General features: G+C 45.6%; 108 protein-coding genes and 1 pseudogene (2 of these 109 cut by a window edge). 63 read left to right on the forward strand and 46 right to left on the reverse strand.

What is annotated here, in order from left to right; all coding sequences use genetic code 11:
- On the forward strand, positions 1–2444 hold the 3' portion of the coding sequence (gene polA, locus J8Z23_RS00525) for a DNA polymerase I (protein ID WP_434634422.1). It extends 343 nt beyond the left edge of the window; 2444 of the gene's 2787 nt are visible here — the last part of the coding sequence; its start codon lies beyond the left edge, outside the window; it ends in the stop codon at positions 2442–2444.
- A 748-nt stretch (positions 2445–3192) separates the two neighbouring features.
- Here the strand turns inward: polA and yihA are convergent.
- Positions 3193–3852 carry a ribosome biogenesis GTP-binding protein YihA/YsxC gene (yihA, locus tag J8Z23_RS00530; RefSeq protein WP_005394452.1) on the reverse strand — a complete coding sequence of 220 codons (660 nt, stop codon included), beginning with the start codon at positions 3850–3852 and terminating at the stop codon, positions 3193–3195.
- 159 nt (positions 3853–4011) lie between these two features.
- On the opposite strand from yihA, the gene J8Z23_RS00535 reads away from it, so the two are divergent.
- The 5 genes from J8Z23_RS00535 (at position 4012) to hemN (ending at position 8722) form a co-directional block, all read left to right on the forward strand.
- Entirely contained in the window at positions 4012–4629 is a 618-nt protein-coding gene (locus J8Z23_RS00535) for a c-type cytochrome (RefSeq protein ID WP_005379248.1), read from the forward strand.
- An 840-nt stretch (positions 4630–5469) separates the two neighbouring features.
- Positions 5470–6108, forward strand: coding sequence for a class I SAM-dependent methyltransferase (locus tag J8Z23_RS00540; protein WP_005394454.1), 639 nt, complete (start codon positions 5470–5472; stop codon positions 6106–6108).
- The gene (yihI, locus tag J8Z23_RS00545) at positions 6108–6650 is read left to right on the forward strand and encodes a Der GTPase-activating protein YihI (protein WP_005394455.1); all 543 of its coding nucleotides are present in this window, start codon (positions 6108–6110) and stop codon (positions 6648–6650) included. Before J8Z23_RS00540 ends, yihI begins: the two co-directional genes overlap by 1 nt.
- A 7-nt stretch (positions 6651–6657) precedes the next feature.
- Positions 6658–7146: a DUF2489 domain-containing protein gene (locus J8Z23_RS00550; RefSeq protein ID WP_434634428.1), complete on the forward strand. Its 489-nt coding sequence runs from the start codon at positions 6658–6660 to the stop codon at positions 7144–7146.
- 184 nt (positions 7147–7330) lie between these two features.
- Positions 7331–8722 (forward strand): oxygen-independent coproporphyrinogen III oxidase, encoded by a 1392-nt coding sequence (hemN, locus tag J8Z23_RS00555; RefSeq protein ID WP_109168673.1) that lies wholly within the window; start codon positions 7331–7333, stop codon positions 8720–8722.
- Between the two features lie 69 nt (positions 8723–8791).
- Here hemN and add read toward each other — a convergent pair whose 3' ends face one another.
- From add to glnA, 6 genes are all read right to left on the reverse strand, one after another.
- A complete protein-coding gene (gene add, locus J8Z23_RS00560) occupies positions 8792–9796 on the reverse strand; it encodes an adenosine deaminase (RefSeq protein WP_005395038.1) in 1005 nt (334 codons plus the stop codon).
- Between the two features lie 147 nt (positions 9797–9943).
- Positions 9944–12490: a bifunctional diguanylate cyclase/phosphodiesterase gene (locus tag J8Z23_RS00565; protein ID WP_375223410.1), complete on the reverse strand. Its 2547-nt coding sequence runs from the start codon at positions 12488–12490 to the stop codon at positions 9944–9946.
- A 102-nt stretch (positions 12491–12592) separates the two neighbouring features.
- Positions 12593–13996: a nitrogen regulation protein NR(I) gene (glnG, locus tag J8Z23_RS00570; RefSeq protein ID WP_005395036.1), complete on the reverse strand. Its 1404-nt coding sequence runs from the start codon at positions 13994–13996 to the stop codon at positions 12593–12595.
- A 57-nt stretch (positions 13997–14053) separates the two neighbouring features.
- Entirely contained in the window at positions 14054–15064 is a 1011-nt protein-coding gene (glnL, locus tag J8Z23_RS00575) for a nitrogen regulation protein NR(II) (protein WP_234702571.1), read from the reverse strand.
- Between the two features lie 168 nt (positions 15065–15232).
- Positions 15233–15814 (reverse strand): DUF4124 domain-containing protein, encoded by a 582-nt coding sequence (locus J8Z23_RS00580; protein ID WP_182033376.1) that lies wholly within the window; start codon positions 15812–15814, stop codon positions 15233–15235.
- Positions 15815–16010: 196 nt separating this feature from the next.
- Positions 16011–17420, reverse strand: coding sequence for a glutamate--ammonia ligase (gene glnA / locus J8Z23_RS00585; RefSeq protein WP_005395023.1), 1410 nt, complete (start codon positions 17418–17420; stop codon positions 16011–16013).
- Between the two features lie 530 nt (positions 17421–17950).
- Between glnA and typA the strand changes: the two genes are divergently transcribed.
- A complete protein-coding gene (gene typA, locus J8Z23_RS00590) occupies positions 17951–19780 on the forward strand; it encodes a translational GTPase TypA (protein WP_046874152.1) in 1830 nt (609 codons plus the stop codon).
- A gap of 80 nt (positions 19781–19860) precedes the next feature.
- Positions 19861–20403, forward strand: a complete 543-nt coding sequence (locus tag J8Z23_RS00595) for an AAA family ATPase (protein WP_434634433.1) — start codon at positions 19861–19863, stop codon at positions 20401–20403.
- Positions 20404–20434: 31 nt separating this feature from the next.
- Here the strand turns inward: J8Z23_RS00595 and J8Z23_RS00600 are convergent, their stop codons facing one another.
- Positions 20435–21076 (reverse strand): DUF2959 domain-containing protein, encoded by a 642-nt coding sequence (locus tag J8Z23_RS00600; protein ID WP_031780441.1) that lies wholly within the window; start codon positions 21074–21076, stop codon positions 20435–20437.
- A gap of 34 nt (positions 21077–21110) precedes the next feature.
- On the opposite strand from J8Z23_RS00600, the gene J8Z23_RS00605 reads away from it, so the two are divergent.
- The 3 genes from J8Z23_RS00605 to J8Z23_RS00615 all read left to right on the forward strand — a co-directional run bounded on the left by J8Z23_RS00605 (position 21111) and on the right by J8Z23_RS00615 (position 23485).
- Positions 21111–22055, forward strand: a complete 945-nt coding sequence (locus J8Z23_RS00605; protein WP_258643196.1) for a virulence factor BrkB family protein — start codon at positions 21111–21113, stop codon at positions 22053–22055.
- Complete coding sequence (gene dtd, locus J8Z23_RS00610; RefSeq protein WP_012841223.1) at positions 22027–22461, forward strand: D-aminoacyl-tRNA deacylase; 435 nt, start codon at positions 22027–22029, stop codon at positions 22459–22461. The genes J8Z23_RS00605 and dtd overlap by 29 nt, the downstream gene beginning before the upstream one ends.
- 106 nt (positions 22462–22567) lie before the next feature.
- Entirely contained in the window at positions 22568–23485 is a 918-nt protein-coding gene (locus J8Z23_RS00615) for a bifunctional GNAT family N-acetyltransferase/hotdog fold thioesterase (protein WP_005395003.1), read from the forward strand.
- 13 nt (positions 23486–23498) lie between these two features.
- On the opposite strand, the gene J8Z23_RS00620 is transcribed toward J8Z23_RS00615, so the two are convergent.
- The 4 genes from J8Z23_RS00620 to hslR all read right to left on the reverse strand — a co-directional run bounded on the left by J8Z23_RS00620 (position 23499) and on the right by hslR (position 29029).
- Entirely contained in the window at positions 23499–25577 is a 2079-nt protein-coding gene (locus tag J8Z23_RS00620) for an AsmA family protein (RefSeq protein WP_434634439.1), read from the reverse strand.
- A gap of 192 nt (positions 25578–25769) precedes the next feature.
- Positions 25770–27398: a phosphoenolpyruvate carboxykinase (ATP) gene (gene pckA / locus J8Z23_RS00625; RefSeq protein ID WP_047009389.1), complete on the reverse strand. Its 1629-nt coding sequence runs from the start codon at positions 27396–27398 to the stop codon at positions 25770–25772.
- 337 nt (positions 27399–27735) lie between these two features.
- Positions 27736–28611 (reverse strand): Hsp33 family molecular chaperone HslO, encoded by an 876-nt coding sequence (hslO, locus tag J8Z23_RS00630; RefSeq protein ID WP_046874147.1) that lies wholly within the window; start codon positions 28609–28611, stop codon positions 27736–27738.
- Positions 28612–28642: 31 nt separating this feature from the next.
- The gene (gene hslR / locus J8Z23_RS00635; protein ID WP_031780440.1) at positions 28643–29029 is read right to left on the reverse strand and encodes a ribosome-associated heat shock protein Hsp15; all 387 of its coding nucleotides are present in this window, start codon (positions 29027–29029) and stop codon (positions 28643–28645) included.
- 253 nt (positions 29030–29282) lie between these two features.
- Here hslR and gspC point away from each other — a divergent pair, with 253 nt between their 5' ends.
- Genes gspC through J8Z23_RS00695 form a run of 12 tightly spaced genes read left to right on the forward strand, consistent with a single transcriptional unit; the run spans position 29283 to position 40592 of the window.
- Entirely contained in the window at positions 29283–30206 is a 924-nt protein-coding gene (gene gspC, locus J8Z23_RS00640; RefSeq protein ID WP_301659437.1) for a type II secretion system protein GspC, read from the forward strand.
- Between the two features lie 36 nt (positions 30207–30242).
- The gene (gene gspD, locus J8Z23_RS00645; RefSeq protein ID WP_005394995.1) at positions 30243–32261 is read left to right on the forward strand and encodes a type II secretion system secretin GspD; all 2019 of its coding nucleotides are present in this window, start codon (positions 30243–30245) and stop codon (positions 32259–32261) included.
- The gene (gspE, locus tag J8Z23_RS00650; RefSeq protein WP_005394994.1) at positions 32261–33763 is read left to right on the forward strand and encodes a type II secretion system ATPase GspE; all 1503 of its coding nucleotides are present in this window, start codon (positions 32261–32263) and stop codon (positions 33761–33763) included. The genes gspD and gspE overlap by 1 nt, the downstream gene beginning before the upstream one ends.
- Positions 33763–34980 (forward strand): type II secretion system inner membrane protein GspF, encoded by a 1218-nt coding sequence (gspF, locus tag J8Z23_RS00655; RefSeq protein WP_085343381.1) that lies wholly within the window; start codon positions 33763–33765, stop codon positions 34978–34980. Before gspE ends, gspF begins: the two co-directional genes overlap by 1 nt.
- A gap of 59 nt (positions 34981–35039) precedes the next feature.
- A complete protein-coding gene (gene gspG, locus J8Z23_RS00660; protein ID WP_005394985.1) occupies positions 35040–35483 on the forward strand; it encodes a type II secretion system major pseudopilin GspG in 444 nt (147 codons plus the stop codon).
- Positions 35484–35504: 21 nt separating this feature from the next.
- The gene (locus tag J8Z23_RS00665; RefSeq protein ID WP_041852874.1) at positions 35505–36116 is read left to right on the forward strand and encodes a prepilin-type N-terminal cleavage/methylation domain-containing protein; all 612 of its coding nucleotides are present in this window, start codon (positions 35505–35507) and stop codon (positions 36114–36116) included.
- Positions 36103–36492, forward strand: coding sequence for a type II secretion system minor pseudopilin GspI (gene gspI, locus J8Z23_RS00670; RefSeq protein WP_167310321.1), 390 nt, complete (start codon positions 36103–36105; stop codon positions 36490–36492). Before J8Z23_RS00665 ends, gspI begins: the two co-directional genes overlap by 14 nt.
- Positions 36479–37156, forward strand: a complete 678-nt coding sequence (gene gspJ, locus J8Z23_RS00675; protein WP_006741790.1) for a type II secretion system minor pseudopilin GspJ — start codon at positions 36479–36481, stop codon at positions 37154–37156. Before gspI ends, gspJ begins: the two co-directional genes overlap by 14 nt.
- Complete coding sequence (gene gspK / locus J8Z23_RS00680; RefSeq protein ID WP_237309221.1) at positions 37149–38159, forward strand: type II secretion system minor pseudopilin GspK; 1011 nt, start codon at positions 37149–37151, stop codon at positions 38157–38159. Before gspJ ends, gspK begins: the two co-directional genes overlap by 8 nt.
- Positions 38128–39330 carry a type II secretion system protein GspL gene (gspL, locus tag J8Z23_RS00685; protein WP_005394975.1) on the forward strand — a complete coding sequence of 401 codons (1203 nt, stop codon included), beginning with the start codon at positions 38128–38130 and terminating at the stop codon, positions 39328–39330. Before gspK ends, gspL begins: the two co-directional genes overlap by 32 nt.
- Positions 39331–39337: 7 nt before the next feature.
- Entirely contained in the window at positions 39338–39829 is a 492-nt protein-coding gene (locus tag J8Z23_RS00690; protein ID WP_237312147.1) for a type II secretion system protein M, read from the forward strand.
- A 1-nt stretch (position 39830) separates the two neighbouring features.
- Entirely contained in the window at positions 39831–40592 is a 762-nt protein-coding gene (locus J8Z23_RS00695; protein ID WP_006741793.1) for a type II secretion system protein N, read from the forward strand.
- 302 nt (positions 40593–40894) lie between these two features.
- Here the strand turns inward: J8Z23_RS00695 and cysQ are convergent, their stop codons facing one another.
- The 4 genes from cysQ to J8Z23_RS00715 form a co-directional block, all read right to left on the reverse strand.
- Entirely contained in the window at positions 40895–41722 is an 828-nt protein-coding gene (cysQ, locus tag J8Z23_RS00700) for a 3'(2'),5'-bisphosphate nucleotidase CysQ (RefSeq protein ID WP_005394972.1), read from the reverse strand.
- A 44-nt stretch (positions 41723–41766) separates the two neighbouring features.
- A complete protein-coding gene (nudE, locus tag J8Z23_RS00705; RefSeq protein WP_005379309.1) occupies positions 41767–42336 on the reverse strand; it encodes an ADP compounds hydrolase NudE in 570 nt (189 codons plus the stop codon).
- 176 nt (positions 42337–42512) lie between these two features.
- Entirely contained in the window at positions 42513–43097 is a 585-nt protein-coding gene (nfuA, locus tag J8Z23_RS00710) for a Fe-S biogenesis protein NfuA (protein ID WP_005394968.1), read from the reverse strand.
- 97 nt (positions 43098–43194) lie between these two features.
- Entirely contained in the window at positions 43195–43920 is a 726-nt protein-coding gene (locus J8Z23_RS00715; protein ID WP_048624616.1) for an amidophosphoribosyltransferase, read from the reverse strand.
- An 84-nt stretch (positions 43921–44004) separates the two neighbouring features.
- Here J8Z23_RS00715 and bioH point away from each other — a divergent pair, with 84 nt between their 5' ends.
- Together bioH and J8Z23_RS00725 are read left to right on the forward strand one after the other, a co-directional pair.
- Positions 44005–44772: a pimeloyl-ACP methyl ester esterase BioH gene (bioH, locus tag J8Z23_RS00720; protein WP_006741796.1), complete on the forward strand. Its 768-nt coding sequence runs from the start codon at positions 44005–44007 to the stop codon at positions 44770–44772.
- A 124-nt stretch (positions 44773–44896) separates the two neighbouring features.
- Positions 44897–45361, forward strand: coding sequence for a hypothetical protein (locus J8Z23_RS00725; protein ID WP_005379316.1), 465 nt, complete (start codon positions 44897–44899; stop codon positions 45359–45361).
- Positions 45362–45449: 88 nt separating this feature from the next.
- Here J8Z23_RS00725 and J8Z23_RS00730 read toward each other — a convergent pair whose 3' ends face one another.
- On the reverse strand, positions 45450–47771 hold the full coding sequence (locus tag J8Z23_RS00730; protein ID WP_268853802.1) for a Tex family protein: 2322 nt from the start codon (positions 47769–47771) through the stop codon (positions 45450–45452).
- A 229-nt stretch (positions 47772–48000) separates the two neighbouring features.
- Here J8Z23_RS00730 and J8Z23_RS00735 point away from each other — a divergent pair, with 229 nt between their 5' ends.
- The 5 genes from J8Z23_RS00735 to envZ all read left to right on the forward strand — a co-directional run bounded on the left by J8Z23_RS00735 (position 48001) and on the right by envZ (position 53235).
- Complete coding sequence (locus J8Z23_RS00735; RefSeq protein WP_124007334.1) at positions 48001–49881, forward strand: ATP-dependent zinc protease family protein; 1881 nt, start codon at positions 48001–48003, stop codon at positions 49879–49881.
- Between the two features lie 117 nt (positions 49882–49998).
- Entirely contained in the window at positions 49999–50490 is a 492-nt protein-coding gene (gene greB, locus J8Z23_RS00740; protein ID WP_005394962.1) for a transcription elongation factor GreB, read from the forward strand.
- A gap of 105 nt (positions 50491–50595) precedes the next feature.
- Positions 50596–50991 (forward strand): DUF1090 domain-containing protein, encoded by a 396-nt coding sequence (locus J8Z23_RS00745; RefSeq protein WP_005394961.1) that lies wholly within the window; start codon positions 50596–50598, stop codon positions 50989–50991.
- A 129-nt stretch (positions 50992–51120) separates the two neighbouring features.
- Positions 51121–51840 (forward strand): osmolarity response regulator transcription factor OmpR, encoded by a 720-nt coding sequence (gene ompR / locus J8Z23_RS00750; RefSeq protein ID WP_005394960.1) that lies wholly within the window; start codon positions 51121–51123, stop codon positions 51838–51840.
- A gap of 102 nt (positions 51841–51942) precedes the next feature.
- Positions 51943–53235 (forward strand): two-component system sensor histidine kinase EnvZ, encoded by a 1293-nt coding sequence (gene envZ, locus J8Z23_RS00755; protein WP_434634458.1) that lies wholly within the window; start codon positions 51943–51945, stop codon positions 53233–53235.
- Between the two features lie 72 nt (positions 53236–53307).
- Here envZ and J8Z23_RS00760 read toward each other — a convergent pair whose 3' ends face one another.
- The 13 genes from J8Z23_RS00760 to J8Z23_RS00820 form a co-directional block, all read right to left on the reverse strand.
- Positions 53308–54696, reverse strand: a complete 1389-nt coding sequence (locus J8Z23_RS00760; RefSeq protein ID WP_434634461.1) for a uracil-xanthine permease family protein — start codon at positions 54694–54696, stop codon at positions 53308–53310.
- A gap of 233 nt (positions 54697–54929) precedes the next feature.
- The gene (gene recG / locus J8Z23_RS00765) at positions 54930–57011 is read right to left on the reverse strand and encodes an ATP-dependent DNA helicase RecG (RefSeq protein WP_432599236.1); all 2082 of its coding nucleotides are present in this window, start codon (positions 57009–57011) and stop codon (positions 54930–54932) included.
- Between the two features lie 252 nt (positions 57012–57263).
- The gene (gene trmH / locus J8Z23_RS00770) at positions 57264–57947 is read right to left on the reverse strand and encodes a tRNA (guanosine(18)-2'-O)-methyltransferase TrmH (protein WP_047009403.1); all 684 of its coding nucleotides are present in this window, start codon (positions 57945–57947) and stop codon (positions 57264–57266) included.
- Between the two features lie 52 nt (positions 57948–57999).
- On the reverse strand, positions 58000–60120 hold the full coding sequence (spoT, locus tag J8Z23_RS00775) for a bifunctional GTP diphosphokinase/guanosine-3',5'-bis pyrophosphate 3'-pyrophosphohydrolase (RefSeq protein ID WP_005394948.1): 2121 nt from the start codon (positions 60118–60120) through the stop codon (positions 58000–58002).
- 39 nt (positions 60121–60159) lie between these two features.
- Positions 60160–60432: a DNA-directed RNA polymerase subunit omega gene (gene rpoZ / locus J8Z23_RS00780; protein WP_005379346.1), complete on the reverse strand. Its 273-nt coding sequence runs from the start codon at positions 60430–60432 to the stop codon at positions 60160–60162.
- 181 nt (positions 60433–60613) lie between these two features.
- A complete protein-coding gene (gene gmk / locus J8Z23_RS00785) occupies positions 60614–61237 on the reverse strand; it encodes a guanylate kinase (protein WP_005394946.1) in 624 nt (207 codons plus the stop codon).
- Positions 61238–61522: 285 nt separating this feature from the next.
- The gene (locus tag J8Z23_RS00790; RefSeq protein ID WP_047009404.1) at positions 61523–62746 is read right to left on the reverse strand and encodes a tetratricopeptide repeat protein; all 1224 of its coding nucleotides are present in this window, start codon (positions 62744–62746) and stop codon (positions 61523–61525) included.
- A 9-nt stretch (positions 62747–62755) separates the two neighbouring features.
- Entirely contained in the window at positions 62756–63388 is a 633-nt protein-coding gene (locus tag J8Z23_RS00795) for an energy transducer TonB (RefSeq protein WP_006741809.1), read from the reverse strand.
- Positions 63389–63392: 4 nt separating this feature from the next.
- Positions 63393–63800: an ExbD/TolR family protein gene (locus J8Z23_RS00800; RefSeq protein WP_005379359.1), complete on the reverse strand. Its 408-nt coding sequence runs from the start codon at positions 63798–63800 to the stop codon at positions 63393–63395.
- A 25-nt stretch (positions 63801–63825) separates the two neighbouring features.
- Positions 63826–64353: a MotA/TolQ/ExbB proton channel family protein gene (locus J8Z23_RS00805; RefSeq protein ID WP_005379363.1), complete on the reverse strand. Its 528-nt coding sequence runs from the start codon at positions 64351–64353 to the stop codon at positions 63826–63828.
- 9 nt (positions 64354–64362) lie between these two features.
- On the reverse strand, positions 64363–65724 hold the full coding sequence (locus tag J8Z23_RS00810; protein ID WP_005394940.1) for a MotA/TolQ/ExbB proton channel family protein: 1362 nt from the start codon (positions 65722–65724) through the stop codon (positions 64363–64365).
- 3 nt (positions 65725–65727) lie between these two features.
- Positions 65728–66492 (reverse strand): DUF3450 domain-containing protein, encoded by a 765-nt coding sequence (locus J8Z23_RS00815; RefSeq protein ID WP_104971145.1) that lies wholly within the window; start codon positions 66490–66492, stop codon positions 65728–65730.
- Positions 66493–66557: 65 nt separating this feature from the next.
- A complete protein-coding gene (locus J8Z23_RS00820; protein ID WP_237284737.1) occupies positions 66558–69158 on the reverse strand; it encodes a TonB-dependent receptor plug domain-containing protein in 2601 nt (866 codons plus the stop codon).
- Positions 69159–69978: 820 nt separating this feature from the next.
- Between J8Z23_RS00820 and J8Z23_RS00825 the strand changes: the two genes are divergently transcribed.
- From J8Z23_RS00825 to J8Z23_RS00855, 7 genes and pseudogenes are all read left to right on the forward strand, one after another.
- Positions 69979–71004, forward strand: coding sequence for an ABC transporter permease subunit (locus J8Z23_RS00825; protein ID WP_005394935.1), 1026 nt, complete (start codon positions 69979–69981; stop codon positions 71002–71004).
- Between the two features lies 1 nt (position 71005).
- Entirely contained in the window at positions 71006–72049 is a 1044-nt protein-coding gene (locus tag J8Z23_RS00830) for an ABC transporter permease (protein ID WP_006741815.1), read from the forward strand.
- Positions 72050–72087: 38 nt separating this feature from the next.
- Entirely contained in the window at positions 72088–73914 is a 1827-nt protein-coding gene (locus tag J8Z23_RS00835; protein WP_258652350.1) for an extracellular solute-binding protein, read from the forward strand.
- A gap of 9 nt (positions 73915–73923) precedes the next feature.
- Positions 73924–74781: an ABC transporter ATP-binding protein gene (locus J8Z23_RS00840; RefSeq protein ID WP_005394932.1), complete on the forward strand. Its 858-nt coding sequence runs from the start codon at positions 73924–73926 to the stop codon at positions 74779–74781.
- A 35-nt stretch (positions 74782–74816) separates the two neighbouring features.
- A complete protein-coding gene (locus J8Z23_RS00845; RefSeq protein ID WP_434634477.1) occupies positions 74817–75656 on the forward strand; it encodes an ABC transporter ATP-binding protein in 840 nt (279 codons plus the stop codon).
- Positions 75657–75822: 166 nt separating this feature from the next.
- Positions 75823–76248, forward strand: a complete 426-nt coding sequence (locus J8Z23_RS00850) for a phosphate-starvation-inducible protein PsiE (RefSeq protein WP_012841209.1) — start codon at positions 75823–75825, stop codon at positions 76246–76248.
- A gap of 240 nt (positions 76249–76488) precedes the next feature.
- A pseudogene (locus tag J8Z23_RS00855) lies at positions 76489–76575 on the forward strand (transcription elongation factor GreB); the annotation flags it as partial.
- Between the two features lie 40 nt (positions 76576–76615).
- On the opposite strand, the gene J8Z23_RS00860 reads toward J8Z23_RS00855, so the two are convergent.
- Positions 76616–77398 (reverse strand): AraC family transcriptional regulator, encoded by a 783-nt coding sequence (locus tag J8Z23_RS00860; protein WP_301659442.1) that lies wholly within the window; start codon positions 77396–77398, stop codon positions 76616–76618.
- Positions 77399–77566: 168 nt separating this feature from the next.
- Here J8Z23_RS00860 and J8Z23_RS00865 point away from each other — a divergent pair, with 168 nt between their 5' ends.
- The 3 genes from J8Z23_RS00865 (at position 77567) to J8Z23_RS00875 (ending at position 81470) form a co-directional block, all read left to right on the forward strand.
- Entirely contained in the window at positions 77567–78526 is a 960-nt protein-coding gene (locus J8Z23_RS00865; protein ID WP_109168689.1) for an ornithine cyclodeaminase family protein, read from the forward strand.
- Positions 78527–78660: 134 nt separating this feature from the next.
- The gene (gene nhaC / locus J8Z23_RS00870) at positions 78661–80145 is read left to right on the forward strand and encodes a Na+/H+ antiporter NhaC (protein WP_301659443.1); all 1485 of its coding nucleotides are present in this window, start codon (positions 78661–78663) and stop codon (positions 80143–80145) included.
- Between the two features lie 41 nt (positions 80146–80186).
- Positions 80187–81470: an NAD(P)/FAD-dependent oxidoreductase gene (locus tag J8Z23_RS00875; protein WP_301659444.1), complete on the forward strand. Its 1284-nt coding sequence runs from the start codon at positions 80187–80189 to the stop codon at positions 81468–81470.
- Between the two features lie 225 nt (positions 81471–81695).
- Here J8Z23_RS00875 and J8Z23_RS00880 read toward each other — a convergent pair whose 3' ends face one another.
- On the reverse strand, positions 81696–82562 hold the full coding sequence (locus J8Z23_RS00880) for a YicC/YloC family endoribonuclease (protein WP_301659458.1): 867 nt from the start codon (positions 82560–82562) through the stop codon (positions 81696–81698).
- Between the two features lie 184 nt (positions 82563–82746).
- Between J8Z23_RS00880 and rph the strand changes: the two genes are divergently transcribed.
- A complete protein-coding gene (gene rph / locus J8Z23_RS00885; protein ID WP_046874111.1) occupies positions 82747–83463 on the forward strand; it encodes a ribonuclease PH in 717 nt (238 codons plus the stop codon).
- A 100-nt stretch (positions 83464–83563) separates the two neighbouring features.
- A complete protein-coding gene (pyrE, locus tag J8Z23_RS00890; protein WP_005395770.1) occupies positions 83564–84205 on the forward strand; it encodes an orotate phosphoribosyltransferase in 642 nt (213 codons plus the stop codon).
- Positions 84206–84290: 85 nt separating this feature from the next.
- Here pyrE and J8Z23_RS00895 read toward each other — a convergent pair whose 3' ends face one another.
- The 3 genes from J8Z23_RS00895 to coaBC form a co-directional block, all read right to left on the reverse strand.
- Positions 84291–85241 (reverse strand): Kdo(2)-lipid IV(A) acyltransferase, encoded by a 951-nt coding sequence (locus tag J8Z23_RS00895; protein ID WP_046874110.1) that lies wholly within the window; start codon positions 85239–85241, stop codon positions 84291–84293.
- A gap of 6 nt (positions 85242–85247) precedes the next feature.
- On the reverse strand, positions 85248–85838 hold the full coding sequence (slmA, locus tag J8Z23_RS00900) for a nucleoid occlusion factor SlmA (protein ID WP_005395778.1): 591 nt from the start codon (positions 85836–85838) through the stop codon (positions 85248–85250).
- A gap of 171 nt (positions 85839–86009) precedes the next feature.
- Positions 86010–87209 carry a bifunctional phosphopantothenoylcysteine decarboxylase/phosphopantothenate--cysteine ligase CoaBC gene (gene coaBC, locus J8Z23_RS00905; RefSeq protein ID WP_065646539.1) on the reverse strand — a complete coding sequence of 400 codons (1200 nt, stop codon included), beginning with the start codon at positions 87207–87209 and terminating at the stop codon, positions 86010–86012.
- A gap of 193 nt (positions 87210–87402) precedes the next feature.
- On the opposite strand from coaBC, the gene J8Z23_RS00910 reads away from it, so the two are divergent.
- The 8 genes from J8Z23_RS00910 to J8Z23_RS00945 all read left to right on the forward strand — a co-directional run bounded on the left by J8Z23_RS00910 (position 87403) and on the right by J8Z23_RS00945 (position 93743).
- Positions 87403–89076: a methyl-accepting chemotaxis protein gene (locus J8Z23_RS00910; RefSeq protein ID WP_193448034.1), complete on the forward strand. Its 1674-nt coding sequence runs from the start codon at positions 87403–87405 to the stop codon at positions 89074–89076.
- Positions 89077–89190: 114 nt separating this feature from the next.
- Positions 89191–89865 (forward strand): RadC family protein, encoded by a 675-nt coding sequence (gene radC / locus J8Z23_RS00915; RefSeq protein ID WP_005395784.1) that lies wholly within the window; start codon positions 89191–89193, stop codon positions 89863–89865.
- A gap of 302 nt (positions 89866–90167) precedes the next feature.
- Complete coding sequence (rpmB, locus tag J8Z23_RS00920; protein WP_005384783.1) at positions 90168–90404, forward strand: 50S ribosomal protein L28; 237 nt, start codon at positions 90168–90170, stop codon at positions 90402–90404.
- Between the two features lie 13 nt (positions 90405–90417).
- Complete coding sequence (rpmG, locus tag J8Z23_RS00925; protein ID WP_004410866.1) at positions 90418–90588, forward strand: 50S ribosomal protein L33; 171 nt, start codon at positions 90418–90420, stop codon at positions 90586–90588.
- Between the two features lie 275 nt (positions 90589–90863).
- The gene (locus J8Z23_RS00930) at positions 90864–91340 is read left to right on the forward strand and encodes a hypothetical protein (RefSeq protein WP_048624646.1); all 477 of its coding nucleotides are present in this window, start codon (positions 90864–90866) and stop codon (positions 91338–91340) included.
- A gap of 102 nt (positions 91341–91442) precedes the next feature.
- Positions 91443–92252, forward strand: a complete 810-nt coding sequence (mutM, locus tag J8Z23_RS00935; RefSeq protein WP_257897116.1) for a bifunctional DNA-formamidopyrimidine glycosylase/DNA-(apurinic or apyrimidinic site) lyase — start codon at positions 91443–91445, stop codon at positions 92250–92252.
- A gap of 86 nt (positions 92253–92338) precedes the next feature.
- Complete coding sequence (coaD, locus tag J8Z23_RS00940; protein ID WP_005395788.1) at positions 92339–92821, forward strand: pantetheine-phosphate adenylyltransferase; 483 nt, start codon at positions 92339–92341, stop codon at positions 92819–92821.
- Positions 92808–93743 carry a glycosyl transferase family 90 gene (locus tag J8Z23_RS00945; RefSeq protein WP_434634490.1) on the forward strand — a complete coding sequence of 312 codons (936 nt, stop codon included), beginning with the start codon at positions 92808–92810 and terminating at the stop codon, positions 93741–93743. The genes coaD and J8Z23_RS00945 overlap by 14 nt, the downstream gene beginning before the upstream one ends.
- 31 nt (positions 93744–93774) lie before the next feature.
- Here the strand turns inward: J8Z23_RS00945 and J8Z23_RS00950 are convergent, their stop codons facing one another.
- The 3 genes from J8Z23_RS00950 to J8Z23_RS00960 are packed head-to-tail and all read right to left on the reverse strand — an operon-like array spanning position 93775 to position 96418.
- Positions 93775–94563: a glycosyltransferase family 2 protein gene (locus J8Z23_RS00950; protein WP_150916117.1), complete on the reverse strand. Its 789-nt coding sequence runs from the start codon at positions 94561–94563 to the stop codon at positions 93775–93777.
- Positions 94560–95327, reverse strand: coding sequence for a glycosyltransferase family 2 protein (locus tag J8Z23_RS00955; RefSeq protein WP_434634494.1), 768 nt, complete (start codon positions 95325–95327; stop codon positions 94560–94562). The genes J8Z23_RS00950 and J8Z23_RS00955 overlap by 4 nt, the downstream gene beginning before the upstream one ends.
- A gap of 35 nt (positions 95328–95362) precedes the next feature.
- Positions 95363–96418 (reverse strand): glycosyltransferase family 9 protein, encoded by a 1056-nt coding sequence (locus J8Z23_RS00960; protein ID WP_434634497.1) that lies wholly within the window; start codon positions 96416–96418, stop codon positions 95363–95365.
- A gap of 107 nt (positions 96419–96525) precedes the next feature.
- On the opposite strand from J8Z23_RS00960, the gene J8Z23_RS00965 reads away from it, so the two are divergent.
- The 13 genes from J8Z23_RS00965 (at position 96526) to J8Z23_RS01025 (ending at position 107078) form a co-directional block, all read left to right on the forward strand.
- Complete coding sequence (locus J8Z23_RS00965; protein WP_258643164.1) at positions 96526–96933, forward strand: diacylglycerol kinase; 408 nt, start codon at positions 96526–96528, stop codon at positions 96931–96933.
- A gap of 11 nt (positions 96934–96944) precedes the next feature.
- Positions 96945–97655: a 3-deoxy-D-manno-octulosonic acid kinase gene (locus J8Z23_RS00970; protein ID WP_434634500.1), complete on the forward strand. Its 711-nt coding sequence runs from the start codon at positions 96945–96947 to the stop codon at positions 97653–97655.
- Positions 97656–97793: 138 nt separating this feature from the next.
- Entirely contained in the window at positions 97794–98861 is a 1068-nt protein-coding gene (gene rfbB, locus J8Z23_RS00975) for a dTDP-glucose 4,6-dehydratase (protein ID WP_150916121.1), read from the forward strand.
- Positions 98861–99733, forward strand: a complete 873-nt coding sequence (rfbA, locus tag J8Z23_RS00980) for a glucose-1-phosphate thymidylyltransferase RfbA (protein WP_150916123.1) — start codon at positions 98861–98863, stop codon at positions 99731–99733. Before rfbB ends, rfbA begins: the two co-directional genes overlap by 1 nt.
- A 30-nt stretch (positions 99734–99763) precedes the next feature.
- Entirely contained in the window at positions 99764–100849 is a 1086-nt protein-coding gene (locus J8Z23_RS00985; protein WP_301659462.1) for a DegT/DnrJ/EryC1/StrS family aminotransferase, read from the forward strand.
- 27 nt (positions 100850–100876) lie between these two features.
- Positions 100877–102412, forward strand: a complete 1536-nt coding sequence (locus J8Z23_RS00990; protein WP_434634504.1) for an amino acid adenylation domain-containing protein — start codon at positions 100877–100879, stop codon at positions 102410–102412.
- A gap of 4 nt (positions 102413–102416) precedes the next feature.
- Positions 102417–102644, forward strand: a complete 228-nt coding sequence (locus J8Z23_RS00995) for a phosphopantetheine-binding protein (RefSeq protein WP_124007354.1) — start codon at positions 102417–102419, stop codon at positions 102642–102644.
- A gap of 3 nt (positions 102645–102647) precedes the next feature.
- Positions 102648–103715: a ketoacyl-ACP synthase III gene (locus tag J8Z23_RS01000; RefSeq protein ID WP_124007355.1), complete on the forward strand. Its 1068-nt coding sequence runs from the start codon at positions 102648–102650 to the stop codon at positions 103713–103715.
- Positions 103716–103931 (forward strand): phosphopantetheine-binding protein, encoded by a 216-nt coding sequence (locus J8Z23_RS01005; RefSeq protein ID WP_124007356.1) that lies wholly within the window; start codon positions 103716–103718, stop codon positions 103929–103931.
- Positions 103932–103936: 5 nt separating this feature from the next.
- The gene (locus tag J8Z23_RS01010) at positions 103937–104677 is read left to right on the forward strand and encodes an SDR family NAD(P)-dependent oxidoreductase (RefSeq protein WP_124007357.1); all 741 of its coding nucleotides are present in this window, start codon (positions 103937–103939) and stop codon (positions 104675–104677) included.
- Positions 104670–105545, forward strand: a complete 876-nt coding sequence (locus tag J8Z23_RS01015; RefSeq protein ID WP_301659465.1) for a formyltransferase family protein — start codon at positions 104670–104672, stop codon at positions 105543–105545. Before J8Z23_RS01010 ends, J8Z23_RS01015 begins: the two co-directional genes overlap by 8 nt.
- A 3-nt stretch (positions 105546–105548) precedes the next feature.
- Positions 105549–106178 (forward strand): NeuD/PglB/VioB family sugar acetyltransferase, encoded by a 630-nt coding sequence (locus tag J8Z23_RS01020; RefSeq protein WP_301659466.1) that lies wholly within the window; start codon positions 105549–105551, stop codon positions 106176–106178.
- Between the two features lie 39 nt (positions 106179–106217).
- Positions 106218–107078: a glycosyltransferase family 2 protein gene (locus tag J8Z23_RS01025; protein ID WP_222132977.1), complete on the forward strand. Its 861-nt coding sequence runs from the start codon at positions 106218–106220 to the stop codon at positions 107076–107078.
- A gap of 28 nt (positions 107079–107106) precedes the next feature.
- Here the strand turns inward: J8Z23_RS01025 and waaA are convergent, their stop codons facing one another.
- The 8 genes from waaA to J8Z23_RS01065 form a co-directional block, all read right to left on the reverse strand.
- Positions 107107–108375, reverse strand: coding sequence for a lipid IV(A) 3-deoxy-D-manno-octulosonic acid transferase (waaA, locus tag J8Z23_RS01030; protein ID WP_434634512.1), 1269 nt, complete (start codon positions 108373–108375; stop codon positions 107107–107109).
- A complete protein-coding gene (gene waaF / locus J8Z23_RS01035) occupies positions 108369–109424 on the reverse strand; it encodes a lipopolysaccharide heptosyltransferase II (RefSeq protein WP_420665423.1) in 1056 nt (351 codons plus the stop codon). The genes waaA and waaF overlap by 7 nt, the downstream gene beginning before the upstream one ends.
- A complete protein-coding gene (locus J8Z23_RS01040; RefSeq protein ID WP_086459294.1) occupies positions 109421–110143 on the reverse strand; it encodes a glycosyltransferase family 25 protein in 723 nt (240 codons plus the stop codon). Before J8Z23_RS01040 ends, waaF begins: the two co-directional genes overlap by 4 nt.
- Positions 110140–111126, reverse strand: coding sequence for a lauroyl-Kdo(2)-lipid IV(A) myristoyltransferase (gene lpxM, locus J8Z23_RS01045; protein ID WP_017634970.1), 987 nt, complete (start codon positions 111124–111126; stop codon positions 110140–110142). Before lpxM ends, J8Z23_RS01040 begins: the two co-directional genes overlap by 4 nt.
- 127 nt (positions 111127–111253) lie before the next feature.
- Positions 111254–112195: an ADP-glyceromanno-heptose 6-epimerase gene (rfaD, locus tag J8Z23_RS01050; RefSeq protein WP_017634969.1), complete on the reverse strand. Its 942-nt coding sequence runs from the start codon at positions 112193–112195 to the stop codon at positions 111254–111256.
- A gap of 148 nt (positions 112196–112343) precedes the next feature.
- Entirely contained in the window at positions 112344–114536 is a 2193-nt protein-coding gene (locus J8Z23_RS01055) for a YjbH domain-containing protein (protein WP_434634517.1), read from the reverse strand.
- On the reverse strand, positions 114533–115264 hold the full coding sequence (locus J8Z23_RS01060; protein ID WP_256935923.1) for a capsule biosynthesis GfcC D2 domain-containing protein: 732 nt from the start codon (positions 115262–115264) through the stop codon (positions 114533–114535). The genes J8Z23_RS01055 and J8Z23_RS01060 overlap by 4 nt, the downstream gene beginning before the upstream one ends.
- A protein-coding gene (locus J8Z23_RS01065) for a YjbF family lipoprotein (protein ID WP_301659471.1) crosses the window boundary here: on the reverse strand, positions 115264–115343 show its 3' end. 610 nt of this gene lie beyond the right edge of the window; the window shows 80 of its 690 coding nt (coding positions 611–690); its start codon lies beyond the right edge, outside the window — the gene reads right to left on this strand; the stop codon is at positions 115264–115266. The genes J8Z23_RS01060 and J8Z23_RS01065 overlap by 1 nt, the downstream gene beginning before the upstream one ends.

Genomic DNA, 115343 nt, shown 5'->3' on the forward strand with positions numbered 1-115343 from the left:
ATGACGTCATTGGTACGTTGGCGCATCAAGCATCACAAAAGGGCATGCCTGTATTGATCAGTACTGGTGATAAAGACATGGCGCAGTTGGTGGATGATAATATTACCCTGATCAACACCATGACGAACGTCGTGATGGATCGTGAAGGTGTGGTTGAAAAGTTTGGCATTCCACCTGAGTTAATCATCGACTACCTAGCGCTGATGGGCGATAAAGTAGATAACATCCCTGGTGTGCCAGGCGTGGGTGATAAAACAGCGACCGCACTACTGCAAGGTATTGGCGGTCTGACTAAGCTGTATGAAAATCTCGATGACATTGCTGCGCTCGGTTTCCGTGGTTCTAAAACCATGGCGAAGAAGCTCATCGATAACAAAGAAAATGCCATGCTGTCGTACGAGCTCGCGACCATTAAATTGGATGTTGAACTTGAAGAAACGTCAGAATCACTGCTGAAAGCGGAACCAAATAAAGACGAACTAGTGAAGCTGTATGGCCAACTGACGTTTAAATCTTGGTTGAACGAACTACTTGAAGGCGGTTCTGGGTCGGTAGAAGCTGTTGAGCTTGCTGGCTCTGCTCAAGCCTCTGCTTCTCATGCCGAGATGGAAACTTCCGCAGTGACAATCGACCGCAGCCAATATGAAACGATTCTGGATGAAGAAACCTTCAATGCGTGGCTAGATAAACTTCAAACGGCCGAGTTGTTTGCGTTTGATACGGAAACCGACAACCTAGATTACATGCTAGCGAACTTGGTTGGTCTGTCATTCGCTGTCGATGAAGGCATTGCGGCTTATGTGCCTGTTGCACATGACTACCTAGATGCACCTGAACAGCTTGATCGTGATTGGGTTCTAGAACAGCTTAAGCCAATTCTTGAAGATGCAGCGAAAGCAAAAGTTGGTCAAAACTTAAAGTATGATGCGTCTGTATTGGCTCGTTATGACATTGAGCTAAAAGGTATCAAGCACGACACGATGTTGGAATCGTACATTTACAACAGTGTCGGCGGTAAACACGATATGGACAGCTTGGCGCTTCGCTTCCTACAACATAGTTGCATTTCTTTTGAGCAAATTGCAGGTAAAGGCAAAAATCAGCTTACGTTTAACCAAATCGAGTTGGAACAAGCATCGCCATACGCGGCAGAAGATGCGGATGTGACCCTTCGTCTGCACAATCGCTTGTTTGCGAATATCGAGCAGGATGAAAGCCTGAAGACAGTGTACGAAGAGATTGAAATGCCGTTGGTGCCAGTTCTTTCGCGCATTGAACGCACCGGGGTCTTTATTGACGAAATGAAGCTGAGTGCGCAGTCGGTAGAGATTACCGCTCGCCTTGATGAGCTTGAAAAGAAAGCGTATGAAATTGCAGAGCAAGAGTTCAACATGAACTCGCCAAAGCAATTACAAGCCATCCTATTTGAAAAAATGGGTTTACCGGTGGTGAAGAAAACGCCATCAGGTACACCATCGACGAATGAAGAAGTGCTGCAAGAGCTTGCCTTAGATTACCCACTGCCAAAATTAATTTTGGAATATCGCGGTTTGGCGAAGCTTAAATCGACGTACACGGATAAGCTGCCGAAGATGATCAACCCAACAACAGGGCGTGTGCATACTTCTTACCATCAAGCGGTAACCGCAACAGGTCGTCTATCTTCTACCGATCCGAACTTACAGAACATTCCAATTCGTAACGAAGCCGGCCGTCGTATTCGCCAAGCGTTTGTCGCACCAGCTGGCCATAAAATCTTAGCGGTCGACTACTCGCAAATCGAACTGCGCATCATGGCGCACCTTTCTGGCGACCAAGCGTTATTAGATGCCTTCCGTGATGGTAAAGACATTCACGCGGCAACTGCGGCAGAAATTATGGGTCTGGATATTGAACAAGTATCCAGTGAGCAGCGTCGTCGTGCTAAAGCCGTTAACTTCGGGCTTATCTATGGCATGAGTGCATTTGGTTTGGCGAAGCAGCTTGGTATCCCTCGCGGCGAAGCACAAGCCTACATGGATAAATACTTTGAGCGTTACCCTGGCGTTATGCAGTACATGGAAGACACGCGCAGCACGGCTGCAGATAAGGGCTATGTTGAAACGATTTTTGGTCGACGTTTGCATTTACCAGAAATCAAATCGCGCAACGGGATGCGTCGTAAAGCTGCTGAACGTGCGGCAATCAACGCACCGATGCAAGGTACGGCTGCGGACATCATTAAGAAAGCGATGCTGTTGGTTGATCAGTGGATTCAGGAAGAAGGCAATGGCCGTGTGAAGTTGTTAATGCAAGTACACGATGAATTGGTCTTTGAAGTTGAAGAGTCATCATTGTCCGAAATTGAAAGTAAAGTACAGAAATTGATGGAATCTGCAGCAGAGCTAAAAGTACCGTTGGTTGCAGAAGCAGGGCACGGTGACAACTGGGATCAAGCTCATTAGTCACTTTTAGACCAAAATAACCAATTAATTATGAGCCAGCGCACAAACGCTGGCTTTTTTTTGCGATTAAAAAAGCTAGCGCAAAGTTAACTTTGATGTTGCTTAATAAAAATTTCATGAAAAAAAACTACAAAAAATCTTTGCAATTCTGACCAATTGTTGTACATTAATACTCGTAGGGTACAGAGGTAAGATGTTCTATCTTTCAGACCTTTTGTTTCACGTTATTGGATTAGGCTGATTCAGCCGCCCCAGTCAGCTTTTGACTGGGGCGTTTTTTATTGGGCGAAAGAAAATTTTTCTTTTTGTTCAATGTGTTGGGTTGGTAACGACTTGTCTTTATATTTCTCCCACCTTTAACCTATTGTCTACACTCCAATTTTCTTCAAAAACTCGCAAACTATTCAGTCTGTAAATTTATGCCAATCACACTATGATTTTTTCTTGAAGGAAACTAAGTTGACGTGAAAGTGGGTAGATTTCTGTCTAACTTGTTGAATTGTATTTTCTTTATTGGTTATGGTTGTGAGTTAATTAAGCGAAAGCTAAAGTTAGGCGGCTTTTTAAGCTATTGAAATCATCCGATAGTTCAGCAATGCTTCGTCACATAACAATAATTACCAATTTTTCTCTCCCGTTATCCCTGCCAGGAAGGTGGGGATTTTTATTGCCTGTTATTTAGCTCAGATAAACAAAAGCCCCACCAAATGGTAGGGCCGTGTCGAAAAAATTTAACAAATATTGTTAATTATTCTTCGTCGCTTGCTGGGGTATCCAGTTCGCCTTCTTCTATCAGGTGTGCGAGCGCCGGTGCAAACCAGGTATCTAGTTTTGCACGCAGCTGATCAACGCCTAATCCTTTAAGGGAAGAGAACACATCAACGGAAACGTCGCCACCGAAAGTTTCCACTTGTTTGCGAACTTTCAGCAGGGTTTGTTTGCGTGCGCCACTTTTTAGTTTATCTGCTTTGGTTAGCAAAACTTGCACAGGAATGTGGCTATCGATGGCCCAGAAAATCATTTGCTGGTCGAGATCTTTCATTGGATGACGAATGTCCATCAGAACCACTAAGCCTTTTAGGCACTCGCGTTTCTGTAGGTATTCACCTAAAGATTTCTGCCATTTGTTTTTCATCTCTACCGGTACTTGAGCAAAACCGTATCCAGGTAGATCGACAATGTGACAACCTTCTTCTACTTTGAAAAGGTTGATTAATTGCGTACGACCAGGTGTCTTTGATGTCTTGGCTAAGCTTTTTTGATTAGTTAGACGGTTAAGTGCACTCGATTTACCAGCGTTTGAGCGTCCTGCAAACGCAATTTCGACACCTTCGTCTTCCGGTAGGTGACGAATATCGGGTGCGCTGGTGATGAAATGCGTATTTTGGTAATGAATTTTTACGCTCACTGTTAACTCCATCTCGACTTTGTGTAGTCGATTGATTACTTTTTTGTGAAAATGTGTAAAATAACCGTGCTCGGCATAAGGTCGCCTATTGTACCATGAGTGTACGCGGTATGTTCACATTCCGTGGTACTGGAAGCTTGATAATTATAATGGAATGTCATGAAGAAATTAGCGCTAATTTTGAGTCTTTTAGCCAGTTGCTCAGTATGGGCCCAAGGTAATATTGAGGCTGGTAAAGCAAAATCACAAACCTGTGTCGCCTGTCACGGAGCAGATGGCAACAGTGCAATAACAACGTACCCGAAACTCGCAGGCCAACACGCTAAGTATCTTGAGAAGCAGTTAAAAGAACTTAAGCTAGGCATGACAAGTGGTGGTAAACAAGGTCGTTACGATCCTGTAATGAGTGGTATGGCAATGCCACTGAGCGATGAAGATATCGCAGACCTATCTGCTTACTACGCTTCGCTACCAGTTTCAGAAAACTCAACACCTGAAGATGTGGTAGCAAAAGGCAAAACGCTTTATACCGCTGGTGATGCCGAGCGTGGCCTAACCGCATGTATTGCATGTCATGGTCCTCGTGGCAATGGTACTGAGCTTTCAGGTTTCCCGAAAATTTCTGGTCAGCATGCTGACTACATCAAAGCTCAGCTAGAAAAATTCCGTGATGGCGACCGTGGTAATGATATGAATGCCATGATGCGCGACATCGCGAAGAAAATGACAGACGAAGATATCGAAGTGCTGTCTAAATACGTTGGCGGTCTGCACTAATATACCTAAATCGCTCAAGATCCTGCATCTTGAGCTGGTTGGGTAGATGTCCCTACATCGTTCGAGCAACTTATACAAAAATGCCCTAGTGAATTCGCTAGGGCATTTTTGTTCGTGACAAATATCACAGTCGACTTTGAGTTCGAAAGCGATAGTTAGCTCGGTAGTTTGTGAGACATTTGCCATACTTGAGGTTGGCTTTTTCTTGTTGGTGTTTTTAAGTTTTTGATTAAATGATAATTTTGATATTTTTATAAAAATAGGCGGATTATTTTTTCAACCCATTACTTGTGAGCATCGCGGGATGGCGTAAAGTAGAAGTTGTTCACAGGGGGTGAATGTAAGGATTTAAGACCACGGTTTAGGTCTCCAAGGATGTAGCTCGGATGCTTGGTGATTTAGAAAGGGATTTAGATAGGTAGGGAGCCTATCTGATAAGGATGGTCATCTCGTCTGACGGTTAAGACAGTGAAACGGATCAGGCACAGGAAGTTGCTCAGTAGACAGGAAGTAAACGGATAGCCAAAACTCATCAGGAAGATGAAAAACAACTCTTTTTGGCAGGGAAAGCTCGAAAAACAAAGGGATCATTGGTGCACCAAATGTGTGCAACACAGTTTCGCCAATTGATGGCACTTAGAAAGCGACAGTCTGACTGTCGCTTTTTTTATATTCTTTTCTCTTGGTAAGTCGCAATCTGAATTACGATTACTGCACTTATTTACTTCGATGGGTTGTAAACAAAGTTTTTTAACAAAAATTGCTGAAAAAATGCGCAGTAACACTCCAATCTGAGTTCACTTTCTGGTATGTTTCGCATCCCTGTTTGAGGAAGTCAGCATGCATACCTGTCCTTTATGCCAAAATCAGCGTACTCACCACTATTTTGAAGATAAGCGACGTGAATATCTTCAATGTGAGCAGTGCAGTTTGGTGTTTGTGAATCCAGACCAACGTTTGGATGCGGAAACCGAAAAAGCTCACTATGATTTGCATGAGAACAACCCTGAAGATTTAGGTTACCGACGCTTTTTGTCGCGTATTGCTGACCCGATCACAGAGCGAATTTCTCCACAATCAAATGGTATCGACTTTGGTTGTGGTCCTGGCCCAACGCTTTCCTTAATGTTGGAAGAGGCGGGGCACAACATGGCGTTGTACGACCTCTACTACCACCCTGATACGTCGGTTTTAGAAAAAACGTATGACTTCATGACAGCAACAGAGGTGATAGAGCACCTCTACCACCCAGACTTGGTGTGGAAGCAATGGTTGAATTTAGTTAAGCCAGGGGGCTGGATAGGCCTGATGACGAAAATGGTCATCGACGTGGAGGCTTTCAAATCATGGCATTATAAGAACGATCTCACTCATGTAGTGTTCTTTAGTCGTGACACGTTCCAGTTCCTAGCAGAGCGGGATAAGCTCGAACTCGAATTTATTGGTAATGATGTAATTTTACTGAGGAAACCCCAGTAATGAGCCGTAGTAAAAAATCTAGAAAGCCAGGTGCCGCTGGCGCACCTGAGTTTGTTGTAACTCGTAACCGTACAGAATCTGATGTGGAAGGCCGCCTACGCAAGCGTGCTAAAAAGCGCAAAGGCTTGAAAACGGGTAACCGTAACTCAGAAGTTAACGAGCAGAAAAAGCAAGCTGCTGCACAAAACCGCGACCCGCGTTTAGGCAGTAAAAAGAAAATTCCTCTGGTTGTTGAGCCTGCGAAGAAAATGACGAAGCAAGAGCGTCGTTTGTCGGCAGAGCAAGAACTAGAGATGCTAGAAAATGACGCGCAATTGAACGTGTTGCTAGACCGTATTGAAGCGGGTGAAAACCTAGGCACAGGTCTACAGAAATACGTCGATGAGAAGCTCGACCGCATTGAGAAGTTAATGGACCAACTAGGTTTGTTGGAACCTGAAGAAGAGGAAGACTTCACTGCTCCTGCTGAGAAAAGCACGCGCAATGATGATGACTTGCTGGCAGATTTCGACGACATTAACTTCGACGACTACAAAGGATAATTAAGCTATGAATGTAACCTTATTAGCTATTGCTGGTGTTGTGATTATCATCGCACTTGCTTCTTATGCAGGTTACCTTCTGCTTCAATTGAATAAGCAAAAGGAATTGCAGCTAAAGCATCAAAAATTGGCGATAGATAAACGTAACGCCAACATTTTTGAGAATGTGCATACCTTGTGTCAGGCGGGTATTCAAGGCCAATGCGATTTATCTGAAATCAGTATTCGTGTGTATAACATCATGGATTATGTACAAGGTGAAGACCGTGTCGATTTTGATAAAACGTACCCAGCAATTTCTGAGCTTTACCATATCGTGAAAGATATGGCGCGTGGTGAAGAACGCCAACAACTTGCCAAGAAAGAGCGTATGCAACAGAACTTGACGCGTCATAAAGCGGAAAGCCGCCTCACTGATGCGATCATTGAAGAGCTCAAAGTGTTGCAGAAAAACGTCCAGCCACTGAATAATCAAATCAATATTCAGATGATTTAATAGTTACCCCCAATGGTTTCCTTATGACTGCTGGGGGTATCGTGATCACGCTAGCACTTCTTTAGTTTTATAATTAAAAAGCCAGTCGGCGTTGCCACGCTTGTCATCGTCGTATGGCAAAATAGCGGCTCTGAATATCGGGTGACGGCTTTCGTTGCCCTAGCATTTAACGGAAAGTACCACCATGTCGAATCAACACACTGAATCGAAGCAGCAAATCGTCTGGGATCAAGCGGTATTGGATAAGTACAACTATTCCGGTCCTCGCTACACGTCGTACCCAACGGCGCTGGAGTTCCATGAAGCGTTCACCATTTCTGATTATGATATGGCATGCACTCAGTACCCAGACCGCCCATTATCGCTGTACGTGCACATTCCGTTCTGTCACAAGCTTTGTTACTACTGTGGTTGTAATAAAGTCATCACGCGCCACTCGCACAAAGCGGACGAATACCTCGATGTGCTTGAGCATGAGATTCGTCAACGTGCAGCCTTATTGGTGGGCAGAACGGTAACGCAATTGCACTTTGGTGGTGGTACGCCAACGTTCCTTTCTGAAAAGCAAATTACACGCGTAATGAGCCTGTTGCGCCAAGAGTTTACCTTTAGCAGTGATGCTGAAATCAGTATCGAAGTTGACCCGCGTGAAATTCAGATCACCATGTTGGATCACCTGCGTAGCGAAGGCTTTAACCGCTTGAGCATCGGTGTTCAGGACTTCAACAAAGAAGTGCAAAAGCTGGTGAACCGTGAGCAAGATGAAGAGTTCATCTTTGCGATGGTTGCGCGCGCAAAAGAGTTGGGTTTCCGTTCGACAAACCTAGATTTGATCTACGGCTTGCCAAAGCAAACCAAAGTCTCTTTTGCCAAGACGTTAGAACAAGTACTGGAAATGCAGCCGGGCCGTCTGTCCGTATTTAACTACGCGCACATGCCACAGCTATTTGCAGCGCAGCGTAAGATTAAAGACGAAGATCTGCCTAAAGCAGAAGAGAAGATGGCGATTCTGCAAGACACCATCGCGACATTGACTGGTGCTGGCTACCAGTTCATCGGTATGGACCATTTTGCATTGCCTGATGACGAACTTGCCGTTGCTCAGCGCGAAGGTATTTTGCATCGCAACTTCCAAGGCTACACCACACAAGGTGAATGTGATTTGGTTGGCTTTGGTGTCTCTGCAATCTCGATGATCGGCGATGCATACGCGCAAAACCAGAAAGAGCTGAAGAAATACTACGCTCAAGTCAACGAACTTCGTCACGCACTGTGGAAAGGGGTCTCGCTGGACTCTGATGATTTGCTGCGTCGCGAAGTGATCAAGCAGCTGATTTGTAATTTTAAACTAGACAAGAAAGCGATCGAGTCTGAGTTTAAAGTGAAGTTTGATCAGTACTTTAAAGAAGACTTGCAGCTACTTCAGACCTTCATCAACGATGAGCTGGTGGAAGTGGATGACAATGAAATTCGTGTGACGCTGCGAGGTCGTTTGCTGATCCGTAATATTTGTATGAGCTTCGATAAGTACCTGCGAGCGAAGGCGCGTCAGCAACAATTCTCTCGTGTTATCTAATCATAGACGCCGATTCAAGATATAAAAAATGCCAGCAGATGCTGGCATTTTTTTATGTTTTCGCTGGATTTAAGCGCGATCTTTTACTTTTGCTTTCAGTTCCGCTTTTTCTGCTTCTGAAAGGAATGCAATCTCAAGACCATTGATTTGTGCTTGGCGAATCTGGTCTTGGCTCAGACCAGCTGCTGGTGCCGCTACTTCGTATTCGTATGGCAGCTCAATACCTTCAACCGCAGGGTCGTCAGTGTTCAGACACGCAAGAACGCCATGCTCTAGGAACTGTTTGAGGGGGTGGTTTTCTAACGTTTCTACCGTGCTTGTTTGGTAGTTTGATGTTAGGCAAGACTCAATACCAATGCGGTTTTCTGCTAGGTAATCCATCAGTTTTGGATCGTGGATCGCTTTTACGCCGTGACCGATACGAGTTGCGCCCAGCTCATTGATTGCTTGCCACATGCTCTCTGCACCTGCTGCTTCACCAGCATGAACCGTTACCCCAAGGCCAGCGTCGCGTACTTGTTTGAAGTGAGACACAAAGCGATCGCCCGGTTGGCCCAGTTCGTCACCCGCCAAGTCGACAGCAACGATGTGATCTTTTTGGCTCAGAATGCCGTCCAGTTCTTGTTGGCACGCGTCGGTGCCAAATGTGCGGCTCATGATGCCGATCAGGTTGGCTTTCACGCCAAAATCGCGCATACCCGCTTGCACACCGTCCACGACTGCTTCAACAACACCCGCTACTGGTAACTTGTGTTTCATTGCCATGTAGTATGGTGAGAAACGCAGTTCAGCGTAATCGATTTGAGCGTTTAGTGCGTCTTCCACGTTTTCGTACGCCACACGACGACATGCATCTAGGTCGCCCAGTACCGCAACACCCCAGTCGAGCTTAGAAAGGAAAGCAACAAGAGAGGGTTCCGCTTCGACAATTTGAACGTGAGGAGTTAGAGACTCAATATCGTACGCTGGCAGAGCAATACCAAATTTTTGGCCAAGCTCAAGAATCGTTTTAGTACGAATGTTACCGTCTAGGTGGCGGTGCAAATCAGTAAGAGGAAGGTTCTTCGTTATCATTATGTCGATCCGGATAGTTATGAACTGGAACAGGGCCCAAACATCATCTGTGACAATACATGGGTAAGATTTGCAGTTAAGTATAAATAACAGTTAGGTAGATTGTCAGTAGAGGATGACTAGGAAATCAACGATTCTCGCTCTTTTCTACTTCATGTTAACCAAATGTGTTGGCCACTCTTCTAGTGGCATTGGACGGCTGTAATAGAAGCCTTGCACTTGGTTGCAGCCTAAAGAGCGCAGTAATTGTGCTTGATTGCTATCCTCTACGCCTTCTGCGACGACATTGGTTTTGAGGCCCGCGGTGATATTGATGACCGCAGCAACGACCGAACTGTCTAAGTTTTCTTGCGTGAGTTGATTGATGAAGGTGCGATCAATCTTCAAACAAGTAAATGGCAGTGAGTGAAGATAACCCAGTGATGAGTAACCGGTACCGAAATCATCGATCGCGATACCAATCCCCATATCACGCAGTTTGGTCATATTTTCCAGTGTGGTTGGTGCGCTATCAATAATGCGCGACTCGGTGATCTCCAGTGTTAGGTTACTGGCGGGTAATTTTGTGATATCCAATACGTTGGTCACCGTATCGACAAAATCAGGGCAGGACAGTTGATTAACGGAGATGTTCACATGCAGTTGGAAGTCTGATGGCCACTGATTACTTTGAATGGCTTGGTATGTATCGCGGCAAGCTTGTAACAGAATTTGTTGGCCAATGGCTTTGATCATGCCGCTTTCTTCTGCGATTGGAATAAAATCTAATGGTGACACCATTCCTGAGTCACTGTGCCAGCGCGCCAGCGCTTCTGCGCCACACACATTACCACTAGCGAGATCCACAATAGGTTGATAATGAGGGACAAACTCTTGGTTTTCGATGCCAGTTTGAATCTTAGTCAGCATTTGGGTGCGGAACTTTGAAGCGCTTGCCAGTTCAGGGCTGTAATGACAGACACCGGTCAGTGAGTCTTGCTTGGCGTAGCTTAATGCGATGCTGGCGTTGCGAAGCCACAGCGGCATGGTTTCATTTGGTTGGGTTTGCACAATGCCAAGTGAAATCTTCATCACTACATTCTCACCTTCCACCATAAATGGGGTGGAAAAGAGTTGCTGTAATCGACGCTCGGTTTGTTTAACTTTGGCTTCAGTATCGGCGTTTGAGAGAAACACTGCGAACTCATCACCGCCAATCCGAGCCAGTAACGCGTTATCACTAAACTCTTGTTTTAGCCTTTCTGCGATGCTGACCAACAGTTGATCACCGTTATGATGACCCACACTGTCGTTGATATCTCTAAATTTGTTGATACCAAGTAAAAATAAACTGCCGTGGCACAGGTGAGATTGGTTCTCACAGATTTCGACCAAGCCCTGACGACTGTATAAGCGTGTCAGAGAGTCATAAACCAACTGCTCACGCAACGCTTTAAATGAGGCTCTGAGGTTACTCGTCATCTCATTAAAGGCATGCACAAGTACCGTTGTCTCATACACATAACCAGGTTTTGGCATACTGCTGTCCCAATCGCCATTCGCAAGGTGTTGGGCGGCGTCGGCCGTCGCGTTAATCGGTCTGGTGACTCGGTTGAAAATGATCCAACTGATGGCGATACCAAATAAGCTGACGATAAACCCGACCAGCCAACTCTTTTGTTGGCTTTTCGGCAATGTACCCAGCAACTCGGATTCAGATATAGAGGTGCCAATAAACCATGTTAAACCGTTTTGATCTCGGTATGGGGTTAGTCGGCTGAAAATACGTTGGCCGTCATGCTCAAATGAAAAGGTGTAAGGTTGCTTAGTATTGTTGAGATCAAACGACCGAACGCGGCTCGCACTGATTTTGATGATCGGATCTGCGTTTTCAGCCGCAAACAAACGCTGCCCTTTATCAGAAAACTTTGTGCCCCATGAGATGACGCTTCCCGGGCCTGAGTGAGCGATTAAACGATGATCTGGGTCCATGATGTAGACCGAAGCTTTGGTGTTGTATTTTAACTCGCGCAGAAATTCGTTGAATGTATTGATACGAATGTCTGTCACCAAAACGCCAGCAAATTGGTCGTGTTTATACACCGGTGTCATGGCTGACAGCGTAATATCCTGGCGTTCATCGGCATTCGTATAAATCTCAGACCACATCGAGGTTTGAGTCTCAGCGACGGGCGTATACCATGGGCGAGTGCGAGGATCGTATGGAGAGATAACCGTTCGAATGCTATTACTCACATGGTTGGTGCCATAAATAATCAGATCACCATCGGTATATCGATCTTGAACCATTAAGGTGTAATCGTCGGAAAGCTCGCGGCGGAACCCGGCAAAGTCACCGCTTTCTGAACCAAATGCGATGACATCCAACTGCGGTATCGATTGGTAAAGGTTTTTGAATGCACTCAGCAGGTAGCTTTGAATATCTGAGGTGTCGTGAGGGTGATAAAGGTTGTGATAGCTGACGTTATGCGCGAGAGCCATAACCGCAGTAAACGGCTTGCGCAGATAGCTATTAAGGTGGTCGTGGACACTTTCGGTTAACACGGAAAGTTGTTTGTCGCTGATATCTGTGACCACTTCTTCGTAGCTTTGCTTTTGGACGTAGACAATGACACCGATCGCCAGTAAGAAGATCATGACAAATGGAATGAGAACAGCGGTACGCAGTGTAATTTGAGTCGTAGCAGTAGACATTGCCTAATCACATAGATGGTGGTGCGCCACAATTGTACTGATATTTTTGTTAATATCGAGTGACAAACGACTCTCGTTGTTAACGCACCACGTAAGTGATTGTCAGTACAATTCTTTTAATTTTCTGGTAAGCGTGTTTCGCCCCCAGCCTAATACTTTAGCGGCATCTTGCTTGTGACCTTTAGTGTGCTCCAAAGCGGCCTCTAATAAAATGCGCTCAAATTCTGGTAAAGCATAAGAAAGCAGTTCTTTATCTCCTGCCGCGAGTGATTGACGTGCCCAATCCGCCAATTGTTCTTGCCAGCTGCCATGCTCAGAGTCCGAAATGGATTTTTTCTCTTCGAGCAGTTCGCTTGGTAAGTCGTTTGGCAATACCTCGCTACCACTGGCCATGACGGTTAACCAACGGCAAATATTCTCTAATTGACGCACGTTGCCCGGCCAATCAAGGCGGTTAAGAATTTCAACGGTCGACGGATGCAGAGTTTTGGTTTCGACCCCCAGCTCATCAGCCGCTCGGATAAGAAAATGCTGCGTAAGTTTTTCGATGTCCTGCTTACGTTCACGCAATGCCGGAATCTGCACTCGAATCACGTTCAAGCGATGGAATAAATCTTCACGGAAATCGCCTTCATGCACCAGCTTTTCTAAATTCTGGTGTGTTGCCGCGACAATCCTTACGTCGACGCTGATTGGGGAGTGACCGCCCACTCGATAAAACTGTCCATCGGCCAGAACACGCAGCAAACGGGTTTGAATATCTAACGGCATGTCACCGATTTCGTCTAAAAATAGGGTGCCGCCATTGGCTTGTTCGAATCGACCCTGACGAACATTGTTCGCCCCGGTAAATGCCCCTTTTTCATGACCAAACAACTCTGACTCAATCAGATCTTTGGGAATCGCCGCCATATTGAGTGCAATAAAAGGTTTGTTGGCGCGAGGACTATGGCGGTGCAACGCATGAGCAACGAGCTCTTTACCCGTGCCCGATTCACCGTTAATCAATACTGAAATTGAGGAGCGAGAAAGACGGCCAATGGCGCGAAATACTTCTTGCATGGCTGGCGCTTCACCGATGATTTCTGGCGTTTCTGCTGGAATGTCTTCTGGAGAGAGTTGCTCACGTTTATTTTCGTGACTGTGTGCAATCGCTCGCTCAACTAACGTTAAGGTTTCATCGATATCAAAAGGTTTTGGTAAGTATTCAAAGGCGCCTTTTTGGTACGCATTCACTGCCGCATCCAAATCTGAGTGGGCGGTCATGATAATCACGGGAAGGTCTGGGTAATCGCGCTGTACTTGTTTTAGCAGCTCTAATCCATCAATGCCCGGCATGCGAATGTCCGATACCAGCACATCTGGTACTTCGCGTTCGAGCGCCATCAAAACGCTTTCCCCATCGGCATAGGTTTCGCATTTTATGTTGGCAGAGGAGAGCGTTTTCTCCATCACCCAGCGAATGGAACTGTCGTCATCAACGACCCAAACATATCCTTTACTCATGTAGTAATCCTTGCAGCAAACCGAAAAACTGATGCGACTTGAAGTCCATTAGCGCAATCAGATCGGCAAATAAATAGTAAATGTTGTGTGACCAGGCCAGCTTTCTACGTCTATTTTTCCATTGTGCTGGTCGATCAAATTTTGTGAAATAGACAGCCCTAAGCCAGTTCCTCCCTCGCGGCCACTGACCATGGGATAGAACAGCGTGTCTTGTAATTCCGGTGGAATGCCTGGGCCGTTGTCTGTGATTTCGACACGCGCAGCGAGTTTACAGCGTTTGCCGTGAATATTAGCTTGATGCACCGTTCTGGTGCGAATGGTGATTTTACCGTGTTCTTGATGGCTAAGAATTTGCGCTGCATTACTGACGATATTAAGCATCGCCTGTTCGATTTGGTCCGCATCCATCAAAATTTCTGGCAAGCTCGGGTCGTAATCGCGTTCAATCACGATTGAACGTTGCGATTCTAATTCAACCAACTGGCGGACCTTTTCCAGAATTTGATGCAAGTTTTCTTGTGTCTTCTTACCTGGCTTTTGTGGCCCGAGTAATCGATCAACGAGCGCTCTTAAACGGTCGGCTTGCTCAATAATGATGTGCGTATACTCTGTGAGAGAAGGCTCTGGCAGCATTTTTTCTAGCAATTGCGCTGCACCACGTAATCCACCTAGCGGGTTTTTGATCTCATGTGCAAGCCCTCGGACTAACAGTTTCGCCGCTTGTTGTTGGGCGTGCTGGTTCAGTTCTTGAGAGAGTCGGCGCTGTTGATCAATTTTGCGCATCTCGACGAGTAACATCAGTTGTTTTTGCCAAGTGATTGGGCTAACTGTCACCTCTAGCATTAAGGGGCGGCCATCAACAACGAAAGTGACGTCACTGTCGGTGATGCTTTGGCCACTTTGCAATGGTTGAGTGAGCAGCGCGAGATCCAGCGACGCATGTTGAATCAATTGAGAAAGCGATTGTTCAACAATACGTTTCGCGCTTTGAGAAAACAGCAACTCGGCAGCCGGATTGGCATAACGGATAGCCAATCCATCATCAAGAATCAGTGTTGCTGTCACCATGTTGTTGAGAATGGCACTAGGAAGACTGGTATCCACATTACGTCCTTGTTTTGCTTTAAGATTGTGCGTTGCACAATAATGGTGCAATTGAACGTTAAGTATGGCGAATAAATCTCAGAAGAAAAAGTGAAAAGCACCGCAGTGATGCTATTTTTTTCACCAGATATTCTATTTTGCCCCTTTTACGGTCGGCTTAACACTTGCTCTATGTAAATGCACCGTTATAGGGCTAGTAGATGCAATAAGCTTGCCGCTTCTTTTCGCGTGCACGGCCAGTGTGTGGGTGCCTCGGTCAATATTGTTTAACTGCCACGTCATATGGCTTTGTGGCGCACCATAAGGTTTTCCGTCGAGCAACAGTTGCAACTGTTCACCGATACCAAGCTTGCGATTGGTTTCCAGTTGAATATTGATGATGCCTCGGTTGCTGCGGATGGTTTCGTTATGTTGAGGAGTCAGCATCGAGAGCTTTAATGGGAGAGGTTTATCGGTTTTCTTTTCTGGTTTGTCTTGTGGCTCTTTCGATGGCTTGGTCTGAGGGGCGAGTGATTCCGTGCTTTCTACCCTAGGAGCCGGTGCGCTGGCTTCAAGGTTTGGCAGCGCGATGGCTTTTGCACCTTGGTTTGGCGTATCACTAAAATGAACCACGCCATTTTTATCTACCCATGTATAAGCAACCTGCGCTGATGCGATGGAGACGATTAATAATCCGCTGAGAGCACATAGCGATGGAATAAGCTGAACTTTCATTGCTCACCTTCTTTTGATCGATGATTTCACGTTTCAATGGCTTAGCTCTTTGACCTACAAGGTAAAAAGTCCAAGCGTATTTTTATTATCCCCTCATGTTAAACGTCGAATCTTGACTGACGAATACAAAAAAGGCCCGCCTGCGAGGCGAGCCTAATATTTTGTTGCTGTGTTTACATTTTACACAGTGTCGACCTTATACAGAGTAGTAAAGTTCGAACTCAACTGGGTGAGTTGTCATGTTCACGCGCTCTACGTCCTGAGATTTCAGCTCGATGTAAGAGTCGATGAAGTCGTCAGAGAATACACCACCCGCTGTTAGGAATTCACGATCAGCATCTAGCTCTGCTAGTGCGTCTTTCAGTGAGTATGCAACCGTTGGGATTTCTGCTGCTTCTTCTGCTGGTAGATCGTAAAGGTCTTTATCCATTGCTTCGCCTGGGTGGATCTTGTTCTTAATACCGTCAAGACCAGCCATTAGCATTGATGCAAAGCATAGGTATGGGTTAGCCGCTGGGTCACCAAAGCGAACTTCGATACGACGTGCTTTCGGGCTTGGTACCACTGGGATACGGATTGAAGCAGAGCGGTTACGTGCAGAGTAAGCAAGCATAACTGGCGCTTCGAAGCCTGGTACAAGACGTTTGTACGAGTTTGTTGATGGGTTAGCAAATGCGTTGATTGCACGAGCGTGTTTGATGATACCGCCAATGTAGTAAAGCGCCATTTCAGATAGACCGCCGTACTTGTCACCAGCAAATAGGTTTACACCATCTTTCGCTAGAGATTGGTGAACGTGCATACCGCTACCGTTGTCACCAACAAGTGGTTTAGGCATGAATGTTGCCGTTTTACCAAACGCGTGAGCAACGTTGTGTACAACGTACTTGTAGATTTGGATTTCGTCAGCTTTGGTTGTTAGCGTGTTGAAACGAGTTGCGATTTCGTTTTGACCCGCTGTTGCCACTTCGTGGTGGTGCGCTTCAACAACAAGACCCATTTCTTCCATTACTAGACACATAGCAGAACGGATGTCTTGAGATGAATCCACTGGAGCTACAGGGAAGTAACCACCTTTAACGCCTGGACGGTGACCTTTGTTACCTTCTTCGTAATCAGAACCTGTGTTCCATGCTGCTTCTACGTCATCGATCTTGAAGAAAGAGCCTGACATGTCAGTCGCGAATTTCACGTCGTCAAATAGGAAGAATTCTGGCTCAGGACCGATAAGTACAGTATCTGCAACGCCAGTAGAGCGCATGAAGTCTTCAGCGCGTTTTGCGATAGAACGTGGGTCACGGTCGTAGCCTTGCATTGTTGCCGGCTCTAAGATGTCACAACGGATGTTTAGTGTTGCGTCTTCCGTGAATGGGTCAAGCACAGCAGAAGATGCGTCAGGCATCATTACCATGTCTGATTCGTTGATACCTTTCCAGCCAGCAACTGATGAACCATCGAACATTTTACCTTCTTCGAAGAAGTCTGCGTCGATTTGGTGAGCAGGGATCGAAATGTGCTGCTCTTTACCTTTTGTATCAGTGAAGCGTAGGTCAACAAACTTAACTTCGTTTTCTTGGATCAGCGATAGAACGTTTTCTACTGACATCTTGGATAACCTCCAGTGTTAATAAGCGGTAAAAGCTCGATTTATGAATTATTCATGAAACCTGGCATTGATTAATCAATTTGACTTTTCATTAATCGATGCTGTTTTAACTAAAGCCAAAACCGTGCCAAAAAAAATATTCCATTAATTTCAAGCAATTGTGTTTTTTGGCGCTAGCTTGGTGCAGATGATTGCACCAAAATGATCTTTACTTGCACTGTTGTGGTGCGGAAAATAATTATTGCACCATAATGTGACAGGCGCATTGCTTATTCAGCCCAGTTTTTGAGCAAGAGTCAATTTGAATTATGCATCGATTGGAATAAAGTTGCGTTTAATCAATTCGTTCTGAGGAAGAAAATGGGCATTAAGCGTAAAAATCGCAGAAATGCTCGGGAGTAGATCACATATTTCTAGGCTTTTTGCTAAAATCTGGTACATTATGGCCGTTTTTTTAATCAGCAAATGTCGCCAGAGAGCACCCGTTCTCAGCGTGGGGGCATTTCATCTATCTAAGTGAATCAATATCCATGGCTACTCCACAGATTGATAAATTAAGAAATATCGCGATCATCGCGCACGTTGACCACGGTAAAACCACGTTGGTTGACAAGCTGCTACAACAATCAGGCACGCTTGAGTCTCGCGGTGAAGCTGAAGAGCGAGTCATGGACTCGAACGACATCGAGAAAGAGCGCGGTATTACCATTCTTGCTAAAAACACAGCAATCGACTGGAACGATTACCGTATCAACATCGTAGATACCCCGGGACACGCGGACTTCGGTGGCGAAGTTGAACGTATCATGTCGATGGTAGACTCTGTACTACTTATCGTTGACGCGGTTGATGGTCCAATGCCTCAAACGCGTTTCGTAACACAAAAAGCGTTTGCTCATGGTCTAAAACCAATCGTTGTTATCAACAAGATTGACCGCCCTGGCGCACGTCCTGATTGGGTTATGGACCAAGTGTTCGACCTATTCGACAACCTAGGTGCTTCTGACGAACAGTTAGATTTTAAAGTGGTTTACGCTTCTGCTCTTAACGGTTGGGCTTCTCTAGAAGAAGGCGAAACGGGCGAGAACATGGAACCGCTATTCGAAACTATCGTTGGCGAAGTAGCTGCACCAGAAGTTGACCTAGATGGTCCACTACAGATGCAAATCTCTCAGTTGGATTACAGCTCTTACGTTGGCGTTATCGGCGTTGGCCGTGTAACTCGTGGTAGCGTTAAGCCAAACCAGCAAGTAACGGTTGTTGGTGCAGACGGCAAAACTCGCAACGGTAAAGTGGGCACAGTAATGGGCTACCTAGGCCTAGAGCGTCACGAAGTTGAGCAAGCTAACGCGGGTGATATCATTGCAATCACTGGTCTTGGCGAGCTTAAAATCTCTGACACTATCTGTGCACAAAACGCAGTAGAAGCACTACCAGCACTGTCTGTTGATGAACCAACAGTAACCATGACGTTCCAAGTAAACACGTCTCCATTCGCTGGTAAAGAAGGTAAGTTCGTCACTTCACGTAACATCCTTGAGCGTCTAGAGAAGGAACTGGTACACAACGTTGCACTGCGCGTTGAACAAACAGACGATCCAGACAAATTCCGCGTATCAGGCCGTGGTGAGCTTCACCTGTCTATCCTGATCGAAAACATGCGTCGTGAAGGCTTCGAGCTTGCCGTATCTCGTCCAGAAGTAATCATCAAAGAAGAAGATGGTCAGCTAATGGAACCGTTTGAAACGGTAACCATCGACGTAATGGAAGAGCACCAAGGCGGTATCATGGAGAATATCGGCCTACGTAAAGGTGAGCTGAAAGATATGGCTCCAGACGGTAAAGGCCGTGTACGTATGGACTTCATCATGCCATCTCGTGGTCTGATCGGCTTCCAAACGGAATTCATGACACTGACTTCTGGTTCTGGTCTTCTATACCATACGTTTGACCACTACGGCCCACACAAAGGCGGTAACATCGGTCAGCGTATCAACGGTGTTCTGATTGCTAACGCTGCGGGTAAAGCGCTAACTAACGCACTGTTCAACCTTCAAGAACGTGGTCGTCTATTTATCGGTCACGGTGTGGAAGTTTACGAAGGCATGGTTATCGGTATTCACAGCCGCGACAACGACCTAACAGTAAACGCACTGAAAGGTAAGCAGCTAACCAACGTTCGTGCATCTGGTACAGATGACGCACAGGTTCTAACTCCGCCAATCATCATGACACTAGAGCAAGCGCTTGAGTTCATCGATGACGACGAGCTAGTAGAAGTAACACCTGAAAGCATCCGTATCCGTAAGAAATTCCTAACGGAAAGCGATCGTAAACGTGCTTCTCGTGGCGCGAAATAATTTTCGTTAAGCGATTCAATTAAGAAGAAGCCCTGAGTTATGCTCAGGGTTTTTTGTATCTAGAGAATGAACATATCAGCATGAAGCCAATTGTGATTACTGGTGGCCCAGGTGCGGGGAAAACCACCCTACTGAATGCATTAGAGCGGCAAGGGTATGCGACGTTTGCAGAGAGCTCTCGTACGCTAATTGAACAGCAAAACCAGTTAGACGACGGTATCTTGCCGTGGACGAACCTGCCTGAGTTTGCTCAATTGTGTCTCGACTTGATGAGCAAGCAAAAGAGTGATGCGCGTTGTCATGACGTTGCGTTTGTTGATCGCGCCATCCCAGACATCATTGCTTACTTACAAGTGGGCGGTTGTAAGGTTGACCAAGCTTTCTTAACTGAAAGTGCTGGGTACCATAGTCCGGTGTTTACTTGTCGACCTGAAGCATCCATTTACGTGCAAGATGAAGTGCGTCCACACAGCTTTGAAGAAGCATTGGAGATTCATCAATCCTTAGTGGATATCTATGCTGAGTTGGGTTACGAAGTGGTAGAAGTGCCATGGGGCAGTGTGCTAGAACGAGTAGGCTTTGTTCGAAGAGTCATCGGTTTAGTTGGTGAGGTCACAGACTAAAACCTCCTCGCTAGGAGGAGGTTTGAATCATTTACTTTTGATTGAGCTTTTGTAGGAATTTATCAGACTCTGCAATCGCTTCGTTCATCTGTTTGATGGCAAACTGAATGTCTTTCTCTAGACTAGAAAATTCACCTTGTAGAGAGCCAATCGCACTGGCGTTAAGGTTGTGTTTCAAGTACAACGTGTTGTCGCGCAGTGTATTTAGTACCGGCGTCATCTTTTTCTCTGCACGCTTCATTGCGCTAAGCATGGTTTTGTACGAGGCTTTGGTTTCACGTAGCTTTTGCTCGCTTGAACGGCGCAATTTCGCGCTCGAGTACAGCTCTAGTTCGTCTTGCCATTCATCGAACAGTGCGCCGGAAACGTCTTCAATCGCAGCAATGCGGTCACGAACGTCTTGCGCCGCTTTTTCGCTGTCTTCGTACTTGTCATTGATTTTGTTGTAGACACTTTCTAGCTCACCACCATCAAAATTAGTGATCGCAGATAAGGCTTCAAGTGCACTGGTGAATTCTTCTTGTGCATCTTGTTGAGATTCTTTGGCATCTTCAACGCGGTCGACCATAATATCTCGTTTATGGTACCCAACTTGCTCCATCGCTGAGTAATAAGCAGATTGACACCCTGTTAAAGTGAAAATTGATAGTACAATTGCTAATAAATAAGGCATTCTTATGTCCTCGACGCTAATTATGGGATGAACTATGAACCAGTTATCAGAGAGTTACAAGGCAAGATTAATCAATCTACTGCCAAGTTGCGTCGCGTTTTTTAAGTATCTTCTTAAGCGATTAACGCATGATCGCGTCAATGTGAACGCGGGCTATCTTGCCTACATTACCTTGTTATCCATCGTGCCAATGCTGACAGTATTGTTATCAATATTGTCGAAATTTCCCGTTTTTGCGAACGTTGGTGAGGTGCTGCAAGGCTACATTATTGAGAATTTTGTGCCAGCTTCTGGAGAAGCTGTACATACGGCATTGCAGGAATTTGTGGCGAATACGGGCAAAATGAGCGCGGTTGGCGGTGGGTTTTTATTCATTGCTGCAGTCATGCTGATTTCGAACATTGATAAGAACTTAAACTACATTTGGCGAGTTAAAGATAAGCGCCGTTTAGTCTTTTCATTCTCTATGTATTGGATGGTACTCACGTTAGGGCCGATCATGGTCGGTGCGAGTATCGCGGCGACATCGTACGTGACCTCACTGCAAATTTTAGAGAACGAGACATTATCTGGTGCGTTCAATCTGTTTTTACGTTGGTTACCGCTGTTGTTGTCTTTTTTCGCTTTCCTTGGCTTATATATTCTGGTGCCGAATAAAAAAGTGCACCTGGCTCATGGCGTGATGGGGGCAGCAGTCGCTGCGATACTGTTCGAATTAAGTAAAAAGGGCTTTGCACTCTACATCACGCAGTTCCCATCTTATCAGCTCATTTACGGGGCGTTAGCCGCGATTCCTATCTTGTTTGTTTGGGTGTATTTATGCTGGATGATCGTGTTATTGGGTGCGGAAGTCACAGCAGCGCTTGGTGAGCGAGAGCACTGGAGTGAAGATTTAGACATGATACACTCGACCGCTGAATCTCAGTTAACAGATGAAGGAAGCGAGAGTAGTGATAGCGCTAATTCAACGAGTCAGTGAAGCTGCCGTCCGTGTGGATGGTGAAGTCGTAGGGGAAATTGATCGTGGTCTGCTGGTCTTATTAGGAGTAGAGAAAGACGACGATGAGGCCAAAGCAAAACGCTTGATGGAGCGTGTTACGACCTACCGCGTGTTCGAAGATGATGAAGGTAAGATGAACCTGAACGTCAAACAGGTAGAAGGCAAAGTGCTGGTGGTTTCTCAATTTACGTTACCTGCGGATACAAAAAAAGGCACTCGTGCTGGCTTTTCTCGCGGTGCGCATCCTGCTGATGCTGAGCGCTTGTATGATTACTTTTCTGATTTGTGTGAACAAGTTTTACCCACACAGCGTGGCCGCTTCGCTGCCGATATGAAAGTGTCCTTAGTGAATGACGGTCCGGTGACGTTTTGGTTGCAGGTCTAGTCTGGTAACACCAGTGCCATGGTCTAAGCTTTAACTCCAAGCTCATGGAATTGGCTTGGCGTGATTTTCCCGACATTTATTAGTGTTGTGCTTTCAAAGGATTGATATGTTCAAACTCATTACTCCCAAAACCGATAATCAGATAAACAAGTATTATCAGTTTCGCTGGCAACTGCTTCGTGAGCCATGGCGTATGCCAATTGGCTCTGAACGCGATGAATACGATGAAATGAGCCATCACCGTATGATTGTTGATGGCCGAGGTCGTCCTATGGCGATCGGTCGTTTATACATTACGCCGGATAATGATGGCCAAATCCGCTATATGGCGGTTAAAAATAATCGCCGCAGTAAGGGGATGGGCTCGCTGGTTCTGGTCGCGCTAGAGTCGTTAGCACGCCAAGAAGGGGCGAAGCGCTTGGTGTGTAATGCCCGTGAAGATGCCATCGCCTTTTACGAGAAAAATGGCTTTGAGCGTCGCGGTGAACTAACCGACGAGCGCGGTCCTGTGCGTCACCAACAAATGGTGAAACCATTGGATCCGATGGCGAATGTGTTACGTCGCCCAGAATGGTGCACTGAACTTCAGCAGCGCTGGGAGCAACAGATCCCAATTAGCGACAAAATGGGGATCAAAATTAACCAGTACACGGGTTATCAGTTTGAATGCTGCGCGCAACTTAATCCGAACCTTAATCCGCATAACACCATGTTTGCGGGGTCGGCTTTTACTTTAGCCACCTTGACGGGGTGGGGTATGACGTGGCTGCTGCTTAAAGAGCGCGGTCTGCATGGTGATATTGTGTTGGCCGACAGTTCGATTCGTTATCGTCAACCAGTCGAGCAAAACCCTGTGGCGAGTACTTCGTTGGATGGGATCAGTGGTGACCTAGATCGATTGGAGTCAGGGCGCAAAGCACGCATCGTCATTCACGTGGTGATTTATAGTGGCGACACGCCAGCCGTAGATTTTGTTGGTACCTATATGTTGATACCGAACTATTCGCAATTACTCAGTTGTTAATTGAGAGGGCGCCTTACTGATCTGTAGGGCGCTTATTCTTTTCGTTTTCTTGTTCTGCCGGTGGGAGGATGTGTTCCTCTGCGGTGGGAGCAGTGACAGATGCTTCGTCTTCTTCGATAACTTCTTCGTAAAGCTCTTCCTCTTGAATTTCCACATTGATGTTATCAACCGCAGTTGGCTGCTCAATGGATGATTCATGTGTTTGTGGAGTACTTTCAACATTAGCTGATTCTTTTAAACACTCGTTATGATGGGTTTCGCCATTGAGTAGATCGCCTTCAACGCTCCCGCACGACTCTTTCAATTGATAAGCAATGCCACTTAGCGGGTTGTTGGCCATATCAAACTTGCCCCAAACCCTACCACTCATAGCTTTCCCTGAAATGGTAACTGGTTCTATGGCGACTTTCCCTCGTTGCGCGGTTAAACGCAGCGGACTTAAGGTAATGGCTTTGAGCGAATGATCCGCTTGGGATTTTAAACGGGTATCTCGTAGGTTGGCTTCCACTTCACCAGATAAGCTGTAGGCCAGCATGTTGCGATCACCTGATAACCCTTGTAGATCGAGGCTGAGATCGGAAAAACCATCAATGGCCAGTGTGTTGGGTAAATAATCGTGGAAGAGTGATAAGGGAATGCCATCGGCATTGAGGTTGAGTGCCCAAGGCTGGCTCGGAGTACTTAGGTCTATCTGTCCGATGCCTTCTACGTAGCCTTGCTCGAGTGGTGCAAAAAGGCGTGTCAGTTTCCAAAAGCCATTCTCACTTTGCATGGCAAGTGCAGCATGAGACGTGAGCACTTGGTTATAACTGGCGTTTACAACGCTAGCGTCCAGATCGCCATGCCAAAGGCCCCAACGTTGATTGACCTGTTTAAGATCAAGCTGCTGCCCTTCGATGTTTAAACCGGAGAACTGCCAATAAGGTTCGTGAGATAGCTGAATGATCTGGCTGCGCTCGATGTCGAGTCGTTGGATTGTGACATGATCTAACTTACTGATGGCGGCGTGCCACCAGTTTTGGTTATCTTCAGGTTGTATTGCCCACTTGAGGCCTTGAATGGAGGCTTCTTCGAGTTGCCATTGCGTTGGAGTGAACACCCCAGAGACCTGCACACGACCTTGCTGCCAATCTAAGCTGAGATCGTTGAGCTGGATTTTTCCAGGCTCTATAGCAGCACTTAAACGCGGCTCTATTGCGGTTTGCTGTTGGAATTGGACGCTATCCGCCTGCAATGAAACTTGAGCCGTTGTCTCCCAGAGAGATAGTGGCAGTGTGGCGTTTTCTACGGAGAGCTCTAAGTTTTGCCAGTGCCAATCGCCCCATTCAATATCGGCGTTCAGTAAGTCTAAGCTATTAATGTGATTAATCTTGAATGGTATTGCTTGCCAAGGCTTAGCAAGCAGTGATTGGATCTGGATATGATTGAGTTGCAACTTATTGATGGTCACATTCACTAAAGACCAGCCTTGTGGATACTGCTCGCCTTGCCCTGAAATTTGACTGTTACGCCAGTTAAATGAAGTGCCATAGAGCGTACTGTCTTGCGGTTTGTAGTCCATGTCGACCAAGACCTGATTAAAGGCTTCGCCATTCCAATAGATCTGGTCGGCTGCAAGTTGAACCTCGCCATATGGTATTAACTGGCCATTCCACAGTGGTGATTGAATTTGAAGGTCAATGCCATTACCAGAAAACTGCTCGTCGGCGTAATCAATATTTTTGAGCGCGATTTGATGGAACAAAACGTTATCTAAAGGCTTGAGCTTTGGCGCGCCATACTGCAAATTAAGTCCATCAATCAATAAGCTATCAACGATCCATTTACCATCGCGATAAACATCGGGATTCATCCATAAATCGACTTGCTCGATATAAGAAGCGTCGTCTACGTTTGTGTTCACACCCTGTAAAGTTAGGTGGTAGGGAAAATCGTAACGCACGCTTTCTGCTTGAAAGGGCAAGGAAATGCTGTTTGATAGCAGACGCCAAGTTGCATCGGCGTAAGATGTTGTTAACAGCGCAATCATAGTGGCCGGAATGGCAACTAAGATAACCAGTAACAGAATTAGAACTCGACGCGCTGTTTTCATCCCTGCTAGAACCTACGTTTGCAATTAAATAAAACTAGATAGGCTTTAGCTTGTATCAATATTCTGCGGTATTCAATAAAAAGCCCCTCAAAAGAGGGGCTTGAAGCGGTTTTTTGTAACTTGGTCTACGTAAAAGTGATAAGTGGCTGCCCACTTATCACTGTGGTTTACGCGACGTCGTTGTTACTCGACTTAATCAATCTGAGGGCCAGCGGCAACCAGAGATTTACCTTCCGCATTGTCCGTGTATTTATCAAAGTTATTGATAAAGCGTTCAGCCAAGTCTTTCGCTTTGCTTTCCCACTGAAGTGGATCAACGTACGTGTCACGAGGGTCTAGAATGCTTGGATCCACACCTGGTAGTGAAGTCGGTACTTCAAGATTGAAGATAGGAATGTGCTTAGTTGGTGCATCTTCAATCGAACCATCAAGAATCGCATCAATAATTCCGCGCGTATCTTGAATCGAGATACGTTTGCCAGTGCCGTTCCAACCTGTGTTCACTAGGTAAGCCTCAGCGCCTGCTGCTTCCATACGTTTAACCAGTACTTCTGCGTATTTAGTTGGGTGAAGCGTTAGGAACGCTGCGCCAAAACATGCAGAGAAGGTTGGCGTTGGCTCAGTAATACCACGTTCTGTTCCTGCCAGTTTTGCAGTAAAGCCAGATAGGAAGTGGTACTTAGTTTGCTCAGGTGTCAATTTAGACACTGGAGGTAGCACACCAAATGCGTCCGCCGATAGGAAGATCACTTTATTCGCGTGACCGCCTTTTGATACTGGCTTAACAATGTTGTCGATATGGTAGATAGGGTAAGAAACACGAGTGTTTTCTGTTTTCGAACCATCATCAAAGTCAATAGAGCCATCGCTACGTACCGTTACGTTTTCTAGCAGTGCATCACGGCGAATTGCGTTGTAGATGTCCGGCTCCGCTTCTTTCGATAGCTTGATGGTTTTCGCGTAACAACCACCTTCGAAGTTGAAAACGCCGTCATCATCCCAACCGTGCTCATCATCACCAATTAGCGCACGTTTAGGATCAGTCGATAGTGTGGTTTTACCCGTACCAGAGAGACCAAAGAATACCGCTACGTCGCCGTCTTTACCCATGTTAGCGCTACAGTGCATTGATGCGATGTCTTTTAATGGAAGGAAGTAGTTCATCATTGCGAACATGCCTTTCTTCATCTCACCGCCGTACCAAGTACCACCGATAAGTTGCATGCGCTCGGTTAGGTTAAATACGGTGAAGTTTTCTGAGTTCAGACCTTGCTCTTCCCATTTTGGGTTAGTGCATTTTGCGCCATTCATTACCACGAAGTCTGGTTCAAATGTTGTCAATTCTTCTTCTGTTGGGCGGATAAACATGTTTTTAACGAAGTGCGCTTGCCATGCGACTTCCGTGATAACACGAATGCTCAAACGCGTATCTGGGTTTGCACCACAGTAACCGTCAACAACAAACAAACGTTTGTTAGAAAGCTGGTTTGTGACCAGTTCTTTCAGCTCGTCCCACACTTCTGGAGTGATTGGTTTGTTGTCATTTTTTACTTGATCAGACGTCCACCACATATGCTCTTCTGTCGTAGCGTCTTTGACGATGTATTTATCTTTTGGTGAGCGACCAGTAAAGATGCCAGTGTCAACGGCAACCGCACCTAGTTCAGTAACCACGCCACGCTCATAACCAGTTAGGTCTTCACGCGTTTCTTCCTCAAACAACATTTCGTAGCTAGGGTTGCGAATAACCTCTTTAACGTTATGCAGTCCGTGCTTGGTTAGATCAAGTGTTGCAGCCTTAGTATGTTCCATAACGGTCATAGGTGCTCCTTATAAGGATTTTTGTAGGGATTTTGTAAGAATGTTTTAATTTTAATCTGCTCACCATGCTAGCAACGGGGCGGGGAGAAAACAGGGAGATAGCTCAAAATTTATCCATGATTTCAATAAGGTTTTAGGTAACCCGTCACATATTGGTGGGAATAGTTTATCGTGCACGCAATCCTTTGCGCTAGGGCAAAATCATTATTAATTGTTTAAAATTAAGCAGTTGTTTTATTACGCTTGAAGCGAGGTATTACGAGGGGTTGATCACAAAAATGCCAGCATTAAGCTGGCATTTTGTAGGGTAAATTACGTGCTTGATAAGCTATGTAAATTAATGCAGGGTTTTCTTGTCCGCAGAAGCTTGTGCATATAGCTCGGTGACTTCTGCTTCGTCGAACGTATAGGTCGTGCCACAGTAATCACAATGTAAAGAAACGGATCCTACTTCAGCCAAAATGTCATAAATTTCAGCTTTCTCAACGGTGATGATAGCGGCACCACTACGATCACGAGAACAGCCACAATGGAATTCGACAGGTTGCGGTTCGTAAAGGCGCACTTTGTCTTGGTTATATAGGCGGTATAGTAGTTCGTTAGCTTCTAGACCAAATAGCTCTTCATCTTTTACCGTGTCAGTCAGTTGCTCTAGATGCTCGAAATCATCTGGTGAACCAGTGCCATCAGGGATTACTTGAATCAACATACCTGCTGCGTGTGCTTTACCTTCGTGCTCGCCCGTGCGGATCCATAGACGCGTTTTTAGCTGCTCTGAGTTTGCAAAGTAGCCTTCTAGTACGTCGGCTAGAGTATCACCTTCTAATCCAACGACACCTTGGTAACGCTCACCGTTTTTCGGTTCGATAGTGATAACGAGGTAACCTTTGCCCATGAGATCGTGGAGGCTTGCATCATCGGCAATATCGCCTTCCCAGCGAGCCACGCCACGAACGCGTTGCTTGTGGTCACCGTTGATAACGGCAAGAGATACAGGGCCGTCGCCTTGTAGCTGAATGGTGATTGAGCCTTCGAACTTAAGAGTGGCAGTTAAAAGAGTAGTTGAAACGAGTAGCTCACCCAGCAGTTTCTCTATTGCTGCCGGATATTCCTTGCTGGAGATAACACGTTGGTACGCTTCATCCAATTGTACCAACTCGCCACGTACTGAAAGATCTTCGAATAGGTAGCGGTTTAAAACATTATTTGCCATGGAGTGCTTTCCTCGTTGGTAATTCCGGCTTTTATTGGTGTTTGAACTTAATGATGTCTCTGCGCTGCTTTTTATCTGGGCGGCGTTCTGGACTTGGGTTGTGGGCATTAAGCTTACGTTGAGTCGCGTGTTCCTCACGTTTCGCTATACTTTCATTAGTTTCGCGATACAAGGTCTGTGCGATGGGAGCGCCTCGGCGTTGATCAGAAATTTTTTCGATGATCACCGTTTTTTCTTCGTTGCCTTGACGAAGTCTTACTTCGGCGCCCACTTCAACGATTTTACTCGGTTTGCTTCGTTGGCCATTATAGTGGACTTTACCACCATCGACCATGTTACGAGCGATAGAGCGGGTTTTATAAAATCTTGCGGCCCATAGCCATTTATCTAGCCTAACGGCTTCATTTAGGGAACTCATAGAACACTACGCTATCTAATCACTGCCCGAATATGGCAATGAGTGATGGATTATTCACCTACAGATGGAGTCAAGGCGTATTTTTTTCAAGGGAGTTGGCAAAAACTGCATAAGAAAAAGGTATGAAAGACAACTTGTGATATAGTTCACTGCTCTTTGTTGAGTAATAATTTTATTGCAAATTTAGCAATTTAAAGTCGATAGCTATTGTTATAGCTTAAATGACGAACGTTAGAATAAAGGAATCCATTCAGTGAAACGTTTAGAGCTAAGTGCAGGATTATCAAGCAGACCGCTACTGGCTCAGATCAAGTCCAATAATTATACAATTCAAGCCAAACTTAGCTTGTTGCTCACCTGTCTGTTTATTGCAATAACCGGATGGATACTTGGCAAAATTGTATGGTTAGCCATACCTCAATCGTCGGAAGTGCCGCAATGGCGTCCATCGACGAGCAGCGTTGTTGCGAGCAATAAAGGCGACGCGATAGATTTTAATGCCCTTCAGAATGCCAACCTATTCGGTAAATTCACTGAACAAAAGCCTGCAGTTGTAGAACAACCTGTTGTTAAAGACGCCCCTAAGACGCGCCTTAACCTTACACTGGTTGGCGCGGTTGCAAGCAGTGATGCGAATACCAGCCTTGCTGTCATTGCCAACCGTGGCAAGCAAGCAACGTATGGTTTAGGTGAAAAAATTGAAGGTACGCGTGCGACACTAAAAGCCGTATTAGTGGATCGCGTCATCATTGATAACCAAGGTCGAGACGAGACCTTAATGATGCAGGGTATAGAATATAAGAAGCTATCTGAATCGCCGCAGATAGCCAGAGCCCAATCTCAACGAGCAGAATCAGCGTCTGACGTTGGAGAAAAATTAGAGCAAATCCGAGAGGAAATTGCGAAAGATCCACAAAGCGTTTTCAAATACATCACCATTTCACCCGTCAAAAGAGACGGGGGCATTGTTGGTTATCGAGTGTCACCTGGTCGTGATGCCGCGCTGTTTAATGATGTGGGTCTAGAACCTGGTGATATTGCGGTGCAGCTTAATGGGATCGATTTAAGTGACCCGTCTTCTTCAGTACAACTGATGCAAGTGATGAGCGATCCGCAAGAATTAAATTTAACTGTTGAGCGCGACGGCCAACAGTACGATATCTATATCCAATTGTAAGACTTAGGCAACCGGCGTAAGTTCAGGGAGACATACGTGAAACATTGGTTCAGCAAAAGTGCTTGGCTACTAGCAGGAAGTTTACTCTGCGTCCCAGGTGCAATAGCAAACGAATTTAGTGCCAGCTTTAAAGGCACTGATATTCAAGAATTCATCAACATAGTGGGTCGTAATCTCGAAAAGACCATCATTGTTGACCCTTCAGTGCGCGGTAAAATCGATGTCCGCAGCTATGATGTGCTTAACGAAGAGCAATACTACAGCTTTTTCCTTAACGTACTCGAAGTATACGGCTACGCCGTCGTAGAAATGGACAACGGTGTACTTAAGGTTATCAAAGCGAAAGACTCAAAAACGTCAGCAATCCCTGTATTAGGTGATGGCAGCGCGCAAGGCGACAGCGTTATCACTCGAGTTGTTGCGGTGCGTAATGTGTCGGTTCGTGAGTTGTCTCCTCTACTTCGTCAACTGATTGATAATGCTGGTGCTGGTAACGTAGTTCACTACGATCCTGCGAACATCATCTTAATCACAGGTCGTGCGGCGGTCGTAAATCGCTTAGCAGAAATCATTAAGCGTGTTGACCAAGCGGGTGATAAAGAAATTGAGCTGGTGGAACTGCGCAATGCTTCTGCTGCCGAAATGGTGCGTATTGTTGAAGCACTGAATAAAAGCACCAATCAGAAGAGCACGCCTGAGTTCCTTGAGCCTAAAATTGTTGCCGATGAACGCACCAACGCGATTTTGATTTCTGGCGATCCTAAAGTACGTGCGCGTCTGAAGCGATTGATTCGTCAACTTGACGTTGAAATGGCGACCAAAGGTAACAACCGCGTGGTTTACCTGAAGAACGCGAAAGCTGAAGATTTGGTGGATGTACTAAAAGGTGTCTCCGATAACCTACAAGCTGAAAAGCAAGTCGGCCAGAAAGCGTCAGGTGCCCAGCGTGGTGAAGTGGTGATTGCTGCGCACGCAGCGACCAACGCCTTAGTATTAACGGCTCCACCAGATATCATGAATGCGCTACAAGATGTTATTGCTCAGCTTGATATTCGTCGTGCTCAAGTCTTGATTGAGGCGCTGATCGTTGAAATGTCAGAAGGTGACGGCATTAACTTAGGTGTTCAGTGGGGCTCACTGGAAACCGGTGCGGTGATTCAGTACGGTAACTCTGGTGCACCGATTGGTCAGGTGATGGTTGGTCTAGAAGAAGCAAAAGATCAAACTCGAACTGAATACTACACAAATGCGAATGGCGAACGAACGCCATATGATGTTACTGAATCTGGTGACTATTCTACTCTTGCATCGGCACTGAGCGGTGTTAACGGTGCTGCGATGAGCATCGTGATGGGGGACTGGACTGCCTTAGTCAGTGCCGTAGCGACTGACTCCAACTCAAACATTCTATCTTCTCCAAGTATCACCGTAATGGATAATGGTGAAGCATCATTTATTGTTGGTGAAGAAGTGCCTGTTATCACAGGCTCTACGGCTGGCTCAAACAACGACAATCCATTCCAAACGGTTGATCGTAAAGAAGTGGGCATCAAGCTTAAGGTTGTGCCACAAATTAACGAAGGTGACTCTGTTCAGTTAAATATCGAGCAAGAAGTGTCCAATGTATTAGGTGCAAACGGTGCGGTTGACGTTCGCTTTGCTAAGCGTCAGCTAAATACGTCAGTCATGATCCAAGATGGTCAGATGCTGGTTCTTGGTGGCTTGGTTGATGAACGTGCACTCGAAAGTGAGTCAAAAGTACCGCTACTGGGTGACATCCCAGTGCTTGGTCATTTGTTCAAATCAACCAGCACGCAAACAGAAAAGCGTAACTTGATGGTGTTCATCAAGCCGACGATTATTCGTGATGGTATGACCGCAGACGGCATTACACAGCGCAAATACAACTTTATTCGCGCAGAGCAGCTCTACAAAGCGGATCAAGGATTGAAGTTGATGGCTGACGAGAAGATCCCAGTCATGCCGGCCTTTGGTCAGGAGCGTCAGCACCCAACCGAGATCCAAGCGTTTATTGATCAGATGGAAAATAACTAATGGTTGATATGTTAGACACAGCGCCAAGTATGCGTCGTCTGCCATTCAGTTTTGCCAATCGCTTTAAACTGGTGCTGGAGACAGAGCATCCTGAGCGTCCGCCCATTCTTTACTATGTCGAGCCGCTCAACCCAGCGGCTCTGGTCGAAGTCCGTCGTGTGCTGAAGAAAAGCTTCGTACCGCAGCCTATCGATAAAGAAGCCTTTGATAAAAAGCTGACCGAAGCATATCAACGTGACTCGTCTGAAGCGCGTCAATTGATGGAAGACATCGGTGCCGATAGCGACGACTTTTTCTCATTGGCTGAAGAGCTGCCGCATGATGAAGACTTGCTAGAGTCAGAAGACGATGCACCAATCATTAAGTTGATCAATGCGATGTTGGGTGAAGCAATTAAAGAAGGGGCGTCGGATATTCATATCGAAACTTTCGAGAAAACCCTTTCGATTCGTTTCCGTGTCGATGGCGTATTGCGTGAAGTGCTCACTCCAAGTCGTAAGCTTGCACCACTGTTAGTGTCGCGAGTGAAGGTCATGGCGAAGCTGGATATTGCAGAAAAGCGTGTACCTCAAGATGGTCGTATCTCGCTGCGTATTGGTGGTCGTGCGGTTGATGTGCGTGTTTCTACAATGCCGTCGTCACATGGTGAGCGAGTAGTTATGCGTCTGTTGGATAAAAACGCGACGCGTCTCGATTTGCATAGCTTAGGTATGACGCCTTCCGTGCACGACAATTTCCGTCATCTTATTCAGCGTCCTCACGGTATTATCTTGGTCACCGGCCCGACGGGTTCTGGTAAGTCGACGACTTTGTACGCTGGCTTGCAAGAGATCAACAGTAACGAACGCAATATCTTAACGGTTGAAGACCCGATCGAATTTGACATTGATGGCATCGGTCAGACTCAGGTGAACCCGAAGGTCGACATGACTTTTGCGCGTGGCTTGCGTGCTATTCTGCGTCAGGACCCTGACGTGGTGATGGTCGGTGAGATCCGTGACTTAGAAACCGCACAAATTGCAGTGCAAGCGTCCTTAACGGGTCACTTAGTAATGTCGACCCTTCACACCAACACCGCTGTTGGTGCGATCACGCGTCTACGTGATATGGGCATTGAACCATTCCTTATTTCTTCATCGTTATTGGGTGTGTTAGCACAGCGCTTGGTTCGTACGCTTTGCCCGAGTTGCAAAGAACCGTATGAAGCCGATGCTGAACAGAAGAAACTGTTTGGTATGGAAGCGCATGAACCACTAGAGCTACACCGTGCTAAAGGCTGCGAAGCGTGTAACCAAAAAGGTTACCGAGGTCGAACAGGTATCCACGAGCTCATTATGGTCGATGAGCAAGTGCAAGAATTGATTCACCGAGAGTCTGGTGAGCAAGAAATTGAGAGAGCCGTTCGCGCCCATACGCCAAGTATTCGCAGTGATGGTCTAAGCAAAGTACGTCGTGGTATTACGTCACTTGAAGAAGTGATGCGAGTGACGAAGGAAACCTAATGGCGGCATTTGAGTACAAAGCGCTAGATGCAAAAGGCAAGCATAAAAAAGGCACGATAGAAGGGGACAACGCCCGACAAGTGCGCCAGCGACTCAAAGAGCAAGGGATGATCCCGATTGAAGTGGTTGAGACGAAAGCTAAATCGGCTAAGTCTTCAGGCTCAGTCAGCTTTAAGCGCGGCATCTCAACATCTGAGCTGGCACTAATCACACGTCAATTGTCCACGTTAGTCCAATCAGGTATGCCTCTGGAAGAATGTTTGCGCGCGGTCTCTGAGCAGGCTGAAAAGCCGAGAATTCGTTCTATGCTGGCTGCGGTTCGCTCGAAAGTAACCGAGGGTTATCCGCTCGCCGACAGCTTTGCTGATTACCCCTACGTGTTTGATGAACTCTATCGCTCCATGGTTGCGGCGGGTGAAAAGTCAGGCCATCTTGATACGGTATTAGAGCGTTTGGCGGACTACGTCGAAAACCGTCAGAAGATGCGTTCCAAACTGCTTCAAGCCATGATCTACCCGGTGGTTTTAGTGGTGTTTGCGGTTGTTATTGTTTCTTTCTTATTAGCGACAGTGGTACCCAAAATCATTGAGCCAATCATTCAGATGGGACAAGAGTTACCTCAGTCAACACAGTTCTTACTGGCAGCCAGTGAGTTTGTGCAAGATTGGGGGCTTATCATCTTCGTCGTGCTGGTGGTGTTTTTCTATGGGCTCAAACTGGCGTTGCAAAAACCAGACTTTCGCTTAGCTTGGGATAGAAAAATCTTGAGTCTACCGCTATTGGGCAAAATCTCTCGAGGTTTGAATACCGCACGATTCGCACGAACACTTTCGATTTGTACTTCCAGTGCGATTCCAATTCTAGAAGGCATGCGTGTCGCGGTGGATGTTATGTCTAATCGCTATGTGAAGCAGCAAGTGTTACTTGCTGCAGATAACGTTCGAGAAGGTGCCAGCCTGCGTAAGGCGTTAGATCAAACTCGTCTGTTTCCACCAATGATGCTACACATGATCGCCAGTGGTGAGCAAAGTGGTGAATTGGAGAGCATGTTGACGCGTGCTGCCGATAACCAAGATCAAAACTTTGAATCTACAGTCAATATTGCGTTAGGCGTATTCACTCCGGCATTAATTGCCTTAATGGCTGGATTAGTGTTGTTTATTGTGATGGCGACCTTGATGCCAATGCTAGAAATGAATAACTTGATGAGCGGATAAATTCGAATTAAGACGTGTCTACTTACGGCATGGCTTGAATCTAACTTTCGGAGAAAAAAATGAAATTTAAGCGTAGTAAACAACACGGTTTCACACTTTTAGAAGTGATGGTTGTTGTCGTTATCCTTGGTATTTTGGCAAGTTTCGTTGTTCCAAACCTATTGGGTAACAAAGAGAAGGCTGACCAACAAAAAGCGATTACGGACATCGTAGCGCTGGAAAATGCCCTAGATATGTACAAGTTGGATAACAGCGTTTACCCAACGACAGACCAAGGCCTGGAAGCATTAGTTAGCAAGCCTTCTAACCCAGAGCCTCGTAACTACCGTGATGGCGGTTACATCAAACGTCTTCCTAATGATCCTTGGGGTAACCAGTACCAGTACCTAAGCCCAGGCGATAACGGTACGATTGATATCTTCACTCTAGGCGCAGATGGCCAAGAGGGTGGAGAAGGCCCAGCTGCAGATATTGGCAACTGGAACATGCAAGATTTCCAATAAATAGAGCCTAAGCCAGCACTAATGAAGCAAATGCGAAAACACAATGGTTTTACATTGATAGAAATTCTATTGGTGCTGGTTTTGCTATCTCTCACGGCAGTGGCCGTGATCTCGACATTACCGACCAGCCAAAAAGATCTTTCCAAACAGTATGCTCAAAGCTTTTTTCAGCGTTTACAGCTGCTTAACGAAGAGGCCGTACTAAGCGGTAAAGACTTTGGCGTTCGAGTGGATGATGCTAAATCGACGTACGCTCTACTGAGTTTGACCGCGGAAGGTTGGCAGCCTCTGGAGTTAAAGCAGATTCCGAGCAAAACCAAGTTGGAAGATGACATTACGCTACTGCTCGAGCTAGGTGGCGGTGCTTGGGATAATGATGATCGCCTATTCAAACCTGGTTCTCTTTTTGATGAAGACATGTTCGCTGAAGAAGACGACGACGAAAAGAAAGTTAAGCCACCGCAAGTGTTTATCTTTTCCAGTGCAGAAGTTACGCCATTTACTCTGTCTTTTTTTCCGCAAAATGGTGACGCCTTTAATGACGGGTGGCGAGTCATCGGAAAAGAAAGTGGACAAATCTTGTTACTAGCGCCGGGCGAAGAAGTGAAAGAGGATGAGAATGCGCAATTCTAAGCAAGCTCGCCCACATTGGAGTCATCGCCGGACGAGAGGCATGACACTACTGGAAGTATTGGTCGCACTGGCTATTTTCGCCACCGCTGCCATCAGCGTCATTCGCTCGGTGAGCCAGCATATTAATACGATCAGTTATTTAGAAGAAAAAATGTTTGCAGCCATGGTTGTGGATAATCAGATGGCCAACGTGATGTTGAGTACCAGTGAACTTAAAGTAAAGAACGGCACAGAAGAGCTGGCTGGGCGCACTTGGTACTGGAAAATCACGCCTGTTGCCACCACGCAGCCATTGCTGAAAGCATTTGATGTGAGTGTCGCGGTAGAGAAAAACGCGAGCCCAGTCGTGACGGTGCGAAGTTATGTGGCGCAATAAGAATCCACGCGCAAGTAAGCGCCAACTGGCAAAAGGTTTTACACTTATTGAAGTGTTGGTCTCGATTGCCATCTTTGCCAGTTTAAGTGTCGCCGCGTATCAAGTGGTATCGCAAGTGCAGCGCAGCAATGCACTATCACAAGAGCGAACTCAGCGCTTAAATGAAATTCAGCGCGCCATGGTGATGATGGATAATGACTTTCGTCAAATGGCGATGCGCCAAACGCGGACAAATGGTGAAGAGCCCGCGAGCCAACTGATTTTTTGGTCAGATTACTTGCTCGACTCCGACACTAAAGGGCTAATGTTTGCTCGCTTAGGATGGCACAACCCTCAACAGCAGTTTCCCCGAGGGGAGGTCACTAAGGTTGGCTATCGTTTAAAAGAAGAAACATTACAACGAGTATGGTGGCGCTACCCTGACACGCCAGTGGGTCAACAAGGCATCGTTACCCCATTGCTGACGCAGGTCGAATCGTTTGATATGCGTTTTTACGATGGTAAACAATGGAAAAAAGAGTGGGATGATGAAAAATCGCTACCGAAAGCGGTTTCTGTGATCCTTACTCTAAAAGATTATGGAGAGATTGCCCGCACTTATCTGACTCCTGATGGCACATTGAGTCAGAAAGAAGGAAGTTCAGGAGGCAGCAATAATGGTTAATCGTCAGCGTGGTGTCGCTTTGATTATTGTGCTGATGTTACTGGCGATTATGGCGACAGTTGCCGCCAGTATGTCGGAGCGTTTGTTTTTGCAGTTTCAGCGGGGCGCCAATCAAGTTAACTACCAGCAAGCGTATTGGTATAGCCTTGGGGTAGAGGCGTTGGCAAAAGTCGGTATCGAGCAAAGCTACAAAGACACCGATACGATCAATATGAGTCAGCCGTGGGCAATAAAAGAACAAGTCTATCCGCTAGATTATGGTCAAGCGGCGGGACGAATTAGAGACAAACAAGCGTGCTTTAACCTCAATGTATTGAGCCGTGTGCAACCGACGGGACAGCAAATCGCAAGACCGTATTTAGTCAATGTGCTGCAGCGTTTATTGGAAGAAGCGGATGTGGAGTCGTATCAGGCAGAAATCATTGCAGACTCTACCTGGGAATACATTGATGCTGATGACACCGTTCGCTCCACAACCGGGGTCGAAGACAGCACATATGAAGCGATGAAACCCGCGTATTTAGCGTCAAATGGCTGGATGGCAGATGCCACCGAGTTGCGAGCGGTTTATCAGGTGAGTGGTGAGATTTTCCAAAAATTGGAACCGCTAATCTGCGCATTGCCTAGTGATGATTGGCGTTTAAACGTAAATACGATTGAAGTCGAGCAAGCTCCGATTTTGGTGGCAATGTTCTCACCAAACTTAAGCAGTAGTGATGCGATTCAGCTAATTGAAAAACGCCCATTTGATGGGTGGGATAGCATTGATGAATTTTTAGCAGAGTCAGAAATGGCTGGCTTAAGTGAAGATGTAAAGAAAAACGCCAAAGGCTATTTGGGTGTGGATAGCGCCTTTTTTGAATTGGATGCACAAGTGTTGGTGGATGAATCACGTGTACGTATCCGAAGCCTTTTGCAAAGTACAAATAGAGAGACGGTGACCGTAGTTCGCCGTCGTTTTGGAGGGATCAGTGAGCGAGTTTCTGACCGTTCGGCTGAGTAGCGAACAACAAAGTACCATTCCTTGGGTGGTGTGGTCGACAGATCAACAGGAAGTGATTGCCAGCGGTGAAATCGCCGGATGGGAACACTTAGATGAGTTGATCTCTTATGCAGGTCAGCGCCAAGTTGTGGCGCTATTGGCGAGTAATGATGTGGTCTTGACGCAAGTGGATATACCGCCTGGCGCAACACGTCAGTTCGACGCGATGTTACCGTACCTCGTGGAAGATGAAGTCGCGCAGGACGTTGATGGCCTTCACTTTACCGTGTTAGGTAAACAAGCGGATAAAGCGCAAGTGTGCGCTGTTGAACGCGCTTGGATTCAGACCGTATTGCAGCGTTTTTCAAGCCAAGGCATCACCATCAAACGCATCTTGCCAGATGTGCTTGCGTTACCTGTTCAGGGAGAGCATAGCAGTGCCGCGATGCTTGGTGATCAATGGTTGATTCGTCACTCAGCGACAGAGGGTGCGGTTGTCGATGCTTCTTGGTTAGACCTTTACCTCTCTTCTTATCTACAAAATCATGAAGGTTGGAAGCTCGATTGCTATAGCTCAGTCCCTGAATCTGCGTTACCTGAAGTATGGGAGCCGCAGCCAGAAGAAATGACCATGGGGTTACTGGCGAAGGGGGTTACAGAAAGCAAAGTCAATTTGCTGACCGGGATCTTCAAGCCTAAATCTTCTTGGGGTAAATACTGGAAGCTCTGGCAAAAAGCCACCATTGCTGCGGGCGTGCTTATCGTTGTTATGGTTGCGCAGCAGTTGCTCGTCGTCCACAAGTACGAAGCACAAGCACAAGCGTATCGTGAGGAGAGTGAGCGTATTTTCCGCCAGGTGTTCCCGAATAAACGACGAATTCCTACCGTTAGTTATCTCAAACGACAAATGGATGATGAAGAGCGCCGCTTATCTGGTGGTGGCGGTCAGCAGGCGATGTTGTCTTGGTTGGCGGCACTGCCCGCGACACTGGGTCAGGTCAGCGATTTGGAAATCACCAGCTTTAAATATGATGGTCAACGTGGCGAAGTGCGAATTCAAGCTCGCAGTTCAGACTTCCAACCTTTTGAGCAGGCTCGTGTGAAATTGGCAGAGAAGTTTAATGTTGAGCAAGGACAGCTGAACCGTAGCGATAACGTTGTGGTTGGCAGCTTTGTTTTGAAGCGTTTGTGAGGTGATGATGAAAAACTTAATTTCTCAAGCTCAGGTTTGGTGGAGCAGCATCTCTCAGCGTGAGCAGCGTTTGGTCATGGGATGTGGCGCTATTGCCGTTATCGGCATTGTTTATTGGGGATTGCTACAGCCAATGAGCCAACGTGCGGAGCTAGCTCAATCACGCATTCAAAGTGAAAAACAGTTGCTGGCTTGGGTACAAGATAAAGCGGATGGCATTACTGCACTGCGCAAAAGCAGCGGTGTGAGCTACTCTAGCCAACCGTTGAATCAACTGGTTTCTTCTTCAGCCCGTCGTTATAAAGTTGAGTTGATTCGAGTACAACCTCGCAATGAGAGTGTTCAGGTGTGGATCAAACCACTCGCGTTTAATCAGCTGGTGGATTGGTTACGTTACTTGAAAGAGCAACAGGGTATTGAAGTCGAATTTTTAGATATCGACCGAACGGATCAAGCGGGCATGATTGATGTGAACCGCCTTCAGTTTAAGCGAGGTTAAGGTGAAGCGAGCAGTACTTTACGTTGTTATCTTTATCGTCTTTTTTTCAGTCAGTCTTTTAATGGGATTACCCGTTTCTTGGGTGTTACAGCAAGCACCAACCGTGAGAGGACTAGACATTCAGGGTGCCAATGGCTCTGTATGGCAAGGTCAAGCTTCTAGTGTTCGTTGGCAGCGCCAGAACCTTGGAGAAGTTAATTGGGATTTCCAATGGTCGAGTTTACTAACTGGTAAAGCTGAGTTTGCCGTACGCTTTGGTCGTGGTAGTGAAATGGACGTTCGTGGTCGCGGTTTTGTTGGCTATAGCTTGAGTGATGGCCCTTATGCCAAAAACTTAGTTGCCTCGATCCCGGCAGTAAAAGTTGTGGAGCAAGCACGTCTCCCTGTGCCCGTCGGCGTTGATGGGCAACTTGAGTTAAATATTCGTCATGCGACTTATGCCGCGCCTTGGTGTAAGAATGGTGAAGGCACTTTGGTATGGAATGCCAGTGGTATTCAAAGCCCTGTTGGTAGCCTTGAACTCGGTCCTGTGATTGCCGATCTAAACTGTCAGGACAGTGTGTTGACAGCGACTGGTGAGCAAAGCAGTAAACAAGTCTCAGCGGCGTTCTCAGCAGAGCTTATGCCTAATCAGCGATACTCAACCAAAGCCTGGTTTAAGCCAGGAGCTGAGTTCCCATCCAGCATGAGTGAGCAATTGAAATGGTTGGGCAAGCCGAACCCTCAAGGTCAATACGAGTTTAATTACCAAGGTCGCTTCTAACCTATCGTGACAAAAAACAAAATTCTAAAAGAGCTGCGATTGTGCAGCTCTTTTTGCTTTTGGATCATAGTAGGCGAAACCCTCTATTCGCTGTACAAAGATCGTGGTGATAATAGAATGCAATTCTAAGATTCTGATTTTTAAGGGATCTGTTCTCTTGTGTTCAGCACTTTAAGCGATTGGAACATAGTAGGCCAAATGCTCCTAACGCTGTACAAACAGGTCAAAAAGAAAAGGCCACGAACATATTCGTGGCCTTTCAATTGCTAGCATTTAGGCGCTAAAATTTACGGATAGAGCGCTTAATCTTTGCGTTGTAAAATCTCATTCCAAGGTAAATCCGCGTCACCAAGCACAATAAAGTTTGGGTTTTCTAGCGTTTCACGCTCGTTATATGACAGCGGCTCCAATTGCGTGCTGAGAATGCGTCCGCCCGCTTCTTCAACAATGCACTGTGTTGCGGCGGTGTCCCACTCACCTGTTGGGCCTAGTCTGAGATAGCAATCCACAGCGCCTTCTGCAACAAGACACGCTTTTAATGCCGCAGAGCCGAGCGGAATTAAATCGTAATTCCAAGCACTGCTCATGCGGCTAGTGATGCGATTGATATCTTGACGGCGGCTAATGGCAATCGCGATGCTTTGCCCTGGCTGCTCGTGTTTGTGCGTATGGATTTTTACGCTGTCCGACATATCGGGAATTTTCCAAGCACCTTTGCCACTATAAGCGTAATAAGTCACGCCAGAGACTGGGCCATAAACGACCCCCATGGTTGGTTTGTTGTTGTCGACCAGTGCAATAATAGTCGCAAAGTCGCCGCTGCGAGCGATGAATTCTTGAGTACCATCGAGAGGGTCGACTAACCAATACCGTTCCCACTGAGCTCGTTGCTCGAGGCTGATGTCTGCGTCTTCTTCTGACAATACGGGAATGTCGGGTGTGAGTTCACTCAAGCGTTCTGTGATGAGCTTGTGAGCCGCGATATCTGCGCTTGTTACCGGAGTCTCGTCACTTTTTGTGTAGGCCTCGTACTGTTTTTTTTCATATATTTCGAGGATCATTTGCCCGGCACTACGGGCAATTTCGATGACTTGAGGAAGCAGGTGAGATAGATCTTTTGTCATTGGCATAAGTGATAGTCCTTACTCACAGTATTATTCGGTTCTCATGACCGTTATTGGTTATGTTTGTGAGTGGTGTTTGGTAAGTGTTTCAGTGCCAACATTAGCGCGGTGATGCTTCGTGCTTCACAGAAATCCATGTGAGTTAATAACTCTTCGGCTTGCGCAAGTGGCCAACGCACAATTTCCAGTGGCTCAGGCTCATCGCCTTCTTGCTTCTCTGGATAAAGCGCCTGTCCTAAAAATAGAGTCATTTTGCTCGAAAAGTAAGACGGCGCGAGGATAACTTGTTTCAACGGAGTCAGCTGATTGCAGCCAAAGCCGATTTCTTCTTTTAACTCACGATCCGCAGCTTGGTGTGGTGTTTCTCCTGGGTCAATCAGCCCTTTTGGGAAACCTAGCTCGTAACGTTCAGTTCCAGCGGCGTATTCACGCACCAGTAATAAATCGCCTTGTTCTGTTACAGGAACCACCATTACAGCATCTCGTCCACTTGGCTTCATACGCTCATAAGTACGATGCTCACCATTGGAAAAACGAAGGTCGAGCGCTTCCACAGCAAACAGTTTGGATTTTGCAACCGTCTGGCATGAGAGTATCTCTGGTGGGGTTCGTTTCGGCATGACGCTGGCTCCTTGGTGTCGTTGGCGTTTACGAGATGCGTAAGATTCTTAATATATGAGAACTCCGCCTGAGTTTCTAGCGGATTTTACGAGTCGAGCTAAGCATCTCAGCATCACCTCAGTATCGATACAAAAATGGGAGACCGAAGCCTCCCATTTTCTGACCGTATTTACTCTTAGTAGTAAGAGTGATCACCACGGTCATGTTCTGTTGCATCACGAACAGCGGTGAGTTCACCAACGAATTGGTTTAGCAGTTCTTTCTCGATGCCTTCTTTTAGTGTTACGTCAACCATAGAACAGCCATTACAGCCGCCACCAAATGCAACAATAGCAATGCCGTCTTCAGTGATCTCAACCAAGTTTACGTGACCACCGTGGCCAGCAAGCTGTGGGTTGACTTGAGTTTGGATAACGTATTCAACGCGCTCAACCAGTGGCGCGTCGTCCGCAACTTTACGCATTTTAGCGTTCGGAGCTTTTAGCGTTAGCTGAGAGCCCATTTTATCGGTAACAAAATCGATTTCAGCGTCTTCAAGGAATGGCAGACTTAGCTCATCCACGTAAGCTGAAAAACCGCTGTAAGGGATTTCAGTGTCGGTCGCTTCTACTGCTTCTGGTGGGCAGTAAGACACGCCACACTCAGCGTTTTGTGTACCTGGGTTCACAACGAAAATACGAATGTTAGTCCCTTCAGGCTGTTGACCTAAAAGGTTAGCGAAATGCGTTTGCGCAGTTTCTGTAATAGTAATATTTGACACGACGAATACCCGAGTAAATTTGTAGGTTACTGCTGCTATTCTACTCTTGTTGACGTATGGGTCTAGTCTTTTTGATGCTAAGGCATGGCGAAGCGATCTAGAGAGAACGAGGAGCAGGTGTTCTGCAGATGCAGTAAATATCGATGCTTTCTACGCCAACTTCAAGTAGTAAATGACATAATTGTCGGACGGTACTGCCTGTGGTGACTACATCATCGACGATGGCAACGTGGGAAGATGGCGGTCGCTTATTGAGAACAAACGCGCCTTTTAAGTTTTGTTCACGGCTTGCTTTGGTATTACCACGCTGTGATTGGGCGAGTCTGACCCGGCGAAAGACCTTCGCATCAAAATTGGTCTGCAATTGCTGGGCTAAATGTCGGGCTAAAACATCACTTTGATTAAACCCCCGGCGCAGGTAGCGCTGCCAGTGCAGTGGCACACTGGTAATGATTGGGGCTGGTGTTGTAATGCGCTGCGCCAGTTGCTGGGTTAGTGCTTTTACATGCCAAGACTCTCCATGATCTTTAAAGCGTTGTACTTCCCGTGAAAGGGGAAAGTCGTAATCGCCTAACGTATATAGTCTTTGCCATGGCGGTGGTTCTGAAAGGCATTCACCACAAATACTACCCGTACTCATTTCTTCTTTCTGTAACGTTAAACCGCAACGTTGGCATCGCTTGATTGGAGTTAGGTGTTGTAAACAGTGCTCACACCAACGCAGAGCATGCGTGTGGTTTGGTGTTTGAATCGGGAATCGACACAGACCGCATTGACTGCTCAACACACGATGCATGATGTTTTGCCAGTGATGAGATAACATAGCGCTTATTCATGGTGATATTTTACTCAGCCTAACGCTTGGCTGATGGCGTAGGGAATAAAATTAGTGGGAGAGATTGAGAGCATGAGCACGAAATTACATTGGCAGTCGTTTGGTGAAGGACCTGATCTGGTGTTGTTACATGGTTGGGGTATGAATGGCGCGGTTTGGCAGCAAACCGTCGAATCACTTCAAACCGATTTCCGTGTTCATGTTGTTGACCTTCCGGGCTACGGACACAGTGCCGAGCATCATGGTGAAGATTTAGACCATATTGCTAACTTGGTCGCGCAAAGTGCGCCAAAGAAAGCGATTTGGCTTGGCTGGTCCCTCGGAGGCTTAGTGGCGACGCATGTCGCTTTAAACATGCCCGAGCGTGTGACTAAGTTGATCACCGTCGCCAGTTCACCAAAATTTGCCGCAGAGAAGCCTTGGCGCGGTATTCAACCGAATGTACTGAGCGCATTCACCTCTCAGTTGTTAGAAGATTTTTCACTGACCATTGAGCGCTTTATGGCGTTGCAAGCGATGGGTAGTCCATCTGCACGCAAAGATGTGAAACAACTCAAGCAAGCGGTACTGTCGCGCCCTCAGCCAAACCCTGAGTCGCTGTTGGTTGGGCTAAACATCCTTGCTGATGTGGATCTGCGCGATGCATTGACGTCTCTTTCTGTACCAATGCTGCGTCTTTATGGTCGTTTGGATGGATTGGTGCCGATTAAAGTGGCGAATGATTTAAGTGAACAGTTACCTCATACTCAGCAGTTTGTTTTCAATCAGTCCTCTCATGCGCCCTTTATGACCGAACATGACGAGTTTTGTGCCCAAATTCGAGAGTTTGCTCACGATTAATCAAATACAAGCGGAAAAAGCTCAAGCTGTTTAAAAAGTGGTCGATATAAAGGTTGGTGAGGTTTTATTAGCCAATAAAGCTAAGCCATATTGACGAGTTGGGCGGCTCTGAGGAGGGTTCGCAATGATTGTGTCACCGACCAACGTAAGTGTGCCACTGATCGCCCCATCCGTGAATGTGCAGACGGAACAAGCAGCTCGCGACAATAAAGTCCGAGAGCCTGTGACGCCAACGGTCGCATTGGCCAAAACCAATGCAGAGCGAAAAGTAAAAGGTGATGACAAGCGCCGACGTCAGTCTTCTTGGGATCCTTCAGAGCATCCTGATTATGACATGGAAACAGAAGTCGACACGCGTTATCAAGAAGAGCCGGAAGATACACTAGAACGGCTTTTTAGTTTGCTTGCGCTCAAGTCGTACAGTGAAGACCAAGGTAAGGGCTACGCAATTCGTTTTCGCTTACCAAAGCGCATTTTGGATGCTGCGATCAATGAAGGATTAATGGAAAAGCGCAGGAAGGTGATCAAGTTTCATTATGGTCATGCAGTCGCTCCCCATACCCCGTCAGAAGTGATAGCAGTATTATGACGACTCAATATCCTACTCAAACAAAAACGCTCCAAGCAGATTGAACTGATTGGAGCGTTTTCTTTTTAGCAGTGAAACCTAGGTAAGGTTACTTTTTCGCTTTAGCAAACGCCGCCGCAAAAGCACCGCCCATTGCACTGTTCGATGAAGACTCATCGCGGCGAGGCTGACGACGTTGTGCTTGGTCATTACGACGTGGTGCGGCTGAAGAGCGTTGGCTACGGTTATCTTGACCCGGCTCGTCGTTCAAACGCATCGATAGACCAATACGCTTACGCTGTACGTCCACTTCCATCACTTTTACTTTGACGATGTCACCTGCTTTCACGACTTCACGTGGATCAGAAACATAGCGGTCAGTCAGCGCAGAAATGTGGACCAGACCATCTTGGTGAACACCGATATCGACGAAGGCACCAAAGTTGGCTACGTTAGAGACCACGCCTTCTAGTATCATACCCGGTTCTAGATCAGAAACTGAGTTTACGCCTTCTGCAAACGTAGCGGTCTTGAATTCAGGACGTGGGTCACGACCCGGTTTATCCAGTTCTTTGATGATATCGGTAACCGTTGGGACACCAAAGTGTTCATCGGTATAGTCCACAGCGTGTAAGCCTTTGAGGAATGCTGAGTCACCAATCAGTGCCTTGATGTCTTTGCTGTTTTTCTCAGCAATTGCTTTGACTACTGGGTACGCTTCCGGGTGGACCGCTGAAGCATCAAGTGGGTTCTTGCCGTCCATAATACGTAGGAAGCCAGCACACTGTTCGAACGCTTTAGGACCCAAGCGAGGTACTTTCTTCAACGTCGTACGTGCTTCGAAGCGGCCATTTTCGTCGCGGAAGTCGACAATGTTCTGCGCGATGGTGCTTGATAAGCCTGCTACGCGCGTTAATAGTGCGGCAGAGGCCGTGTTCACATCAACCCCAACCGCGTTTACACAGTCTTCCACAATCGCATCTAGGCGTTTTGCCAACATAGATTGGCTTACATCGTGCTGGTATTGACCCACACCGATCGATTTCGGATCGATTTTCACGAGCTCAGCCAATGGATCTTGCAAACGACGCGCAATCGACACTGCACCACGCAGTGATACGTCCATATTCGGGAACTCTTTCGCTGCGAGCTCAGAGGCCGAGTACACCGATGCGCCTGCTTCGCTGACGATGATTTTCTGAACTTTTAGGTTGCCGCGTTTGATTACGTCTTCGACAAAGCTATCGGTTTCACGAGAAGCCGTGCCGTTACCAATCGCAATTAAATCCACGTTGTACTTACGCACTAACTGGTCAACGATTTGCGCTGATTTGTCGTATTGTTTTTGCGGAGGGTGAGGGTAGATGGTTTCTGTAGCCAGAACTTTACCCGTTGAATCGACAACCGCGATTTTTGAACCGGTACGCAGACCAGGATCGAGACCAAGTGTTGCACGAGGGCCTGCCGGCGCCGCCATCAACAAATCTTTTAGGTTGGTCGCAAATACTTCAATCGCTTCAATTTCAGCACGCTCTTTCATTGCGCCCATTAGCTCGGTTTCCATGTGCATCGATACTTTGATGCGCCATGCCCAGCTGATCACTTGTTTACGCCATGCATCTGCTGGTGCGCTACTTAACGTCACGCCATAATGGTCGGCAATGATGGTTTCACAGTAAGATTGGCGAGCACCTTCTTCCTGCTCTGGATCAGCGTTCATGGCTAAAGTCAGGAAGCCTTCATTGCGGCCGCGCAACATCGCAAGTGCACGGTGAGAAGGGACTTTGCTCAGCGGTTCGTTGTGATTGAAGTAATCTTTGAACTTCTCACCTTCTTGCTCTTTTCCTTCAACGACGCGTGAGACAAGTTCCGCATTACGATTTAAGTGGTTACGGATTTTTTCCAGTAAGTTTGCGTCTTCAGCAATGCGTTCCATGATGATCGCTCGGGCACCGTCTAGGGCGGCTTTGGTATCTGTGATGCCTTTGTCGGCATCAAGATATTTACTTGCTTCGCTTTCTGGCTCGGTTTGCGGATGATTCCACAGCATGTCAGCTAGCGGCTCTAGGCCGGCTTCAATGGCGATTTGGCCTTTAGTGCGGCGTTTAGGTTTGTAAGGTAAGTAAAGGTCTTCAAGACGAGTCTTGCTATCGGCTTGAATAATTTCTTGCTCAAGCTCAGGCGTCAGTTTGCCTTGCTCTTGGATCGATTTGAGAATGGTTTGACGGCGGTCATCCATTTCACGAAGGTAAGACAGACGGCTGTCCAGAGTACGCAGTTGGGTATCATCAAGGCCACCCGTCACCTCTTTGCGGTAACGTGCAATAAAAGGGACGGTGTTACCGTCATCAATTAGGGTGACAGCGGCGTTGACTTGCTCAGGGCGAACATTCAGTTCTTGAGCAATCATACGACAGATAGCTTGGCTCATCCGTGTTTTCTCTTTCAATTCGGTTTGGGTTGTATAGAACATTGGGGTCGTTCGAAGAATTTGCAATGTTTTAAATTAACGAGACAAAAATTTACCGGGCGCTGGTGGACATCAGTCAGATTTGTGTCAAAACTGTAATTAAATTGAGAACTTATATCCGCAACTATCGACTAACCTATATCCACGGTTATTGATACAACTAAATGTACCTCGGCTTATACGGATAATCATGATGAAAAAAATGTCTTTGGCGTTAGCGCTTACGAGTGCCTTACTTGTCGCCCCGCTTAGTTGGGCACAATCCATATCAGCAACCACACAAGACCCTGTATATCAGCTTGATGACAAGTTGGTGCTTGGACGAGTGGAGAGCGTTTACTACAGTGATATTCCAGAGCTAAAAGCGGTACCATTTATTGGCAAGATTGATACTGGTGCTGACACCACGTCTATGCATGCAGAGAACATCCATGTCAGTAGCTCTCATCCCGACTACCAGAACTTGAAAGACAACGAGTTGTTGTGGGCGATTGTCGATGATTTAGGTGGGACGAAGGCGAAGTGGGATGCCGATACTTTTAAACCATATCAAGTGAAGGTGAGCTTTACGGTTCCTCATCCTTACACAGGAAAAGAAATACAGATTACCGATGATCTGGAGCGAGTGAGCGCTATTCGTAGTCGAACAAGCAAAAAGCCTATTTTACGCCCGACGATAAAAATGCCGATGACGATTGCAGGCCACACCGTTGATACAGAAGTGAACCTGACCAAGCGCACGCAATTCTCTTCTCCTATCTTGATTGGTAAAACCTATCTCGATAACAATGCGTGGGTATTCGCTGGCTACGACTATCTTCAAGAGCAACCAAGCGCAAAAATGATCGGCAAAAAAGAGACGGTTGAAGTCGAGGGTGTGCCATACAAGATCAGCATCTCAACCACCAGCCGCTACACCAACGTTCACGCACTGGATATCAAGGTTGATAAAAAGAACAATGAAGTTTCTTTCACGCTAGAAGGTGAAAACGGCAAGCGCCACCCAATGACGTTACCTTTGGTACGCATGCTGAAAACCACCAAGAGCGAGCGTCCGTTGGTCTACTTACCAGTGAAAATCGACGAAAACGAAACTCAACGTTGGTTAGTCTATTTGCGTGACCGCAGTAAGTTCAGTTCACAAATTCGTTTGGGTCAGGATGTCGCGAGCCAACACTTTGTGATTGATACCGACAGAGAAAACCTATTGGGCGGTGTTGAAAAAACGTTCAAGAGCGCACTCAAGTCAAAGCCCCTTGTGATTTCACCGGAAGAACAAGTCACCATTGATGGTTATACCGTTCCTGCTTACCCCACGTTTACGGTGAAAACGCCATTACTGCGTGTAAATGGCTTTGAAGTAACAGAAAAAGGTAAGGATGAATCCGTCACGTTTTATTTAATGAACGATGAGGGTAAAGAAGAAAAAATTACCAAGCCCGTGGTGAAAAAGCTCAAAGTGGGTAGCACTGTGCGTCCCGTTGTTGATGGCGATTTCCTTTTCGGTAGCAAAGAGACATCAATGGAATTTGCACTCGATGTGCTAGATGAAGACGAGACGCAACCATTTTTCGTTTTTGGTCATGACATCGCCAAAGGCGGTGTGCTGCTGAATACTCGCGCCGACCATTTACTAGATGCAAGGCCACTTTTCAAAGCTGGTCATATCGAAGTGGCTGAAGTGGAAGGGATGTCTTTCCCTGTTAAATTGGACACTGGTGCTGACGTGAGCTCGATTAATGCCAAGGACATCAAGCGCTTTCAAAAAGACGGTAAAGATATGGTGAGCTTTACTTATGAAAACGATCTAGGCATGACCAAGGCGTTTACCCGTGAGGTGGTGGATGTCATGCGTATAACGGCCAAAAAAGGAGAAAAGGCCAACGAACGGCCGGTAGTAGAAATGCACGTTAAACTTGGCGAGTTAGAGAAGAAGATCCGAGTCAATCTGCAAGACCGAGGTCGCTTCCATTACAGCATGATTTTAGGTAAAAACTTCCTAAAACATGGCGCGGTTGTTTCGAGTGATACGAATTACATCGTGACGCAAAAACCAGATTACGAAAAGTAGCACTCTGGCCGCCTTATTATCTTGATACCCAAAGCCCGAACGAAGCCAGTGCTTTGGGTATATCATCTCCTTAATGCTGCTCAAGAGCGGCATTTTTTAGTTGAGATAGGAGTTAACTTGAAAACTAAGCTGATTACCCGTGAAGGTTATAACAAACTCAAACAAGAGCATGATTACCTTTGGAATGAAAAGCGTCCTGAAATCACCAAAATCGTCACTTGGGCGGCGAGCCTGGGCGATCGCTCAGAAAATGCGGATTACACCTTCAACAAACGTCTGCTTCGTCAGATCGATCGTCGTGTTCGATTTCTTCGCAAGTTTCTGCCTGAAGTCACGATCGTTGACTATTCTCCGCAGCAAGAAGGCAAAGTCTTTTTTGGTGCTTGGGTTGAAATAGAAAATGAGGCAGGAGAGGTGAAGAAGTTCCGCATAGTTGGGCCTGAAGAGATTTATGGAGATGCGAAAGACTACATCTCTATCGATTCACCTATGGCGCGAGCGATGTTGAAAAAGCAAGTGGATGAAGAATTCACGGTACGCACCCCAGAAGGTGAAAAAGAGTGGTTCATTAACTCGATTGAATACAACAAACCAGCCTTGGAAGACTGAGGCTTTATCACCGATTCAAGTCTTTTGGAGTTCACTAGAAGTGACTTGAGTCTCAACGTCAGTTTATTGGATACAAAGGCATGGTGCCTTTATCGGAGAAGTAAAATGAACAAAGCAGTCATGTGTAGCGCTGCACTAACAATAGGATTCTCACTATCAGTTTTTGCTCAAGATGAAGTGAAAGGCTGTGACGCCAAAGAGTTAGCGGTAGAACAGCAGCTTGAGTATGCGAAAGCACAAGGTAATGAACATCGAATTAAAGGCTTAGAACAGGCACTTACCGCTATCCAGAATGAATGTTCGGAAGGTGAACTGCGTCAAGAACTGCAAGCGGAAGTGGACGAAAAGGCGCGAGACGTTGAGGAGCGTGAGCAAGAATTAGCGGAAGCGCAGCGTTCAGGGAAAGCAGACAAAATCGAGAAAAAACGTCACAAATTGGCTGAGGCACAGCAAGAGTTACTTGAGGCCAAACGTGAACTGGAATGGAATTATGGTCAATAGTAGGTGCTGAAAATACCTGCTAGAGAGAGAATAAAGCGCTTAAGATAAAAAGAGTAACAATTTGCTTGAGCACGTTAGGAAAAACAGTGATACATTTTCGACAATAGATGCTTCTGAAAGGATGTTTCAATGCAAGAAAATCATAAAATTTTAGTGGTTGATGACGATGCTCGTTTACGTGCTCTATTGGAGCGTTACCTTTCTGAGCAAGGTTTTCAGGTCCGAAGTGTCGCCAATGGCGAACAGATGGATCGCCTACTAACGCGCGAAAACTTTCACTTAATGGTGCTAGACCTAATGTTGCCAGGTGAAGACGGTTTGTCGATTTGTCGTCGTTTACGCCACGCGAACAACATGCTGCCAATCTTAATGCTCACCGCGAAAGGTGATGAAGTGGACCGTATTGTGGGTCTGGAAGTGGGGGCGGATGATTATTTGCCAAAACCATTTAACCCACGTGAATTACTCGCTCGCATTAAAGCCGTACTACGCCGTCAAACCGTAGAGTTGCCGGGTGCGCCAAGCACCGAAGAAAAAGTAGTGGAGTTTGGTGAGTTCCGACTCAATCTAGGCACACGCGAGATGTTTCGCGGTGACGAGGCAATGCCACTGACCTCAGGAGAGTTTGCTGTCCTGAAAGCGCTCGTGACGAATGCGCGAGAGCCGATGTCACGAGACAAATTGATGAACATGGCACGTGGCCGTGAATATTCTGCGATGGAACGTTCTATTGACGTGCAAATCTCACGTTTGCGTCGCATGTTAGAAGACGATCCGAGCAAGCCACGCTACATTCAAACCGTGTGGGGGTTAGGTTACGTTTTCGTCCCAGACGGCAAAGAGGTGTAATCTCCTCACTCCATAGCCAGCACTTGGCTATAGCAACTTCAGCCTTCAAGTCCTTCCCTTCGAAGGCTGAAATTTCGCGATTAGGACCACCAGGAACGTTCCATGCGCATCCGAAGTTCACTGACACAATCTATTCTGCTGTTCATCTCTTTGCTTCTCGCTAGCCAAGTTTTCTCTTACTACGCCGTTTTTAACTACGCGTTGATGCCGAGTTTGCAGCAGTTCAATAAAATTCTCGCCCATGAGCTTAATTTGGTGCTTGATGATGAAGGGCCATTAAAATCTGATGCACCGCTGAGACGTCAGTTATTAGAAAGGCTGGGGGTGACGGTTCACAGCCTCGACAGCGATAAAGCGGTTGAATTTCATCACGCGATGTCGATTGATTTGATGTCTGAAGAAATGAGCCAAGAGCTAGGTTCGCCGACCGAAGTGCGCTTATTGCTTGGTGATGAAAGTTACATCTTGTGGATGCACATCGAAAAGTTGCCGAACTCCATCATTCGTATTCCTTTATCTGAGCTGCAAGAAGAAGATTTTGCACCGCTGTTTCGTAACAGCTTGATTATGGCGCTGCTGATCATTGCTGGTGGTTGGTTGTTTATTCGTTTACAAAACCGCCCACTTTTGGCTTTAGAGAGAGCCGCGAAAGACGTCGGTCGAGGTGAAATCCCGCCACCGTTGGCAGAAAAAGGCGCATCGGAAATTCGCTCTGTAACCCGAGCGTTTAATCAAATGTCCAAAGGCATTCAGGAGCTCGAAGAAGATCGCGCCCTATTAATGGCGGGGATTAGCCATGACTTGCGAACACCGCTGACGCGCATTCGCTTAGCGACAGAAATGATGTCTCCCGAGGACAGCTATCTTGCGGAGGGGATCATTAGCGATACGGAAGAATGTAATGAGATCATCAGTCAGTTTATGGATTACCTCAAACCGGTGAACCAAGAATCGTTTGAAGCGGTTGATATCAGTACGATTGCCAGTGACGTCGCCAGTTCTGAAGGTGGCTATGAGGTTGAAATTGAAACGGATCTTAATCCTAACCTGCCACCAGCCAAAGGAAGCGCGATTGCGATTAAGCGGGCGATCAGTAATTTAGTTGTGAATGCGCTACGTTATGGCAATGGCTGGGTCAAAATCAGTACCGGTGTGACGGCAGATAAGCAGCTAGTGTGGATATCGGTAGAAGACAACGGACCGGGTATCGAGCATTCTCAAATCGCAAAATTATTTGAACCCTTTACGCGTGGTGATACAGCTCGCGGCAGTGAAGGTACAGGGCTTGGGCTGGCGATAGTAAAGCGTATAATCAGCCAGCACTCAGGCTCTGTGGTGATGCGTAATCGCAGTGAAGGCGGTTTAATCGCTCAAATCAGCTTTCCTACCAAGTAAGTCGATGGCCCGCACCCTTTAAAACAAAAAGCCCAACCTAAATAGGTTGGGCTTTTCTTATTCTCAATAATCTTAAGACTCTTTCACTTCCTGAGGAAGTTCATCTTCGTCTTCCAGTTTCTCTGGCAGAAGTAGATTTAAAATGATCGCTGTGATACCACCTGCAGCAACGCCAGTGGAGAAAATACTCTTAATAAATTCTGGCATGAATTGCAGAATCTCTGGTTTTTGCGCGATACCAAGCCCCATTGAGAAGGATAAGGCCATGATCAGAATTGCGCGGCGATCGAGCTCAATACGAGAGATAATACGCACACCAGCGGCAGCAATCGTACCAAACATGACAATCGTTGCGCCACCAAGTACTGGCTCAGGAATCAGCTGAACAAAGCTAGCGACACCAGGAAACAAGCCAAGAATCACTAACATGCCAGAAATAAAGTAACCCACGTAACGGCTCGCAACTCCTGTTAGCATGATGATGCCGTTATTCTGGCTAAAGGTGGAGTTCGGGAAACTGTTAAACACGGCTGCGATTGCAGAGTTTAAGCCGTCTGCTAGTACACCCCCCTTAATGCGTTTCATGTACACAGGGCCTTTGACTGGCTCGCCAGACACTTCGGATGTGGCGGTAATATCGCCGATGGCTTCTAGTGCGGTAATAAAGAAAATCAGCACCAGCGGAATGAACAGAGACCAGTCAAACGATAAGCCATATTGCATTGGTACGGGCAGTGCTACGATCTCGGTTGTGCCTAGCTGAGAAGTATCTACCATCCCCATAAAATACGCCATGATGTAGCCTACCAGCATCGCAATCACAATCGAAGCCACACGGATATATGGGTTTTTCGAGCGGTTTAAAATCACAATTAATCCAAGTACCGTCCCAGCCAGAGCAAGTTTGTCTAAGCTGCCGAAGGTTCCTTCATTTAATGCCGCGTAGCCACCGCCCATTGATACTAAGCCGACTTGAATCAGTGTGAGACCGATAAGAGTGACGACAATGCCTGAAACGAGCGGAGTGATAATGCGACGAGCATGCTCTAATACGCGAGATAGGAAAATCTCTGCAAATGATGCGACTAAAATTGTACCAAAAATGGCTGCCATCATGGTGCTGATGTCTGCTCCACCTGCTTTCAGCGATAGGCCTGCACCAATAATAGGACCTAAAAAGTTAAAGCTGGTGCCTTGAACAGAGAGTAAACCAGAGCCAATTGGGCCAAAGGTGCGAATTTGAATAAACGAAGACACGCCTGACGCAAATAAAGACATGCTGATGATGGTATTCGTTTGGTCTGCTGGTACACCCAAAGACTGACAGATGATCAGTGACGGAGTGATAACCGCGACGAACATCGCCAATAAGTGCTGAAGTGCGGCAAAAATGGTTTGAGGTAAAGGTGGTCGATCATTGAGTTGATAGACCAGTTCCGAAGATCGGTTTGAAGTTGTCATTGTTTGTCTCGCTAGTCGCAATATATTCCCAGATCTCGCTGAATGGGAGAGCAGGGTGGAGTTGACGTCGTTACCTGTGATTGCTGTTAATCAGAGTCAACTCAGGTTGGTGGAGTGTGATGCAACACACTTAAAAATTTGTGCGCGATTATAGAGAGATCTACCTAAAAAGCAAACGATTGCTTTGGTTTTTAGCGTATTAAAAAACGAGCCATTTGGCTCGCTTTTAATCACTATGCTTTGGAGTAAATATCCCGCTCACCCAACCAGCGATCAATAATTGCTGTTGCGTTAGTCGGGTAATTGTCATGAATATGACGCGCAATGCGCTGAACTTCGGGAATCAGACGTTGATCTCGAACTAAGTCTGCGATTTTGAAATCAGCAAGACCAGTCTGTTTTGTACCCAAGAGTTCGCCTGGGCCACGAATCTCTAAGTCTTTTTGTGCAATGACGAAACCATCGTTACTTTCACGTAGTACTCCGAGACGTTTTTGCGCGGTTTTCGACAGTGGAGAGTGGTACAGCAGCACACAATGGCTAGCAACGGAACCTCGGCCCACGCGACCTCTCAACTGGTGTAATTGTGCCAAACCAAGACGTTCAGGGTTTTCTATGATCATCAAGCTAGAGTTTGGCACATCCACGCCAACTTCAATCACTGTTGTTGCGACCAGCAAATGCAGTTTATTGTCTTTGAAATCTTGCATCACCGCTTGTTTCTCTGCCGGCTTCATTCGGCCGTGTACTAGACCAATTTTTACGTCCGGTAGCTTACGTTGAAGCTCTTCAGCGGTATCAGCCGCGGCTTGTGCTTCTAATACTTCCGACTCATCAATCAGAGTACACACCCAATATGCCTGCTTACCTTCGTTTAAACAGGCATTTCGGACACGCTCGACGATGTCGTCACGTTTTGTGTCAGGAATGGCGACGGTTTGAATCGGCGTTCGACCCGGTGGCAGTTCGTCAATCACGGAAGTTTCCAGGTCGGCGTAAGCGGTCATCGCTAAGGTGCGAGGAATAGGCGTTGCCGTCATGATCAACTGATGTGGGTAGGCGCCTTGTTTAGCGCCTTTTTCACGTAATTCTAATCGCTGATGAACACCGAAGCGGTGCTGTTCATCAATGATGACCAAAGCAAGGTGATGAAATTCGACGTGCTCTTGGAATAGCGCGTGAGTACCCACTACCATTTGCGCTTCACCACTGGCAATGCGAGCCAGCTCGGCTTCCTTTGCCTTACCTTTGAGTTTGCCCGCTAACCAACCGACTTGAATGCCCATTGTTTCAAACCAGTTGGCGAAGTTGATCGCGTGTTGCTCAGCCAATAGTTCGGTTGGTGCCATGAGTGCCACCTGATAGCCGTGCTCAATGGCACGAACGGCGGCCAGAGCGGCAACCAACGTCTTCCCCGATCCCACATCACCTTGCACTAGGCGCATCATTGGGTGGGGTTTTTCTAAATCGGTTTCAATCTCTTGTACTACTCGGGTTTGAGCGTTCGTAGGAGAGAAAGGCAGTTGGGCTAAAAGCTGCGTTTTTAGTTTATTGCAAGGACCGAGAGGTAACGCTGAATCCTTCTGGCCTTTGCTACGCACCGCCAGCATCGATAAGTTTTGTGCGAGCAACTCTTCCATGATCAAGCGGATTTGAGCAGGATGTTTGCCTTCGTCAAACTCATCTAAATTAATGGTTGGTGGTGGGCGATGAATGGTGTGCAGCGCTTGCGACATCGTGATTTGATGGTCATACAGCCCGGCTGGAAGTAATTCCTGCACTGCGGTTTTATCAAGCAGCGCTAAAGCTTGTTCGGTAAGGTTGCGCAATGTGATTTGGCGTAAACCATCTGTAGTGGGATAAACAGGGGTTAAGCTCTGTTCTACATCGGGCTTTTGCTCGCTGACGTAAAACTTGTAGTCAGGATGAACAATTTCCAAGCCCATGCCACCGCGCTTAATTTCACCGTAAGCATGTACTAACTTACCTTGCGTGAAATTGTTCTTCATGGCTGCGGTAAAGTTGAAAAAGCGCAGCGTGATAGTGCCATTACCGTCGCTGATTTTTACCGTTAGCATTTTGCGCTTACCGAAGATGGTGTCGACTGCCATGACCTTGCCTTGCACGGCCGCCCAAAGGCCGGCATGAAGTTTAGCAATAGGATAAATACGGGTACGATCTTCGTAGCGCAGTGGAAGATGAAACAGCAAATCTTGAACGCTATGTAAGCCAACTTTGGCGAGTTTTTCTGCGACTTTCGCGCCAACCCCAGAAAGGGAGGTTAATGGGACGGCAGATAACATTTGGGCGGACATAGAGGGCTCAAGAAAATGGTTAACATAGCAGTATGTTAACCATGGAGCTGTGTTTTTGTACAGGAAAAAATAGTCATGCTTTAGTTCGTGTCATGATCTGACTGATAACCTGTCATTCCGAGGAGCCTAGCGACATCAGGAATCTATTTCCAACAAGTATGTCGTTGAAGTTAACACTATCAGCATCAGCACACTCGGGAATTAGATCCTGAATCACGCTCCTTCGTCGCTGTTCAGGATGACGAAAGTCTGTTACTTGCTTTGCATCTCTTGCCACCACGCATCATCGGCGATGATTTGGCCTTCGTCATCGAGTGGCGGGTAAGCGAGCCTTTTGCGTTTCGCGACTTTTGCCAGCACCGGGTGGCCACGTTCAAAGAGAATACGGTTGATTGTCTCTTTAGGTAGAGCGCTTTCTTCTCGGTCGTACATGCCTGCAGCTTCACGTTGACGTTGCGCTTCATACAAAATTACAGCACTGGCAACCGATACGTTTAGTGACTGCACCATGCCTACCATCGGGATAATTATGTCTTGATCGGCAAGTTGTTTGGCTTGCTCTGAAGCGCCAACTTTTTCGCTGCCTAAAATGATTGCCGTTGGTTTGGTGTAGTCGATTTCGCGAAAGTCGACGGCGGTGTCCGAAAGGTTGGTCACCAAAACCTGCATACCTTGCGCTTTAAGTTCGGTAATCGCAGTTTCAATCGAATCGTGAGTATCCACTTCAACCCAGTTACGCGCGCCAGCTGAGGTATGGCTCAGTGTACGCATTTTGTCAGGCCAAATGGCATGAACTTTGTGTAAGCCTGTCGCGTCAGCGGTGCGGATCACGGCAGAGACGTTGTTTGGCTTATGTACTTCTTCGAGACAAAGTGTCAGATCAGTTTGGCGAGTTTTTAGGACTTGGTGAATGCGGTTGTAACGTTCTAGGTTCATATTTATTGAGGTATAAAAAATCGCCACCTAACAGAGTAGGTGGCGATAGAGGTTAGTTCTTTCTGCGTCTGACTCGGGTTGCTTGAGGCATTGCCTTAATCTTACGCATGATGCCAGCAAGGTGGACGCGATCTTTCGTCGTCAACAGCACAGTCACAGTGTACAAACGACCATCACGCTCTTCCGTTGAAAGACCATGAATGTTTGACCCTGTTTTCGAGATCACGTTGGTCAGTTCTGCAAGAGCACCTTGGTTGTTAAGCATGTCGACTTTAAGTTCAGCAATGAACTCTTTATCGTAGTCGTCAGACCAAGCGACAGCCATATAACGGTCTGGCTCTTTCTGATAACCACGAACGTTCGGACATGTTTCTCGGTGAACAACCAAACCACGACCAGGCGATACGTGAGCAATAATGTGATCATCTGGGATAGGATGACAACAATTTGCAAACGTCAGCAATAAGCCTTCTGCGCCACGAATCGGAAGCTTCTTCTTCGAGTCCGTTGGGATTGAGCTTGTTGTCGTGAGCTCTTCGGTGTCACCAAGGAGACGACGTGCGATAACAATGCTCATCAACTCACCCAATCCAATAGCAGCCAATAAATCATCGATGCTTTCTAGGCGAAGATCATTCAAGACTTCTTGGATATTTTCTGGATAAATTGAATCAATCGAGTGGCGGCCAAGTGCGTGATTAAGTAGGCGACGACCTAAAGTAATCGACTCTTCACGACGCATCGTTTTCAGTACTTGTCGAATCTTAGTGCGGGCACGAGAAGTCACGACATAGTTTAACCATGCCGCATTCGGACGCGCACCAGGGGCACTGATAATTTCCACCGTCTGACCGTTTTTCAATGCCTTACTCAATGGGTAAGGGTTACGGTCAACACGAGCACCAACACAAGAGTTGCCTACATCGGTATGTACGGCATAGGCAAAGTCGACAGCCGTTGCGCCTAAAGGCAATTCAACGATACGACCTTTTGGTGTGAAGACGTAAATCTCATCTGGGAAAAGATCGGATTTTACGTTTTCAATGAATTCGAATGAGTTACCCGCGCTTTGTTGTAGCTCTAACAGGCTTTGCATCCAACGCTGAGCTTTCACTTGCGCAGTGGTGCCAGACTTGTCGCCTTTGTCTTTATAAGACCAGTGCGCTGCGACACCTTTGTCCGCCATTTGATCCATATCTTCAGTACGGATCTGAACTTCAACAGGTACGCCGTGTGGGCCAACCATGGAAGTGTGTAGCGATTGATAGCCGTTCGCCTTTGGTACCGCGATGTAATCTTTCATGCGACCAGGACGTGGCTTATACAAGCTGTGTACTTGGCCTAAAACGCGATAACAAGTATCAGCGGTATCAACAACGACTCGGAACGCATAGATATCCATGATGGTGTGAAAGCGCTGTTCTTTGGTTTTCATCTTGTTGTAGATAGAGAACAGGTTTTTCTCACGACCAACGACGCGAGCATTCAAGCCAAAATCTTGCAGACGGCCTTCTATTTCGCTGTGAATGCGTTGGATCATCTCTTTACGATTGCCGCGTGCCGCTTTTACCACTTCTTTTAGTACGCGGTAGCGGTTGGGATATAGCGCTTCAAAGCCCAGCTCTTCGAGTTCGGTTTTGATATTGTGAATACCAAGACGATGAGCGAGTGGCGCGTAAATCTCTAACGTTTCACGAGCAATACGACGTTTTTTATCTGGTCGAAGCGCGCCAAGCGTACGCATGTTGTGCGTGCGGTCAGCCAGTTTGATCAGAATGACGCGGATATCTTGCACCATGGCCAGAACCATCTTACGAAAGTTCTCAGCCTGAGCCTCTTTCCTATCGCGGAATTTGAGTTTGTCCAGTTTAGATACACCATCAACCAATTCTGCGACAGTGTTGCCGAATTTCTCTTCGAGATCTTCTTTAGTTACATCACAGTCTTCAATGACGTCATGCAGCAAAGCAGCTTGGAGGGTTTCGATATCAAGGCGCATTTCGGCCAAGATACGAGCCACAGCGACAGGGTGGATGATGTATGGTTCACCGCTAGAGCGGGTTTGCCCTTCATGGGCATCTCTCGCTACCACATAAGATTGACGCAGAGCCTCAATCTGAGGCTCTGTTAGGTATTCTTGGGCAACGTCTTTGAGGCTATCGAATAGATACAAATTATAGGCCCGGGAGGTTGTTGAATTCTAAAGTCAGAATTAACGGTTGTGAGCGATGCTGCTTACTGCCGCTAGCTCTGCCGCTTCTTGCTCTTGCTGTTCTTGACGTTCACGAGCGTCTAGAACTTCTTTAGTAATTAAACCTTCTTCGATTTCGCGTAGAGCGATAACCGTTGGCTTATCGTTCTCTTCTGGCACTAGTGCATCTTTACCGCCAGTTTGCATTTGACGAGCGCGGCGAGCCGCAATCAGTACTAGGTCGAAACGGTTGCCAACTTTTTCAACAGCGTCTTGAACAGTTACGCGTGCCATGAGGACTCCAAATAGTTAACTAAAATTTTAGAATGACGAGAAAGTATACAACCTAACTACTTTATTTACTAGCAATTAGACAAGCCACCGTTTGTGGACTTTCTCAGGTAGTTTATTGTGTTTTTCGCACTGAGCAAAAAACGAGAAATTCTTTATGTTTTACAGCGTGACTTTTTTGAAGTTACTCTGCTAACAACGCGTCAAGCATACCTTTATATTTAGCAGCTTGCTTTTCTTCCTTCAATCTCTCTGCACGCAAGATGGCTTTAAAGTCCATCAAAGCGGTATCAAAATCGTCGTTTACGATCACGTAGTCGTACTCGCTGTAATGGGAGATTTCTGACTTGGCTTCAGCCATACGTTTTGCGATCACTTCATCGCTATCTTGACCACGAGTGTTCAAGCGACGCTCTAGTTCACCGTTTGATGGTGGCAGAATGAAGATGCTTTTGGCTTCTGGCATTTGCTCACGGATTTGGCGTGCGCCTTGCCAGTCGATATCTAGAAAAACGTCGATACCTTTATTTAGCGTTTCTTCAATCCACACACGAGAGGTGCCGTAATAATTACCAAACACTTCAGCGTATTCTAGGAAATCACCTTTAGCGATCAGGGCTTCAAACTCATCTTTCGCTACAAAATGGTAGTGGACACCATTTTCTTCACCAGGTCGCATGTTACGCGTGGTATGAGACACAGACACTTTCATTGCGTAGGTTGGATTGCGTTCCAACATCGCTGAGATCAAGCTAGATTTACCTGCGCCGCTAGGTGCAGATACGATATAGAGAGTACCTTTGCCCATTGTACTGTTCCACTTTTGATTGGATTGATTGAGTGCCGAAGGAAAGTCCGACATTCTTATAACGATAGCACTGGCAATGATAAATCAACCACCAAAGGGATGGATATTGGTGATAATCCCGCCAGAAAAATGGAGGCGAAGAGTATCATGATCTCTATTTTGTTACCAGTTGATCTTTTCGTCTTACTTAAATGTTGAAAAGAGCTCGCGTGCGCACAAACAAACGAAAAAAGGGGAAGCTTTCACTTCCCCAGGCGTGCGACTGACTCACACTTAATCTTCAAATTATCCTTGGGATTCTAGGAAATTTATCCAAGGGCTAACGGTAGACCTAAATTTTGGCGATTGAGCCGCGCCTTTCATTGCCTGTAAGGCCTTTTGTGGCTGTTTAAGCTCGAAATAGGCCATTCCGCGAATGTATTCAAGTTCTGCCTTTTGCTCTTTAGAGGCATTCGATGCTGCGTTTTCTACAAAGCGAGTCGCTTCAGAATACTGCTTGTCTTGTACCATTAAGCGAGCAATCTGAATTTGCGTTTTAGCAGAAGGAGCGATGTTATATGACTTTTTATAAGCGAGAATCGATTTATCTAGCTCTTTAGCTTGCTGCCAGAAGCTGGCCAAGCGATCATAGTTTTCCTTCGTCTTTTCAATGTTTCCAGATGCCATCTCCTTCTCAAGAGTTTTGGCCGCTTTATATGGAATACCTTGGTAAGCTAAGAAGTTTACAAAACGTAAGTACTCTTTCTCTCCTTCCAGTTTCCCCATTTTGTAAACCATTTCTAAGGTTGCTAAAGAGTTTTGCTCTTGACCCAACTCCATATAAACGCCAGAAAGTTGCATCCAGTAACGCTTTTTCTGAGGGTACTTTGAAGTAAGGGTTTTAAGCACACTGGCAACGCTTTTCAGCTGTCCTAACTCGTAGTGAGAGGCAACGAGAATTAAGTACCAAGACTCACTTGGGCTCTTGCTCATCGCAATTGCTTTTTTGGTTGGTGGGATTGCATTTCTGTAATCTTCCAACTGGACATAAGCGCTTGCTAACGTGATATAAGCATGAGCTTGAGGCTTCTCTTTGGTTGTTTCTGCAACTTTGAACCATTCCTTCATCGTTTTCACAGACAACGTGTACTTCTCTTCAGCTAGGTAAAGTTGAGCCAAGCTGTAGCGAACTTGTTGAGCGACTGGAACGGGAAGCGCATCGAGCTTTAATGCTTCGGCAAAGTATTTCGCGGCTTGCACATAGTTGTCTTGTAGCGAATACAAAAAGCCCGTTTGCTGAAGTAAAACTGCTCGGTCGTATTTTTTCGAACTTGTGCTTTCTAAAGCGCTTGCTAGTTTTTCTTTCGCCGCTGAATATTTTTCAGTTGCGATCAACTCTTGCACTTTGTTGACGGTTCGAAATGTCCGATCTGATAACTGAGGAGCTTCTTTTGCCATCGTAGGAGCGGCAAATGCCACTCCTGCGAAGAGAATTAAAGAAGCCACTTTGCTTTTCCATAAACTTTTCATCGTGACTCCTTAATTGGTTGAGAACTCTATTTCTTGCGATAGGCGCGAGCTAACAGGTTTCCCGTCAACCAATTTTGGTTTAAATGTCCATTTAGAGACTGTTTTTCTTGCCGCTCGACCGAGGCCTAAGCGTCGTGGTTGCTCTTTAAGAACTTTGATGTCCTCTACGGCACCACGTGCATTTACAGTAAACTCTAGTAAGACAACCCCTTTTTCAATTCCTGCTTTCGCAGCCTTTCTAGGCATTTGAGGCTGGAATGTTGCAAGAGGGGTCGGACCTCCGCTACCCGCTAATTGTGCACCTCCACCCTGGCTATAATGTCCAAGCACCGAGCCACCTGTAACATTTACGGGTAGGTCAAGTTTTGGCATATCCATTGGGGTCTGCTCCATCACCGGTTTTACTGTCGCTGTCACTTTCATTTCTGGCGGCGGCGGCGGACGCTTAGGTGGTGGTGGTTTTGGAAGTTCGCGTTTTTTCTCCTGTATTTTTTCTTCTGGTTTAATGCGAATAAACTCGACCATACGCAGGTCATCATTCGACACTAACTCGTGGCGCTCTTTGTTTACTAGCTTGTCCATCCCCCAGAACAACCCGAGGGAGACAATGAGCGCCAGTGCAATTGAGGCCAGATACCGCATAAGCTTAATCCTTATTGGTTGCGGCAATGGAGATGCTTTCTACACCTGCCATTTTGATCTGGTCCATAACCTTCACGACTACGCCAGCATTTGCTTCAGTGTCGGCTTGGATAACAACTGCGCCATCAGGACTTTCTGCACGAAGACGTTCAATATTCGCGCGAACCGCGTCCACTTCGATGCGGCGTTTATCAACCCAAACATCACCCGCCGCACCAACTGCGACCATGATGTTACCTTTCTTAACGGTTTGCGCTGAGCTTGCCGTCGGACGGTTTACTTCTAGACCTGCTTCTTTTACGAACGATGTTGTTACGATAAAGAAGATCAACATGATAAATACGATGTCGAGCATCGGTGTCATATCGATAGCGGTTTCATCACTGCTATCACTGCTATAGCGTCTTTTCATGACCTATACCTCTAATTCCATTTACTCAGGCAATATGCTTTAGCTTATCTTCCAGCTTTTGCGTTGTGACTTTGGCTAAATGATCAAGACGTGAACTAAAGAACAGTCCTGATAGAGAAGCCACCATCCCGGCTAAAGTTGGGATTGTTGCCTTTGAGATCCCCGAGGCCATTGCTCGAGGGCTTCCTGTTCCTGTTACCGCTAAGATGTCGAATACTTGGATCATGCCGACAACGGTGCCGAGTAGACCCAGTAGGGGACAGAGTGCAATCAATACTTTCACGATTGGTAGTCCCTTTTTATTCTCAATATCCTGACGAGAAACGATTTCTTGTCGGATCATCTTAGCGTTCCAACTTTGATGCTCTGAGCGCCCTTGCCATGAGCCAACGGCTTTTTTCATGGCTTTTGGAGCGACGGCAGCAAAATAGAACCAACGTTCTAACAATACTGCCCACAGCATAAAGCTGAGGATGAAGATGGCGACGAGTACATCGCCACCCATTCCCAAGAAGCGCCTAATTGATTCAAGTTCTCCAACTAACCACCACATAACGCCTCCTTAGCTTTCGGCTTTATGCAGTTTTTCCTGATAGCGAGCGATGAAGCCTGCACTCTGTTCTTCAAGAGTTTGAACCAAACGACGACCTTTGCTGTGTACGATGGTGTAAAGGAACAGCAATGGAATTGCGACAACCAGACCTAGCATAGTGGTAACAAGAGCTTCAGAAATACCGCCAGCCATCAGTTTAGGATCGCCGGTACCGAACAGAGTAATGGCTTGGAATGTGCCGATCATACCCATTACCGTACCCAGTAGACCAAGTAGAGGCGCTACAGAAGCAAAAAGCTTAATTGAGCTGATGAAGCGCTCAATGCTTGGAGCATTACGTAGAATGATTTCGTCCAGCTTCGCTTCCAGATCTTCAAGGTTGTCACCTTTGTGCTCTTGGTAAGCTTGGATAACTTCACCCAATGGGTTGCCAGGAATCACGGTTTCTGATTTCGCTTGCTTACGCATTTTGCCGCCAATCACTTGAAGACGTAGGAAGCAAATTAGAGCAATGATAGCGCCAACTGCACCCATACCTAGAATGACGTAGCCTACGATGCCACCTTGATCAATACGTTCTTGAACGGTAGGACTTTGCACAAGTAGAGACAAAATGACACCACGGGATGGGTCAATAAACAGTGGTTCATAGCTGTTTGACGCTGATTCAAAGCCTGCAACATGACGTGTAATATTGGTGCGAGGCTGTCGAGAGAGTTCTTCAAACTTACCTGTTTGAGGTACATAAGTGACGTACTTACCATCGGCAATCGCGTTAAATTCACCGACAAGAGTGACATCGCGAACCGCTTCTTTACCTTCGCCATAAACAACCGTTGCTTGGGTTGTTGCTGTCTCGCCAGAAGCAACCACTTGTTGAAGAATGGTATGCCAGAAAGCTTCTAGCTCTTGTGTTGACGGCAGTTCTTTACTTTCAGCCAGTTTCGTTAGTAGAGCGTCACGCTCTGGGAACTGAACAGCGTTTTGAGAGGCTGCAAATAAGCCCTTAAACTCTCCCGCATACTGGCGGACCACACCAAACATTTCGCCCAAAGTACCAGAGCGAACACGTAGGGTTTCTGTTAGTTCAGTTAGCTGCTTATCGTTTTCATCAAATGTTGCTTTAAGTTGATCGCCCAGTGCTTGCTGCGCAGCTAACTCTTCGCGAGCTTGTTGCAATAATGCCGCTTGCTTATCGCGATTGTTCTTGAACTCAGCTTCACGGGCTTTGTTCTCTTTCGACTCAACGATGCTTTCTGATTTTACGTTTTTAAGTAGTTCAGATAAGTTTTTAGGCGCTTCTGCTTGTACGCCAGAAACCATAAATAAGCTCGCTAGTAGGCCAGCGGCTAGAGTTTTGAATCCTTTCATCTCTTATTCCTCCCCAGCAAATACAGGCAGTTTGATTAGCGCTGGTGGCGCTTGCTTCTTCGCGATACGAAGGCCTTGCTGTACCGCGATACGGTAGCTTTCCGGTAATGTTTCCCACTGACGTGTTTGTTGGTTCCACATACCTGTCTCACCACCGTCTGGAGATTGGAATAGAAGTGCTGTGCGACCAATACGTAGGAAATCGTAAGTCACGGTTTCACCATTTCGGTCTAGGCTAGCTTTGTAAGATTCGATTGAGCGAGAGAAGCCTTCTTCAATTTGGTACGCTTCCATCACTTTACGGAATTTCTCTGAAGTTGTTACGTCGGCGCGATCCATGAGACGACGCAGTTCTTGAACTCGCTTATTACGCTCTTTTTTCTGGAAAGGCAGATCGAGAGTCACAAATTCGTCGAGTGCATCGATCATTTTTAATGTAAGTGGCACCACTTCTGTTGCCGTTTGATCGATTTGAGCAATTTGGTTATTTAATGAGTCCAACTCGCCTTGCTGCGATTGAACCATACGGTTAATTTGCTCGTTGTAGACTTTCATACTGTCGATTTGACGAAGTAAGCCTTTGTATTCTGCCAACATGCCTTCAGTGCTTTCGGCATAGTTGTCGATTTTTTGTTGCGAAGCTTCTGAAGATTGATTTGCTTTTGCTTGTGTGGAAACGACAGCACCAGAGTTGGCCGCTACAGAGCTACTACTGATAGTAAGCAATGCTGCAGCTATGGCACTGAGACCAAATTCCTTGAATTTCATGGTTGCATCCTTGTCAGTGTTTTAGTCAGTCGAAAAGGGCGCGGAAAACCCGCGCCAAATATTTTTTAGAAGTCGTATGATGCCTCGATGTAAAGCTGACGGCCGATTGGATCGTCATATCCAGTTGCATAGAATGGAGAGGTATCATTTAGAGGATCGGCAGGCGGTACCTTGTCAAACATGTTAATAGCACCAAGAGTTACACGACCACTCTCGTTGAATTGGTAAGAAGCCGTTAGGTTCCATGTTGTCATGCTAGCGATTTCTGCTTTGTAACCAGCTTTCTTAGCAGAGTCACAGTCATCAAAGTAGTAACGGTTCGCATAGCTTGAACACATACGGTCACGGTATTTACCAAATAGGTTGATAGCGACATCTTCGTATGCCCAGCCAAGGTTTAACGTTGCGGTGTATTCAGGCATGAAATCTCTTTCATCCGTTACTGGCTCACTGTCGTTTTCTTGATATTCAGCAATCAAGATCTTAGTTACAGCTACGCGCGTATTGAATGAACCGAACTCATTAGTGTCGTAAGCATATTTCACAGCAAGGTCGACACCAGAACGCTCTTCATATGACTGGTTGACTGGGCCGTAAGATACGGACTTGATTGTACCGTCTGTATTACGAACTACTTCTGTGCCTGGGTATTTACCTGGATCGTTAATTACGTCTTGGTAAGTTGGTGCTGTTACGACGTCTTCCATCTTGATGTGGTACCAGTCAACGGTTACGCCAAGGTCATCCACAGGTTCCCAAGCTAGACCCAAGTTAATGTTTGTACTTGTTTCTTCTTTCAGCTCAGAGTTAGGGCCGTTAAGCGTATCGAAGTATTGAGTATCACACTCTGGGTACTTATCTTTATCTTGTGGGCCGCTACCACCAGCGTTGGCACAAAGCACAGGGTCAAAACCAGAACCAAAGCCTCGAGTTTGATCGCCAAATAGTCGTTTCAAGTCAGGAGCTCGGAAACCTAGACCGTAGCTACCACGAAGCAATAGAGTGTCAGTAGGACGGTATGCTAGTGCGACTTTAGGAGTGAAGGCTCCGCCTGTTGCCGAGTCGTCGAAGTAGTGGTCATAACGACCAGCGACAGTCATTTCCAAATCTTCAATGATAGGAATTAGGGCTTCGACACCAAGACCAATCTGATCACGGTCACCGCCACCTGATGTTCCGCCTAGACCAGAGAAACCACCAGCTGCTGTTGTCGCATCAATCGTTTCATTGTAGTCAGTACGGTTCCATTCACCATAAACAGCAAAGCCAGACATACCAGCAGGCAGTTCAACCAAATCACCAGCCAGTGAGCCGTTAACAGAGTAAAGCTTTGAGTAGGCTTCTTTGCTTGATGTGCCGCTGTATTTGTTTACAACGTCTTGAGAGATAGGCCCTAGAAGATCGACATCGCCATTTTGTACGGCTTGATCAAGAGTTAGGTAGATTGCTGGGTTGCTTGTTTCAACGCTTTGCTCTGAGTAACCAGCTGATAGGTCCCAATCATACGTATCAGCAAGCAGGCCGTTCAAGCCTAAGGTTAAGCCAAAAGAATCGGCTTCAGTGTTACTTTCGCGTGGGCCAAATTCGACCATACGGCGAGTGTATTCACCTTCGCCGCGGAAGTGAGTGGCATCAACTTCGACACTGTAAGGGTTAGGTTCGAATTCAGATTCTGTAGATTTGTAGCCAAAACGGGCTTCTGCCATGGCAGTAACATTGTCGTTAATGTCCATTTCACCGCGTAAAAGCAGGTCTACTTGTTTGTTCTCTGGTTTCAACGTTCGGTATGCAGAGCGGTTAACACCACACTTGCCATCCGCTCGTTCAATAGCGGCATCACCAACGACTTCTTTACATGAAGAACCAGCATCAGCGGGTGTTAGAAGTGTTCCGTTTGCGCCTTCAAAGTTTGCACCGTAGCTAGAGTAACCACTTAGCTGAGAACGGCTTGAACCGTCATCGCCAGCCCAATCATCTCGGTCAGATTGTTTAAGCATTTCGTTGCCCGCAAATTGGCCAACGAAGAGAATACGTTTATCGTCAAAATCTTTACCTGCAACAACGTCTAAACGGCCATTTTGGTAGCCACCATCTGTTGCGTCACCCGCACGTACTTTTACAGAAACGCCATCAAAGTCTTTCTTTAAAATGAAGTTTACGACACCGCCGATCGCGTCGGAGCCGTAGATAGCGGAACCTGAATCAGTCATTACTTCAACACGCTCGATAGCGGCAACAGGGATTTGACCAATGTCTTGGAAGTTAGATGTGCCATCTTGAGCCAGTGGGTATTGAGGAAGGCGACGACCATCGATAAGAATCAATGTGCGTGAAGCGCCAAGACCACGTAAGTTGACTGACTGTGCTGCAGGTGTGAATGAGAAAGAGTTCGTTTGAGCCATTACACCACCGGTGTTTTGAGTCAAACTGTTCAACACGTCTTGCGCGCTGTTAAAACCTTTAGATTCAATATCTTTACTATTAATAACAGTAACTGGTGAAGGACCTTCCATATCCGTCGTGGAGATACGCGAACCAGTAACTTTCATCTTTTGAAGTTTTTCAACTTGTTGCTCTTCTGCCAGTGCTGTTGCTGGGGCTACGACTGCTGCTGTCCCCAACGCAAGGCTTATCGCAACAGATAAAGCGGTTGTGTTTTTATACATCCTTGTTGCTCCGATTATTATTATTTCCTATGTCTGGCCGCATAGCGGCCAATTGTGACGTTAATATTTCGTTAACGTTCGGCCAATGTATAACCGAGATGAAAAAAGGAAGTCAAACCAGTGGTAAACGGGGATGCTTAAATGTAAAAAAGATGTAAATAACCAGGGTTGGTTTAAAACGCGGAATAAAAAACTAAATAGCCTTGCCAAGGCGACATCAAATTTCAATAAAACACCGTATTTTGTGTTTCTTATAAACTTTAATGACTTATCTTGCCTATGGTTTTTTAGTGGGTAATTGAATCTGAAAAAAGATATTTTTCCAGTGAATTGTTCTGAGATGAGTTTTATATCGAATCCATACTTTGGTGACTCGAACTTATAGGGTGGTATCAAAATATGATACCCATTGCTGTAAAAGGGCTCACTCGTATTTTTAGGTCAAATATACATGTGGTGGATATGTCTATTTATTCCATGTATTTGCATTTTTATGTAGGGTTTTGGCTCTAAACAGCCTAGATTGATATTCTGTGTGAATTATTTTTGTGGTTTTTTATAATTTTTTACAAAAACATTTCTGTTTTTCGACTTCGGAGGAAGTTTGTCATGTTTTGGTTTCAAACACTTGAAGCTGATGTGGATTCAAGATAAATATGACGCTGAAATTATTGCAGTAGTAGAAAAGTCTGGTTCTTGAAACGCAGGGAGTGTGTTTCAACAGTTTTAGTTACTACGAGATAAATATGCACCACTTTAGGCGGGGAACTTCCTCTTTCACTCCGCCTGAACTGGACAGTAGACAAGGAGCAAGTTGTATATGCTGTCGTACTTTTTACGCCGTTTGGCGTTGGTGATACCAACGTTTCTCGGGATAACTATTCTTATCTTTGCTATCACTCGTTTCGTGCCGGGCGGACCTGTTGAACGCATGTTGTCACAAATGCAGTCTCAAGGGGATGGTGCCGCATCAATGACGTCTGCTGGTGGCAATACCGCCCTTTCTGATGATCAAATCGCAGAGCTAAATGCGTTTTACGGTCTGGATAAGCCAGTGACAGAAGCATATGTGGAGTGGCTAAGTCGCTTGGTCGTGCTAGACCTTGGTGAGTCAACACGTTACTACGAACCTGTCTCTGACATGATTGCAGAGCGTTTACCTGTGTCGTTATTTTATGGCGGCATGACCTTTTTTATCAGTTATTTTATCTCGATCCCTCTTGGTTATTACAAGGCGCTCAAGCACGGCTCTGTGTTTGATTCCGCTTCTTCAATACTCATCTTTGTGGGCTATGCCTTGCCTGGCTATGTGGTGGGTGTATTGCTCATTACGCTATTTAGTTATCACTTGGAATGGTTTCCGATGGGAGGCTTTGTCGGCGATGACTTCGACGATTACGAAACTTTCTTTGAACGCGCCAAGGACATCATGTGGCACGCGGTGTTGCCTTTAATCTGTTACCTCATTGGCGACTTTGCAACACTGACAATGACGATGAAAAACAACCTGATGGAAAACCTTTCTTCAGACTATATCCGTACAGCTATCGCGAAGGGCTTACCTTTCAAAAAGGCGGTTCGTAAGCACGCGTTGCGTAACAGCTTAATCCCAATCGCGAGTCACTTTGGTAACTCTTTGTTGTTCTTCATGACTGGTGCCTTCCTGATTGAAGTTATCTTCAATATTGATGGCATTGGTTTATTGGGTTACGAATCAATCATGGAGCGTGATTACCCTGTTGTTATGGGTATTGTCGCCATTAATGCGCTGTTGCTGCTCATTGGTAACATTATTTCAGATATTTGTGTTGCTTTAGTCGACCCACGTGTGAAGTTTGGAGCGTAACATGATTAAAGTTAGTCCATTAACTCAAAAGAAAATTCGCCACTTTAAAGAGATCAAACGAGGCTATTGGTCGTTTGTCATTCTCTCAATCATGTTGATCCTATCGCTCTTTGCTGAGCTTCTGATTAATAGTAAAGCGCTAGTCGTCAAGTACGATGGTAGCTACTATTTTCCTGTTGTCAGTGATGTCCGTTTAGGCAGTGAATTCGGCCAAGAGTCATCCAGCGAAGCGGATTATCGCGTGCTGCAAAAAGCGTTTGAGGCCGAAGGGGGCGACAACTTTGTTATTTTGCCGCTTGTGCCATGGAACCCATATGAACAAGATTTTAGTGGTGATTTCCCGCCAACAGCGCCTAGTGCCGAAAACAAGCATTATTTAGGTACAGATGTGATAGGTCGCGATATTTTGGCGCGACTTGTCTACGGCTTTAGAACGGCAATGGGATTTGCGTTGCTCACTATGGCAATTTCCTACGCGATTGGTACCGCAGTTGGTTGTGCTATGGGTTTTTGGGGCGGTAAATTTGACTTGTTTGTACAGCGACTTATCGAAATCTGGTCAATGGTACCGTTTTTGTACGTCATTATGATTCTTGTCTCAATCGTTCAACCGACGTTCGCTCTCTTTGTCGCTATTAACGTGCTTTTCACCTGGATGGGTATGACATGGTACATGCGGACCATGACCTATAAGGAAGCGGCGCGAGAATACGTAATGGCGGCACGTGCTTTAGGGGCATCGACGGGACGTATTTTGTTTAATCACATCCTACCGAATACGATGGTAATGATTGTGACATTGGCGCCGTTCACTATTGCAGCAAACATCACTGCGCTGACCGCTTTGGATTATCTAGGTTTAGGTCTGATGCCACCAACGCCAAGTTGGGGGGAACTGCTACAACAAGGTAAATCTAACCTAGACTCGCCATGGATTGTTGCCTCAGTGGTGACGTCAATTGTACTCGTGTTGGTAATGGTGACCTTTATTGGTGAAGCCATTCGAGCGGCCTTCGACCCGAAAAAATTCACACGCTATGTTTAAGCGAGCATTGTGAGCAAAACATAAAAAAGGGAAGTTTTATGAAGAAATTATTTTTAGCGTCCACGCTGAGCGCCCTGAGTTTTGGTGCAATGTCAGCAACGCTTCCGACGGACTTAAACTGGCAAACAAACTGGGATGAGCCTCAATATGGTTCGCCTGAAGCGAAACGTGGAGGGACCTATCGCACCTTCATGTCAAGTTTTCCACAGACGTTACGTAGTGTTGGCCCAGACGCTAATGCGGGGTTGCGTTCCTTTATCTTGGATGAAACCCCTGGATTGGTGGTTCGCCACCCAGACACTTTAGAGTTCATCCCTGAACTTGCTAATGAGTGGGCGTTAGCTGGCGACAATAAAACCGTCTATTTCAAACTCAACCCAGAAGCTAAATGGTCGGACGGCAAGCCTGTGACTGCCGACGATTTTGTATTCATGCTTAAGTTTTATCGTTCTAAGGATATCCTAGAGCCTTGGTACAACGATTATTACAACAAAACCATTGCGGACGTTATTAAGTACGACGCTCATACGTTTGCTGTTAAGGCCGCGAAAGAGTTCAATCCGGAAGAATTGTTGCTAAGAATGGGGGCTTTACGCCCACGTCCCGCACACTTTTATGCCAATCCTTCAAAGGACGAAAATGGTGATGGTATTCACGACAACTTTGTCCGTTACTACAACTTTAAGAGTGAACCAACGACCAGTGCGTACTACCTAGATGATATCAAAAAAGGTAGGAGTGTGACTTTCAAACATGTTGGTGAAGATTGGTGGGGTTACAGCAATAAGTACTACCAAAATCGCTACAATGTCGACAAGATTCGCATCACGGTGATCCGCGATAGCGATATTGCGATGAAGCATTTTGAAAAGGGTAAGTTGGATGCATTTGGTCTGGTTCTGCCAAGTCTATGGCACGATAAATCGAACACAGAACCGTACCAAAAAGGCTACATTCAAAAGTTCTGGGGTTACAACCAATTTCCAGTCGGTGCGGGCGGCGTATGGATGAACACCGCGATGCCTTTACTGGATGATTTAAACGTTCGCAAGGGCATTACTTACGCAATTGATTTTGATGGCATGATTGAGAATATCATGCGTGGTGACTACTCCCGTAAGCCAAATCCGACGGGTTATGGCCATGGTAAATACACCCTACCAGACGCGAAAGCACCGAAATTTGACCCCGCAAAAGCGGCCGAGGCATTCGAAGCCGCAGGCTTTAACAAAATTGGTTCCGATGGTATTCGTGTCAATGATAAAGGTGAGCGTTTAAGCTTCGAGCTGACCTACGGAACACCTGTTCATACTCCTCGTATTGCTTTTTTGCGTGAGCAAGCCAAGCTAGCAGGGTTGGATATTGAGCTCAAGTTGGTTGATGGCTCATCCATGTTCAAATACGTCCGTGAGAAAAAGCACGATTTGGCTTTCTTAGATATGGGTACGTCCGAGATCCCAACGTATTGGGAGTACTTCCATTCAGTCAATGCGAACAAGCCGCAAACTAACTCTTTCACAAACTACAGCACGCCAGAGCTGGATGAAAAGATCATCGAGTATCGTTTTAGCATGGATATGGATAAAAAGATCCAGCTAGGTCATGAGATTCAGCGTGACATCATTGATGCGCACGTTATCGTAACAGGCTACATGATTCCTTATGTCCGCTACGGTCACTGGCGCTGGCTAAAGTTTCCTGATAAGCCAATGAATCGCATGACAGAGGCGTTGTTCAGTGGTGGCATCATAGGGGATGGCACTTACTGGATTGATAGCGATATCAAGAAAGAAACCAAACAAGCGATGAAATCAGGCAAAGCTTTTGAACCTGTCGTCGCCGTAGATGACACTTATAAGCTGTAAGGATTGGTTATGGAAAACGATGTAATCCTAAGTGTTAAAGATCTCGAAGTTGAATTCACCACCGATGATGGACCAGTGAAGGTGCTGCATGGTGTGAACTTTGATGTGAGAGCTGGACGTACACTCGGTCTGGTGGGAGAGTCAGGCAGTGGTAAGAGCGTAACCTCAATGTCGATCATGGGGCTTTTACCTAAGCCATATGGCAACATCATCAAAGGTGAAGTGAATTATCGCGGCACCAACCTAGTTGATTTGCCTGCGGAAGAGATGTACGCCATGCGTGGCGATCGCATTTCGATCATCTTCCAAGATCCGATGACGGCGCTCAATCCAGTACACACTATTGGTCGTCAAATATGTGAAGTGCTTGAACTCCATCGACCAGAGCTCGACAAAAAGGAGCGGGAGGCTTTCTCGATCGAGATGCTGGCAAAAGTCAAAATCCCAATGCCAGAGAAACGATTGAACGAGTATCCCCATAACCTATCTGGCGGTATGCGCCAGCGTGTCATGATCGCGATGGCGTTGGCCTGTAAGCCGGACATTCTGATTTGTGATGAACCGACTACGGCGTTGGATGTTACGGTTCAGGCGTCTATCCTTGAACTGATGAACGAGCTTCAGGAAGAAACGGGCATGGCGATGATCTTCATTACTCACGACCTCGGGGTTGTGGCAGAAGTGTGTGATGATGTTGCCGTGATGTATGGTGGGCGTATTGTCGAAAAAGCAGAAATTTTTGAGTTGTTTGATAACCCGCAGCACCCATATACAGAGCGTTTGATGGGGTTGATGCCGAGCTTAGATAATGAGCCGAAGCAGATGATCGATATCAAGCCTATTGATGCCAGTATGTTTGCCAGTTAACTGGGCAAAGTGAACGAGTCATAAAAGAGGATGTTATGGCAAAAGAAGTATTAAGAATTGAAAATCTTAAGCAGCACTTTGTTTCTGGTAAAGGGCTGTTCAAGAAAGGCTACACCATCAAAGCGGTAGACGGGGTTTCACTGTCTGTTTCTGAAGGTGAAACACTGGGACTAGTTGGTGAGTCAGGTTGTGGTAAAAGCACCCTTGGGCGCACGATCTTAAAGTTATACGAGCCAACGGAAGGTAAGATTTTCTTTGAAGGTAAAGACATCACTAAACTGTCTGTCAAAGAGATGCGATCGCTGCGTAAAGACATGCAAATCGTCTTTCAAGACCCAATGGAATCACTCAATCAGCGTCATACCATCGGTATGATTCTAGAAGAACCGTTTGTTATTCATAAAATCGGTACGCCAGCCGAGCGCAAACAGTGGGTAAAAGAGCTTTTAATCAAGGTGGGTTTGCCAGAAACGGCAGTCAACCGCTATCCACATGAGTTTTCAGGCGGCCAACGTCAGCGTATCGGTATTGCTCGCGCGATTGCATTGAAGCCTAAATTACTGATTTGTGATGAATCGGTATCTGCGCTAGATGTGTCGGTACAGGCACAAATCTTGAACCTATTACTACAACTGCAACAAGAGATGAACTTGGCGATCATCTTTATCTCTCACGATCTCTCTGTGGTGAAACACGTCTCTGACAAAGTTGCCGTGATGTATTTTGGTAAAGTGGTAGAAGCAGGCAACGCGAAAGAAATTTATGCAAACCCGCAAAACGAGTATACCAAGAAACTCCTATCTGCGATTCCGATCACCCACCCTAAATATCGGAAGAAAAAGCGCCTGGCTGAAAAAAAGCAGCAAGTGGCGTAAGTGATGCCACAGGTCCTATAACACAAAAACGCTCCGCCAAATAAGCGGAGCATTTTTATAGGTCTATGTTAGGTCTTGGTGTTGATTGGCGCCTGAGTATTATGATTGATTGAAGATCGTTGCATGCTAAACTCAAGGCCTATCTTATTTGTCTGGATAATGGACCATGCCGTCGAATTTACCGAAATCCTTTAGTCGACCGTTCCTGAAAATCTTCCATATTTTGGAGGCGGTATTACTAGTCTCTATTACCTTGGCGACGTTGTACGCCATGATGCAAGAGTTTGTACACGTATTTGTCGAGAAGCGTGTCTTACTCACGGATATTCTTTTGATGTTTATCTATCTGGAAGTGCTCGCCATGGTGCAGCAGTTCGTGATGAACGGAAAAATTCCGGTACGCTATCCTATCTATATCGCGATGATGGCGATCGCCCGTTATATCACACTCGGAATGAAAGAGCTGGATGCGGTTTTGGTTGTGTGGTTATCTCTGGCAGCGTTTATCTTAGCTGCGGCAACGTTGCTCATCAGAGTCGGGCATCATTATTGGCCCTACGTTGATAACAGAACCTTGGAAAAAGATGAATAAAAGAAAGTCCCGCACTAGCGGGGCTTTTTTGTTTCAATACTCGATGACTTTTAGATCATTCAATGTTTTGGAACTGTCTTTCTGAGCGTGTGTTTTTATTAAAAAAAAACAAAACATTAAGATTTTTATTCATATTTGAAGATTTTTTGAATCAGTTTGGACACTAGAAAACTGCTTGTTAATGCTGGTGGCCTGTTCATGGATAGATACACAGGGGCAATGCCCATGAGGGGTCTAAGACTAAAAATAGAAGTCGACGATGAGTTTAGCGTCAAAACCCCAGAAGGTTACAAAGAGTGGTTTGTGAACGCCATTCACTACTCATAAATGACGTTGTTCAGCCTTTAGTTAGGCCTAGTGCATACGTTTAGCGCGACTTTCGGCGTACGTCACTAGGCGAATGCTGAAAGCTGCGTTTGTAGGCACGAGAAAAACTCGACAGCTGCGAAAACCCGACTTCGGCGGCAAGTTCTGTCATAGGCATATGGCTGTTACGCAGCAAAAACTGTGCTTTTTGCATGCGTCGCTGCATCACGTACTTTTGTGGTGTCACTCCAAACTGCCTTTGGCATAAGCAGTAAAAATGGCTTTCACTGAGGTGCATGGCCTGAGCTAGCTGAGCATTGGTTAACGCCGTTGAGATGTTTTGATCGATATACGTATTCAAATGGCTGGCTTCTAAGCGACGATGCGGGGCTGGTGGTGTGACATTGGATGACATTTGCCCAAGCTGCGTTAAAAATAATGACACGAGCTGGCAGTTTATCTGTGGTGACATTTGGCCCTGACTGACTTTCTGCGCAGCAAAATCCAGCAATATCTGACTTTCTGCACCCAAGTCTAGGAAGTAAGGCTGCTGAAATACCGACTCCTTTAATGACAAGTTACACGCTTGTTCCAGCGCTTGGATGTAAGGGTCAGCCGGCGCTAAGTCGATGACTAATAACTCACTATCTTCACTTAAGCCATTATAAAAATGGGGGGCATTATCGGGCACTATCGCCACTGTGCCATGGCCTATATTTCCACTTTCGCGTTCAAACTCGCACGCCATTGTGCCTCTCCAGCCTAACAATACCTGAGCGTAGCTGTGCAGGTGTTGTCCCTGGCGTCTGGCAATAACATTTCTTCTTATCTGAGTTTGATTCACAGTGAGTTTCCTACTTGTATCCGCGCGCTTAGTTTGCCCAATGTAGCTTTTTCTTTCCCAAAGTTTTTCAGTTCCGGAGTCTGGGTTAAATACCGCAGAGTCTCGGGCAAATGAATGGCGCTATTAATAGATAAAATAACAATATATTAACAAGGAAGGAAGAATGGCATGCAACTTAACCAGCAACAGGTTCGCGACGCACTAGCTTGGCTACCATTGGTCGACGCTTTAAAAGATATTTTTACCCGAGATGTAACGGCGCCTATTCGTCACCATCACACGATGAATGTGCCGCAAGACCCTAGCGCGACCTTGTTATTAATGCCGGCATGGATTGAAGGCGAGTACTTGGGCGTCAAACAGGTGAATGTCTTTCCGGGGAATTCTGCGCGTAATCAACCTGGACTCAGCAGTCACTATTTACTGAGTTGTGGTCAGACAGGGCAAATGCTGGCTCAGATCGATGGCAATGAGCTCACCGCGCGCAGAACTGCGGCGGCCTCGGCACTGGCTTCTCGTTACCTCTCGCGTGAAACGGCCAGCAAAATGTTGATGGTTGGTGCAGGACGCGTTGCACGACGCCTAGTACCAGCTCATATGAGTGTACGTCCAATTGAAACTGTTCATGTGTGGGATATTAATCCGGCTGCGGCAGAGCAATTGGCTACAGAATTGCGTGATGAGGGCGTTGATGCCATTGCATGCTCCGATGAGCAACTGGAAACGGTCGCGCGCGAAGCCGATCTCATTAGCTGTGCCACGCTTTCAACCGAGCCCCTAATTAAAGGTGAGTGGCTGAAGCCGGGCGCGCACTTAGATTTGGTGGGGAGTTTTACGCCGACAATGCGCGAGACCGACAACGAAGCGTTACAGAGAGCGAATGTATTCGTGGATGTGAAGGCGGCGGCACTGGTTGAAACGGGCGAGTTGATCATGCCTATCCGTGACGGAGCGATTACCGAAGAGAAGATTTTAGCGGACTTTTCGGTGTTGTGTCGTGGCCAACATGCAGGACGTGCAGAGCTCGACGAACCAGAAACAGCGATCACGTTGTTTAAATCGGTTGGCGACTCTCGTGAAGATCTGGCGGGCGCGATTCTGGCTTATCAGTCAGTGCAGGGTGCGTAAATCGTAATCAGGCCGACGCATATCTTGGCTTTTCTTTTGCCCTGCTTGCGGCTTTGTTATCCGCTATCAGGCTTTCCATGCGCGCCGCACCTTTTCAGGTGCGGTCCCTCGCGACGTGATTTGGAAAAAGACCTATGACTAAAAAGAACTCAGATTATACGGCGCCGCCACCACTAGGCTTGGCGGTCGTACCGATTATCCTCACCATTGGCTTGTTAGCGACACAGATTTTTTATTATGACGACTTTACTCCACATATTGCGTTAGCGATTGGTTTTGCTATTACCGCGTTAGTTGGCTGGTACCAAGGGCTGCGTTGGCAGGACATCGAATCCGGCGCATTTCGTGTCTTACATGTGGCGATGCCCTCCATTGCAACCCTTATTGTGGTAGGGATGCTGGTAAGTACGTGGATAGCCAGTGGCACCGTGCCAACCCTCATTTATTACGGCTTAGTCTTGATTGAGCCGGAGTGGTTTTTGGCAGCCACCATGCTGTTGTGCTCTTTGGTATCTCTTTCGATTGGTTCGAGTTGGACAACCGTGGGCACGGTCGGCCTGGCGTTGGTTGGAATCGGTTTTGCGTTTGGTATTCCAGCATATTGGACGGCGGGTGCCGTTGTCTCAGGCGCTTTTTTCGGCGACAAGATCTCACCGTTATCGGATACCACTAACCTTGCTGCCGCCGTAACCGAAACCAATGTATTCGCTCATATTCGTAATATGATGCCGACAACCATTCCAGCTATGCTGATCGCTTTGACGCTGTACTCGATTCTTGGTGGTGCAGTGATGGGGGATGCGACCTCTGGCGCTCAACAACAGCTACAACAAATCACCGCGATTCAATCGGGCATGGAGAGTCATTTCTCACTCGGTTTGTTGCCTTTACTGCCGCTCTTGGTGGTGATGCTATTAGCGTTTTACAAAATAGCACCGATCCCAGCCCTGTTTATTGGCTTTGTTCTCGGCGCTGGTGTCGCGGTTCATAATTATGATTACAACCTGAATGACATTCTCACGTTTGCCCACAGTGGATACAAGATAGAAACCGGATCGGACGCGCTGGATAATTTGCTAAATCGCGGTGGCGTTACCTCTATGACTTGGGTGATCACTTTGATGATGTTTGCGTTGGCATTTGGTGGTGCACTGGAGCGAACTGGGTGTTTGGAGTCGGTCGTGAATGCCGTGATGAAGTCGACACGAGGTTTCAAAGGGTTACAAACGAATGCCATTCTTACTTCCGTTGCGACCAACGCCGTGTCGGGTGATGTGTACCTCTCGATTGCTTTACCTGGGCGTATGTTTGGTCCGCAATATGACAAGTTGGGCTATAGCCGACTCAACCTTTCCAGAGCGATTGAAGAAGGCGGAACCTTAGTCTCGCCATTGATCCCTTGGAATGCGGGTGGTGCATTTGTGATGGGAACCTTGGGGCTGATTGTCGCACCAGGCGATTACAGTGCTTTGTTGTATGCTCCGTTGGCGTTTGCTTGTTGGTTATCACCAGCGATTGGCATCTTATACGCCCAGACAGGGTGGTTCTCAAAGCGTGTGGAGCAAGAGGCGACGGCAAGCACAGAGGCTGTCTCACCAGCGAGTAGCAGTACCCATTAAACCGTATCCAATCATTCTTTAGCTAAGCCAGTAGGTAGAACATGACACAATCCACGAAACATACCCCTTTTAACGACAAGCCCACCGTTGCGGTTGTGGGGGCTGGAGTGGTGGGGCTTTGTACCGCCCTAGAAGCACAGCGTCATGGCTTTCAAGTCACTTTGTTTGATAAGGGTTTGCCGGGGGAAGGCGCTTCGTTTGGTAATGCTGGCTATTTAGCAACAGAACTGATTGATCCTTTGGCAACGAAAAAGACACTGGCTGCCGCGCCAAGGATGTGGATGGATCCCAAGGGGCCGTTGGCCCTTCCTTGGAAGTATTTACCTCAAGCCCTACCTTGGTTGGCGCGTTTTGTTCGCTCGGCTTCTTCTGCACGAGTGGAGGTCAGTCGACAAGCGCTCTCCCATCTCAATCAAGCGGCCGTTCCTGCTTGGCAACGCTGCTTGGCTGATATAGGGGCCGAAGAATATCTCGTTCCGTCAGGTTACCTGTTGGTATGGGAGTCAGAAAATAAGTTAGACGAGGCCAAAACGCATGCTGCTTACCTTGCTCAATGGGACATAGAAAGTGTCCTACTGCAAGGCGCACAACTGAGGGAAAAAGAGCCAGAGCTGGCTGAGACTGTCAGTCACGCTCTGTTTTTCCCTAATGCGTGTCGAGTGAAAGATCCTTATTTACTATCGAAGCAACTGTTTGCGGTTTTTCAGGCGCGCGGTGGGGGTTTTGAACAAACAGAAGTGAGTGAAATTCTTCCGCAAGAGAACGCCGTTGGGGTGGTCACAGCGACGAGTCAAAATAAGTTCGAGCACGTGGTGCTTTGCACCGGCGCTTGGGGTAAGCCTCTGTTAGAACAAACAGGGATATCTGTCCCACTTGAAGCGGAACGCGGGTACCACCTGACGATAGAGATTGCCGACATGGAGACGCCGCCACTCCAACATCCGATTGGCTCTGCGGAGCGTAAATTTGTGATGAGCCCTTTGGCGTCTGGTTTAAGGGTGGTTGGGATCACTGAAATAGGTGGCTTGCGTTTACCGGAGTTTGCTCGCAGGTTTAATGTGCTGCGCCATCACAGTAGGCAACTATTGCCACGATTAAACAACCCTGCTCTTAAAGTGAGTGAATGGATGGGACATAGACCGACTCTGGCGGATTCGTTGCCAGTGATAGACCAGCACCCGCGTCATCCACGGTTATTGTTTGCATTTGGGAATCAGCACTTGGGGCTGACTCAAGCCGCCATTAGTGCAGAGTTGGTTATTAGCCTATTGCGCCAAGTGGAGCCTGAGTTTGACGTGAAGCCGTATCGGGTAGACCGATTCTAAGGCCCAAAGACAGCAGACAGTAGCGTGATAAAAACGCACGTCGAACGGAGATCTCACATGTCGATTCACACTGGCACATCATTGATATATTGCCACTTGCCTGCGCCTGATTACTCCCCGCAGATTCGTGGTTGATGATGAACTCCATGGGTGTGTATAGAAGAGCGAAATAAGAAAGCCCTTTTAATTAAGGGCTTTATACATGGGCATGGAACTGGTTGGAGTCTATTCTATATTCTGGATCTGCTCACGCATCTGTTCAATCAGAACTTTCAGTTCAACACCCGATGCGGTGATGTCGGTGCTGATGGATTTCGACGCTAGCGTGTTCGATTCACGGTTGAACTCTTGCATCATGAAATCTAGACGACGACCCACTGCGCCACCTTTTTTCAGAATGTTTGTGGTTTCTTTTACGTGAGAGTCCAAGCGATCGAGCTCTTCAGCAACATCCGATTTTTGCGCTAGCAAAATCAACTCTTGCTCGATACGAGACGGATCCAGTTCCACTTTAGCGTCTTCGAACTTCGAGAATAGTCGCTCACGTTGCCATTCTAAAATTTCTGGCATGCGGGCACGCACTTTTACGACTTCTGCAGAGATGGCGTCTAAACGCTGTTCAATCAGCGCTTTCATGTTCTCGCCTTCACGAGCACGCGCTTCAATAAACTCATCCATTGCGTCATCAAACGCTTCTAGTAGCACTTTATTTACCGCATCCATGTCTTGCTCTGGAGTTTCCATTACCCCCGGCCATTGCATGACTTGAAATGGATTGATTCGGCTCAGTTCACCAGTCATGTGCATGACTTGTTCAGCGGCTTTAATTACCTGGCTAGCAAGCGCTTCGTTGATGCTAAGCTCACCTTTTGCGGCAGGGTTTGCTTCAAAACGCAGATTACATTCCACTTTGCCTCGCGCTAAGCGCTTACGAAAACGCTCGCGTAAAACGGGCTCTAATCCACGAAATTGTTCTGGCATGCGGAAGTATGTTTCTAAATAACGTTGGTTCACGCTGCGGATTTCCCATACCGCAGAACCCCAGTTGCCTTTTACTTCTTTGCGTGCATACGCTGTCATACTGTAAATCATCGAATTTTCCTGTCTTCATTTTTTGAAAATTACTTCAAGAGTGTATCACGCTGCGTCGATAGGTGCGCGGGATGTATGGATTGTTTATGTTGTGCCAGCGGCGTAACCTATGAATCCGGAATCGATTCCGTTATAATCTTCGCCCAACCAAATCGTCTTCTCCTCATATTTAAGGTAGATGCCCATGCGTCCAAACGATCGCAAGGCGGATCAAGTTCGCCCTATCAAAATTACTCGTAACTACACAGCTTACGCTGAAGGGTCAGTGCTAGTTGAGTTCGGTAACACCAAAGTGTTGTGTAATGCGACCGTCGAAGAATCTGTGCCACGTTGGCTAAAAGGTCAAGGTAAAGGCTGGGTTACAGCTGAATACGGCATGCTACCTCGAGCAACACATTCTCGTACTCGTCGTGAAGCAGCAAGTGGAAAGCAAGGCGGCCGTACGATGGAAATTCAGCGTCTTATCGCGCGAAGCCTACGTGCTGTTGTCGATCTAAAAGCCATGGGTGAGTTCATGATCACCGTTGACTGTGACGTTATCCAAGCTGACGGTGGTACCCGTACTGCATCTATCAGCGGCGCAAGTGTTGCAATGGCCGATGCGTTCCAACACCTAGTGGATAGCGGTAAGCTAAAAGCGAATCCAATGAAAGGCCACGTAGCGGCAGTTTCAGTTGGTTTGCTAGGCGATGATGTTCTGTGTGACCTTGAGTACGTTGAAGATTCAGCGGCAGACACAGACATGAACGTTGTAATGACAGAAGAAGGTAAGATGATTGAAATTCAGGGCACCGCAGAAGGTGAACCGTTCAGTCACGAACAGCTGATGGCATTGCTCGAGTCGGCGAAAATCGGCATTACGGAAATTGTCGCAGCGCAGAAGGCGGCGTTAGAAAATTAATGATTTATTTAAATAGCTTCCCCGAAAGGAAGCTATTTTTTTGCATATTACTAGGTCCTAGGACCTGATCCCCACACGAAAAGAAAATTGAGAGAAATCCATGAAAGCATACCAGCGTGAGTTTATTGAGTTTGCACTTGAGAAAGAAGTTCTTAAGTTTGGTGAGTTTACTTTGAAATCTGGCCGTAAAAGCCCGTACTTCTTTAACGCTGGTCTTTTCAATACTGGTCGTGACCTAGCGCGTCTTGGTCGTTTTTACGCAGCAGCGCTTGCAGATTCAGGCATTGAGTTTGATGTGCTGTTTGGCCCGGCGTACAAAGGTATCCCAATTGCGACGACAACAGCAGTCGCGCTGGCGGATCACCACGATATCGACACGCCTTACTGCTTCAACCGTAAAGAAGCGAAAGATCACGGCGAAGGCGGTAACCTTGTAGGCTCTGCGCTTGAAGGTCGAATCATGCTAGTGGATGACGTAATCACAGCAGGTACTGCGATTCGTGAATCGATGGAAATCATTCAAGCAAATGGCGCAGACCTTGCTGGTGTACTGGTTGCTATCGACCGCCAAGAGAAGGGCAAGGGCGAGCTTTCTGCGATTCAAGAAGTTGAGCGTGACTTTGGTTGTGCCGTGATTTCAATTGTAAGTTTGGGTGATCTTGTGACTTACTTAGAAGAGAAAGGTGACGCTGCTGAGCACTTGGAAGCAGTTAAAGCCTATCGCTCGGAATACGGCATTTAATTTGTTATTTTTTCTGAAAAAGTAAAAAGGGCAGATGGATATCCATCTGCCCTTTTTTTGTTTTTGGATTTATCGCCTTGACGACTTACTTATAGCGAATGCCTTTCTCGACATGCTCATCTTGCATGGTTTTGTAGCGTTTATGGAGCCACATCCATTGCTCTGGAGCGCGCAGAATGACCTCTTCCACATACTTGTTCATATAAGCGGCAGCGGCGACTTCGTCTTTTTGTGGATAGTCGGCTTCAATGCACTTATCGGCGATGATGTCGTATTTCCCTTCACCATTGCGAAACCCTGAGCCTGGGATGATCGCACATTTTGAGGTATACGCCAGAATGCTTGTACCAGTTGTCGTACACGCATCGTCTACGGCAAAGAAGGGCACAAATACAGATTTTTTGCGACCGTAATCGTGATCCGGCAGATAGAACAGACGCTCACCACTGCGTAATACACGAATCATCTTTTTCACATCTTTACGATCAATCAGTTTATTACCGTTATGTGTCCGTCCCCAATACTGGATAAAGTTATAAGCAGGATTATTATGCGGACGAAACGCGCCGTACCCGGCCACGCCTAACACGGCGAAAGCACGCGCAGTGATCTCTAGATTAAGAGCGTGGACACAACAAAGTAGGACGCCTTTACCTTCTTTGGCTTTTTCACGCAGTGCGCCGAGATCTTTCTCGACGATAAGTTTTTTAAAGCGCCAAGTCGGCCAGAACCAAGTGATCCCGGTTTCTATGAGTGCCATACCGGTATTTTTGAAGTTCTCTTCAACAATATGTTGAATCTCTTCAGGTGTTTTCTCTGGAAAGGCCAATTCTAAGTTACGTTGAGCAACGTGGACACGCTTTTTACCGTAGCGCATGCCAAGTTTGCCGAGTGAACGACCTAATGAAAGCAGCAGCCGATAAGGAAGAATATTGACGAGGATGGCCAACAGACCAAACCCAAGCCATACGCCCCAGTTACGAGGGTGAAGAAGTGAAAGAGAAAACTCGGGCTGCGTGTATTTGTCTTTACTCATAGTCTTTTACTTTATTTGTGCACTCAAAAGCGCCCAGTACTCGTCAAAGTTTGCAGTCGGCTGGTATTTAAAGTCGCTACGCACAAAGCGGTTTAGGCTACCCTCAACTTGTCCCAGAATTTGCGCGGCTAAGATGCGCTCTTCGACAGGGAAAGACTTCCCTTCACGAATCTTACGTTCACGCAGGATCTGGCGCAATTGTGTTTCTATGCGCTCAAAGAGTTGATTGATGCGTTCACGTAGGCGTTCATTTTCAAACATTAGAGCATGGCCCGACAAAATGCGTGTCAGACCAGGGTTACGTTCAGAGAACGCCAAAATCAGGTGCATCACCATACGAATACGCTCTAGAGTATCTTTTTCGTCGTCTAGAATACGGTTGATACGTGTCATCAAGGCTTCTTCAATGAACTCAATCAACCCTTCGAACATGCGCGCTTTACTTGGGAAATGACGATACAGCGCGGCTTCTGAAACGCCGACTTGCTTGGCCAGTTTTGCCGTAGTAATGCGTGAAGCGCCTTCTGTTGATTCAAGCATTTCTGCCAATGCTTGTAAGATCTCTTCACGACGGTTGGATTTTTTACTGCCGGCCATTAGTTACTTCCTTTCAAAATACAAAGTTGAGCGGAGGGGATTATAAGACGCTATTTCGCCTCAAACTAGACCACTAAGGGTGGAATGGGAGATTTAACACCCTTAGTTGTCATGTTTGTACCAAATTTATGCCAGCTTTTGTGAAAAGTTGGCAGGGTTTTCAAACGTTAGTTACATCAAGTGATGCATTTTTTCGAGAATTTTAAAGCTCAATGCTTCTTTTGATTCTAAAGCAAGCGCAAGTTCACCCTCAGGCCAGTACAGGGTAATCGCGTTGTCGTTGCTGTTAAATCCTTGCCCTGCAACCGAAACGTCATTCGCACAGATCATATCGAGGTTTTTCTTTGTTAACTTGCCTCGAGCATAGGTCTCTACATCATTGGTTTCAGCCGCAAAACCGACGGTAAACGGACGCTTTTCCGTCATTGCTGCTACAGAAGCAACAATATCAGGATTTTTAACCATATTAATGACCATTTCGTCGTTGTCTTCTGTCTTTTTCAACTTTTGAGACGCGATCGTTTGTGGGCGGTAGTCGGCAACAGCAGCGCAGCTAATAAACGCATCATGCTTGTTTGCGTGTGTCATAACGGCTTCGTGCATCTCTTGTGCACTGGAAACATTAATGCGCTCAACACCTACGGGCGTATTTAAACTAACAGGACCGCTCACGAGGGTGACTTTTGCTCCCATCTGCGCTGCGGCGCTCGCCAATGCATAGCCCATTTTCCCGGAGCTATGATTCGTAATGTAACGCACTGGGTCAATCGCTTCGCGAGTTGGGCCAGCGGTGATGAGTATCGACTTACCTTCTAGCAATTTTGGTTGAAAGAACTGTTCACATAGATGCACTAGCTGCATTGGTTCCAGCATTCGACCTGGTCCCACATCACCACAGGCTTGCTCTCCTGCCGCAGGGCCCCAGATGTGCATACCGCGACGCGCTAACGTAGCGATGTTCTCTTGGGTTGCGATATTGCGATACATCTGTTGATTCATCGCAGGAGAAACTGCAACAGGGGAATCCGTCGCGAGCACGAGCGTGGTAAGTAAATCGTTTCCCATGCCTGCGGACATGCGCGCGATTAAGTCCGCGGTCGCTGGCGCTAATAGCACTAAATCTGCCCACTTGGCCAATTCAATATGGCCCATAGAGGCTTCCGCTGCTGGGTCTAATAAACTGTCCGAGACAGGACGGCCCGAAACGGCTTGCATGGTTAAAGGGGTAATGAACTCTTTTGCTGCTTTCGTCATTACAACTTGAACTTGCGCTCCTCTCTCTATGAGGCGACGGGTTAGCTCCGCACATTTATACGCGGCAATACCGCCACTGATGCCGAGTAGAATTTTCTTTCCTGCTAGTGTTTGCATGTGAGATCTCCAATTTGATGACCGGATTTTAACACAATTCAAAGTCTGACCGCCCGAGCATATATAACGAGAAGATAATTCACATCAAACTCCAGAGTATTAATCTGACCGAGGAAGGGAAAATTCTCGCCTACCTCACAGACAAGTTGCGCGGAGTTTGCAAGTCTGAAAAGAAAAAGAGGTACTGGAAACCATGGTGTTGAAAAGTCGAAACAAGTTGCTGCTGATAACCCTAATTCCGTTGTTGTTGATCACTACGTTGATCTCAGTGGTGTATTACATCAACAGCAGTAAAAGTTTGGAAGCGGAGCTGGCAAGAGACAGGCAAGAGCTCATCGAAACGAAGAAGAAAGAGCTACAAGCCTACATGATGATGGGTGTGACGGCGATAAAACCGTTATACGACACGGATGTAAATGGAAGTAATAAAGAGGCAGCAAAAGAAATTCTGAAAGCCATGCGCTTTGAAAGCGATGGTTACTTTTTTGCCTACGACTCTCAAGGTGTGAATACGTTACATGCCATCAAACCTTCTTTAGAGGGTAAAAACCTTTACGACTTAAAAGATGAAAATGGGGTCGCAGTTATCGCGGGCTTGATTGATGCTTCTCAAAAAGGGGATGGGTTCCTCTATTTCTCGTGGCACAAACCGACCATTGACGCACAAGCGCCTAAGCTAGGCTATGCAGAATATTTATCGAAATGGGACTGGGTTTTAGGCACTGGTGTTTATATTGATGACATCGACCAGCAAGTTGCGATGCACAGAGAGTTAAAGACTCAAGAGCTAAAAGAGCATACGTTATCTGCCGTGTTGATTTCCGTTGTTGGGTTGATCATTACCAGTGTTCTCACCAGTATCGTGGTGTCGAAAGGCATTCAGCCATTACAACATGTCGCGGCGTCATTGAAAGATGTAGCCGCAGGCGGCGGTGACTTAACGGCTCGTTTAAAAGTCGAAAGTCAGGATGAAGTCGGTGAAGTGGCGGCCGCGTTTAATGAGTTTATGGATAAGCTGCACCCACTGATGCAGGATATCCACCGCTCTGCGACGACAGTACAGACCGTTTCTCAAAGCCTGAACACTCAGACCAGCCAAGCGAGCGGTCAAATGCAGGATCACTGTTTAGAGACGGACAAAGTCGTGACGGCAGTGACACAAATGAGTATGACAGCCAAAGAAGTAGCCAGCAATACCAATGCGACCGCGCAGGCGATTGAGGATGCCAACAGTCAAGTTACCGAAGCTCAGCGTGAAGTGGAACAAGCAATTGAAGGCATTACCGAGCTAGTGAGGGAGATAGACAGTACGTCAGATGCAATTTCTGAGTTGAGTTTACAAACCGAAAAAATAACCAAAGTGCTGGATGTGATTGGCGAGATAGCCGAGCAAACGAATTTGTTGGCCCTAAATGCGGCGATTGAAGCGGCTAGAGCCGGTGAGCAAGGCCGAGGATTTGCCGTCGTTGCGGATGAAGTTCGCTCGCTAGCCAGTCGTACGCAAAATAGTACTCATGAAATTGGTGACATGCTTAAGCAGCTACAAAATGGTGTATCAAGAGCGGTCAGTACGATGTCGGTGAGCCAAAAACGAGGTGTAAAAACGGCGGAAGAATCGGCGCTCATTCAGCAATCTCTTTCTAGTGTTCATCATTCTATCGGAACAATTCGAGATATGGGTATTCAAACCGCGTCTGCTGCCGAAGAGCAAAGTGCGGTTGCAGAAGACATCAACCAAAACTTAGTGGCTATTCAACAGATCGTGAACAACATTAATGAGACGTTGCAGCATGCCGAGTCAATCAGCACGCAGCTATCACAATCTGGAACAGAAATTCACGGCTTGGTTGGCAACTTTAAACTCTGATGAACTGTTAAGTTGCATTGAAAGCACTGATGGTACGAAGAAAGCGAAAGTCATACTCGACTTTCGCTTTTTGTTTTGTGGAATAGGGGCACTTTCCATATAAAGAGACATCAGATGATACTGAAAGCTATGCCAACTGAGTCCATGCCCAGAGAGAAGTTGTTGCAACGAGGACCGCAAGCATTGACCGATGCTGAGCTACTGGCCATCTTCTTGCGCACAGGCACCCGCGGAATGAACGTGATTGAGCTTGCAGACTTCCTTATTCAAGACTTTGGTTCGCTCAGACAACTATTTTCAGCATCAGAGCAAGAGTTTTGTCGTCACAAAGGATTGGGGCAAGCCAAGTATGTTCAGTTGCAAGCGGTACTAGAAATGACGCAACGCTACTTGGCGGAGACGCTAAAGCGTGGTGATGCCTTAACCAGTCCCGACCAAACTAAGTTATATCTGTCTTCTATTTTAAGGGATCGGCAAAGAGAGGCTTTTTATATTCTTTTTCTCGATAACCAGCACCGAGTGATAAAAGATGAAATTTTATTTGAAGGAACGTTGGATGCCGCGTCGGTTTATCCGAGAGAAGTCGTCAAGCGAGCTCTGCATCATAATGCGGCGGCTTTGATTTTGGCGCACAATCATCCTTCAGGCGTTGCTGAGCCGAGCCAAGCTGACAGAAGGATTACAAGGCGTCTCACCGACGCATTAGCATTGGTGGATATTCGTATTTTGGACCATTTCGTCATCGGAGATGGGGAAAGTGTCTCTTTTGCTGAAAGAGGCTGGATATAACTGTGCGTTTTTTAGGTTGTTAGTTGCTAAAAATCTGCTATCATCCACGCCACTAAATTTTTAACTGAATTCAGCTTGGACTGCTAAAAAAATCTGCTGTCTAAAAAAAGATCACGAAAACCTGTAAAAAGGATCTGTTCGGGTCTTGAGCAATGCATATCAAGTTAGTATAATGCGCGACCTTTGATAGCCTTGTATGGATTTTCCATAGCGGTTCTTAACCTCTAACTTCTTTTCGAGAGATAGAGAGGTTCGGCCACCAAGGTTGATATCGAGCTGAAACGATTTTGGAGAAGACATTCATGTCACGAGTATGCCAAGTAACTGGTAAGCGTCCAGTAACGGGTAACAACCGTTCACACGCACGAAATGCTACTAAGCGTCGTTTTCTGCCGAACCTACAAACTCATCGTTTCTGGGTAGAGAGCGAAAAACGTTTTGTTAAACTACGTCTATCTGCTAAAGGTATGCGCATCATCGACAAGAAAGGTATTGATACTGTTCTTGCAGACATGCGTGCACGTGGCGAAAACGTTTAAGAGGAAATAAGCAATGGCAAAGAAAGGCGTTCGTGAGAAAATCCGTCTAGTATCTTCTGCAGGTACAGGCCACTTCTACACAACTGATAAGAACAAGCGTAATATGCCAGGCAAATTTGAGATCAAAAAGTTTGATCCAGTAGTTCGCCAGCACGTTATGTACAAAGAAGCAAAAATCAAATAATTGGTTTCAGTCTCTTTGATGAATTGAAAAACCCAACTTTCGAGTTGGGTTTTTTATTACCTGAATAAAAAAGTGCTGAAAAAGTGTTCAGTACGTTATCGGGTAATAAAGCACTGCTGAAGTCATTTTATCGGTCCGACGCTACACTAGAATTTTTGATTTATCGCTCTCTGCCGCTTAGTTACCACTTCCCTACACACTTGCACACCGTTGTTCTAGTCAAGCTCAATACTCTTTGGTAGTTTACTCATAACTATAAGAGAGTAGAGATGGTTATGCGTGTGAGTCCGGCTCGTCGCCGCCGATGGAACAATATTCTTATTCTGGGCATTATCGCGTTTATAGTGATCTTAAATGCGCCGATGTGGATCAAAACTTACCTATTAACAGACCAAGCAGACCCCTACCCAAATGTACTTCGCTCCGATTATACGGTGGAGTCTTTGTACTATAGTGGCTGGGAGTTCGAACTGCATGATGGACGGTGGCAATCTAACGTCAAAGTCGATGCACCGATCAGTGAACTTGTATCACGCTGGCAATCATTGGAAGGGACCGAGCTTACCTCGGAACAGTTAGATCATTTAAAACCTAACCTGACGGCACCTGAAACGGTAGAAGTCTGGTATCAAGATCTCGAAGAGCCGCAGCGGGTGACTTTCTTTCGTTTACCTGATTTCTGGCTATTTAAAACCTGGCAAGACAAATGGGTCGCTATCTCCGTCGATGAAAACTACCTTATGCCAGAGTAAAGCCTTTTTGCGTCTATACCCCTAGTAAGCTTCTCTATTTATCGTTTTTCTTTTCGATTATGCTAGCAGCGAGAACTATTAGCCGGTGAATTGGAGAATCTAATGCCTGAGTTGCCAGAAGTAGAAGTCAGTCGTATGGGGATTAGCCCCCACATGGTTGGACAAACGATCCAGTCGTTTACTTTTCGAACGCCTAAATTGCGCTGGGATATTCCTATAGAGCTTAAAAAATTGGAAGGGCAGGTGATCCGTGCGATTAGCCGTCGTGCGAAATACTTACTGATCGAGACAAACACAGGTACAGCCATTGTTCACTTGGGCATGTCTGGGTCTTTACGTGTCCTAGATGCCGACTTTCCGCCAGCAAAGCACGATCATGTGGATCTCAAACTAAGTAGTGGAAAAATACTACGTTATAACGATCCGCGTCGTTTTGGGGCATGGTTGTGGTGTGCTCCTGGCGAGTCACATGCTGTACTAGCAAACATGGGGCCTGAGCCTTTAACTGAAGAGTTCAACGCGGAGTATGTAGCGGAGAAAGCTAAAAATAAGCGTGTTGCTGTCAAGCAGTTCATCATGGACAACAAAGTCGTGGTTGGTGTCGGGAACATCTACGCGAATGAGTCGTTGTTTAAATCTCGAATTCACCCTTCAAGGCCCGCAGGTAAGCTGACTTCTCAAGAGTGGGGGGTACTTGTTGAAAATATCAAAATGACACTTGAGATTGCCATTACGCAAGGTGGGACTACGCTGAAAGACTTTGCGCAAGCCGATGGAAAGCCGGGTTACTTCGCACAAGAGTTATTAGTTTACGGAAAAGCCGGAGAGCCATGCCCAGAATGCGGCGAACGACTTCAAGAGCTAAAAATAGGGCAGCGTAATACCTTCTTTTGTAGTGAGTGTCAGAAGTAAGTCGAGCTATTATCTAGCTTAAGTTGTTGTAATCTTGCGCTCGAGCCTCAATAATTCAATCAGTTTCGAATAACTTAGTAAATTATATGAAAGTCATTTATCCGGGCACTTTTGATCCAGTGACTAATGGTCATCTCAATCTAATAGAACGCACTCACGAAATGTTTGATGAGGTTGTGATTGGCGTAGCCGCAAGCCCATCGAAGAACACCATGTTTTCATTGGAAGAGCGCGTTGCACTGATGCAGGACGTTGTAGCGCATTTACCTGGTGTGACGGTAAAGGGGTTCTCCGGGTTATTAGTGGATTTCGCGAGAGATGAGCAAGCTAAGGTTCTTATTCGTGGTTTGCGAACAACGGTAGACTTTGAATACGAGTTTGGACTGACCAACATGTACCGAAAGCTATTACCAGGTATCGAAAGTGTATTTTTGACACCTGAAGAAGAGTTTGCGTTTCTATCGTCGACTATCGTGAGAGAAGTGGCCATTCATGGCGGAAGTATCGATCAGTTCGTTCCCAAGCCAGTAGCCATCGCGATTGGGGAAAAACTGAATGAAAGACAGTAAATTCCCTTATTATTTCTCAAACGCTCTCTCGATACTTATCCCTCGTTTTGTATATCGAGCACAAGCAAAGCGTTTACTTTCGAATTTAACTGAAGCCGAGAAGCAACTCTGCCTTGAGCGGGTGAACTATTACAACAAGTGTGAAACGCCGTTTTCAGTCGATAGCCGAGAACAAAGTTACGCGACTGTCGATACATTCAAAAAAACGAAAGGTTGGACGTATTTTTTCGATCTTCGCCAAGTTGTACGCTATTTCCCTTCCAGTTTTGCGTTTAACTACATCAACGGTGATGTTACACACATTCCCAATGTACCGAGCTTTATAAAAAGCCGCCCTATTTTTGGTAGCAACCAAAATTCAGTGGTATTGAAACTCAACCAAGTTCGTCATTTTAAATTTGTTGATGATCCTATTCGCTATCAAGATAAAAAGGACATGGTCGCTTGGCGTGGTGTGGGTTTTCAGCCTCATCGTCAAAAGGTGATTCATGCGTTCTACAACCATCCGCAATGCAACATTGGCCAGACCCGCCCGGTAGAAGGGCAGCCTTGGGAAAAAGGCTTTATGAGCATTGAGGAGCAACTTCAATACAAGTTCTTGTTGTGTATAGAAGGCAATGATGTGGCCACCAACCTTAAGTGGGCTATGTCGTCTAACTCCTTGGTTATTATGTCAAAGCCAAAATATGAGACTTGGTTTATGGAAGGTAAGTTAGAGGCTGGTGTCCACTATGTTGAAGTGAAGGATGACTATTCGGATTTGCCCGAAAAGATGGACTATTATCTAGCGAATGAGCAAGAAGCATTAGCGATCATTGAAAATGCGCACCAGTGGGTTGAGCAGTTCAAAGATAAACGTAAAGAGCGTTTGATCTCATTGATGGTTGCCGATAAGTACTTCGCTTTATCTCAGCAAAAATAAAAAAGGGGCGTTTCGCCCCTTTTTTATAATCTTAAGCTTCTAGAAATTGTTCAACACCATTCTCACAGCGTTTAAGCTTGTTTTTAATGGTGTTCTCTAAAATCTCGTCATTTTGTCCGAGTGACGCACGAGAGTTTTCTACGTGGTACAAGTGGTAGCCTACACCTGCGAATTTTAGGTAAAGACGTGACTTACCCGCATTCAACATGCGATGAACAAACTCGCTGTCTTCGCGTCCCCATCCAACAAAATCTTGGTTGAAGCCATTCACCTCGATGACATCTTGTCGCCAAAACGCCATGTTGCAACCGCGAGTGGCTTTATCGTTATTGCGCTCGTAAGAGAACCATTTCGATAGCAAAGCGTTGGTGATGCAGTTTTTACGATTGCGAATGCCTTTGCTGAAGATAGAAGGTACTAAGCCGTTTTCCATGATGGCCTTGCTGCAGTTTTCATCCGTTAACACACGTCCACCCTGTACAAACCAATTTGGCTTTGCGACTTGCTTATGTGATTCAATAAACGTTTGAGACAATACCATGTCGCCATCAATCATGATGAGGTAGTCACCTGATGCTTTTGCGATAGCACGGTTGCGGCTCATTGAAAGTTGAAAGCCATTATCTTCGTGCCAGCTATGAATAAGTGGTACTGGAAAGCCGTCACGCAGTTGGTCGATCATTGCTTTGGTATCGTCTCGAGAACCGTCATCTGCAACGATGACTTCATCAGGCAAAACGGTTTGACGTTTCACGCTTTCTAACACCGCTTTTAATGCTTCTTTCCAGTTGTAAGTGGTGATAATTAAAGTCGTTTTCATGATTTTTTTGCCTGTTCACGTAAGTAGAGGTCGATATATTTTACAAAAGTAGAGTGCATGCTTAGCCAAGCTAGAATGAAGCCATGCTTGCCATCAAGGAAGCCTCGTTTGAGCACATACATCTTCAAAAAGCTAGCAAGAGCGTGAACGATAGCGGTCGTTAAACCCGCTTTCTTTTTACCTTCACGTTCATCCGTCCAGGCCTTGAGGTAGCCAGTGGTTTTATTGATGTAATGATGAAGGTGCTCGTAAGTGTAGTGATGCAGTCGACCATCCAGTTTTTCAATTTGATAGTTTTTCTCATCAACTTTTTCATGAACGAGCGAATCATTATATTGCGTATATTCGGTGCGATATAAGCGCACAATCCAGTCTGGAGACCAACCAGAATGGTAGATGAACTTACCAAACGCTGAGCTTAGTCGGTTAAGCTTGTATAAAACGTTCGGCTTATTGGCTGATACCGCGTGTAAGATACTTTCTTTTAGCTCTGGAGTGACTTGTTCGTCTGCATCAAGCCATAAAACGTAGTCTGCCGTAACGTATTGCTGCGCAAGTTGGCGCTGTTTACCGAATCCTGGCCAATCTAGGTTGGTGTAAAACTTATCTGTGTATTGTCGGGCGATTTCTTCGGTACGATCAGTGCTGCCCGAATCTAGAAGGACAATCTCATCGACCCAATCTTTTACTGTGTCTAGACAAGCTTGTAAGTGCTTCTCTTCATTTTTTACAATTAAGGCAACGGCTAAGGTTGGTTTGGACAAGGTCATTTCCTTCTTAACAAATCAAGACAGTAAGTTTACTGGTATTGAGGATACAAATCTTCTAAGACTTGATCGAACATGCTCATTACTTGAGTGTTAGTAATGCGGTTCATTGCCGTTTCATCTTTAGCGCGAGTTCGCCAGCTTAACTCGTGACTGTTTTTGCCTGTTTCCGCAAAGATCGTTGCTTCATACACTGAGACAACGTATTTTAGATAACGGTAAGGTCCTACTCGCAGCGGATTATGGTGTGCATAGAGCCCGATGATTGGCGTTTTCATTGCATTCGCCATGTGTGCTGGTCCGGTATCGGGGGCGATGACCATTTCAACCTTATCTATTAACGCAAGCATTTGCAGAATTGAACTTTGTCCAACTAAATTTAGACACGGTTCTTCCAAGCGAGATTGAATGGTCTCTGCCAGGTCCAATTCTACCTGAGCAGGGCTGCCTGCCAGAATCACGTTCCAGCCTTTTGCTCTGGCGTGATGAATCACATCCACATAACCTTCCGCGTTCCAGTTTTTATAAGCTTTGCTCGCACCAGGCACAATCAGCAGGTTAGGTTTACTACGAGAAATATGAGACTCTGCCCAAGCTTGGTCGTGGTCTGAATAAGAAAGTACCCAGTCCAGTTCTGCCTTTGGTACCCCAATTTGATGGGCAAAGGCCATTAAGCCATCTGCGACATGCAGAGATTGCGGGGAAGGCACTTTGACATTGGTAAATAGCGTCTGAAAATCTTGGCTTCTATCAGAAGAGAAACCAAGTTTGTATTTTGCTTTAATGCCCAACGTCGCGACACTCGCTCGAATCGCGTACTGCATATGCAATAGCGCATCAAACTCTCTGCCTTTCAGCTGTCGCCAAAGCGATTTGTAGCCATCGAGTCCTGCTTTTTTATCAAAAACAATCACTTCTACGCCATCAATGGCGGCTAATAACTGGGCTTCTAGTTTACCCGTTATCCAAGTAATCTGGGTCGAAGGCCAGTGTTTCTGAATAGCTTGAACGGTGGCGATGGTATTGCAAACGTCTCCAATAGCGGACAAACGCAAGATGCATAATGACGATGGGGCAGAAGTGAACATAATTATTGTCTGATTCGATGAATAGAGGCAGGTAAATTATGCAGACATCCCCAATAAATGTAAAATACACGGCTCGAATATAGCTAAGTACTGATAAGTGTTCTGCAATGTCAAAGATAACACCGCATCAATCGCAAGAATCTGGCAAACCGGGTAATACCGGGCTAAAGCGCATCGTTAAAGCGACGGGTTATTCGATCCAAGGATTAAAAGCGGCTTTTAAGCATGAAGCCGCCATTCGACAAGAGTTGGCTCTGTTGAGTATCGCTGTGATTTTGGCTTGGTTAGTGGATGTCGGCATGGTTGAGCGTATCTTAATGATCGGGGTCGTGGTGTTAGTCTTGATTGTAGAGCTTGTGAATTCAGCTATTGAGGCTGTGGTTGATCGTATCGGTATTGAGCGGCATGAACTCAGTGGTCGAGCTAAAGACATAGGCTCTGCTGCCGTTATGGTTGCATTGGTGTTCGCCGGATTTACTTGGTTGTATATATTAGCCAGCCGATATTTAGGCTAGAGGGTAAGCGCGTGACTCAACAGTATCAAAACAACAACCAAATGATCTGGTTTGATGACGAGATCATTACAGACCCTAGCCAACCGATATTTGATGCGGAATACTGGCAGTCCTTAGACAAGGTGGTTGGCAGTGCGACGGGTAGAGGCACGACTTGGTTTATCCAACTAGAGAACATGCAAGCAGCACTGCGTCATTACCGTCGTGGCGGTTTGTTTGGGAAGTTGGTTAACGATCATTATTGGTTCTCTGGCTGGGATAACACCCGTTGTGCGCAAGAGTTTCAGCTTTTGTTGGCGCTAATTGAGGCTGGGGTGCACGTTCCTCGTCCAATTTCAGCAAGAGCCGTAAAGTCAGGGCTCTTCTATCAAGCTGATTTATTAAGTGAGCGAATCCCAAACGCCAGAGATCTGGTTAGTATCTTGCAAGAACAATCGTTATCGGCAGAAATGTATCAGAAAATAGGGCAAGAAATTGCCAAGATGCATCAGGTTGGCGTTAACCATACCGACTTGAATATCCACAATATCTTGATCGACGACAAAGATAAGGTATGGATTATCGATTTTGATAAGTGTCGTTTTGAAACTTCTGGTGATTGGAAAGATCAAAATCTAAATAGACTCCTGCGTTCATTTAATAAAGAGCGTTTAAAGCGACAGATTATTTGGCAAGAATCCGATTTTGAACACTTTCAGGACGGTTATGCTTCTCAATCTTAATTGAGTTTTTTATCATTTTATATTGATTGCCCTAAGTAAGCCTTTCTTGTGTCCAACGACGCTCGAGTGAGTCCATAAATTACAATCATAAGTATTCATGTGTATCTGATGACACACAAATTAACGTAGGTAACATTCGTGAAGAAAATATTAGTAACCGGTGGAGCTGGTTTTATCGGCTCAGCTGTTGTCCGACATATCATTCGTGACACTCAAGATACTGTTATCAATTTAGATAAACTGACCTACGCAGGGAATCTAGAGTCATTGGTTGATGTCTCAGATAGTGAACGTTACTACTTCGAGCAAGTGGATATCTGTGACCGAGCTGAACTAGACCGCGTGTTTTCAGAGCATCAACCCGATATGGTGATGCATTTAGCGGCTGAGTCTCATGTCGATCGTTCTATTGATGGTCCTGCTGCTTTTATTGAGACCAACGTGATGGGCACTTACCATTTGCTTGAAGCGGCGCGTCAATATTGGTCGAACCTAGATGAAGCGCGCCAATCGGCATTCCGTTTTCATCATATTTCTACGGACGAAGTGTACGGCGATTTAGAGGGGACGGATGATTTGTTCACCGAAACCACTTCATACGCGCCGAGTAGCCCATATTCCGCATCTAAAGCGTCGAGCGATCATCTGGTTCGCGCTTGGCAACGTACTTATGGCTTACCGACACTTGTCACCAATTGCTCAAACAACTATGGCCCGTACCACTTCCCAGAGAAGTTGATCCCTCTGATGATTTTAAATGCCCTCGACGGCAAGCCGTTGCCTGTGTATGGCGATGGTATGCAAATCCGAGATTGGCTGTTTGTGGAAGATCATGCACGCGCGCTGTACAAAGTGGTCAACGAAGGTGAAGTCGGTGAAACCTACAACATTGGTGGCCATAACGAAAAAGCCAACATCGAAGTGGTGAAAACCATTTGTGCTTTGCTTGAAGAGTTGCGTCCAGAAAAACCGGCCGGGGTCGAGTCTTATGAATCTTTGATCACTTATGTCAAAGATCGCCCTGGTCATGATGTGCGCTACGCAATTGATGCCACCAAGATCGCTCAAGAGCTTGGCTGGACGCCAGAAGAAACGTTTGAAAGCGGTATTCGCAAAACCGTGGAATGGTACCTCAATAATCAGCAATGGTGGCAACGCGTGCTTGATGGTTCATACAGTTTAGAGCGATTAGGAGCGGGCGAATAATGAAAGGCATTATTTTAGCAGGTGGCTCGGGCACTCGCCTTTACCCTATAACACGCGGTGTCTCTAAGCAGTTACTGCCGGTTTATGACAAACCAATGATTTATTACCCGTTGTCGGTACTCATGCTTGCGGGTATTCGTGAAATCTTGATCATCACCACGCCAGAAGACCAGGAGGGTTTTCAGCGCCTATTAGGTGATGGTTCAGAGTTTGGCATTGAGTTGCAATACGCGATTCAGCCAAGCCCAGACGGCTTAGCCCAAGCCTTCATCATTGGCGAAGAATTCATTGGCGATGACTCAGTATGTTTAGTGCTGGGTGACAACATCTTTTATGGGCAGGGGTTCACTCCTATTCTTCAGCAAGCTGCGATGAAGAGCCGTGGTGCGACGGTATTCGGTTATCAGGTTAAAGATCCTGAGCGATTTGGCGTTGTAGAATTTGATGCCAATATGCAGGCGATTTCAATTGAAGAAAAACCAGTAAAGCCTAAATCCAATTATGCTGTCACTGGGCTGTATTTTTATGATAACCGAGTCGTCGAATTGGCAAAAAAAGTTAAACCTTCAGCTCGTGGTGAGTTAGAGATTTCGACGCTAAACCAGATGTACCTTGAGCAAGGTGACCTGAATGTTCAATTACTAGGGCGAGGTTTTGCTTGGTTAGATACTGGAACACATGAAAGCCTGCATGAAGCCTCTTCGTTTGTTCAAACCATTGAGAATGTTCAAGGCCTGAAAGTTGCCTGTTTAGAAGAGATTGCGTGGCGCAATGGGTGGTTAACAAGGGACCAGCTACTATCTATTGCAAAACCGATGCAAAAAAATGATTACGGACGTTACCTTTCCGAGTTAATCACCGAACAAAAATAGCACTACTCGTTAGTTGCAATGAGATATTAAATGATGAGCAATGAAATTGTTCCTGTAACAAAACCATATCTACCGTCAAAAGATAAGTATAAACAATATGTTGATCGTGTGTACGAGAGCGGTTGGTTGACCAATAGTGGTCCTCTCGTTAAGGATTTAGAATCTCGACTAGCTGAGTATCTTGGTGTTAAGCATGTTATATTGGTTGCAAATGGCTCATTAGCACTTCAGGTTGCTTATAAGGCATTAAATCTTACAGGAGAGGTGATCACAACACCTTTCTCTTTTGCTGCGACTACAAGCACGCTTAGTTGGGAAAACTTAACACCCGTTTTTTGTGATATTGAAAGTGATACCTTTAATATAAATCCTGATTTAATTGAAGACCTTATTACAGAAAAAACGTCAGCAATAGTACCGGTGCACGTGTTTGGTAATCCATGTAAAGTCAATGAGATTCAAGCTATAGCAAACAAGCACGGTTTAAAAGTTATCTATGATGCCGCTCATGCCTTTGGTGTGGATCTAAATAAAGAAAGTGTATTAACGCACGGTGATATAAGTACATTAAGTTTCCATGCTACAAAGTTATTCCACACGATAGAGGGTGGAGCTGTGATTACGCAATGTGATGAGCTAGCAGCTAAAGTACGCACTATGATTAACTTTGGAATAACGGGACCGGATTCAATAGAAGGTGTTGGAACCAATGCCAAGATGAATGAGTTTGAAGCCGCTATGGGTCACTGCGTTCTAGATGATATAGAAAGTATCATGACTAAGCGAAGAGGCTTATGGCAAAGTTATCAAACTCACCTTTCTGATGTTTTCCAAATGCAACATTGGTTGGATAGCTCAAAACCTAATGGTGCGTATGTACCAATTGTGTTTGATTCGGAGCCGTCATTACTTAAAGCTAAGGCTGATTTGGAAGCGAATAACATCTTTCCAAGAAGGTACTTTTATCCGAGTTTAGATCTCGTTGATAGTTATGGTCATGAAGGAACTCCATGTGAGGTTAGTCGCTCGATCAGTAAAAGAATCTTATGCTTGCCTATATATTTTGATTTGCGTGAATCAATGGTAAGTACAATAAAACAAATACTTAAAAAATAATGAATGGTTGCAAAAAGAGAGTATAAGATGAGAAATAGCATCCTGAAGTATCTACAAGCATCGTCGCTGAAATATCCAGAAAATAATTGTGTTTCGGATTCGAGCCACTCTTTGACTTATGCAGAAAGTACAGCAAAGTCATATGCTATTTCATTGCAACTAAGAGAACAGGGAAGTTTAAACAAGCCGATTGTCGTGTTTGCGAAAAAGTCTGTAAACGCACTGTCCATGATCTTTTCTGCGACAATGGCTGGAGGAATTTACTGTCCAGTAGACATTAACTCGCCTAAAGAGCGACTACTAAAGATCTTATCTAACCTTCAAGACTGTATTGTTCTTTATGATGAAACGTCAGGAAATGTATTAAATTCATTAGAACTAGATAGTTCAATTTCAACTATTAATATCGATGAAATACCGGCATCTAAGCTACCTATACAAGATATTTGGGTTGATATCGAAAAGTTTAATCAAGCCGTTATTGATAGAGACCCATGCTATATAATTTTTACTTCAGGCTCTACGGGCACACCCAAAGGTGTCACTATTTGCCATTCTAGTGTTATTGATTATATTGACTGGGCTAATTCTGCCTATGAAGTGAGCAAGGTTGATATTATTGGTAGTCAAGCACCACTATTCTTTGATAACTCGACTCTAGACATCTATTTGGCGCTGTCGAATGCGGCAGAGTTGCACGTTATCCCTGAAAGCGTGTTTATTTTTCCTCAGAAAACACTTGAATATTTAAAAGAAAAAGCAATAACGACGATCTTCTGGGTTCCTTCATTGCTTGTAAATATTGCGAATCTTAAGTTACTTGATCAGTTTCAATTGCCATGCTTGAAGAATGTATTTTTTGCTGGGGAAGTTATGCCAGCGAAGACGATTAAGTACTGGTTAGATAAGCATCCTAATGCTCATTACTCTAACTTGTACGGACCAACAGAAATTACCGTTGATTGCACCTACTATGATGTGCCGTCAGACTGGGACGGGGATAGCTTACCTATAGGGATACCTTGCCATAACTCAGGCATTTTAATCCTAGACGAAAACGACCAGCGTAATGATGAAGGTGAATTGTGCGTTCGAGGCTCTAGCTTAGCGCTTGGTTATTGGGCTAACTCAGAAAAAACAGAAGAGGTATTTTGTCAAAACCCTCTTCAAGATAAATACATTGATATGATCTATCGTACCGGAGACTTGGTTAGACTTATTGATGGTTTAATTTATTATATTGGTAGAAAAGACTTCCAGATTAAGCACAATGGCTATCGTATAGAACTTGGTGAAATTGAGTCTCAGATCATGGAGCTAGATGCTGTCGAACAGTGTGTTGTTGGTTATTTATCAGAAGATAAAGTGCTTTATTCTTTTGTTCAATGCAGTAGTTCAATGAGTGAAGTTGAGCTTAAAGTTGCACTGACGAAACGTTTACCAAAGTACATGATTCCAAGCAAGATTGGCTTTGTACAAGAAATGCTTTTTACGCCAAATGGTAAGTTAAATAGAAAAGCTTTTTCAGAGAAAGCGCTACAAGAATTTGTAAAGGTTAAATAGTAGTATGTGTGAAAAAATTATAGCAATCCTAACCACAATGAAACCAGAACATGAGTTTGCTAAAGATACTGAACTTTTTGAGTCAGGTCTGTTGGACTCTTTTGATTTGTTAGTCCTAGTAAGTGAGATCGAAGCTCAGCTAGCTATTTCAATCCCTGGTGAAGGTTTGGTTCCTGAGAATTTTGTTTCGCCGCATGTTATTGGTGAGTATCTTAAAAAGATTCAAGGTTAACTTATGAAAAGTGACATTGGCAATATCTCGCTGAAAGGGATAATCGCAGCCGTCCCAAAGCATATTTCTTACTTTGATGATGAGATAAAAAACTACTCACACACAGAGCAGAGCTCTAAAAAGCTGAAGAAGCTAATGGGATACAATCAACATCATGTTGTTTCAAAAGAAACGGCGCTCACTGATATGATTTTTCCTTTGCTTGAGGACCTGTCAACCACTCTTGGGTGCGACTATCAGGATGTGGATGGAATTTTGGTGGTAACTCAAACCCCTGATTACCCTATTCCATCAACGGCTTCGATAGTACATGGTGCTTTTGACTTTAAAACCGATTGTTATTGCATGGACATCAACGATGGTTGCAACGGTTATATTCGAGGTTTGTTTGAAGCTTCGAGCCTAATTCGTAATAGTGATGCGCAAAAAGTTTTGCTAATTGCTGGTGATGTTTTAAGCCGTAAGGTTTCTTTAAAAGATCGTAATTCATACCCTCTTATTGGGGATGCAGTTACTATCTCTTTAATAGAAAAAAGAGCGGAAAATGTGAAGGCTCCTCTTGAGATCAAACATGATGGTAAAGGAGCGAAAGCTTTAATGATCCCATCTGGTGGTATGGTACACCCTTGTACGTCTGATACTGCCACTCTTGCCGAGGACGAGGAAGGGAATTGGCGTTGCTCTGAACATTTGGTCATGCAAGGTAGAGACGTTTTTACGTTTACTCAAACAACGGTAATCAATTTTATTAAAGAGTTTATTGAAACGAACACAAAACCAGAAGAGATTGACTACTTTTTCTTTCATCAAGCAAATAAGTTTATCTTGGATCGTTTCCGTTCAGCACTGAAGGTAACGGAAGAGCAGTTACCTTCAGAGGTAGTGACTATTTATGGTAACTCTTCGTCCGCAACTGTTCCAATGTCGATTTTATCATCTTGGATGAAGAATTCGGGCTTTGAGGGTAAAAAAGCACTATTATCAGGCTTTGGTGTAGGTCTGAGTTGGGGGGCGACCTTGGTTGATCTCAATGAACTTACACTATGTAAACTAATTAAGTTGGATGTATAAATGACTGTTTTTTTGGAAGAACTAGCTGAGATCCTAGAGTTGGAAGTAGAAGAGCTAACTCCTGATTTTGAATATCAAGAAACGGGAGAGTGGGACTCTTTAGCCCAATTGTCTCTTATCACTTTATTCGCAGATGAATATCAAGTAGAAATTGGGCACGGTGATTTAATTGAACGAAAAACTGTGGGTCAATTGCTCGAGCTACTTCCTCAGTAATTTCGATGAAAAGAAAAGTTCTTATCACAGGAGCGACTTCAGACATTGGCTTGAGTATTGCTCACAAACATGTTCAAGAGGGAAACTTTGTGATCCTTCTTGGACGTAATAAAGAGAGCCTTAAAATCGCAGAGGAATCTTTAGGAAAAGATTCCTCTGCCGCTTATGTTTGGGATTTGAAGTCTCCTTCATCATTAAAACCGCTGTTGAAAAAGATCGTTACTGAGCAAGGTAAAGTTACCGATCTTATCTGTGCTGCGGGCTACCATAAAATCTTGCCGTTGAAGTTAGTATCGGATGAAGAGCTTCTTTTGACTATGCAAACGAATGTGAATAGTCACTTGCTCCTTTGCCAGCTTTTTTCGAATGCTTTGTATTCAGATAAGTCTCAGGATAGAAGTATTACACTGATTTCTAGCATTGCCCATTTCGTTGGTGAGCCAGGATTAGTTGCTTATTCTGCAGCAAAAGGTGCATTGATTTCTGCAAGTAAATCAATGGCTAGAGAATTAGCTCCGCGTAAAATCAGAGTAAATACCGTTTCGCCTGGGTGGGTTGAGACCAAGCACACAAAAGATGTAGCGGTTGATTTGGGCGAAGCAGCGCTTGAAAAGTTACATAACCTATATCCTTTAGGTTTAGGCAAACCTGAAGATGTTGCAGAGGCCTGTTATTTTTTGAGTAGCAGAGCGTCTCGCTGGGTGACTGGTTTAGATCTTGTGATTGATGGAGGGCGCAGTGTCTAAATTAAAGTTTGAAACCGTAATCGTGATCGGTTTTGGTAAGATAGCTCAAGACGTAGCTTCCAAGCTTCTTCAATATGATGTGACGCTGAAATTGTTACAGACAGAGATGCAACCTTTTTCTACTCTTGAGTCATTTGCGCAAAAACACGACGTCGCATATCAATTTAAGCATACGAAAGAAGAAATCGAGTCTTCGTTACTCAGGTGGCTATCTGGTAATACATTAATCATCAGTGCGAATAATAACTACCTTTTTAAAGGGAAGTTACTGACTTTAAAGAATGTAACTATTATCAATTTTCATAATGCACTTTTACCAAATTTACGAGGAAGAAACGCACCTAGTTGGGCTATTTTTCATCAATTAGAAAAAACAGGTGTCACTTGGCATTATGTTGATGAAGGTGTAGATACTGGTGAGGCTATTGCTTTTTCGGACGTGTTAGTTGATAAGCATGACAAAGCATATCAGGTTGCTCATAAATGTATGCATGCAGGACTGGAAGCCTTTTCAAACGTAATTGATGAATTGTTGCAAACAGGAAGTACTCCTTGCTTGGCTAAACAGCCATTGAGGTATGACTATCTGTACCTGTCCAAAGATATTCCCGGAAATGGCTGGCTAGATATAAAACAATCAACGCTTGAGAACTATCGCATATTGAGAGCATTAGATTATGGACCATTTAAAGTTTTTCCTAAGGCTCTAATTGATAATGATGGTGATAGATACTCTGTACGTGCTTATCAGTTTATTGATGAACCAAACGATAAATCTGTAAATAGTAGTGAAAATAGCATCGTGATAAATGATGAGTTTGGCTTGTTAAAAATACATGTTGAAAAAATCGAGATTGAGCAGGGATAAATAATGTCTAATCCAATTATTATATTTGGAGCTAGCGGTCTAGCTGCGGAAGTGTACAGCTGGATACAAGATGTAAATGATATTCGTGAACGTTTCTTGTGCTTTTGTGTGACTGACGAATATTTTGTATCAGGAACAACATTTTATGGTCACGAAGTAAAATCAATCTCCATGCTAGATGATCTTGAACAGTTTGATTTTATTTTGGCATTTGGAGGGGAAGGTTATGCTCGCGCTAGTATTGCCGAAATGCTAAAAGATAAAGGCGGCAATGCTATCTCGTTTATTCACCCTAGTGTTGTGTTGAGTCCATTTTCTTTGATAGGTGAGGGTGTAATTATTAACCCAAACTGCAGCATCTCTCCTGGTGCAGTTATTGGTGACTTTTCGCTTATCAACTGTAATTGTGCTATTGGACATGATGTCAAAATTGGTCGCTATACCTCTTTACTAGGAAGCAATACCATCAATGGTTATGTAGAAATTGGTGAGAGAGTATTGATTGGCTCCGGAGCAACTATCCACCCTAAAGTTAAAGTAGCAGATGATGCGACAGTTGGCATGGGGTCTGTCGTATTTACCAAAGTGAGGTCAAATACCACTGTTCTAGGTAATCCTGCTAAAAAGATATAACTCTTCTTAATTAAATAAAGTAGAAGACAGAGGAATAAAATGTCCACCAAAGTCTCGGTTATTTGTACTTGCTATAATCACGAAAAATATATTGAGCAGACACTTTTATCTATACTTAATCAGACAGTAGACTTTGAATACGAGTTGCTTATACATGATGATTGCTCTCCTGACAATAGTCGAAAAATTATCGATAGAGTTTTTAATGAGTATTCTGGGAAATGCCAAATAAAGAGAATTTATCCAGAGGAAAATATATATTCTAAAGGATCATCAGCTGTACTTTTTAACATGTTGCCTCATGTTGATGGGGAGTTCATAGCTTTTTGTGAAGGTGATGACTATTGGGTTGATGACAACAAGCTTCAAAAACAGCTTGAAGCTTTGGCAAGCCATAAGGATATTAATGCTTGTTTTCATCCTTCTTTGACTTTGCTAAAAGACCAGTTGGTTGACAAGAAATACGGATACCAAGGCGATTTAGAAAAGAAAATATCTTATCAGTATGTCATTAAGAAGGGCGGAGACACTATGCCTATGGCATCGATGTTTATTAGAAAAGAGCCGTTTTTTGACCTAATTTATCAACATGAAGACTTTTTCAAGCTTTATGGCGAGCACTCTGTGTTGCAGATTATCAATAGTATCGAGCAAGGCGCCTGGTACCTCCCTGAAAAAATGTCGGTTTATCGTAGCATGCATGAGGGCTCTTGGAGTCTCCAGCAAGCAAAAGACCCAATGGCAGAAGACCGAGAGTTTGAACAATATAAAATCCGTATTCTTGGTTTGAACAAGATCTATCACTATAAGTATTGGACATGCTTTTTAGGTATATATCTGAAAAAATCGAAAAAACACTACCTAAAGAAAATAAAGCGTTGGTTTAAAACTAAAGCTTAAAATAAAGCCGAGTTAATACTCGGCTTTTTTAGATAGAAGAGGTGGCTGTGGCGGTACGTTGTAAGGAGCCTGAGTTTGCTAAAATAAAATGAACAAGCTCTGACGTGATGCGCTCATGAGCTGAGACGTCTTTAATTAGAGCCATGATAGCTCTTGCCAGTTCATCCTCATTTTTCACAATTTTGATGAGGTTGTTCTGCTTCATTTCATGTACGATTTCTTTGAAGTTAAAGAAGCTTGGACCATTGATAATAGGGACGCCCAAAGCAGCAGGCTCTAGCACATTGTGCCCACCAACCTTATCTCCAATTAGGCTTCCACCCATAAAGCAGATGTCCGCTGCGCCCATCAACGTTAGCATCTCACCCATTGTATCGCCGAGATATACTTGAGTATTCGTCTCTACTGCATGCGTTGAAGTACGACGCACAGTGTTAAAGCCTTGCTGTTGGCAAAGCGTGAATACATCATCAAATCGTTCTGGATGGCGAGGAACCAAAACGAGTAAAGCATTTGGATGAGATTTTAAAACTTGTCTATGTGCATCTAATACCTGTTCGTCCTCGCCTTTGTGGGTGCTAGCGGCAATCCAAATCGGACGATCGTCTCCAAGCTGGGCTCGAAGCTGCTGTCCTTGCTGTTTCACTTGCTCTGATATTTGAATATCGAACTTAATAGAACCGGTAACGGATAGTTTCTTTTTCTCGACGCCTAAGCGTTCAAAGCGCTCGGCATCTGAAGCTGTTTGGCAGAGTACTTGAGTTAGGCATGGATGAAGTTGGTTAAAAAGCCGCTGTATTTTGGCGTAGTTCTTACACGATTTTTCAGATAGGCGCGCATTCACGACAGTTATAGGGATACCCGCTTTGTGAACATTGTGAAGCGTGTTTGGCCACAGCTCAGTCTCAATGATCAACATCTGTTTTGGTTGCACTGCTTTAAGAAAACCTTTGATAGCGAACCCAAAGTCAATTGGCATATAGCGGTGTTCAACTAAATCACCCAACTTAGCAATCTGTTCAGCTCCGGTACTTGTTGTTGTAGTAACTAGAATAGATTGTTCGGGGTTTTGTTCCTTAAGGGCTTTGATTAAAGGTGTTGCTGCTATGCTTTCACCAACAGATACGGCATGTATCCAAATAGGTTTGTCGTTGCTTTTTAGCTTGGGAGTTATGCCAAAGTGCTCTCTCCAGCGAGAGCCGAACTTAGGCTTATTTGGTTTGCTCTTGTACAAACCAAATAAAAGCAGCGGTGATGCTAGAGCGAGTAGTAAGGTATAAACAATACGAACTAACATGAGCTTATCGTAATGGCGTCAAGTTTTTGGATACTATCTAGCACTTGCTTAGGCGAAAGTTCTGTCAAGCACTTAAGGTGTTTGTATTGACATTCACGCTGGAAACAAGGGCGACAATCAATATCGGTATGAACAATCTCCACTTTTTCTGCGAGTGGGGGGGTGTACTTCGGTGAAGTTGAGCCATACACGGCAACAACATTACAACCAACCGCAGCAGCCACATGCATTAAGCCTGAGTCATTCGCGACAACAGCCTTGCATGCAGCAAGTAGATCGACCGCTTCAATTAAGCTGGTTTGGCCTGCTAGAACATGAATGTTCTCATGGAATTGCGTCGGGACAAGTGCGCGGATATTGTTACAAGTCTCTAAGTCTTTTTGAGAACCAAACAACCAGATTTGATGCCCAGATCGAGCCATTTGCGTCGCAACTTCAGCGTAGTGTGTTTCGGGCCATTTTTTGGCAGGACCAAACTCTGCTCCTGGGCACAGTCCAATGATTGGTTGGTCTTGCGTTAAGTTGAACTTTTTGAGCGTGGCTTGTTGCTCGGCCGCGTTGATTGCAAGGCGTGGGCGGGGCAAGGTTTCAAGCCCGCCAAGGGAGTTGGAGTCCACCATCTCTGCTTTTGGATAAGCTAATGCTACATAGCGTTCTACCATGTATTGAAAAGACTTCATGTTGGGGCGTAAGTCATTCAATAAACCATAGCGCATTTCTCCCTTCCAGCCAGTACGAAGAGGAATGTTGGCAAACCATGGGATCAGTGCTGATTTCGCCGATTTAGGCAAGATATAGGCGTGGTCATATTGCTTTTCACGTAATGATTTACCAATTTCCCTGCGGCCTAATAAGTTAAATTCACCATGACCGATAGGCATTTCAATCGCTTGGTGGATTTCAGGCATACGCTCAAGAATCGGTTTACACCATCCTGGAGCGATAACGTCAATTTGGCTATCTGGATGACGTTGCTTTAATACGATATATAACGATTGCGACATTACCATATCGCCGACCCACGCAGGGCCAATGACTAAAATCTTCATGCTTTGTTTTTCCAGTATAGGAATTTCAAAATTGACTCATAAGTTCTAAAAAGTTCAGCGTATATTTTATTCGCAAGAGTCATTTTGGATTTATCTTTTCTTTTACCACCAATCGTCGAAGCAATCTCAGCTCTAGTAAAAAGATCTGGAGACACGCTGTAAACTTGGACACCATGTTTCCATGGTTTTTCCATGTAGTCATCGACTGGTTCAATAAACTCTTGAGCATGCATAACAAACTTTGAGGCTGCCTTAGGTGTGACGATATAAGCGGTGGTACCACAAGTTCCAGCAGAGTAGCCCCCTAGCATATGATTATCATCAATAGGTACGATTGGGGTGAATACACGCTTCTGAGTGGCAGACAACTTGATGTAGTCATAGTTAGAAGTCAATGGAAGGGTATGTTCGAGTACTTGCTTTAGCCCCTCTACGGGGTCGACGTTGTCTTCTAAGATGACGATCGGTTCATCAAGCTCAATACAGCGAACCCACAACTCGTAATGGCTTGCAAAACAGGCGACTTCACTAGTTTTTAATTGATACCCTTTACGGCGTAGAGTAATGGTTGGACGACTTTTTTCTGAATGAAGAAAACTGTTAACAGAGCCATCTACGGCATCAAAAAATTCAAACGTAATGCCTTGTTGTTTTAACTTTTCTTCAATACGTTCTCGGCGATCCAGCGATCGAGCCAAGCTTACGACAAATACTTTCACTGCACTTTCCAGTCGCTGTTATATCTTGGTTTAAACAAATTGTAATAGTTATTGCCGTCTTCTTGAGAGTGCAGCAACTGCAGTACCCACATGTATTGTTCGGGTTTATCACCGACAAAATATTCAATGGCTTCATTACAGGTACGAGCGTCTTGCTCTTCGCCTTTATCCAGCTCAAACGCCGGTAAAATCTCAATATCAAACGTACCGTCTTCTGTGTTCATCGACGCAAATAGAGGCAATACTTTTGAGCGTGATAGTTTTGCAATTTTGCCTAAACCAGGTAGCGTTGCTTTACGTGTGGCAAAAAAATCGACAAACACACTATGCTCTGGGCCGTGATCTTGATCGGGTAGATAATACCCCACATAGCCATCTCGAATGGATTTCAGAAAAGGCTTAATGCCACCTGAGCGTTCATAAACACGACCACCGTATTGAACTCTTTGCTTGTGCATCAGCCAGTCAGCAACATCATTCTTTTGTTTCTTCGCCATTGCAGAAACTGGCATTCCCATTGAAGCGAGCAAGATAGCAGGCACATCAATTGCCCAAGAGTGGGGAACCATTAAAATCACATTTTCGTTGTTATCAATGTGCTGTCGTAAAATGTCTAGGCCGCGAATTTGGCAACGGTTCTGAAGCCACTTTGGTGAGCGTAAACTTAGTAACCCGAAGCGAAAAAAGAACATGGCCGCTGTGTAGAGTGTTTTTTCTATCAAAGCTTCACGTTCTTGGAACGACTTTTCCGGAAAACACAGCTCAAAGTTAACCCTCGCTCGGTGAGCTGGCCCCTTGTGGGATTTCGACAGTTTTTTGGCTATGGTTTTCGCCAACCACTTTTGTAAACCCAGTGGCATTAATGATAAAGGTAAAAATAAGATAACGCCTAACCACGTGCCCCAGTACTTAGGCGACAGAAAGTGGCGCTTAAACTCAGGGTTATATGCTTTAGGGTCGAAGTCATCACGTTTTATGGTCATGGCGTGTCTAGTTACCTATTCGTGTACGGGCGAAGTGGTTTAAATGAGAAAAAAGATAGTTAGGAATGATACAGGCTATTGCATTTGAGTAAAGGTGGCAGGTTATGGTTCTACCACCTTGTGGTGCTTAACTGTTTTGGATAGTCAAGTATTCGGCAACGCCTTCTGCAACTGTCTTGAATTCAACATCACAGCCTGCGGTGCGCAGTTTGGTCAGATCCGCTTGTGTGAATTCTTGGTAAGCGCCTTTTAGGTGCTCAGGGAATGGGATGGTTTCAATTTGGCCTTTGCCATGATGCTTGATAACTGCTTTTGCTACCTCTTCAAAAGATTCAGCACGGCCAGTACCACAGTTAAAAATGCCTGATACGCCGTTTTCTAAGAACCACAGGTTTACTTTACAGACATCACCAACGTAAACGAAGTCGCGTTTGAATGATTCGCTGCCCGCGAACAATTTAGGATTTTCACCTGCGTTAAGTTGGTTGTTTAGGTGGAACGCAACTGATGCCATGCTACCTTTGTGGTCTTCACGTGGGCCATATACGTTGAAGTAGCGGAAGCCGGTGATTTGAGAAAGGGTCTCACCATGTTCTTCAGCGTCTTGCCATAGGCGACGAACGTAGTTATCAAACTGCTGTTTCGAGTAACCGTATACATTCAGTGCGCCTTCGTATTCGCGTTCTTCAACGAAAGTATCTGTATCGCCGTAAGTGGCTGCTGAAGAAGCGTATAGGAATGGAATCTCGCGATCTAAACAGTAATGAAGCAGCTCTTTAGAGTACTCGTAGTTGTTTAGCATCATGTACTTACCATCCCACTCAGTCGTTGCAGAGCAAGCACCTTCGTGGAAAATTGCCTCAATCGGACCAAAATCATCGCCCGCCATAATTTGGGTCAGAAAGTCGTCACGATCCATGTAATCTGTGATGTCCAGATCAACTAAGTTCTTAAACTTTTTGCCATTTTTTAGGTTGTCGACAACCAGGATATCGTTAATACCAGCTTCGTTTAGTGCTTTAACAATGTTGCTGCCGATCATGCCAGCGCCACCAGTTACGATGATCATAGAACTTCCACCATAGATTAAAATTTTCTCAGGAATTCTAGCAAGAAACGAAAAGTAGCGCTATTGGAAGCAGGAAGATAGGTTTGAGTCTTCTATTGCTCAGTATCTAGATATGAAAAAGGGAGCCTCAGCTCCCTTGATTACTTTATTATTCCACATCCGAACGGTTAGGTCTTTGGTACCAAGGATTTCGTTCGTCGGTTAACTCAATTAAGCTGTATTTGCGGCCGAGCTTCTGCCCTCCGTCACGAGTAAGAGGCTGCCAACTAAAGTTCGCACGATTGTTACTTGGCTTAACGGTCATGATGTCAAACGGAATCGACAAGTAGAAACCTTTAGTAAAACTACCTTCACCAAATTCATCCGCAGACAAGTCTGTAAATGAGGCAAAGGCGCCAGCAATTACGCCACTCTTGAACTGCTTAGAAACATTGATTTGTGTACCAACATCGCCAGCTAGGAACTGACCAACATCGACTTGGATCATCAAATCTTGCAGGAATTCCCATTGAGGGTAGTAGTAACCAGATACAAAACCAGTGAATCCTTTATCAATAACTTGGAACGGACGTCCATATTCTGGCACGTTTTGCCATTTCTCATCGTAAACACCGAAGTAACTTTGTGGATCACGTTGAGAAATTAAGTTGACGTCAGCGCCAATCGCCCAGTTAGCTCCTTGTGGTCGGTAAAGAAACTCGGTACCGACTCCAGCAAACATGCTCTCCAGATAACCCGCGTAGAATTGCTGATCCATGGTATTGGAATACTCTTGGAACCAAGTCAATTGTAGATTTGACATAGTTACAGCATGTTCATTTTGGTAAGCGCGGAACATGGTGCGAACACGAGGAACGGTAGTGCCATCAGGTGGAGTGACATAGATAAACTTATCGTAGTTGTTATACCAATCCCAGTATAACGAACCGCCAATTTCAAGGTTGTCCGTCAGCCAGTATGAGGCATTACCGCTTAGCCCTACACTAAAGAGGTAGAAATCTTCTGCGTTACCGAGAGTTTGAACAAGCTTAGGTGCAAAACCCCAATCAAAACGTTCAAAACCATCATAGACAGACTCTCCACTAGGCTTATTGCTAGCTTTTTCGGTTGCATCTTCTATTTTCGGATTGATGTAATTAACTTGGGCAAAGTCGCGATATTTCTCTTTGGAAATAATCGTTTGTTCGCCGACTAAGCCTCGGCTGCGTTCATTGATCGCATAGGTATCAATATCGTCAGGCATTTCATTGTGAAGTACAGCCGCCGCTTTTTCGTGTGCCTCTGTACGGTCACGATATTTCTTCTGCTCACCAACGACAGTTACTGTATTGTCATCAACATAAATACGCGTGTTTTGGTAACCAGCAATTTTGTCTAAATCTTCTGTTACGCGTTCCCAGTCAACATCAGACAGTTCTTCTGGCTGATTGCTTTCTACTTCTGGTGTTGGTGTGTCTCGCCAGAATGATGGCATGTCATTGAAATTAGTGTTTAGCGTTAAGCCCGCGACCAACGTGTCGCCGCGTTCATAACTTAAACGAAAATCGGCCATTCCGATACGGTAGAGCACACCAAAGTTCCATGGTGTATGGGGGGTCATATCAACGTCTGCGCCCACAACTGCATAGTCTGTAGAATAATCATTGCTGTCGTACTCAACTTTAAATCGTAAAGGAGTATGCAAAGTCTGGAATTCTACGCCACCAAATAAAGCCGCGGGCCCTTTGAATGCTCTTTCAAAATTAGTTGTGCCGCCTGAGTCAAGAAACTCGTCAGAACGCTCGCAGAACTTATCTCCTAACTTACAAAATGGGTTTGTTACATTATCTCGGGTACCTAAGTATCCCCAGCCCATACCAAGTGTAAAATCAAAAGTACCTAAGTTAGGGTTGGAGTAACGTTTTGTTGCCGCGATAAATTCAGCATCGAAAAGGCCTGTACCTGCGAAGTCTCGAACACCAACAGACAGTTCAGGTAGATACTGAGATTCTTGCATCAAGCGAATCTTAAAATCGATTCCTTTATCTGTGTAGTCGTTGTCTACTCCAGGAAAAGACGATGAGTATGGTAGATCCCTCACCTTGGTGTAGCGTATGGTGCTTTCTAACCAAGGTAGTACTTGTAGGGTGACGTTATAAAACAAATACTCATTACTACCGGTAACTGAAAAATTAAATTCGCCTTCATCAGACATCCTTGCGGTGGGCATCTGCATTAAACCAACACCACCGAAATCCATCTGAGAAGGGGTTAAACCTGGTGCTTCAAAAGGCACTGATTGAGCCAACACTGCTACAGGGCTCATTAGTACAATGGGTAGACAATTTGGAATGAGCTTCATAAGGCTGTATTCATGTTTATCAAAAGTTCAACGATAGCTTTATCTAAAGGTGACTTCTCAAATTTGTAAAATGGAATGTAGATAATAGTGCCAGGTGGAAGAGAGTAACTTTTTGTCTTCCAGTTTCCAATGTGCGATTGTGTTAGTTTGCCGTCAGGGTAAATAAGTACAGGAGCGTGTTCTAGATTTTTAAATAATGCTGTTTCATCATTGAATAAACTACTCAGGCTCATGTTTTCTTCAGTCGAGATAGTTTCAATTTTAGGGGTATTACCCAATACAAGTAAAGGTCTTCCTCGTTCACCAACTGAGAGAATATACTTTCCTTTTAGAAGAGGATTGTTTTTTTTATTTAAACGAATAGTATCTAAATCAATATTTGAAATGACTCTTTTAGAAGTACCAGAACGTTGAATTAAATTAAAAAGTTCCGTCTTGTTGAGCTTATATTCTTTCATCAAATCAAGGGCACGCTCTTTGCTGAGTCGAACTTGTTCTACATCAGAAGGGTTCAGAGAGAAAAGCGTAGTTGATAAGGGGTAAGTTATATAGACATTATGCTGTTCGAGAGCCGTTAAAGCTTGGTGTAGTCGTGTTGATGATGAAAACTTGAACTCTTGGTTTGAGTTGGAAAGTTTAAGAGTAAGATAATCGTCTTTTACTTGTTCTGAAGCATATAATGGGAAGTTCACAAGTATAAAGAAAAATGTAATAGTAATCCTAAACATTATTTTTTCTCCGTATACCTTTTAAGGAAAGTAATTTCAATTGGTTCCATATTAGGACCAAGGTATTGTCTTGTTTTTA

This window comes from Vibrio sp. SCSIO 43086, assembly GCF_051132235.1.
Lineage (GTDB): Bacteria > Pseudomonadota > Gammaproteobacteria > Enterobacterales > Vibrionaceae > Vibrio > Vibrio diabolicus.

What these genes read in the sequence shown, in the direction of transcription:
- J8Z23_RS00565 (WP_375223410.1), bottom strand. Translation starts at nt 12,490, where the DNA reads ATGTCTACTGCTACGACTCAAATTACACTGCGTACCGCTGTTCTCATT.
- coaBC (WP_065646539.1), bottom strand. Translation starts at nt 87,209, where the DNA reads ATGCAAACACTAGCAGGAAAGAAAATTCTACTCGGCATCAGTGGCGGT.
- J8Z23_RS00850 (WP_012841209.1), top strand. Translation starts at nt 75,823, where the DNA reads ATGCCGTCGAATTTACCGAAATCCTTTAGTCGACCGTTCCTGAAAATC.
- J8Z23_RS00950 (WP_150916117.1), bottom strand. Translation starts at nt 94,563, where the DNA reads ATGAAAACGACTTTAATTATCACCACTTACAACTGGAAAGAAGCATTA.
- J8Z23_RS00600 (WP_031780441.1), bottom strand. Translation starts at nt 21,076, where the DNA reads ATGCCTTATTTATTAGCAATTGTACTATCAATTTTCACTTTAACAGGG.
- typA (WP_046874152.1), top strand. Translation starts at nt 17,951, where the DNA reads ATGGCTACTCCACAGATTGATAAATTAAGAAATATCGCGATCATCGCG.
- gspF (WP_085343381.1), top strand. Translation starts at nt 33,763, where the DNA reads ATGGCGGCATTTGAGTACAAAGCGCTAGATGCAAAAGGCAAGCATAAA.
- J8Z23_RS00615 (WP_005395003.1), top strand. Translation starts at nt 22,568, where the DNA reads ATGTTCAAACTCATTACTCCCAAAACCGATAATCAGATAAACAAGTAT.
- glnA (WP_005395023.1), bottom strand. Translation starts at nt 17,420, where the DNA reads ATGTCAGTAGAAAACGTTCTATCGCTGATCCAAGAAAACGAAGTTAAG.
- J8Z23_RS00715 (WP_048624616.1), bottom strand. Translation starts at nt 43,920, where the DNA reads ATGTTATCTCATCACTGGCAAAACATCATGCATCGTGTGTTGAGCAGT.
- J8Z23_RS00880 (WP_301659458.1), bottom strand. Translation starts at nt 82,562, where the DNA reads ATGATTTACAGTATGACAGCGTATGCACGCAAAGAAGTAAAAGGCAAC.
- J8Z23_RS00805 (WP_005379363.1), bottom strand. Translation starts at nt 64,353, where the DNA reads ATGTGGTGGTTAGTTGGAGAACTTGAATCAATTAGGCGCTTCTTGGGA.
- cysQ (WP_005394972.1), bottom strand. Translation starts at nt 41,722, where the DNA reads ATGCCAATGACAAAAGATCTATCTCACCTGCTTCCTCAAGTCATCGAA.
- rfbA (WP_150916123.1), top strand. Translation starts at nt 98,861, where the DNA reads ATGAAAGGCATTATTTTAGCAGGTGGCTCGGGCACTCGCCTTTACCCT.
- J8Z23_RS00985 (WP_301659462.1), top strand. Translation starts at nt 99,764, where the DNA reads ATGATGAGCAATGAAATTGTTCCTGTAACAAAACCATATCTACCGTCA.
- add (WP_005395038.1), bottom strand. Translation starts at nt 9,796, where the DNA reads ATGATAACGAAGAACCTTCCTCTTACTGATTTGCACCGCCACCTAGAC.
- radC (WP_005395784.1), top strand. Translation starts at nt 89,191, where the DNA reads ATGATACTGAAAGCTATGCCAACTGAGTCCATGCCCAGAGAGAAGTTG.
- J8Z23_RS00960 (WP_434634497.1), bottom strand. Translation starts at nt 96,418, where the DNA reads ATGTTCACTTCTGCCCCATCGTCATTATGCATCTTGCGTTTGTCCGCT.
- bioH (WP_006741796.1), top strand. Translation starts at nt 44,005, where the DNA reads ATGAGCACGAAATTACATTGGCAGTCGTTTGGTGAAGGACCTGATCTG.
- recG (WP_432599236.1), bottom strand. Translation starts at nt 57,011, where the DNA reads ATGTCCGCCCAAATGTTATCTGCCGTCCCATTAACCTCCCTTTCTGGG.
- J8Z23_RS00800 (WP_005379359.1), bottom strand. Translation starts at nt 63,800, where the DNA reads ATGAAAAGACGCTATAGCAGTGATAGCAGTGATGAAACCGCTATCGAT.
- coaD (WP_005395788.1), top strand. Translation starts at nt 92,339, where the DNA reads ATGAAAGTCATTTATCCGGGCACTTTTGATCCAGTGACTAATGGTCAT.
- J8Z23_RS00835 (WP_258652350.1), top strand. Translation starts at nt 72,088, where the DNA reads ATGAAGAAATTATTTTTAGCGTCCACGCTGAGCGCCCTGAGTTTTGGT.
- J8Z23_RS01020 (WP_301659466.1), top strand. Translation starts at nt 105,549, where the DNA reads ATGTCTAATCCAATTATTATATTTGGAGCTAGCGGTCTAGCTGCGGAA.
- gspI (WP_167310321.1), top strand. Translation starts at nt 36,103, where the DNA reads ATGCGCAATTCTAAGCAAGCTCGCCCACATTGGAGTCATCGCCGGACG.
- hslO (WP_046874147.1), bottom strand. Translation starts at nt 28,611, where the DNA reads ATGGCAAATAATGTTTTAAACCGCTACCTATTCGAAGATCTTTCAGTA.
- J8Z23_RS00620 (WP_434634439.1), bottom strand. Translation starts at nt 25,577, where the DNA reads ATGAAAACAGCGCGTCGAGTTCTAATTCTGTTACTGGTTATCTTAGTT.
- J8Z23_RS00965 (WP_258643164.1), top strand. Translation starts at nt 96,526, where the DNA reads ATGTCAAAGATAACACCGCATCAATCGCAAGAATCTGGCAAACCGGGT.
- J8Z23_RS00690 (WP_237312147.1), top strand. Translation starts at nt 39,338, where the DNA reads ATGAAAAACTTAATTTCTCAAGCTCAGGTTTGGTGGAGCAGCATCTCT.
- J8Z23_RS00540 (WP_005394454.1), top strand. Translation starts at nt 5,470, where the DNA reads ATGCATACCTGTCCTTTATGCCAAAATCAGCGTACTCACCACTATTTT.
- yihI (WP_005394455.1), top strand. Translation starts at nt 6,108, where the DNA reads ATGAGCCGTAGTAAAAAATCTAGAAAGCCAGGTGCCGCTGGCGCACCT.
- J8Z23_RS01000 (WP_124007355.1), top strand. Translation starts at nt 102,648, where the DNA reads ATGAAAAGTGACATTGGCAATATCTCGCTGAAAGGGATAATCGCAGCC.
- slmA (WP_005395778.1), bottom strand. Translation starts at nt 85,838, where the DNA reads ATGGCCGGCAGTAAAAAATCCAACCGTCGTGAAGAGATCTTACAAGCA.
- mutM (WP_257897116.1), top strand. Translation starts at nt 91,443, where the DNA reads ATGCCTGAGTTGCCAGAAGTAGAAGTCAGTCGTATGGGGATTAGCCCC.
- pyrE (WP_005395770.1), top strand. Translation starts at nt 83,564, where the DNA reads ATGAAAGCATACCAGCGTGAGTTTATTGAGTTTGCACTTGAGAAAGAA.
- gspG (WP_005394985.1), top strand. Translation starts at nt 35,040, where the DNA reads ATGAAATTTAAGCGTAGTAAACAACACGGTTTCACACTTTTAGAAGTG.
- J8Z23_RS00580 (WP_182033376.1), bottom strand. Translation starts at nt 15,814, where the DNA reads ATGAAAGTTCAGCTTATTCCATCGCTATGTGCTCTCAGCGGATTATTA.
- J8Z23_RS00760 (WP_434634461.1), bottom strand. Translation starts at nt 54,696, where the DNA reads ATGACAACTTCAAACCGATCTTCGGAACTGGTCTATCAACTCAATGAT.
- waaA (WP_434634512.1), bottom strand. Translation starts at nt 108,375, where the DNA reads ATGTTAGTTCGTATTGTTTATACCTTACTACTCGCTCTAGCATCACCG.
- J8Z23_RS00815 (WP_104971145.1), bottom strand. Translation starts at nt 66,492, where the DNA reads ATGAAATTCAAGGAATTTGGTCTCAGTGCCATAGCTGCAGCATTGCTT.
- J8Z23_RS00730 (WP_268853802.1), bottom strand. Translation starts at nt 47,771, where the DNA reads ATGAGCCAAGCTATCTGTCGTATGATTGCTCAAGAACTGAATGTTCGC.
- J8Z23_RS00795 (WP_006741809.1), bottom strand. Translation starts at nt 63,388, where the DNA reads ATGCGGTATCTGGCCTCAATTGCACTGGCGCTCATTGTCTCCCTCGGG.
- J8Z23_RS00910 (WP_193448034.1), top strand. Translation starts at nt 87,403, where the DNA reads ATGGTGTTGAAAAGTCGAAACAAGTTGCTGCTGATAACCCTAATTCCG.
- nudE (WP_005379309.1), bottom strand. Translation starts at nt 42,336, where the DNA reads ATGCCGAAACGAACCCCACCAGAGATACTCTCATGCCAGACGGTTGCA.
- gspJ (WP_006741790.1), top strand. Translation starts at nt 36,479, where the DNA reads ATGTGGCGCAATAAGAATCCACGCGCAAGTAAGCGCCAACTGGCAAAA.
- J8Z23_RS01005 (WP_124007356.1), top strand. Translation starts at nt 103,716, where the DNA reads ATGACTGTTTTTTTGGAAGAACTAGCTGAGATCCTAGAGTTGGAAGTA.
- J8Z23_RS00790 (WP_047009404.1), bottom strand. Translation starts at nt 62,746, where the DNA reads ATGAAAAGTTTATGGAAAAGCAAAGTGGCTTCTTTAATTCTCTTCGCA.
- trmH (WP_047009403.1), bottom strand. Translation starts at nt 57,947, where the DNA reads ATGAACCTAGAACGTTACAACCGCATTCACCAAGTCCTAAAAACTCGC.
- J8Z23_RS00810 (WP_005394940.1), bottom strand. Translation starts at nt 65,724, where the DNA reads ATGAAAGGATTCAAAACTCTAGCCGCTGGCCTACTAGCGAGCTTATTT.
- J8Z23_RS00535 (WP_005379248.1), top strand. Translation starts at nt 4,012, where the DNA reads ATGAAGAAATTAGCGCTAATTTTGAGTCTTTTAGCCAGTTGCTCAGTA.
- J8Z23_RS00945 (WP_434634490.1), top strand. Translation starts at nt 92,808, where the DNA reads ATGAAAGACAGTAAATTCCCTTATTATTTCTCAAACGCTCTCTCGATA.
- J8Z23_RS00550 (WP_434634428.1), top strand. Translation starts at nt 6,658, where the DNA reads ATGAATGTAACCTTATTAGCTATTGCTGGTGTTGTGATTATCATCGCA.
- gspE (WP_005394994.1), top strand. Translation starts at nt 32,261, where the DNA reads ATGGTTGATATGTTAGACACAGCGCCAAGTATGCGTCGTCTGCCATTC.
- glnG (WP_005395036.1), bottom strand. Translation starts at nt 13,996, where the DNA reads ATGAGTAAAGGATATGTTTGGGTCGTTGATGACGACAGTTCCATTCGC.
- ompR (WP_005394960.1), top strand. Translation starts at nt 51,121, where the DNA reads ATGCAAGAAAATCATAAAATTTTAGTGGTTGATGACGATGCTCGTTTA.
- glnL (WP_234702571.1), bottom strand. Translation starts at nt 15,064, where the DNA reads ATGGTGACAGCAACACTGATTCTTGATGATGGATTGGCTATCCGTTAT.
- J8Z23_RS00990 (WP_434634504.1), top strand. Translation starts at nt 100,877, where the DNA reads ATGAGAAATAGCATCCTGAAGTATCTACAAGCATCGTCGCTGAAATAT.
- J8Z23_RS00745 (WP_005394961.1), top strand. Translation starts at nt 50,596, where the DNA reads ATGAACAAAGCAGTCATGTGTAGCGCTGCACTAACAATAGGATTCTCA.
- J8Z23_RS00930 (WP_048624646.1), top strand. Translation starts at nt 90,864, where the DNA reads ATGCGTGTGAGTCCGGCTCGTCGCCGCCGATGGAACAATATTCTTATT.
- envZ (WP_434634458.1), top strand. Translation starts at nt 51,943, where the DNA reads ATGCGCATCCGAAGTTCACTGACACAATCTATTCTGCTGTTCATCTCT.
- J8Z23_RS00995 (WP_124007354.1), top strand. Translation starts at nt 102,417, where the DNA reads ATGTGTGAAAAAATTATAGCAATCCTAACCACAATGAAACCAGAACAT.
- nhaC (WP_301659443.1), top strand. Translation starts at nt 78,661, where the DNA reads ATGACTAAAAAGAACTCAGATTATACGGCGCCGCCACCACTAGGCTTG.
- J8Z23_RS00845 (WP_434634477.1), top strand. Translation starts at nt 74,817, where the DNA reads ATGGCAAAAGAAGTATTAAGAATTGAAAATCTTAAGCAGCACTTTGTT.
- J8Z23_RS01055 (WP_434634517.1), bottom strand. Translation starts at nt 114,536, where the DNA reads ATGAAGCTCATTCCAAATTGTCTACCCATTGTACTAATGAGCCCTGTA.
- J8Z23_RS01010 (WP_124007357.1), top strand. Translation starts at nt 103,937, where the DNA reads ATGAAAAGAAAAGTTCTTATCACAGGAGCGACTTCAGACATTGGCTTG.
- rpmB (WP_005384783.1), top strand. Translation starts at nt 90,168, where the DNA reads ATGTCACGAGTATGCCAAGTAACTGGTAAGCGTCCAGTAACGGGTAAC.
- J8Z23_RS00735 (WP_124007334.1), top strand. Translation starts at nt 48,001, where the DNA reads ATGATGAAAAAAATGTCTTTGGCGTTAGCGCTTACGAGTGCCTTACTT.
- rpoZ (WP_005379346.1), bottom strand. Translation starts at nt 60,432, where the DNA reads ATGGCACGCGTAACTGTTCAAGACGCTGTTGAAAAAGTTGGCAACCGT.
- J8Z23_RS01060 (WP_256935923.1), bottom strand. Translation starts at nt 115,264, where the DNA reads ATGTTTAGGATTACTATTACATTTTTCTTTATACTTGTGAACTTCCCA.
- waaF (WP_420665423.1), bottom strand. Translation starts at nt 109,424, where the DNA reads ATGAAGATTTTAGTCATTGGCCCTGCGTGGGTCGGCGATATGGTAATG.
- J8Z23_RS00895 (WP_046874110.1), bottom strand. Translation starts at nt 85,241, where the DNA reads ATGAGTAAAGACAAATACACGCAGCCCGAGTTTTCTCTTTCACTTCTT.
- gspK (WP_237309221.1), top strand. Translation starts at nt 37,149, where the DNA reads ATGGTTAATCGTCAGCGTGGTGTCGCTTTGATTATTGTGCTGATGTTA.
- J8Z23_RS00865 (WP_109168689.1), top strand. Translation starts at nt 77,567, where the DNA reads ATGCAACTTAACCAGCAACAGGTTCGCGACGCACTAGCTTGGCTACCA.
- J8Z23_RS00875 (WP_301659444.1), top strand. Translation starts at nt 80,187, where the DNA reads ATGACACAATCCACGAAACATACCCCTTTTAACGACAAGCCCACCGTT.
- J8Z23_RS00840 (WP_005394932.1), top strand. Translation starts at nt 73,924, where the DNA reads ATGGAAAACGATGTAATCCTAAGTGTTAAAGATCTCGAAGTTGAATTC.
- J8Z23_RS00595 (WP_434634433.1), top strand. Translation starts at nt 19,861, where the DNA reads ATGAAGCCAATTGTGATTACTGGTGGCCCAGGTGCGGGGAAAACCACC.
- lpxM (WP_017634970.1), bottom strand. Translation starts at nt 111,126, where the DNA reads ATGACCATAAAACGTGATGACTTCGACCCTAAAGCATATAACCCTGAG.
- J8Z23_RS00825 (WP_005394935.1), top strand. Translation starts at nt 69,979, where the DNA reads ATGCTGTCGTACTTTTTACGCCGTTTGGCGTTGGTGATACCAACGTTT.
- hemN (WP_109168673.1), top strand. Translation starts at nt 7,331, where the DNA reads ATGTCGAATCAACACACTGAATCGAAGCAGCAAATCGTCTGGGATCAA.
- J8Z23_RS00820 (WP_237284737.1), bottom strand. Translation starts at nt 69,158, where the DNA reads ATGTATAAAAACACAACCGCTTTATCTGTTGCGATAAGCCTTGCGTTG.
- rph (WP_046874111.1), top strand. Translation starts at nt 82,747, where the DNA reads ATGCGTCCAAACGATCGCAAGGCGGATCAAGTTCGCCCTATCAAAATT.
- J8Z23_RS01025 (WP_222132977.1), top strand. Translation starts at nt 106,218, where the DNA reads ATGTCCACCAAAGTCTCGGTTATTTGTACTTGCTATAATCACGAAAAA.
- gmk (WP_005394946.1), bottom strand. Translation starts at nt 61,237, where the DNA reads ATGGGCAAAGGTACTCTCTATATCGTATCTGCACCTAGCGGCGCAGGT.
- J8Z23_RS00665 (WP_041852874.1), top strand. Translation starts at nt 35,505, where the DNA reads ATGAAGCAAATGCGAAAACACAATGGTTTTACATTGATAGAAATTCTA.
- J8Z23_RS00725 (WP_005379316.1), top strand. Translation starts at nt 44,897, where the DNA reads ATGATTGTGTCACCGACCAACGTAAGTGTGCCACTGATCGCCCCATCC.
- pckA (WP_047009389.1), bottom strand. Translation starts at nt 27,398, where the DNA reads ATGACCGTTATGGAACATACTAAGGCTGCAACACTTGATCTAACCAAG.
- J8Z23_RS00605 (WP_258643196.1), top strand. Translation starts at nt 21,111, where the DNA reads ATGAACCAGTTATCAGAGAGTTACAAGGCAAGATTAATCAATCTACTG.
- rpmG (WP_004410866.1), top strand. Translation starts at nt 90,418, where the DNA reads ATGGCAAAGAAAGGCGTTCGTGAGAAAATCCGTCTAGTATCTTCTGCA.
- rfaD (WP_017634969.1), bottom strand. Translation starts at nt 112,195, where the DNA reads ATGATCATCGTAACTGGTGGCGCTGGCATGATCGGCAGCAACATTGTT.
- J8Z23_RS00830 (WP_006741815.1), top strand. Translation starts at nt 71,006, where the DNA reads ATGATTAAAGTTAGTCCATTAACTCAAAAGAAAATTCGCCACTTTAAA.
- hslR (WP_031780440.1), bottom strand. Translation starts at nt 29,029, where the DNA reads ATGAGTTCCCTAAATGAAGCCGTTAGGCTAGATAAATGGCTATGGGCC.